A 95,403-nucleotide genomic window follows, 5' to 3' on the forward strand; every position below is an offset into this window, starting at 1 on the left:
CGACGCCACCGACTACGCCACGGCTACCGACGCGGTGGTGACAGCGGCACACGAACGGCGTCCCCTCGCGCTGACCGCGTTGGCGGTGCACGGTGTGATGACCGGGGTGCTCGACCCGGCGCACAACGCGCGGCTCAACTCCTTCGACGTGGTCACGCCGGACGGGCAGCCGGTGCGGTGGGCGCTCAACCTGCTGCACCACGCCGGGCTCGGCGACCGGGTGTACGGGCCGACCCTGACCCTGCACGTGCTGTCGCGCTTCGCCGACGAGGGGCTACCGGTCTACCTGTACGGCTCGACCGAGGAGACCCTCGCCCGGCTGATCCCGGCCCTGGAGCGGATGTTCCCGGCGCTGAAGATCGCCGGGGTGGAGCCGTCCAAGTTCCGTGCCGTCCAGCCCGGTGAGGACGCCGAGATCGCCGACCGGATCCGGTCCAGTGGCGCCCGGCTGGTGCTGGTCGGGCTCGGCTGCCCGCGCCAGGAGGTCTTCGCGTACGCCATGCGGCCGCTGCTCGACATGCCGCTGATGGCGGTCGGCGCGGCCTTCGACTACCACGCCGGCCTGCTGCGCCAGCCCCCGCCGTGGATGCAGCGCGCCGGTCTTGAGTGGTTCTGGCGCCTCGGGCTGGAGCCGAAGCGGCTCTGGCGCCGCTACGTCATCCTCAACCCGGCCTATCTGAGCCGGCTCGCCGCGCAGAAGATCGGCCTGTGGAAGGCCCGCCCGCCGGCCCCGGCCACCGAACGGCCGGCCACCTTCTCGGTCTGAGCCCGATCCGTACGACGCGAGGCCCCACCCGGCGTGCCGGGTGGGGCCTCGTTCGTCAGAGACCGGTCAGACGGTCAGGGTCCAGGTGTTGATGTAGCCGGTGTCGGCCGAGTAGGTGTCCCGCACCTGAAGTCGCCAGATGCCGTCGGCGGCCTCACCCGACACGTTGACCGTGTACGTGGCGTTCACGTTGTCGGCGCTGTCCGAGGTGCTGCTGTTCTTCAGCCGGTACGAGCTGCCGTCCGGGGCGAGCAGGTCGATGACCAGGTCACCGCGGTAGGTGTGCACGATGTTCACCGCCACCGTGGAGGCGGAGGAGGCGTTGCGACCGCAGCCGGAGATGGTAATCGAGCTGGTCACCGCCGAGCCGGCGTCCGGGATCGACACGTCGGTGCCGTTGGTGCCGGTGCAGCCGGTGGGCGGCGGCGGGGTGCTGCCGGTGCCCACGTAGAGCAGCAGGTTCGGCGAGCCCGAGCCAGGGTTGCTCACCACGTTCGGCGTGGCGTTGGCCACCAGTTGGTTGCGGACCTGAGCCGGGGTCCAGCTCGGGTTGGCGCTGGCCACCAGGGCCGCCGCTCCGACCACGTGCGGGGTGGCCATCGAGGTGCCGCTGATCGTGTTGGTGGCGGTGTTGCTGTTGTACCAGGCCGAGGTGATCGACGAGCCGGGCGCGAAGATGTCCAGGCAGGTGCCGACGTTGGAGAACGACGACCGGGCGTCCGAGCTGGTCGTCGAGCCCACCGTGATGGCTTCCGTGGTACGCGCCGGCGAGGTGTTGCAGGCGTTCGCGCCGTTGTCGTTGCCGGCCGCCAGACCGTACGTGACACCCGAGGCGATCGAGTTGCGGACGGCGTTGTCCAGCGAGCTGTTCGCGCCGCCGCCGAGGCTCATGTTCGCCACCGCCGGCTTGATCGCGTTCGCGGTGACCCAGTCGACGCCGCCGATCACACCAGCGTTGGTGCCACTGCCGGAGCAGTTCAGCACCCGTACGCCGACGAGCTGGACGCCCTTGGCCACCCCGTACGCGGATCCGCCGACAGTGCCGGCCACGTGCGTGCCGTGCCCGTTGCAGTCGTCGGCCGACCCGCCGTCCACGGCGTCGTAGCCGGAGGTGGCCCGGCCGCCGAAGTCGTTGTGGGAGAACCGGATGCCGGTGTCGATGATGTAGGCGTGCACGTTGCTCGCCGTGTTCGGGTAGGTGTAGGAGCTGTCCAACGGCAGGTTGCGCTGGTCGATCCGGTCGAGGCCCCAGGAGGGTGGGTTGGCCTGCGTGCCGGAGATCGACACGGTGTGGTTCTGCTCGACGTACGCCACCGCCGGGTCGGCCGCGATCCGCGCCGCCGCGCTCGCGTTCACAGTGACCTCGAAGCCGCGCAGCGCCGCGCCGTAGGTGCGGGCCACGGTGCCGCCGTGGCGGCCGGAGAGCCGCTTCGCGGTGTCGCCGACCCGGTCCCGGGCCACGGCACTGTCCTTGAGTACGACGATGTAGCTGTCCGGCACGGCGGTGGCTCCGCCGGCGGCCCGAACCACACCCACGGGTTCGGCGGCCAGGGCTGGGGTACCGACGGCCAGCACTGTCGCCGCGGCCACCCCGATCAGTACGGACCTTCGTGGAAGACCCATTTCCTACCTCCCTCTGACCGGCAGTGGAACGTGACCACCGGTCCCAACATCAATCGACACTTGCCGATCTAGCTGAGGGTAAGTCAGCCGTCGGGCAGTTGAACATGTCGAAACGGCCATACCTTCGAGTGATGACCCCCTACGGGCCCGGCGTCCGGGGCGAACGGGGGACGAGCCCGGATTCGCCTCGCCGGGAATCGGGAAAGACTCTCGAACATGGAGAGTCAGCTCACCATCCTGCTCCCGGTCGCCGCCGTCTGGCTGGCCGCCGGCATCGTTGCCGACGGCCTTCCCCGGCTGCGCAACACCCGCATGCTGCGTCGGCGTACCGGATGGTTGCTGGCGCTGGCCCTCACCGGCGTGGCGCTCACCGCGGCCGTGCTCGGCGGCGGGCTGCTCAGCGCCGGCACCGCGCCGGTCGACCGGGCCGCCGCCGGGCTCACAGTGGCCGCCGGCCCGGCGCTCGTGGCGACGGTCTGCTCGGTACGACGGATCCGCCGGCTCTGGGCCGGCGCGGGCGCGTTCGCCAGTGCCCCCGCCACCCCCGCGCCGCACGGGCTGCGCGCCGCCGCGGCCCACCCGCTCGTCGGGCTGCCACTACAGGTCACCGCCCTGGCCACGCTGCCGGCGTTGATCGCCGCCGCTGGCGCCGACCTCGGAGCCGACCCCGGCGTCACCGGGCCGGCGATCACAGTGGGCGCGCTCGCGGTGATCGCCATCGGGGTCCGGCACGCGCTGCGCCACAACCGCTTCGCGGAGCGGGCCCAACCCGCCGTCGCAGGGTCAACGCGGGCGGCTGGCGCTCTGCACGTATAGCAGCTCCAGGATCGACCTGGTGGCCTCGAACCAGCGGTCCAGCCAGTCCTGCGAGGGCACTGTGCCCTTCGGCGGCAACTCCATCAGCAGGCCACGCAGCAACGGGTGGTCCGCCAGGGACTCGGGCGGCTCCATCGGCCAGCCCGCCGGCGGGAACGACGGCTCGATCAGCGGGTTCGGGTCCAGTGAGGGCAGCGAGAGCGGGGGATCCGTCGTCTCGGAATCGCCCTCCCGCCCGCTCAACTCCTGGTCGGTCGAGACCACCTCGGTCAGAACCGTGTCCCGACGAGCGCCGCGGTACTTGCCACCGAACCGCTCCGGCTTTGCCGGACCGGTGGTGAGGTTGTCTGAACCGATCGTCGTCATCCGTCTCGCCTACTCGCTCGGTTGCGGGTCGGTGCGGCGGGTCGTCGACCAGCGCCGTACCGACCGGTTCAACGAGACGGGGACGCTCTGGCGACGGGAATCCCGACGGAACCTCTCCGACCCCCCGCTGCGACGCGACAGTCAGCCGCGCCTACCGCGGACGCGACAGAGTCCCCGACCGGCGAACCGGACGGGGACTCCGTTGACCAGTCGGTCAGACCGCGCCGAACACACCACCCCGGGTGCCGGCAACGAAGGAGTGCCAGTCACCCGGAGCGAAGACCAGGGCGGGGCCCGCCTTGTCCTTCGAGTCCCGCACTCCGACCGCCCCCGTCACGTACGCCACCTCCACGCAGTTGTCACAGTTCGGCCCACTCTTCGAGCTCTTGAACCATGCTGCCTGCGTCAGGTCCACGGGGAACCCTTTGGTCGCCATTTCCACAACGGCTCCTCTGCCAGTTTTGCGATGTGTGCGACGGACTCCTCCGGACGTATGGCCGCAGCGCGGATGTGATCGAAGATGAAGCTGTACTTCTGTAGTTCGTCGCTCTTCTCCAGGAAGAGCCCACCCGTGGCGTTCTCCGCGTACACAACATCCGGATCACCGGGCTCAGGGAAGCTGAGGATCGTGAACGTGCCGTCCATGCCGGCATGCGCACCCACCTCGAAGGGCAGGATCTGCAGCGTCACGTTCGGCAACTCGGCCACCTCGACCAACCGCTTGAGTTGACCGCGCATCACCTCGTCCCCGCCCACCGGCCGACTTACCACCGCCTCATCGAGCACCACCCACAGATCGACCGGATCGTCCTGGGTCAATAACGACTGACGGCCCAAACGGACACGCACTCTTTGATGCACCTGATCGGCGGTGAAGTCCGGCCGAGCGGCACGGATCATGGCACTGGCGTACTCCTCGGTCTCCAGAAGACCCGGAACGACCTGCTGTTCGTACGCCCGGATCGAACTGGCCGCCGCCTCCAGCCCGACGTAAGCGCCGACGAGCACCGTGCTGTAGGGGTGCCACCAGCCCTTCTGGCGGGCCTCCCGGGCGATCTGCACGAGCTCGTCGCTCTCGGCGCCGACGACGCCGTAGATCCGCAGCATGTCCCGCACGTCGCGTGGGGTGGCCGTCGTGTGCCCGGTCTCGATCCGGGAGACCTTCGACGCCGAGCACTCCAACTGTTCGGCGACCACCTCGATGGTGATTCCGGCGGACTCCCGCTGGCGACGCAGCTCGGCCCCGAGCCGCCGCCGTCTGATGGTGGGACTGCGCCGCTCACTCATCGCGCAACCCGTGAGCCACTGGTCCCCGCCGCTGGCTGCTCGACCCCACTCGGGCTACCTCCGGTAACGCGCCACTGGGTGACACCCGCCGGGGGCGCGACCGTCGACCGGCGAGCGTTCGCGACGAAGGGGGTGGTGCCGGTCCTCGGCCGGCCGCGACGGGCGAAACCGGTCCCCAGTCTGCCGCCCGGACGCGGATGGCTTCAATAGGCCTTTCGCGTGACACGCTCACGTATCGGCAAAAGTCGACGTGCAACTTGCATGAAGCACGTCCCTGATGCACTCTGTCCGTATGGCACGGATCACTCAGCGTCTCCGTTCGGTCCCTCGCAGTGGTGACCCCACCGCTTCGAGGAAGCCGGGCACGGCGCGGGCCCGGCCGACGACAACGCGACCTGCTCCGGGGTAAGGACCCCGCCGCTGCAAGCCGGCAAGCTGCGGCGGCGGGCGCGGTTCCCGGAAGCAACCGGGTGGTGGTCGGGTGGCGGCACGTCACCAGCGGGGTACGGCCCGACCACTGCCATCCGCACCACCGGTTCACGAGGCACGACCCCGTCACCGGCCGAGACGTCCCCCGTTCAGGCACCGCCGGCGCGACCGCCGGCCGATCCTCCCCAGGAGCCCATGTGCTTCCCCGCACCGGTGACGTACTGCACGTGACACGCGCGGCGAGTGTCCAGTTCCTCAGGCCGATCAAGTTCCGGGTGATCCGGGTGCTCGACTGGCCGACCTATGACGGCTGGCTCTGGCTCGACGGCTACGAGTTGAACGCCGCGGGCGACGCGGTCACCCGACGGTCGATCTTCGTCCAGCGGGAAGGGCTGCAGCAACTGCAGGCCGCCCCCGAACCCCGCCCCCACACCGTGCGGGCCCGCCGCCCGGTCGCGCGTACCCCGCTCCGGGTGGGCTGACCGACCCGAACCGCCGCCGGGGGGCGTGCCGTCGCCATAGAATCGGTACGCCCACCCCGGCACCGTTCCACCCGCTCGTCCAGGACCCTGACCCTGGGATGGTCATGGTCAATCAGCCCGCCCTGCGGCGGCACCACCGCTCTCGTATCGCCTATGCCTTCGGACTCCTCGCCCTCCTCGGGGCGATGGCGACAGTCCTGGTCCTCGTCCGTGACCCGGCGATGTCGTCCACCCGGCTGACCGCACCGGTGCCCGCACCAGAGATCACCGTGCTCGACTCCGACCCGCCGACGGGCGACGGCCATTCGGTCTACGAGGAACCCGGCTGGACCGACACCGGTTCCCCGGCCGACCACGCCGGTGGTGCCGACCCGACCGGGCCGGTGTCCGGCCTTGGTGCCGGCGGCCAGTCCGACGGCCGTCAGGAACTCACCGAAGCAGCTCCGGCCGGGCACAACGCCACTGACGTCCGCCGCTCCCTCTTCTGGTCCGGCATCTTCGGCCTCGCCATCTCACTGGCCGGCATCGGCCTCGTCAGCACCCGCCGCCGGATGTGGTGACCAGCGGTCACGGCGTGCTCGTCACAGTGGGGCTCGGCGTGGTCGGGCTCGCCCCGGTCGGCGTCCCGGCCTGCGAGATGATCAACAAGACCTCGTCGTCGGTCGACACCGACGTGCCCGCCTCCGGCTCGGTGCCCACCACCGTCCCCGGTGGCAGCTCCGACGGGCGGTACACCACCCGGTAGGCCAGGCCGAGCCGAGCCAACAGCCCTTCGGCGGTGGCCTGCGGCAGGCCTGCGAGCGGAGGCACCGGCAGCTCGTCCGGCGCGTCAGTGGTCGGCGAGCTGCTCGGCGACTCACTGGTGGGCGCCGCCGACGTGGAGGCTGCGCTGGTCGGCGGGGCGCTGGGGGCACTGGTCGGCGGAGGGGACGGGGTGGGCCCACGATCGTCCCGATCGTCATCCTGCTGGGCGAGCACCACCCAGAGCGCACCCCCGAGCAGGCCGGCGAGCAGCAGCGCCAGTACGCCCCAGAGGATCGGCGACCACCACCGCCGACCACCCTGCTCCTCGACGTACCACTCACCGCCGGCCTCGTCCGGTCGGGGCGAGCGCACCTCGGCCCGACCTGACCAGGCCGGCGGTATCGGCGCCGTCCGGTCGGCCGGCGGACCCGGCCGGGTGCCGGCGGACCTGTCGATCGGCATGGTCTGGTCGGGCGACAGGTCGGGACGAGCCGGAACAGTCCTGTCGATCGGTGCCGTCTCGTCCGGGTCGGTGGCCGTCGGTTGCGTCGGCTCCGGTCGGTCGGCGGCGGGCCCGGGCCGGTCAGCGGCGGGGGGCAGGGGGCGGGTCCGGTCATCGTCGTGCTCGCCGGCGGGCGGCTCCTGGCGGTCGTCGCTCATCGCACGTCCTTTCCCGAACCCGGACGGGCGTCATGGCCCTCGACCGCCAACCTAGTCGCCCACACCGCCATCGGTGGGGATCAGCGTGCCGAGCCGCGCCGGCTGTCGACGGGACAGGACGGCGTCAGGCGCCGGCAGGCTCGAGCCCGCCGGCCTGGAATCACTGCGTGGGTTTCGCGGTCGGCTGGCTGTCGGAGCCGCACCAGATGCTGACCTGGTCGTTCCACCGGGCCGGGCCGTCCTCGGCGGGCTCCTGCCGGCTGACCTTCCCGGTACGTCCGCTGAGGTAGCGCGGGTAGAGGCCCTCGTCGACCAACTCGTCGGCGGCGTCGGCGCAACTCTTGCCGACCACGTCCGGCACCTCGGCGGCCGGCGCCGGCCCGGCGACCTGTAGTTGCACTGTCGTTCCCCGGGCGACCTCGGTGCCCACGTCCGGTGTGGTGCTCTCGACCGTACGGCCGACGCCGCCACCGAAGACCAGCCGCCAACCCAGCCGCTGTTTGCGCAGCGTGTCCCGGGCCTGCTCGAAGTCGGTGCCGATCACCGGCGGCACGGTCAGGCCGGCCGCCTTGGTCGGGGTGGCGGAGGTCTGGACCGCAGACGGTGTCGGCCGGCCGCTGCTCGGTCGGGGTGCGGTGGCCCTGGTGGTCGACGCGCCAGCAGTGGTCGCAACGGCCAGCGGGTCACCAGAGGGTGCTTCGTCCTCGCCGGCCAGCAACCAGCCGCCGGTCGCACCCACTGCGGCGAGCAGCACCGCCGCCAACCCGCCACCGAGCACGACGCTGGCCCGGCCCGCACCGCCACCGGCGGCATTCTGCTGGCCCGTGTTCGTGTCCGTCATAACGCCCACCGCCTCATCACCGGCGACCGTACCGCCCGCCGCCCAATCCGCCCGCACCGGCGGTCCACACCGGCGGGTCTTTGCGACTCGCCGCGCCGACGACGGGACGTTACGCTGCCCGGCATGGCCAGACAGGGCTGGGGAGTGTCGATCGCGACGGCGATCGGGGTCGCTGCCGGCGCGGGTGCCGCACAACTGGGCTTCGGCTACGGGCTCGGCGTCATCACCTGGACGCCCACCGATGCCGGTGCGACCGACACAGCCTGGGCGGACGGCCTCGCCTGGGCCACCTGGCTCGCCGCCAGTTCGACGGTCCTCGGCGCGGTCTGCGCGCAGCGTCTGCACCAACGGAACGCCCCGGCGAAGACCGTGACCTCTCCGGAAACGTCGCCCGACGGCGCTGCCCGCCAGGAGGGCCCGCAGCTCGGCGATCGAAAGCCGGAGCACGAGGGCCCGGTCGACGGGCCTTCACCGGCCGTCGACACCGCCCGTCCGGAAGTGGCGGGCACGCCACCACCGGTGGCCGAGCCGCCGGTCCACGACCGAGGCGGCCTGCTGCGCCGGGTGGCCCTGGCGCTTGGCGCCGGGCTGGGCGGCCTGGTCACGGTGCTGTTGATCGCGGTGCCCGCGCGGGTCGCGACCGGCGCGGACACCGGCGCTCCGCAACGGACGGCCGCCCTACAGGCGACGCTGGGCATCCTGATCGGCGTCCTCGTCGCGATCTGGGCGCTTCGCTCCCGAGCCGCAGCGGTCAACGTGACCGCCACGGCCGCCTGGCTCTGGCTGCTCGCTGTGATCTCCGTGATCGACGGGGTACGCGTCGGACGGGGGTTGACCGGCGCGCAACTCGGTACCTGGCAGTTCGACCCGGACCACGCCCGGTACTGGATCGGGGGCCAGCTCTACTGGCCCGGCGCGCTGCTGGCACTGGTGCCCGCGCTACTGATCGGCGTACTGGCCGCCCGGCGATCCGCCCGCTCGGGCGGTCACCGCGTGGGTGCGGCGGCCTCCGGCGCGGCGGGCCCGGTGCTCGTCGCGCTCGGCTACCTGACCACCCTGCCGCACTGGTCGACGCTGGGCCCCGCGCAGTTGTCCACCCAGCTGATCGCCCCGTACGCGGTGATCGCCGGTATCGGCGGCTCGGTGCTGGCCGCCCGCCTCGGCGAGCGAAGCGAACGGAACCGCCCGGCCCAACTGAGCCGCTCGGCCGAGCCGAGTGCGGTGCCTCGGGACACGGTGGCCGACCCGGCCCCGGTCGCCGAGACCGAGCCCACCCCGCCGGTCTCCGGCTCGACCGCCACAACCTCAGCCTCGACCGCCACAACCTCAGCCTCCACGGCCGGAACCGCGGCGCGGCGCAGGAGGGCCGACGCCCCACCGCGGACGCCCCGGACGGACTCGCTGCCGGGCGACACCACCGCAGCACCGCAGGTTCCCGCCCCGCGTACGGACCCGGACCTCGCGGATCCGGCCGGTCGTCCCACCGAAGCAACAGCGGCAGAGGACCTGACCGCCACGAGCCGGCGCACCCGAGCAGCCCGCCGCGCCACCCGCCCCACCACCGACTAATACCGCCCCACACCACCCCACCCCAACCCCCACCCACCCGCCCGCCCTGTTGATCATGAAGTTATTGCCACCTCACCCGGCGTGTCATGGCAATAACTTCATGATCAACGCGTTCGGGGGGTGGGGTGGGGGTGGGGTGGATTAGGTGGTTGGCCAGGTGTGGACGGGTTCGTTGGTGCGCTGGAGATCGGCGTAGCGCTGGACCATGTGGTGTAGCGCGGCCGTCCGGTCCATGCCGTGGTGCCGCTCCGCCGCCCAGACCGCCTCGGTCTGCCAGACGGCGCCGTTGCGGCCGGTACGGCAGCGCTGCTCGATGATGTCGAGCAGCCGATCCCGCTGCGCCGGGGCGACGCCGAACCCGTCCAGACCGGTGGCGGCGGTGGGCAGCAGTTGGTCCAGGACGAGCTTGGTGACCGGCACGTCGCCGAGCCCGGGCCAGTGCAGCACGGCGTCGAGGCCACGTCGGGCGGCGGCGTGGAAGTTCTCCTCGGCGGAGCTGAAGGTGAGTTGACTCCAGATCGGACGGTCGGCCTCGGCCAGACCGCGCACCAGCCCGAAGTAGAAGGCCGCGTTGGCCAGCATGTCCACCACCGTCGGACCGGCCGGCAGCACCCGGTTCTCCACCCGCAGGTGGGGTCGACCGCCCATGATGTCGTAGACCGGACGGTTCCACCGGTAGACGGTGCCGTTGTGCAACCGCAACTCCCCGAGCTGTGGCACACCGCCGGCGTGCAGGACCTCCACCGGGTCCTCGTCCTCGCAGATCGGCAGCAGCGGCGGGAAGTACCTGACGTTCTCCTCGAACAGGTCGAAGATCGAGGTGATCCACCGTTCGCCGAACCACACCCGCGGCCGTACGCCCTGGGCCTTCAGCTCGTCCGGGCGGGTGTCGGTGGCCTGCTGGAACAGGGCGATCCGCGTTTCGGCCCACAGCTGGCGGCCGTACAGGAAGGGGCTGTTCGCCCCGACTGCCACCTGCACCCCGGCGATGGCCTGGGACGCGTTCCAGTAGTCGGCGAAGCTGTCCGGGGCGACCTGGAGGTGGAACTGGAGGCTCGTGCAGGCGGCCTCGGGGGCGATCGAGTCGGTGTGCGTGCGTAACTGCTCAACGCCGCGAATGTCCAGCTCGATGTCCTCGCCCCGGGCGCCGACGATCTGGTCGTTGAGCACCCGGTAACGCTCGTTGGTGGAGAGGTTGTCCTCGACCAGGTGCCCCTCAGTGAGGGTGGGCAGGATGCCGACCAGGACGATCTTCGCGTCGGACCTGGCGGCACGCTCGTCGGCCCGGGATAGGCTGCCGCGCAGGTCGTGCTCGTAGTCGGCGAAGCCGGTGCCCTCGATCAGTCGGGGCTCGGCGTTGAGTTCAAGGTTGAACTGCCCCAACTCGGTCTGGAAGAGAGGGTCCGCGATGTCGGCGAGGATCTCCTCGTTGCGCATCGCCGGCTCGGCGGCCGAGTCGACCAGGTTGAGTTCGATCTCCAGGCCGGTCATCGGCCGGTCGGCGTCGAAGCCGAAGTCGTCAAGCATCAGGGCGAAGACGTCCAGGCACCGCCGCACCTTCTGCCGATATCGGACGCGATCATCCCGGGTGAAGGCGCCCTCTGAGACGTCCCTGCCCATGTGTCCTCCCGACGGCCGGCGCGGTCGGGATCATGCCGTCCCGGAAGCGCTTTGTGAAGCATCCACGGTAAGAGCGCCCACCTGACCGGGGCCAGAGGCCGACGGCGTTGATCCGACGGCGACCGGAGCGGACGCGCTCGTGGCGCCATCTGTACCCCGTCGTCGACTGGCTGGACCCGATTGCGGTGCGAACAACCCGTGACAATTACCACCAGTGGGAACGACGCAGGGCCCGCGCCGACGTGCGGCGCGGGCCCTGCGTGTCGGATCGCCGGGCGGGTTCCCCCTGCCCTCCGGCGATTCCGGGGGATCAGGCCTGGCGAACGGCCTCGCCCTCGATCTCGATCTTGATCTTGCGGCTGACCAGCACGCCCCCGGTCTCCAGGGCGACGTTCCAGGTCAGGCCGAACTCCTCGCGGTCGATCTCGGTGCTCGCGGAGAAGCCGAAGATGTCCTGGCCGAACGGGCTGCGGCCGACACCCTCGAACTCCACCTTTAGCTCGACCGGGCGGGTGACGTCCTTGATGGTCAGCTCACCGGTGAGCACGAACTCGCTGCCGCTGCGGGACTTGACCCCGGTGCTGCGGAACTCGAGCGTCGGGAACTTCTCGGCGTCCAGGAACTCGGGGCTGCGCAGGTGGGCGTCCCGGTCGGCCTGGGTGGTGTCGACGCTGGCGGCCTGAATGGTGGCGACGACCGACGACTGCAGCGGGTCCTCGGCGACGGTGATGGTGGCGGTCGCCTCGTTGAACTCACCGCGAACCTTGCTCACCATCATGTGCCGGGCAACGAAGCCGACCCGCTTGTGCGCCACGTCGAGCGCGTAGGTGCCGGCCGCCGGGATGGTGAGGCCGTCCCAGTCGCGGGTAACCGCATCGATGCTGCTGGTCATGCTGCTGTCCTCCAGGAGATTGTTTAGTAGCCCAACGACTGCTTGAGCAACTATAACTGCAACAACATTCCCCGTGTCAAGCACTGGTATGATGAACGGGTGACCAACGTCTTCGACGATCCCCGGATCACCGCCGTCGGCCTGCTCTTCGAGGCACACGCCGGGCTGTCAGCCCGGTTCAACGCCCAACTCGAGGAGCACGGCCTTTCCGCGGTCGAGTTCGAGGTCATCACCCGACTGGCCCGCTCGCCGGGCAACCAACTACGCATGACCGACCTCGCCGCACAGACCTCCCTCTCGACCAGCGGAGTGACAAGGGTGGTCGACCGGATGGAGCGCGACGGGTTGCTCACCCGCCGGGCCTGCCCGAACGACCGACGCAGCTCGTACGCGGTGGTCACCGCCACCGGGATGCAACGCCTGAACGAGACGCTGCCCGGGCATCTTCAGATGATCGAACAGTGGTTCACCGGGCAACTCGACCCCGAGGCGCTGGCAGCCCTGCTCGACGGGTTGCGTCGGGTCCGCGACGCCGCGCATCCGTGCGCCACCGCCGGCAGTGACGACGTCGGCCCGGAGCAGGTCGCCGCCACCGACAGCGCCACCCGACGGCACTGACCACCACCCGCCGTCGGGCGGCGGCAGCGGCAGAAAGACCGGCAGAACTGACCCGGCCAAGCTGGAGGATTCGGTCCAAGCCGACTTTCTGCCAGCGCGCCGGTGGCACGCTTCCTGCACCGGGGATCACCGGGGGGTGACGGCGCGGGCGATCAGCGAGGGGTAGCACCAAAGGGGGCTCTTCGCCCGCGCCACTCTCACCGCTGCGATCCGCTCGGGGAGAGCGCAGGCTACTGAGCCGGTCCACCTCGGGCGGCGAGCAGCGCGTAGAGCAGTCCCGACTCCTGCGGCAACAGCCGGATGCCGCCCTCCGCACAGACCCGGTCCAGTCGATCGAGCACCGACGGGTCCGCAGTGCTCGCAGCCAGCCCAACCAGCGCCTCCACCGCGTCGCGGCGATCCTGCCCCGCATGGTCGGCCGCGGCCGCGAACCACTCGGCAGCCAACTCCCGGTCGCCCCGGTGCAGCGCCAGGTTCCCCTCGATCAGCGCACAGAGCCCGGCCTCCGGCCCACCCCAGGCCAGCGCCGCGTCGTCCGAGCGCGGTCGCGGTCGCGGCACGGTCGGCCGCGCCGGCAGCGCCTCCACACCCCCGGCACGCAACTCGGTCAGCACCTCGGTGGCCTCCGCGGCCCGCCCGTCCTGGGCGAGTGCGAGCCCGACGGTCCCGAGCACCCGACGGCGACGCCCGGGATCACCCAGCTCGGACAGGGCCACGATCGCCCGCCGACCACGGTCGATGGCGTCCGCGTACCAGCCCTCCAGTCGGGCGACCTCGGCTCGATTGGCCCAGCCCAGCACCCGCAGTCGCTGCTCCCCACTCTCGGCGGCGAGTCGGTCCACAGCGGCGAGCCGGCGACGGGCCGCAGCCAGATCACCTGCGCGGATCTCGTGCCAGGCGAGGCTGTTCTGGGCCACCGCCAGGTCCCGGGTCCGCCCGTTGCGGGCAGCCAACCGCAGTAGCGCCTCGGCCTGCTCGCGAGCCTCGTCCTGCCGCCCCACGGAGATCAGCAGGGTGCCGAGCACGTTCCGCGCCTCCAACTCCCCGGTGACGTCGCCGGCCTGTTGAAAGGTGTTCAACGCCGCACGGGCCGTCGACAACTCCTCGGCACCCGCGCCGTGCTCCGCCGCCAGCCTGGCGACCCCGAGGGCGGCCCAGCCACGCAGAAGAGGATCAGCGTCGGCGGTTAGCGGGTCCGCCAACAGCCGCCGCAACCACTGCCGACCGACGACGTCGCGTCCGCGGAACCGCCACCAGCGGGTCAGGCAGGCCGCCAGCCGCAGCGCTGTCAACGGGTCGTCGGTGGTCGCGTGGGCCAACGACGAGCTGATGTCACTGCTCATCTCGTCCAGCCGGTGCACCGCGTCGGGTAACCGTGGGCCGGTCAGGTCACTGGCGGTACGGGCCACCAGGCGCGCGATGACCTCGGCGTGTCGACGCCGGATACAGGTCAGCTCGCCTGCACCGGCCGCCTGTTCGACGGCGTAGTCACGGACCGCGTCGAGCAGCCGGAACCGGAACGACCCGGATCCGCGTACGCTCAGCAGCCCCAACTCGACGAAGCGGTCCAACAGTGGAACCGGGTCGATCGCCACAGTGCCGTCCCGGTCGGCCTCGTCGGCGAGCATCTCCTCGGCCAACTCGACCGACCAGCGGTTACCGAAGACGGCCAACTGCCGCAGCGCCGCCTGCTCGTCCGACGCCAACAGGCGGTAGCTGAACGCCACGGCGTCCCGCAGGGTGACGGCGACCGAGACCGCCGCACGGGTGTCGGGGCCGCTCGTCCGGCTGCCGAGCGCCTCCGGTGCGTCCCAGACCGGGTGGGCGGACGCGTCGGCGGGAGTGGCCAGGTCGAGCACCCGGTCGCCGTACCGGTCGAGCAGTTCGGTGAGGTCGAGCAGACGGCCCCGGGCGGCCATCAGCTCGATGGCCAACGGCAGCCCGCCCAACCGGCGCACCAACGCGGCGAGCGCCGGCAACTCGGCGGGGGTGGGTGGCTCCCGGCGGACCTGAGCGAGCCGGGCGGTGAACAACGCGACCGCCGGCCACGATTCGAGTCCGGAGTGCTCGGCCTCCGGTGGTGGCACGTCGAGCGGCGCGACCGGCCAGACCCGCTCACCGGGCAACCCGACCGGGTGCCGCCCGGTGACCAGCACCCGCAGCGAGGGCAGTGCGCCGAGCAACCGGTGCAGAGTCGCGGCCACCGGGCCCGGGGCGCGCTCCACCGCGTCCATCACCAGCAGCGTCGGCCGCCCGGCGAGCAACGCCACGAGTTCGGGCAGGCGCGCCACGCCGAGCACCGACATCGAGGCGGCGAGCACGTCCGGACCGTCCGCACCCTCGCCCACCAGCACCCCTGCCACACCGGCCGGGTGTGCGGCGGCCACCAGGTGCGCCACCGACGTCGCCAGGGCGGTCTTGCCGACGCCGGCCAACCCGACGAGGCTCACCAACCGGGGGCCTCGCTCCGCGGTCAGCATTCCGGCCAGCTCGGTGAGGTCGCGCTCCCGGCCGATCAACGCGACCGGGGGCGGGAGCGCTACCGACGGGTCGGCGGGTGCGGCGGCCGACGTGGCGTTGCCGCCGACCGCGAACGTCGTCGAGGTGGCGTCCGGCGAGGCCGGTTCGACACCGGCGCCGCGGGCCGCGGCCAGGAACGCCGCCCGGCTGGTGCCGGTCAGCGCCAGCGCCCCGGCGAGCAGCTCGACAGTGGTGCGTTGTGGCCGGATCGACCGGCCACGCTCCAGGTCACGCACCGTACGGACACCCACCCTGGCCCGGGACGCGAGCTCGGCCTGGGTGAGGCCGGCGGCGCGTCGATGCCCGCGGAGCAGCTCCGGCAGAGTGGTACGTCCAGCCGGGCTCCGCGACCAGTCATGATCCGGAGTCATGGGCACGAAGAGTACGGATGGACTCCGACCGTCGGCAGTCGAACGTCGGGCTACTGACGCCCGCTCGCCGAAACCCGACAGCCGTACGGACAGTCCGTTCGGGACGACCGGCCGATCAGTTCGGCGGGGCCACTCAGAGGCCCAGATCCCGAGCGATGATCATGCGCTGCACTTCACTGGTGCCCTCGCCGATCTCCAGGATCTTGGAGTCCCGCCAGAACCGGGCCACCGGGTACTCGTTCATGAAGCCGTACCCGCCGTGGATCTGGGTGGCCTCCCGGGCGTTGTCCACGGCGATAGTGCTGGCGTGCAGTTTGGCGATGGCGGCCTGCCGCTTGAACGGCTCGCCGGCCAACATCCGCGCGGCGGCGTCGTAGTACGCCAGGCGAGCGGTGTGTGCCTTCAGCTCCATGTCGGCGATCTTGAACTGGATGGCCTGGTTGGCGCCGATCGGCTTGCCGAAGGCGTGCCGTTCCTTCGCGTACTTGATCGACTCGTCGACACAGCCCTGCGCGAGGCCGACGGCGAGCGCGGCGATGGCGATCCGGCCCTCGTCGAGGATCCGCAGAAACTGGGCGAAACCCCGGCCCCGCTCGCCGAGCAGGTTGGCGGCCGGCACCCGGCAGTCGTCGAACGTCAGCTCGTGGGTGTCCGAGGCGGTCCAGCCCACCTTGGAGTAGCCGGGCGCGACGGCGAACCCGGGCGTGCCGGTCGGCACGATGATCGTCGACAGCTCCTTGGAGCCGTCCGGGTTCGTGCCGGTCACCGCGGTGACAGTGACCATGGCCGTGATGTCGGTCCCCGAGTTGGTGATGAACGCCTTCGACCCGTTGATCACCCACTCGTCGCCGTCCAGCACCGCCCGGGTCTGCGTGCCGGCGGCGTCCGAGCCGGTGCCCGGTTCGGTGAGACCGAAGCCGGCCAGCGCCTCTCCGCTGAGCAGCCGGGGCAGCCAGGTCGCCTTCTGCTCCTCGGTGCCGAAGCGGTAGATCGGCATCGCGCCCAGCGAGACCGCCGCCTCCAACGTGATGGCGACGCTGGAGTCGACCCGGGCCAACTCCTCCAGGGCCAGGCACAGCGCGAAGTAGTCGCCGCCCATGCCGCCGTGCTCCTCGGCGAAGGGCAGACCGAACAGGCCCATCTTGCCCATCTGCCGGATCACCTCGTAGGGGAAGGTGTGCTGCTCGTAGTGCTCGGCGATGACCGGGGCGATCACCTCGCGGGCGAATTCCCGCACGCTCTCGCGCAGCGCCGCTTGTTCGTCGGTGAGCCGGAAGTCCATCTCATCCTCCTGTAAGGACGGTCCGCCTCGGCGCTCGTGACGCCGACGCGGGTCGCTGTGCGGGCCTGAGTCGGTGATCAGACCGGTGTGACGCCGTGCCGACGGCGGGAGAAGTGCCGATCCTTGGTACGCGCCGCCGCGAATCGGCGAACCAGCTCGGTGCGCAGGTCGTGCGGCTCGACGATGGCGTCCACCACCAGCTCGCTGGCCAGCCGGACGACGTCGATGTCCTGCTCGTACTCGGCCCGCTTGGCGGCGACGAAGGCCGCCCGCTCGTCCTCGTCCGCAATGGCGGCGATCTTGTTGGCGTAGACAGCGTTCACGGCAGCCTCTGCGCCCATCACGGCGATCTTCGCGGTCGGCAGCGCGATGGTGGCGTCCGGCTCGAACCCGGGGCCGGCCATCGCGTAGAGGCCGGCGCCGTACGCCTTGCGGACCACCACGCAGATCTTCGGAACTGTCGCCTCGGAGATCGCGGTGATCATCTTGGCGCCGTGCCGGATGATGCCCTGCTTCTCCACGGCGCTACCGACCATGAAGCCGGGTACGTCGCTGAGGAACAGCAGCGGCACGTTGAACGCGTCGCAGAGCTGCACGAACCGGGTGGCCTTGTCGGCCGAGTCGACGAAGAGCACGCCGCCCTTGAACATCGAGTTGTTGCCGACCACCCCGACGACCTGACCGTCGAGACGGCCGAAGCCGATGGTGAGTTCCTTGGCCCAGAGCGCCTGGATCTCGAAGAACGAACCCTCGTCGAGCAGGCCCTTTACGTACCGCCGCATGTCGAACGCCTGCCGCTCACTGGCCGGCACCAAGGCCGCCAGGTCGGCCTTCGCGGGCGCGGCGACCGCCGGTGCGGTCGGCGGCGCCTGCGTCCAGTTCGCCGGCAGGTACGACAGGTAGGTCCTCACGACGTCGAGCGCGTCGGCCTCGGTCTTGCAGAGGAAGTGCCCCACGCCGGATTCGGCGGTGTGCACCTTCGCCCCGCCCATCGCCTCCAGGGTGGTCTTCTCGCCGGTGACCATCTCGACCATCCGGTCGGAGCCGAGGTACATGCTGGCGTTGCCGTCGACCAGCGCCACGACGTCGCAGAACGCCGGGATGTACGCACCACCGGCAGCGCTCGGACCGAACAGCGCGCAGACCTGCGGGATCGAGCCCGAGGCGCGGACCTGGTTCCAGAAGATCTTGCCGGCGCCACGCCGACCGGGGAAGAGGTCGACCTGGTCGGTGATCCGGGCACCGGCCGAGTCGACCAGGTAGACCATCGGCACGCCGGCGCCGTACGCCCGCTCGATGATCCTGATGATCTTCTCGACGGTGCGGGCACCCCAGCTGCCGGCCTTGACTGTGGAGTCGTTGGCCATCAGGCAGACCTGTCGGCCGTCGATGGTGGCGGTGCCGGTCACCACGCCGTCGGCGGGCAGCCCCTCTGCCATCGTGTTGGCGTAGAGGCCGTCCTCGACGAACGAGCCCTCGTCGACCAGGAGTGCGACCCGTTCACGGGCGAAAAGCTTGCCCTTGGCCGCGTTGGCCGCGTGGTACTTGTCCGCGCCGCCGGACCGGGCCCGCTTGCGCAGCTGCTCCAGTGCCTCACCGTCGAGCGTCACGCCGACTCCTCCGCCATACTGACCTGAACGATCGTTAGGCTAGCGCATCGGCGTGGTTGTCGGCGACCTACGAGCGAACCAGACAGCGAAGCCGAGAGCAAGACATTGAAAAACGTGAATACATATCGCTAGGCTCCTGGCACCCCTCCTCCCAGATCGGAGTCAGCGATGACCTCACGACTCAACCGGCTCGCCGTCGCGTTGCTCGCGACGACACTCGCCACCCTCGGCATCACGGTCGCCAACCCGTCGCCCGCGTCCGCCGCCATGACCATCTGCTACAACACCAGCCAGGCGGGCAACTACGCCAGCGTCGCCAACCAGGCGGCCTCGATCTGGAACAACGCCACAGTCAACCTGACGCTCTCCGCCAACTGCGGCTCGAACCTGCGCATCTACCGGATCACCGGCGGCGGCTCGTACGCCCAGCGGACCAGCCTCGGCAACGGCCGGGTCTACATCGACACCCAGCAGGCCGCCCAGTACAGCGTGCTGCGGATCATGACCCACGAGATCGGGCACATCCTCGGCCTGCCGGACAACTACAACGGAAACTGCGCCCTGCTGATGTCCGGCGGCAGCGCCGGCACCAGCTGCACCAACGCCTACCCCAGCACCGCCGAGGCGAACCGGGTGAGCAACCTCTTCGCCGGCACGTTCAGCGCCACCGACCGCAGCGCGGACATCTTCCGCGACAGTTGGCCGGGCGCGCTCGCCTCGGTGAGCTGACCGACCTGGCACGTGGAAGGGGCCGGCGCGTGCGCCGGCCCCTTCGTCGCGTCCTCAGCTCGGCAGCGGCGTCAGCCGGGTACGCGGACCGGCCCGCAGCACACCGGACGGCAGCTTCTTGCCGAGCAACTCCTCGGCCAACTCCGCCACCTCGATGAGCGCCGGCAGGTCGATGCCGGTGTCGATGCCCATGTCGTGCAGCATGTGCACGGCCTCCTCGGTGGCCAGGTTGCCGCTCGCCCCCGGCGCGTACGGGCAGCCACCGAGCCCACCGACGCTGGCGTCGAACTCGGTCACCCCCAGCTCGAGCGCGGTCAGTAGGTTGGCCAGCGCCGTACCCCGGGTGTTGTGGAAGTGCAGCAGGACCGGTACGTGCGCGTTGCGGTCGCGTACCGCGGTCAGCAGCTCGCGGACCCGGCGTGGGGTGCCCATGCCGGTGGTGTCGCCGAATGCGACCCGGTCCGCGCCGTCGCGGACCACCCGGTCCACGATCCCGGCCACCCGCCGCGGGTCGATGTCCCCCTCGTACGGGCAGCCGAAGCTGGTCGCCACGATCACCTCGACCCGCGCCGACGCGCCGTGCAGCAGGTCGATCAGCTCGGCGATGTCGTCCAGCGACTCGTCGGTGGACCGGTTGACGTTGCGCCGGTTGTGGGTGTCGCTGACCGAGACCACCACCTCGATCTCGGTGAATCCGGCGGCGAGGGCCCGCTGGGCGCCCCGGGTGTTAGGCACCAGCGCGGAGTACCGCACCCCGTCGGCCCTCACCGCCCGCTGCCACACCTCGTCGGCGTCGGCCATCTGCGGGATCGCCTTGGGGTGCACGAACGACACCGCCTCGATTCGGCGTACGCCGGTGCCGGAGAGGGCGTCGAGCAGCCGAACCTTGGCGTCGGTCGGGATCGGGTCCTCGTTCTGCAACCCGTCCCGCGGCCCAACCTCACGAATGGAGACGGAATCTGGCAGGTCCGCCATTAGGGGTCACCTCACTGTGACGAAAGCAGCGCTTAGGGGGTCCTCCCAGCATGCCACCCCGCTGTTGATCAAGAGGTTCGCGTCATCCGCGGCGCGAATCCTGACGCAAACCTCTTGATCACCGGGGCGGTCAGGGGGGGCAGGGGCGGTCAGCGCATGCGGGGGACGATGCCGGTGTCGTAGGCGCCGGAGAGGAACTCGTCGTTGGTGAGCAGCTCGGCGAAGAAGGGGACGTTGTTCTTCGGGCCCTCGATCTGGAACGCCGCGACGGCTGCCTTCGCACGATCGAGCGCCTCGTCGCGGGTCGCGCCACTGACGATCAGCTTGGCCAGCAGGCTGTCGTAGAACGGGGTGACAGTGTTGCCCTCGGTGTAACCGGAGTCCACCCGGACACCCTCGCCCGTCGGTTCCACCCACGTCCTGATCACACCCGGGCCGGGCAGGAAGCGCTTCGGGTCCTCCGCGTTTATCCGCATCTCGATGGCGTGCCCACTCGGGGTCAACGCGTCCGGGTCGAACGTCGGCGCCAACCCGGAGGCCACCCGCAACTGCTCCTCGACCAGGTCGATGCCGTAGACGTACTCGGTCACCGGGTGCTCCACCTGCAACCGCGTGTTCATCTCCAGGAAGAAGAAGTCTTCGGAGCCGGGGGCAGCGTCAGCAGCGTCCCGCTCACGCGGAACCAGCAGGCACTCCACAGTGCCCGCGTTGCGGTAACCGACCGCCTCGCCGGCCCGCACCGCCGCCGCCAGGAGCCGGGACCGCAGCTCCGGCGAGACAGCCGGCGACGGGGACTCCTCGACCAGCTTCTGGTTGCGCCGCTGCACCGAGCACTCCCGCTCGCCGAGCGCCACCACCCGGCCATCCGCCAGGCCGAGGATCTGCACCTCGACGTGCCGTACCCGGGGGAAGTACCGCTCGATCAACACCGAACCGTCGCCGAACATCCGCTCGGCGAACGCGCGCACCTTGTCGTACTCGGTGCGTAGCGCGGCCTCGTCAACCGCCACGCCCATGCCCATGCCGCCGCCGCCGGCCGCAGCCTTGACCATCACCGGGTAGCCGATCTCGGCCGCAGCCGTGACCGCGGCGTCCAGGTCGGCGGCCGGGTCGGTGGTGCCGGGCGCGACCGGAACACCGGCCGCCGCCATCAGGTTCCGGGCGTTGATCTTGTCGCCCATCGCGGTGATCGCGTCCGCGTCGGGTCCGACCCAGATCAGGCCGCTCGCCTCGACGGTACGGGCGAACTCGGCGTTCTCCGACAGGAAGCCGTACCCGGGGTGGATGGCCTGGGCGCCAGTCGACTTCGCGGCGGCGAGGATCGCCTCGGTGTTGCGGTAGCTCAGCGCCGGGTTCGGTGGGCCGATGAGGACCGCCTCGTCCGCCTCCGCGACGAACGGCAGGTCGGCGTCGGCCTCCGAGTGCACAGCGATCACGCGGATGCCGAGCCGCTTGGCGGTCCGGATGATCCGGCGGGCGATCTCGCCCCGATTGGCGACCAGCAGTGACTCGATCATGTTTCCTCCCGGCGTCCGGATGGTGGGACGATGTCAGGGAATCATGACCGGCACGGTTCTGACGAGTCGGCTCAGGCGAGCAGCGCGGCCAGGGTCGCGCCGCGCAGCAGCTCGGCGCGGCGTCGCCTGTCCACCTCACCACCGAGGAACGGCGTCGAGTTCATCAGGCCGAACGCGGCGTGCGCGAGAACCCGCGCCTCACCGTCGGGCATCCCCGGGTGCAGCGCGGTGAGCACGGTCACCCACTCCTCGACGTAGAGCCGTTGCAGACGACGAATTCGGCGTCGTGGCTCCTCGGGCAGGCGGTCCAGCTCGTGCAGGTGCAACGCGATCACCGCCGGATTGGCCAGCGCGAACTCGACGTGGAAGTCGATCAGCGACTCCAGCACGCCGCGCGGGTCGTCCGAGCGCCCGACGGCACGTTCCCGCCCACCGGCCAGCAACCCCTCACTGACCGGAATCAGCGCGGCGGCCAGCATGGCTTCCTTGCCCGCGAAGTGGTGGTAGAGCGCCGGACCGGTGACCCCGGCGGCCGCGCCGATGTCGTCCATCGACACGCCGTGATAGCCACGCGCCGCGAACAGACCTACCGCGATCTCCAGGATCTCGTCCTTGCGGGACCTGCGCCGGCCCGCACCCGCCGCACCCCGTGCCTGCTGCTCCACCGTCACCGGGCAAGCCTAGACCGCGAAGAGCCCGCGATGGTTGCCGGTCAGTTCCGTCCGCCCCGGGCCGGGCCGCCCCTGACCTGGCCAGGGGCGGCCGGCGAGATCAGTCGTCCTCGTCCAGGTCGTGCTCCGCGCGCAGCGCGGCCGCTTCCGCGGGTCGATCGAGCAGATCCAGCGCCCGAGCCAGCAGCCAGGCCGTCTGGCGAACCTGCCGCGAGGCGGCCGGCAACCCACCGAGCACGCGGCGCAGCAGGGGCTCCGCCTCGGCCGGCCGGTCCAGGCGCAGCAGCAGCTCACCGATCAGGGCTTCCACCTGGGCGGCCTCGCCGAACGCCTCGATCGAGCGCAACCGGTCCGGCACCCCGCTGAGCCGGGCCAGGGCCTCGTCCAACCGGTCCTGCCCGGTGAGCACACGTGCTCCGGCCTCGGCCGCCATCGCCAGCTCGTACAGCACCGGCGGTTCGGCCTGCCCGGCCAGCTTCGCCGCCAACCCGTCCACCACCTCGACGGCGTGCAACGCCGCGTCCCGGTCGTCGGCCCAGAACCAGGCGTACGTCTCCCGCCGGCGAGCGCGCAGCTCGTCCAGCGGCAGGTCACCGAGCCGGTACGCCTCAGCCGCGGCGGCGAACCGCTCGCCCGCCGCGGCGTCCCGGTCGGCGTCGTAGAGGATCCCGCCGGCCTCCTCCAGCACCTGCGCCCGGTGCGGAAGGTTGTCCGGGCCGTCCAGATTGCTGGCCAACTGCTCCAACAGGGCCAACGCGGGGTCGATCTCACCAAGCCCGGCGTAGACGCCGGCCAGGAGGTGCCGGCAGCGGTCGGCCTCCGCCTGGGCGCCCAGCCGATCCAGACCGAGCACTGCCTCCTCGGCGACCTCGGCCGCCTCGGCGAGCCGACCCACCATCCGGTACGCGTTCGCCAGCTCCCACCGCAGGAACGCGTCCCCCTCGGCGCCCCGCTCCACGCACAGCGTCACCGCCTCGACGAAGTCGTCCACCGCGTCCGGGGCCCGGCCGGCCGCCAGCAACGCTCGGGCGCGGGTGACCCGGACCGGCAGTTCCGCGTCCGCCGTGGCCGCCTCCAACGCCTCGTCGCAGGCGGCCACGGCGTCCGCCGGATCGTCGACAAGCCGCGCGTACGCCAGGCCGGCGCCTGTGACCACCTCGCCGACACCCAGCTCCCGGCCGATCCGGCGTGCCTCGTCGACTGCCGCGCGGGCCTCGTCGACGCGGTCCAACTGCTCCAGCAGGTGCCCCCGGTGCAGTGCGATCCGGGCCGCCAGGTGCCGATCGCCGCCCGCGTCGGCCGGTACCCGGTCGAGGGCGGCGAGCGCTTCCGCCCAACGCTCGCGGTGCAGCAGCGCCAACGCCACCCGGTCGTGTCCGGCCGTCCGCTGCTGGGCGTCGCCGAGCCGGTCCAGGACCTCGGCCGCCTCCCGGACCAGCAGCAGGCCCTCCTCGGTGTCCTCGTCGGACCGGGTCAACAGCACGCCGAGCCGCCCGGCGACCGTCTGGGCGGCCACCTCCTCGTCCGCCTTCCGGTACAGCTCCAACGCCGCCCGATTCAGGGTGATCGCACCCTCGATGTCGTCCTCGTCGCCACGCTCCGACGCGCGCAGCGCCAGCCGGTGCGCGGACGTGCGGGCGGGCAGCTCGGCGGAGCCGAACCGGTCGTCGAAGGCGACCAGCGCCGCGCGGAAGGTGGACAGGTCGTGCTGGCCCCAGCTCTGCTCCGCGAGGTTCAGCAGATCGTCCGGGCCGGCGTCGGCGGGCACGGTCACGGTCACGGCGGATCGTTCATCCTTACCGCTTCGCACCCGCTCGGCTAGCTCGCTGGACGACGCTGGTGCGTTGGGCTCCTCCCCGACCGGACGGGTCCGGCGGGTCGGGCGGCGGCGGACGCTCGCGGACAGCGGCACATGCTCCCCGCTCGCCTGCACGGCCAGCCGACGAGCGACCCACTCCGACTGGTGGCTCGTGCCGTTACGAGCGTCGAAGCGGGCGGCCAGACCGGTCGCGGTCTCGGCCAGCTCGTCCGCCAACGACGCCGCCGACACCTCGGCGGCCGACCGGCCGTCGGCGGCCCGGCGGTACACCGTCGACGGGCCGGCCTGACGCAGCGCGGCGGCGGCCGCCGCCGCGAAGTGCATGGCGGCGGCCGGCGACGGTGGCCGGTCCAGCCAGTCCAGGTGCCGCTCGACCAGCTCGATCGCCCGCGCCTCGTTGCCGGTCAGCGTGCAAAACTCGATGTGGTCCGCGACGTCCCACAGGTTGGCGAGGTTGCCGCGCAGCCGCCGGTACGCCTCCCGGTGCGCGTCCCGCGCCTCCTCGGCCCGCCCGGTCCGCAGGTACGGCAGGAGCAGTGCGGTGAGGATCGACTGCGGCTGCTCGTTGCAGTTGAGCCGGCCGGCGAGCACCGGCTCGGCCAGCTCCACCGCCTCCACGTCCCGCCCGGTGTCGGCGAGGTAGCCCACCTGGCTCGTGGGGTCGCAACCGGCGCAGTCGGACAGGCCGTCGCGCGGGGTGGTCTGCCAGAGCCGGTACCAGTGCGCAGCGGCCTCGACGTCGCCCACGTGGTCGGCGACCCGGAACCGGTGCTTGTGCACGGCCTGCAGGCTGTGCCCACCGGCGCGGTAGCGGCGTTCCATGTCGTCCAGCACGGCGTACGTGCGGTCGAGCGGCACCTCCGGGAAGTTCAACAGGCCGTTGATCATGTACTTGAAGTGCCAGAGCAAGTTGTGCAGGTGACGCTGGTGGTACGGCTGCGGGTCACCGTCGAACTCGGACAGACACCAGGAGAAGGTCACGAAGGACTTGGCCGGCTCACCGCCGTAGATGTAGCCGGTGGTGGCCTGCATCCGCGTAACGAAGGCAAGGTGCCGGTCATCGGCGGCGTCCACCCGGCGTAGCAGCTGCTCCAGGGCGGCGATCTGCCCCGCCCCGTACGGCATGTCGGAGATGCCGCGCAGCACCCGCCACAGATCCTCGTCGCTCATGCTCACTCCCGTCCCGGGACAGCCCGGCCGAGCAGGCCGAGGAAGGAATCGTTCAGCAACGCCGCGTCGGCGGCGCGGATCGGATGGTGGCCGAGCAGCAGCGCCTGCCCGTACAGCGCCTCGATGGCCAGACCGACCAGCTCCGGGTCGCTCAGCATGGTCACCCGCCGGACCAGCGGGTTGCGGTGGTTGAGCACCAACTGCGGGCGGTCCGGCGGGGCGGTGGCGGCGAGCGCGTCGAGCACTCCACCCCACAGCTCGTCGGCCCGGTCCCGGCTGGCGGCGAGCTGGTCGTTGAACGCCGCCGACCGGCTGACCAGGTAGAGCGCGGGCAGCGAGACCGGGTCGTACGCCCGGATGACCACCTCGCAGCCGGACCGCTCGACGGCCCGCTGCGCCGCCGCGAGGAACGGCCGCAGCGCCATCTCCACAGGCGGGTCGAGCGCGTCGAACCGGGTGGTGAGGTCGCTCGGCTCCAGCCGCTCGATGAGCACCGAGCGGTCCACCACCGGCAGCCGCTCGATCAGTTCGGTGTCGTACGTGTAGCCGGCGTTGACCACCGCCAGGTCCTGCGCGGCGGCCACCGCGGCGAGCTGGCGGAACTCGTCGAGGCTGGCCGCGTAGCGGACCACGCCGTGGCGTTCGCGGAACTCGGCGAGGGTGAGCGTGCCGACGTTGGTGTCCATCGGCCACCACTTGTCGACCAGCCGGAGCATCTCGTCGTCGTGCAGCGCCAGGGCCTTCACCCCGAGGTGGTGCACCTGGAGGAACTCGGCCAGCCGGTGCGGGTCGTGCCGGGCCAACCGGACCAGCCAGCCACGCACCTGGTCGCCGAGCGCCTCCCGGGTCGCCGTCAGCAGGGTGTCCTCGTAGAGGGCCTCCCGGCTGGCGGTCGGGCGCAGCTCGGTCGCGTCCACCACACAGTGCGCGAAGAACGCCCACTCCGGCAGCAGCCCGTCGGCGTTCTCGGTGAGCAGCATCCGCTTGAGGTAGACGCGGTGCCCGGCCCGGGCCGCCGGGTTCACCGGCGTCGGCAGGATGACGGCGACACCGGTCAGCCCGGCCTCCGGCACGGCCAGCGGCAGGACGTCGAACGGGTCCACGCCGAGCGTCTCCCGGGCGTACCGGATCAGCGCCGCGCGGTCCAGTGGCGCACCCGGCGTGGTCGGCCAGGGCGGCTCCCCGGTGGTGGTGACGACGTCGCCGACGCGGACGGTGACCGGCAGCAGCGCGCCGAAGAGCCGGGCCAGGTCGGTGACGGTAGCCGTGGTGAACCACTGGTCGGCGTCGCGGCGGGGCACCAGCGTGACAGTGGTGCCCGGCTCGGCTCGGACGGCCTCCGGCGGGGCCACCGTGACCGCGTAGCGGCCGTCGGCGTACCCGGTCCAGCGAACAGTGGGGTTGTCGCCGTGCCGGGTGAGCACCTGGATCTCGTCGGCCACCAGGAAGCAGGAGAGCAGACCGATGCCGAACTGACCGAGGAACTCGTGCCGGGAGAAACCAAGCTCGTCGCGCTTCGAGCTGCGGCCGATGGTGGCCAACAGCTCGTGCACCTGCGCCTCGGTCAGGCCGATGCCGGTGTCGTGCACCCGTAGCGTGCCGTCGCCGGTGCTGTCCGGGGGTTCGATGCGTACCAGCGCCGGCGCGTCCGGCTCGGTCCTGCGTCGGGCGGTGATCGCGTCCACCGCGTTCTGGAGCAGCTCGCGGACGTAGACCCGCGGGCTGCCGTAGAGGTGATGACTGAGCAGGTCAACCACGCCACGTAGGTCGACCTGGAAAGTGTGATCCACGCCTGTTGTCTCCCCGGTCCCGATGCCGGCGCTCACCGTACCGATGATCACCGACAGGCGCGGTCCCCTTTAGCCCCGGCGGCTTGACCCTCGACCCGGTCGAACCGGCACGGTCGCCGGCATGACTTCCTCCGCTCTGGGCCGGGACTTCCGGCTCCTGTGGTCCGCGGCCGTCTCGTCCCGGTTCGGGGACGCGCTGCGTACCCCGGCACTGGCCCTGCTGGCCGCGACGGTGACCCGCGATCCGCGGATCATCGCGGCGGTCACAGTGGCCGGGCAGTTGCCGCCGCTGCTCTTCGGCCTACTCGGCGGCGTGTACGCGGACCGCTGGGACCGCCGTCGGACGATGGCGCTGGTCGACGGGGTACGCGCGGGCGTGGTTGCCGCGCTGGCGGTGGTGGTCGCGCTCAACCGGGTCAGCGTGCTGGTGCTGCTGGTGGCGGCGTTCCTGCTCGCCACGTTGGGCACTCTCTTCGACTCCGCGTCGTTCGCGCTGCTCCCCGCGTTGGTGCCGGCGGACGCGCTGCCCCGGGCGAACGGCCGGCTCCAGGCGGGGTCGGCGGTGGCCGGTGGCTTCCTCGGGGCGCCCGCCGCCGGTGTCCTGTTCGCCGTCGCCCCGGCCGTCCCGTTCGCCCTCGACGCCGTGACCTTCGCGGCGGCCGCAGTGCTCGTGCTGGCCCTCAGTCCGCGTCCCGCCATCACCACAGCGACGGCGCGACGGCGCGGCTCGGTGTGGAGCGAGATCGTCGAGGGGCTGCGTTGGCTGCTGGCGCACCGGACCCTGTGGCGGGTCACGCTGCTCACCGCCGCGAGCAACCTGGCGATCAGCGGAATCATGGCGGTGCTGGTGCTCTACGCGCTGGACGTGCTCCGGGTGCCGCCGGCCGGGTACGGGCTGTTCGCCGCCGCCGCCATCGTCGGGGGCGTGGCGGGGGCGCTCGGGGCGGGGCGGCTCGCCGCCCGGCTCGGCACGGTGCCGGCGCTGCGTGCGGTGCTGGCCGTGGAGACAGTGGCGCTGACCGGCTTCGCGCTGGCTCGGCATCCGGTGTCGGGCGGGATCGCGCTGGCCGTCTTCGCCGGCGGCACCGTGGTGTGGAACAGCCTGTGGGCGTCGTACGGGCAGCGGCACGTCCCGAGCGAGTTGCTGGGCCGGGTCGGTGCGGCCCAGCGGATGGTCGGTCTGCTTACCGCACCGCTCGGGGCGGCGCTCGCCGGATTGGCCGCCGCAGCGTACGGCACAACGCCGGTGGCGGGCGCGGCGGCGGCGACGTTCGCGCTGGTCACCGTCGCCGCGTGGCGGACGCTGCGACCGGCCACGCCCGCTGTGTCGAGCCGCGCGGGCTAGCCCGGCGTCCGCTCCCGGTGCGACAGCCCGGACAGGCGCAGCGCGATGCGTCGGCGGGCCGGTGGGACGGCACCGAGCAGCCGGAGCAGCACGTCGCGGGCGGGCCGACGAGCCGGGGAGACAGCGGCCATCCTGGTCAGCCCGGCGGCGAAGCTCAGCACGTCCTCGGCCATCGGCCGCTGCCGGGCGGTGTAGTCGTCGAGCAGCGTCTCTGGGCCACCGTCGAGCACGTCCGCCACTGCGGTGCCGAGCGCTACCGCGTCGCAGATTCCGAGGTTCATGCCCTGCCCACCGGCCGGGCTGTGCACGTGCCCCGCGTCGCCGGCCAGCAGCACCGGCCCGGCCCGGAAGGTGTCGGCGATCCGGTGGTGCACCCGGAACCGGGAGCCCCAGAGCACCTCGGTCACCCGGTCGGGTCGTCGCGCCGGGCCGCGCTCGTCGAGCAGCGCCTGGAGGTAGGCCGCGTCCGGTTCAGCCGGGGCGCTCGCCACGGCGGCGACCAGCCGGACCACCCCGCCGGGCAGTGGTGCCCAGACCAGCGGCCCGGGGCGGGCGAGGAAGAGCGCCGCCTCGTCGCGGGGCAGCACGCTGCGCACCCGCACGTCGGCGAGCACGAAGGACTCCTCGTCGCTGTCGCCGGTGAAGCCGATGCCGGCCAACTGCCGGACCGTGCTGTGCAGGCCGTCCGCACCAACCACGAACCGGGCCCGCAGCGCCTCGTCGTCGACCTGCGCGAGCATGCCGTCACCGGCCTGGCTCAGCCCGGTGAGCTTGCACGGCCGTCGTACCTGGACACCGAGTTCCGCCAACTTCTCGGTGAGCACGGCCTCGGTGACCGCCTGGGAGACCAGCAGCGCGTAGGGGAAGCGGGATGGCAGCTCGTGGAACGGCACGGACAGCAGCACCCGGTCCCGGTCGCGCACCGTGAAGCGCGGCGTCCGCACCGCCTGGGCGATCAGCGGCGCCGCGGCGTCGATCCGGTCCAGCACCTCCAGGGTGTACGCGTGCACGACAGCGGCGCGGGAGGTCGTCGGCGGCGCGGCCATCCGGTCCAGCACCGTCACCTCGACCCCGCGCCGGGCCAGCGTCAACGCGGTGGCGAGACCGGTGGGGCCGGCGCCCACCACCAGGACGTCGGTGCTCGTGGGCAGCATGGCCACCTCCAGAAACCGTTGCCAACACCTGTTGGCAAACATGTGTTGGCAACGCTAGGGCCACCTGGATTGCGTGTCAACACTTGTTGGCCTACGGTCGTTGGCATGACGCCGTCCGCGCAGTCGACCCAGCCCCGCCGCTCCGACGCCACCCGGGCGGCGATCCTGCGAGCGGCCCGGGAACGGTTCGCCGCGGACGGCTACGAGCGCGCCACGATCCGGGCCATCGCCGCCGACGCCCAGATCGACCCGTCGATGGTGATGCGCTACTACGGCAGCAAGGAAGGGCTCTTCGCGGCGGCGGCCGAGTTCGACCTACGCCTGCCCGACCTGACCTCGGTGCCGCCCGCTCGACTCGGTGAGGTGCTGGTCCGGCACTTCCTCGCCCGCTGGGAGGGCGACGAGACCCTGGTGGCACTGCTGCGGGCCGCCAGCACCAACCCCGGCGCTGCCGAACGCATGCGCGGCATCTTCGCCGACCAGCTCACCGCCGCCGTTGCCACGTTCGGCAGCGACCCGACGCTGACCGCCCGACGGGCCGGCCTGGTGGCCAGTCAGATCCTCGGCCTCGCCTTCACCCGGTACATCGTCCGCCTGCCGCCCATGGTGGACACCACGCCGGACGAGATGGTCGCCTGGATCGCGCCGACGCTTCAGCGCTATCTGACCGGAACGCCGCCGAGCTGACCCAACCTTTTGCCGCCTCCCGTGCGTCTGCCAGGTGACGCGTACAGCACGACGGCCGGGAGGGGGGCGGATGGCGCCGACGAGGGACGACGGACGCGACGGCTACCTCGCCTTCGTGGAGAACCACCAGCACCGGCTACTCCGCGCGGCCTACCTGATCTGTGGCAACCGGCATCAGGCCGAAGACCTCCTCCAGGACGCGCTGCTCAAGCTGGCGCTGCGCTGGTCCTCGGTCCGCGACGGCGACCCCTCCGCGTACGTGCGGGCCATCCTCTACCGCGACTCGGTGTCGTGGTGGCGTCGCCGACGGCGGGAATGGCTCAGCGCCGCACCGCCGGACCAGGTGGCCCACGACCGTGACGGCGCGTTACGGCTGACGATGCACGACGCGCTGGGCCTGCTGCCACCGCGCCAGCGGGCCGTGCTGGTGTTGCGCTACTACGAGGACCTGACCGAGGTCGCCACCGCCGAGGCGCTCGGGGTGACGGTCGGCACCGTGAAGAGCCAGTGCCATGCGGCGCTGCGCCGACTCCGCGAGGTCGCCCCGGACCTCGCCCGCGATGCCCGGCCGAGCCGAGGCTCGGCCGATCTGGCCAGCGGCCTGGAGGTGAACCCGTGAACGAGCAGGACTTGCGTCGGCTGCTGACCGTCAGCGTCGAGGACGTGCTCCCCAGCCAGCCGGCCACCGCCGGATGGGATCGGGCGCGGCGTACCCGGCGTACCCGGCGGGCCGTCGCAGTGGTCGCCCTGGCCGTGGTGCTGGTCGGTGGCGGCACGGTGGCGGCGCTGCGACCGCCCACCGACCCGGCGCCGGCCCCTCCGGTCGGCCCCACTGTCACCCCGACCGTCGACCCCTCCCACGCGGGTCCAGTGCAGAAACCGCCCGCCGAGCTGACCTACCCGCCCGATCCGTTGGCCAAGCTCGGCGACCCGGCGACAGTGCCGCTCTCCGAGCGACCGGTCCAGCAGGCACTGGCGCTGTTCCAGCCGGTTGACGAGGAGTATCACGCCGACGGCCCGGTGCGGGTGCTCGGCAACGACGGCGTGGTGCGCAGTCTGGATGTGGTGACGCTGGCACCGACCCGGGACGCGGGCGGTAACGAGGCGCCTGCGCTGAAGCCGGGAGTGCTGTCGCCGGACGGCCGGTCGGCAGCGTTCGCGCAGACCAAAGAGCTGATCATGATCGACCTCACCACGGCGGCGGTCCGCCGGATACCGCTCGACGGCTACCTGGAGTTGGTGGTGTGGGCCCACGACCGGGTACTGGTCGGAGGCGACGACCGGACGTACGCGGTGGACCGTGTCACCGGGGCGGCCAGCACGATCGACGTGTCGACCTGGGAGTTGATCGCACCCGACCCGGCCGCCGGCCGCGAGGCCCCGTTGATCGACGTCTACGGCGAACGGACCAGCCTGAAACTACGCAGCCGGACCGCCCGGGAGGGCGAACTCCGCTCCGAACAGCCGGTAAACACCTCGGCGCTGCCCTCGCCCTATCAGGTCAACGAGTTCTACGGCCGGGGCTGGCTGCACGGCGAGCGCCTGGCGCGGGCGGCCTGGATCACCAGCAGCGAGATCGACGGCGCCGAGGGGGCGGCAGTGCTGGACGCGCGGACCGGCGCCGTGCTCCACCTGCTCGACCTGGGCCGGGAGCGCGGCAAGGGCTGCTGCGAGGTGCTGGGCTGGGACAACAAGGGCGCGGTGCTACTCCGACTGGAACCGGCCGCCCTCGCCCGCTGGCACCCGGAGACCGGCGAGATCACCGGCATCGTCGGCGACCTGCGCGGCGTGTTCGCACTCGCCGGCTGACAAGGTTCTCAAGGTGATCGAGGATCTGGTCAGACTGCCAGGCCGCCGGGCTGGTCGCCCTTGACGACTGGTGCCCGGACCAGGTTGCCCCACTCCGTCCACGAGCCGTCGTAGTTGCGCACCTGCGGGTAGCCCAACAGGTGCCGCAGCACGAACCAGGTGTGGCTGGACCGTTCACCGATCCGGCAGTACGCGATCACGTCGTCGTCCGGGCTCAGCCCGAGCTGGTCGGCGTAGATCGCCTTCAGCTCGTCGGCGGACTTGAACGTGCCGTCCTCGTTGGCGGCGGACTTCCACGGCTTGCTGAGCGCGCCCGGGATGTGTCCACCGCGCAGCGCACCCTCCTGCGGGTAGTCCGGCATGTGCAGCATCTCGCCGGTGTACTCACCCGGCGACCGGACGTCGACGAGTGGCCGGCCGGAGGCGACGTGCGCCATGACCTGCTCACGGAAGGCCCGCAGCGGCGCGTCGTCGCGCAGCGGCACCGGATAGTCGGCGCGCGGGCGAGCCGGCTTGTCGCGGGTCACCTCGCGTCCCTCGGCGATCCACTTCTGCCGGCCACCGTCGAGCAGTCGGACATCGGCGTGACCGAAGAGCGTGAAGACCCAGAGGGCGTACGCGGCCCACCAGTTGAAATTGTCGCCGTAGAAGACGATCGTGTCGCCCCGGCCGATGCCCTTCGCGGCACACATCTCGGCGAAGCTCTTGGCGTCCAGGTAGTCCCGGGTCACCTGATCGTTCAGCTCCAGGTGCCAGTCGACCTTGACTGCACCGGGAATGTGACCGGATTCGTAGAGCAGCACGTCCTCGTCGGACTCGACGACGACGAGGCCCTCGTCGCCCAGATGCTCGGCCAGCCACTCGGTGGTGACCAGCCGCTGCGGGTCCGCGTACGACTGGAGGCGGGGATCGGGATCGTTCGGCACAGACATGATCCCCAAGGTACGCCGCAACACTGCCCTCCGACTGACCATCGGCGATCGGGCGCAGCGGATGCGACGCTTCACACGTGACAGCGGCGAGACCCGCCGACCTCTGAGGATCGACATGACCCAACGGCACCGGACCGCACCGCCTCGGGTCGTCCCGCCACCGCTGGACTTCACCGACTTCTATCAGGCGCACTTCCACCGGATCGCGGTGCAGCTCTATGCCTACCTCGGCGACCACGCCGAGGCGCAGGACCTCACTCAGGAGGCGTTCTGCCGGGTGCTGGAGCGGTGGGATCGGATCAGCGGCTACGGCGACCCCTCCGGCTGGGTGCGCCGGGTGGCCTGGAATCTCGCCACGAGCCGGCTGCGCCGACTGCGGACCGCCATCAATCATCTGGCCAGGCAGCGGGCAGAGCACATACCCGGACCGGAACCCGACCGGGTGGCGCTGACCCGAGCATTGGCCACCCTGCCGACCGTCCAGCGGCGCGCAGTCGTGCTGTACCACCTCGCGCACCTGAGCGTCGCGGAGATCGCCGGCCAGTTGGGCGTTCCGGAAGGCACCGTTCGCTCCTGGTTGTCCCGGGGACGGGCGGCACTGGCCACGTACTTCACCGAGCGGCAGGAGGCCAACCGTGCGTAACGTCGCTCTGGAGGAGATGTTCGCCGATTTCGAGGCGGATACTAGAACCACTCTCCGACCCCCCGGCACTCCCGACGCCCAGCGGCGGGTACGCGACCGCCGACGTCGCCGCCGAGGTCTGCTGGCTGGCGTCGCCGCGATCCTGCTGGCCGGCCCGGCCGGCGCGTTCGCTGTCGCTGGACGGGATGTCGACCGCCAGGAACCCGCTCCCGCCGAGTCGGCCGACCCGAGGCTCGTTGAGCGGAAGATCGGCCTCCCGCAGGGGGTCGGCGTGTTGGTCGACCTCAGCTTCGTCAACGCCCAGCACGGATGGGCGCTCTTTGACACCTGCGGTACCACCGCGCCGCCGGAGGGCCTCGACTGCCGACTCACCTTCGCCCGGACCACCGACGGCGGCATCGTCTGGACCATGTCCGGACGCCCCCCAACCCAGCGCCCCGGCTCATACCTGCTTCCGCTGGACGACCGCACGCTCACGGTGGTCATGGATGACGGCTATTACGTGACCACCGACGGAGGGACGACGTTCACGACCTACCCGTTGAGCTCACCACCACCTGTGACCCAGCAGGCAAAAGCCACGGCCAGCGGATTTGCCATTCGATGCCCATCGACAGGCGGGGTGCCGGGCGTGAATTGCAAACGACGGCAGCTAGAGCGAGTCGGCTCGGGCGCGGTCCGGCCGCAGCCCCCGGTGGCCCTCGCTCAGGAGAGCACCGTTGGGTTGATCGAGGGGGGTGACGGGCGACTCTGGCTGTCGGTACGCGAGAGGGACAAGCTCTCTGTCCTGGTCAGTGCCGACAAGGCGGCGACCTGGCGACTGCTGCCGGCCATCGAGGGGGCGCACCAGCTGATGGTCTCACCGGACGGCCGCGACGCCTGGCTGACCACCGTCGCCGAGTCCGAGTTCGGCACGGCCAGTCTCAAGAACGTGTGGCGCCTTGCCGGAGACCGGTGGGAGCCGGGACCTGGGTTACCCGACGACACTCGCACCGCTGCCGCGATGAACGGCGGAATCCTTGCCGTCACTGGGGCGTTCGGCGGCTTCGGGTTCTGGGTCGAAGGCCGCTACGTTGACGCGCCCGAGCTGCGTGCTGCGACCCTAACGGGCACCGACAGCCCGCATGAGCCCTCGATCGAGGTACTGCCGGACGACACCGTGGTCGTCAGCATGGCGGCCGCGGCGATCATCGGTACCGGTTCTGGCACCACGCGCACGTGGACTCGGATTTCCTGATCCGAAACGCCGCCGACGGGCGTGAGCGAGCCGCTCGGGCACGCCGGTGGGCCGCGGTTCAAACCGCTGCGGCCCGTGCTGCGCGGTCAGGCGCGGCGGTGACCGATCCGACCGGCGACCACTGTCACCAGGCAGTCGCCGCCGGCATCGTGGACCGCCAGGTCGGCGCGCCCGCCCGGGAGCAGCACCGGCGGCACGGCTGTGGACAGCACCAGCAAATCGGTCTTGTCGGCGGCGGTCCGCAGGGCGGGGTCGGCGAGGTGTTCCGCCAGCACCGCCGTCACCCCGGTACGCAGCAGCGCGTGCACCCGCTCACGCGGCGTCGGCGCGGGAGGCAGCGGACCGTCGTGCAGCAAACCCGGCCCCAGCGTGCCGGGCCAGCGGCGAACCCGGGCGTTGGCGTACGCCGAACTCAGCTCGGCCAGCGGGCCGACGGCCTCGATCCGGTCACCACTGACCAGCACGGCGTGGTCGGGCAACGACTCGCCGTCCCGGTCGCGGCGCAGCAGGGCCGCGGTGTGCAGGGTGATCATGCTCAGTCGACGAGCGGGCCGAGTTGCGGGCGCTTCGCCGTCACAGTGTCGCCGGACGACCGGCCGGTCAACCTCCGCTTCACCCAGGGGGCGAGGTACTGACCGGCCCACCGCAGGTCGGAAGCGCGGGCGGCCAACCACGGCGACGGCGACGGGTGCGGCGGGACCATCAGCCACTCCTCGTCGCAACCAACCCCGAGGGCGTTCAACACCTGCCCGGCGACCCGGCGATGCCCGGCCGGGGAGAGGTGCAGCCGGTCGGTGCTCCAGAGCATGGGGTTGAGGAACGTGTCGTCCGCGTACAGGTCGACCATGATGGCGCCGTGCCGCTCGGCGGTCTCACCGACCGCCTGGTTGAGCAGCTGCACCCGGGGGGCGACGAGGCGTTGGCCGGGGAGTCGGGCCATCACGTCCGCGAACCGGAAAAGGAGGACGTCCGCGCCACCCGAGCGCAGTTGCCGAACCACCTCGTCGAAGCGGGCGACAAGCGTGTCCGGGTCGAAGGTGCGCCGCAGCACATCGTTGCCGCCGGCCGCGAAACTGATCAGGTCCGGCTTCATCGCCACGGCGGAGGGCACCTGCTCGGCGACCACGCTGGGGAAGAGCCGGCCGCGGATGGCCAGGTTCGCGTACCGGAAGTTGGGCCCCGCGTCGGCGGCGAGCCGGGTCGCCACCAGGTCCGCCCAGCCCCGGAAGGTCCCGTCCGGGTACGCGTCGTCCATACCCTCGGTGAAGCTGTCCCCGACCGCGACAAAACTGCGCCAGCGCACCCGCGCCTCCCTCACGCCACTCGTTGCCTGCGGCGACCAGTCTGTCACCGCGGCAACGCCCGGCACCGCCCCGAATCCACTACGTGTCGGAGGTCATTGCACAAACGACGGGCGGGACCGGCCACCCCCGTGAGTGGCCGGTCCCTCGTACCCGGTGACGCTGCACCGGGAGTTCAGCCCAGCAGACCACCCCACGGCTGGCCGGCAGGCACCGACGCGGTGGCCAGCACCCGGCCGCTGGCGGCGTAGCGGACCAGCCGGTACGCCGGCGCGCCGTCGGCCGGTGTCGCCGCATTGACCTGCACCACCAAGCCGCCGTCGGCCAGGACGACACCGTCGATGGCTTCGCCGTGCCCGGTCGGCTGCTTCCACGCCGGGTCCAACGGCGCCAGCTCGGTGACGGCCCCGCTGACCGCGTCGAGCCGGTAGTTGCGGAACCGCTCGCTGCACCCTTTGTGGAGGCTTGCGGTGCCTGACACCAACCAAGACGAGCGCCCGGCCATGGCGAGTTGCCGCCGCGGCGCGCTACTACCTGACAGTCGGATCCGCTCGCACCGGCAACCTTTTCCGCAGTTCACCGACCGTGATCAACACCGACTGACCGGCGGTGCGCAGACGCGGAAAGGGCGGGCCACCCGAAGGTGACCCGCCCAACTCGCACTGATCGTCAGTCGACGACCGCCAGGATCTGCTCGTCCTTCAGACTCGCCGGCTCGGCGGTCTCGGAAACCTTCTTGCCGTCCCCGTCGACCAGCAGCACCGCGTACCCGCTGCCGGCCTCTACCCGCACGACCATCGAGCCGTCCGACTGGAAGTAGACCTGGTGCAGGGTGCGCCCACCCAACGGCAACGAGACCTGCTTGCCCGTACGGGTGTCCAGCACCACGTTGGCCCGCAGATCACGCGCGAGGTTGCCGTCGTCCTCACCGAGTTTCATCCGCAGCAGGGCGATCCGGGAGCCGTCCGGGGAGAGACTAGCGATGTCGTTGCTGTGCCAACCGTCGCGGGAGAAGCCGGGGATGGCTCGCTTCTTCGTGCCGTCCGTGCCGTAGAGCACGACCCCGGCATCGACCGTGACCCCGACATCGGTGGTCATGGCGATGGTCTTACCGTCCGCCGACCAGACGGCATGGCAGGCCGAAGGTTCGGTGCGCCACCAGCGCACCGTCCTCTTCTCGGAGCGCGTATCCAATAACCCGAACCGGCCATGACCACCGCCTGGCAAATCCACGCGGAACAGCAACTGCCGCCCGTCTGGGGACCAGGCCGGAGTGACGCAGTACGGATCCACCTCCGAGCGCATCTTCTGCTTGTTCGACCCGTCGACGTTGGCGATGTAGAGGTCGCCGCTGTCCTCGGCATCCTCGCCCGACCAGGCCACCCGGCGGCCATCCGGCGACACGTTCACATTGAGGATCGCTGCTGTGTGCGGCAGCTCCATGAGTCGCACCGGGCTCTCACCCGGACGCCATGACCGCAGATTCCCGTTCTCGCCGACGGGGTTCCTGGCGGGGCCGTAGAAGAGCTTTCCGATCCGCACGGACGGGGTGTTCGTGCTGGACCCGCCGCTGGGTGGGGCGCCGGGAGTGCCGCCGGTGCCGCCCGTGCCGGCGGCCGAGGTGTCGCCGTTCGCGGGAGCGGCGGCGGTGGCCGATTCGGCCGGAGCGGGCGCGGTCTTCGGATCGGCGGTACCGCAGGCCGCCGCACCAAATGCCAGGAGCAGCAGGGCAGCCGTACCGGCGAGCGCACCGGAACGACGGACCGAGGCGGGACGGGTGGTGTGGGTGAACGGGCCGGAGTTCATCGTGTTCATCCTTTGCGGAGGCTTACGGTGCCTGACACCACCCAAGACGAGCGCCCGGCCGTGGCGAGTTGCCGCCGCGGTGCGCTACTACCTGACAGTCGGATCCGCTCGCACCGGCAACCTTTTCCGCAGTTCACCGACCGTGATCAACACCGACTGACCGGCGGTGCGCAGACGCGGAAAGGGCGGGCCACCCGAAGGTGACCCGCCCAACTCGCACTGATCGTCAGTCGACGACCGCCAGGATCTGCTCGTCCTTCAGACTCGCCGGCTCGGCGGTCTCGGAAACCTTCTTGCCGTCCCCGTCGACCAGCAGCACCGCGTACCCGCTGCCGGCCTCTACCCGCACGACCATCGAGCCGTCCGACTGGAAGTAGACCTGGTGCAGGGTGCGCCCACCCAACGGCAACGAGACCTGCTTGCCAGTACGCGTGTCCAGCACCACGTTGACCCGCAGATCGCGAGCCCCGTCGCCGGGATCCCCATCCGGCTTGTGCCGCAGCAGCGCGACCAGCGAGCCATCCGGGGAGAGACTGACGACGTCGTCGGTCTGCCACCCGTCTTCGGAGAAGCCGGGGACGACTCGCCTCTTCGTGCCGTCCGTGCCGTAGAGCGTGACCCCGTAGTCGATGGTCATGGCGATGGTCTCACCGTCCGCCGACCAGACGGCATTGCATGCCTCGAAATCTTCGAATTCAGTGGTCCACCACCGCACGGTCTTTTCCGCCGAACGCATGTCCAGCATGCCGAACCGACCGGGTCCACCCCGTTCTGCCAACTCGCGGAACAGCAACTGCCGCCGGTCCGGCGACCAGGCCGCACCGACGCAATACGCACTGACATTCGAGCGGATCTTCTGCTTGTTCGAGCCGTCGGCGTCGGCGACGACAAGGTCGTTGTTGTCCTCTGCCCAAGCCACCCGGTGGCCGTCCGACGAGACGCTCATCTTGCCCCTGAACGCGATATCGGGCAGTGCGAGAAGCCGTGTCGTACTGCCGCCGGGGCGCCAGGACCGTAGGTTCGCGGTCGTGGCCTCGGCTATTTCGGCGGGGCCGTAGAAGAGCTTGCCGAACTGCACGGACGGTGTGTTCGTGCCCGTCCCGCCGCTGGGTGGGGCGCCGGGGGTGTCGCCGGCGCTGGTGGAGGGCGTCGGGGTGGGGGACGCCGACGGCGTCGGAGTCGCGGTGACCGACGGGGTGTCGGCCGGCAGCGGGGTCGGGGACTGGTCCGGTCGGATGGCGAAGGCGGTACCGGCCGCCGCGGCGATCAGCAACAGCGCGGCTGCCGACGTGGCCACCGCCCGTTGGATGCCGAGCCGGCGGGACGTACGCAGGGTCCGGTCCCGCAGGTCGACCGAGGTGACCTCGTCGGCCAGGGCGGTCAAGTCGAGCCGGAGGCGCTGGTCGTTCATCGGGTACTCCCTTCCAGGACGTACAGCTCGGCGAGTTCGGGTGCGACGGTGCGCAGCCTGGCCAATGACTTGGCCGTCTGGCTCTTCACGGTGCCGATCGTGACGCCGAGCAGGTCCGCCGCCTCCGCCTCGGTGCGGTCCTCGAAGAACCGCAGCACCAGCACGGCACGTTGCTTCGGGGAGAGCTTCGCCAGTGCCGCCCGCAGGGTGAGCCGCAGACTGGTCTGGTGGGCGTGGTCCGGGGCCGAGTCGCCTCCGCGTGGCTCGGGCAGGTCGCCCGGCATCGACTCGGGTACCCGGCGCCGACGCCACCAGGACACCTGTAGGTGGTACATGGTCTTGCGGGTGTACGCCTCGGCGTTGCCGCTGTGATGCAGGCTGTTCCAGGAGCGGTGGGTCCGGGCCAGGGCCGACTGGACGAGGTCCTCGGCCAGGTGCTGGTCGCCGGTGAGCAGGTAGGCCGAGCGCAGCAACGCTGGCGTGCGGGTACGGACGAACGAGTCGAACTCACTCAGCAGAGGGTCCACACGGGCCAATCCTTCAGGTCGGGGTACGAGGACTTGGTGTCCTTGCAGACGCCAGCAACGGTGCCGATGGTTGCCGGCATCGGGTCCGGCTCGGATCGAAATGGATCGCTCATCCTGCCGCACCGGCCGTAGGCTGCGCGGATGCTGCTACGCATGTCGACCCTGTTGCTGCGGACCCTGCGCGAGGATCCGGCCGACGCGGAGGTGCCGAGCCATCGGCTGCTGCTGCGCGCCGGCTACATCCGTCGTGCCGCACCGGGCGGCTACACCTGGCTGCCGCTGGGCAAGCTGGTGCTTGATCGGATCACTGAGGTCGTCCGCGCCGAACTGGTGGCGATCGGCGACCAGGAGGTGCACTTCCCGGCGCTGCTGCCCGCCGAGCCGTACCGCACGAGTGGCCGGTGGACGGAGTACGGCGACGACATCTTCACCCTCGCCGACCGGCGCGGTGCCGAGCACCTGTTGGCGCCCACCCACGAGGAGATGGCGGCGCTGCTGGTCAAGGACCTGTTCGCCTCGTACCGGGACTTCCCGGTGACGCTGTTCCAGGTGCAGACGAAGTTCCGCGACGAGGCGCGGCCTCGGGCCGGGTTGCTGCGCGGCCGGGAGTTCCTGATGAAGGACGCGTACTCCTTCGACCTCGACGACACGGGGCTGCGGGAGGCGTACGGGCGGCATCGCGCCGCGTACCGGCGGATCTTCGACCGGTTGGGGCTGGACTACACGGTGGTGCAGGCGATGTCCGGCGCGATGGGCGGCTCCGCGTCGGAGGAGTTCCTGGCGGCGACGCCGGTCGGCGAGGACACCTTCGTCGGCTGCACCTCCTGCGATTTCGCGGCGAACACCGAGGCGGTGGCCACCCGGGTGCCGAGCGTCGGCGACCCGAGCACGCAGCCCGCCGTCGAGGTGCACGACACTCCGGAGACTCCGACGATCGCCAGCTTGGTGGCGTTGGCCAACGTGCGACGGTTGGGCGGTCGGGACGGCTGGACCGCCGCCGACACCCTGAAGAACGTCGTGTTGTCAGTTCGTCAGCCGGGTGCCGATCGAGCCGAGCTCCTGGTCGTCGGGCTGCCCGGTGACCGGGAGGTCGACCTGAAGCGGGTCGGTGCCGCACTGCACCCCGCGCAGGTGACCGTCTTCGAGGAGTGGGCCGAGCATCCGGAGCTGGTTCGTGGCTACATCGGCCCGCAACTGCTCGACAAGCTGGGCATCCGCTACCTGGTCGACCCTCGGGTGGTGGCCGGGTCTGCCTGGCTGACCGGGGCTAACGAGCCGGGCCGACACGCGACCGACGTGGTGTGCGGACGGGACTTCACACCCGACGGCACCATCGAGGCGGCCGACGTCCGCGCCGGCGACCCCTGCCCGGGGTGCGAGGCGGGCGAGCTGACCATCCGGCGGGGCATCGAGATCGGGCACATCTTCCAGCTCGGCCGCCGCTTCACCGACGCCTTCGCTGTCGACGTGCTCGGGCCGGCCGGCAAGCCGGTGCGACCGACGATGGGCTGCTACGGCATCGGGGTTTCCCGGGCGGTGGCGGCCGTGGCCGAGCAGCACCACGACGACCGGGGACTGGTCTGGCCGGCGGCGGTCGCGCCGTGTGACGTACACCTGGTGGTTGCGGGCAAGGGCCCGCAGCTCGACGCGGCGCTGGAGCTCGGCGGGCGTCTCGCCGCCGCCGGCCTGCGGGTGCTTGTCGACGACCGCACGCACGTCTCGGCCGGGGTCAAGTTCACCGACGCCGAGCTGATCGGCATCCCCCGGGCCGTCGTCATCGGCCGCCGGCTCGCCGAGGGGTACGTCGAGCTGCGCGAGCGGGCCGGCGACGGGCGCACCGAGCTGCCGTTGGACGGTCTGGTGGATCGACTCGTCCACGAGGTACGCCAGGTTCGTGCGAGCCTGGTGTAGCTGCCGCGTCACTGGGTAGTGCTGTCTGATCGGGTGGAAACGTCTTCGGAGGCTCTCATGACCGGTTACCGGGTCAGTGACGTGATGACCAAGCAGGTCGTGTACCTGCCGGCCGAGACCACCCTGGACGAGGCGGCCAGGGTGATGAAGGAGGCCGACATCGGTGATGTGGTGGTCACCGACGGCGCCAGCCTCGCCGGCATGCTCACCGACCGCGACATCGTGGTGCGGGCCGTGGCGGAGAACAGCTCCCCCGCGGCCACCACCATCGGCTCGATCGTCACCCGCGAGGTCGTCATGATCGAGCAGCACTGCACTGCGGGTGAGGCGGCGGCGCTGATGCGGGATCGGGGCATCCGACGGGTGCTGGTCTGTGACAGTGACCGCAAGCTGGTGGGGATCGTCTCGCTCGGTGACCTGGCCATGCAGCTCGACCCCACCAGCGCGCTCAGCGAGATCAGCGAGCAGTCACCCACCGTGTGACAGGGGCCCCGGCACGACGGCGGTAGCCTCGACGCATGGCTGACATGCCGGCCCGACTGGCCGAGATCGTCGACGAATTCGCCACCGCGCCGCCCGATCTGGTTCTGGAGCTGCTCCTGGAGTACGCGGACGTCCTCCCGGCGCTACCGGATGGCACCGCGGAGCGCGAGGGCATGGAACAGGTGCCCGAGTGTCAGACGGCGTTCTTCCTGCGCGCCCGGGTGACCCCGGAAGGCACTGTGGAGACGCTCTTCGACTGCCCGCCGGAGGCACCCACCACCCGGGCGTTCGCCGGAATCCTCGCCGAAGGGCTGGCGGGGGCGAGCGCCGAGCAGGTGCTGGCCGTGCCGGACGACCTCTACCAGCGGATGGGGCTGGCCCAGGCGATCAGCCCGCTGCGGATCCGTGGCGGCACGGCGATCCTGGGCCGCCTCAAGCGGCAGATCCGGGAACAACTCGCCTGACAGTGAGGTTGCCACCGATCATGGAGATCGAGATCTACGCGGACGTCATCTGCCCGTGGTGCTACATCGGCAAGCGCCGCCTGGACGAGGCCCTCGCCAGTTACGAGGGCGAGGTGACGGTCCGCTACCGGCCGTTCCAGCTCGACCCGTCGCCGGTGCCGCAGCCCCTGCCACTGGTGCAGGCGCTGGCCGGCAAGTTCGGCGGCCCGGAGCGCGCCCGGCAGATGGTCGACCACGTGACCCAGGTCGCCGCGGCCGATGGGCTGCGGCTCGACTACGACCGCGCGGTGATCGCCAACACCTTCGACGCGCACCGGCTGGTCTCCTGGGCGACCGACCAGGGCAGGGCGGCCGAGATGGTGGAGGCGCTCTACCAGGCGCACTTCAACAACGGGGTCGACGTCGGCTCGCGGGAGGCTCTGGCCGCCCTGGCCGGTGAGATCGGTCTCGACGCGGCCGACGCGCGCCGGTTCCTCGACTCCGACGAGCGCGTCTCCGACGTCGCCGCCGGTCTGGCCGCCGCCCGGGATCTGGGCATCACCAGCGTGCCGACCTTCGTGCTGGCCGGGAAGTACGCGGTCTCCGGCGCGCAGGAGGTGCAGACGTTGCTCGCCGCGTTCACCGAGGTCGAGCAGCGCGAGTCCGCAGCGCACTCACACTGAGTCACCGACGACCGGGCGTCCGGCATCGATGATCACGATGTTTCACGTGCAACAACATCGATGCCGATGCCTGGTCAGGCCGGCCTGGCCAGCCCTTCCACCACCTGGGCTCCCGGCAGCGCGCCCAGCGCCGGCCCCGGCAGCGCTATCTTGCTGTGCCGTACGCCGGACCCGACGATCACGTGCGGTGTGGCGATGACCCGCGCGTCCACAAGGATCGGCCACTGCGCCGGCAGCCCGATCGGGGTGATGCCGCCGTACTCCATGCCGGTCAACTCGACAGCGTCGTCCATCGGCGCGAAGCTCGCCTTGCGGACGTCCAACGCCCGGCGGGCCACCCCGTTCACGTCGGCCCGGGTGGTGGCCAGGATGATGCAGGCCGCGTAGCGGACCACGCCCTCACGCTTGCCCGCCACCACTACACAGTTGGCCGACACGTCCAACCCCACCTCGTACGCCGCGCAGAACGCCGCGGTGTCGGCGAGGTCGGCGTCGATCGGCGCGACCAGCACATCGTTGACGTCCACCGGCGCGTCGGCCGGCCACTGGGCGATTGCCTCGGCGACCGGCGGGGCGAGCAGATCCAGGCGGGCGCGGGCCGGTTCGGTCTTCAGCGTTCCCATCACGGGTGCGATCCTCGCATCCGCGACGCTGAACCGCCCAGCGGCTCCCCGGCCCCCCGGCGACGCCACCGGCCCGGGCCGGATCGATCCGGCGCTCAACTGCCCGCGAGGAACGCGTTGTCGCGCATGAAGGAGCGGTCGCGGGCAGCCGCCAGCTCCTCCTCGCGCTGGGCCTTGGCCCGTTGCAGCTCCAGATCCTCGAACGCGTGCCGGACACCCAGCCGGATCACGCCGTAGAGGAAGACGAAGCCGAAGACGTAGAGGATCACAGTGGTGACGACAGCGAACATGGCGTCACGGTAAGACGAACGTGAACCGTTGTTGCTCTCATTTCCGCCCGGTTCCCCCGTACGTGTCGGCCAGGTGGTCGGCGGCGGGCGGCTGGCGGCTGGCGGCCGCTGATCCCGTCGTCGCGCAATCGGCCCAGCACCGCACGGCCCAGATTGCCGGACGCCCCGGTGACCAGGACCCTCATCTCGTCCTCCCACTCGCTCGATCTGACCTTGACGAAACGGCGTGGCATCCCGTGACGGGGTTGGGCGGCGGCTCACCCCGACCGGATCAGGTCCACCACTGTGAGCAGCGCGAAGAACGCGATCACGATCTCGTTGACGATCCAGGCGTGCCCTTCGGCCCACTCCCGCATCCGGGTCAGCACCCGCGAGGCCCTGCTCCCCAGCAGCAGCAACGCCAGCAGAGGCAGCGCGAGCAGGAGCACTGTGAGCAGCACGAACGGCACCAGGTGCCACCACGGCAGATCATGTCGGGCCACGCTCGCCCCGACGGTGGCCATGGTCAGGTCGTCGGTCGGCGTCGCCACGAAGAGCAGCGCACCCAACCGCAGCGCCCGCGACGGACCGGCATGCTCGATGCTCCCCAGCCAGCGCGGCGGCCCGGAGCGGTCCCGGCGAACCCAGATCAGCACGGCCAGGCACACCAGCAGCGCCAGCACCACCAGGTCGATGGCGGGGCCGCGATCGACCTTCCCGGCGACGGCGCTGGCGTCGGCGGCCACCCCACCCACCAGCTTGGTCAACAACCAGGCCACCGTCACCCCGGCGGCGACCACCAGCCCCGCACCGGCGAGGAAGCCCAGCGACGCCGCCCGGGGCCGATCCGACGACGCCAGGAAGACCGCCACCACCAACTGCGTTCCGGCGACCATGACCACGGCGAGCGGCAGAATGGTCAGGAGGTTCATCGCCCGCCATCCTTCCGGCACGAGCGGGTGGGACGCGGCCGAATCCACGGATCACCCGGCCGGTCGCGCACCCCCGCCCACCACGACCCGGCCGGCCAGCAGCGCCCCGAGCAGCGCCAGGCCTGCGGCCACCACCAACGTCGTCGCGTAGCTGGCCGGGCCGGGCGCACTTCCGGTCGCCAACACGGCCCCGGTCAGCGCGAGCACCGTCGCCGCGAAGAGGGAGTCGCTCAGTTGCAGTGACGAGCTGTTGCGGCCCTGCTCACCCGGTGCGGACAGCTCCAAGGTGAGCACCGACAACGACGGATAGAGCAGCCCCATGCCCAGACCCGCGATCGCCCAACCGAGCACGGCGACGGTCACCGGAAGCTCGGGCCGGACGGCCAGCGCCACAGTGACGGTGCCGACCGTGATGCAGGTCAGCCCGGCCCGCGGCAGGCTGGCCCGCGACGCCGGCACCGGGATCCGGCCCTGCAACCAGGAGCCCGCCGACCACGCCAGCGCGCCGACGGTGAGGACCAGACCGGCCGCCGTCGGCGACAGGCCCCGTTCCCGGGAGAGCATGAGCGGGATGACCACCTCAGCGCCGACGAAGGCCGCCGACGCCAGACCACGCAGCCCCACCACTGTGGGCAACCCGCGCGCGGCCCGGAGGAACCCGGCCGGCAGCAGTCGCGGGGCACAGACCAGCAGGCCGACCACGGCGAGCGCGACAAGACCCAGAGCTGTGACACCGCGCTGCTGTCCCCCGATGTGCAGCAGTGCGGCACTCACAGCGGCCCCGCACGCCCAACCGATCCGCGCCACCGCACCCGTCGGCGGGCGCGTTGTCGCACTTCGGCCCAGCGACCGCAGGCCGGGGTGGATCAGCAGCACCGCCGGCACTGCCACCGCCGGCACCGCCAGGAAGACCCACCGCCAGCCCAGGTACTGCACGATCAGGCCGGCGACCGCCGGCCCGACCAGCGACGGTACGACCCACGCCGCCGCGAACGCCGCGAAGATCCGCCGGTGCAGCTCCTGCGGGTACGCCTGCCCGACGATCACATAGAGCGCCACCGAGAGCAGCCCGGAGCCGAAACCCTGCACGACCCGCCCGACGACCAGCGCGCTCATCACGGGGGCGGTCCCGGCGATCAGCAACCCGACCACGAACCAGGCGACGCCGTGCCACATCGGCCCTTTTGGACCCCGCGCGTCGCACCAGATGCCGGAAACCACCATGGCCAGCACACCGGTGGCGAACGGACCGCCGAACGCGATCCCGTAGAGCGCCAACCCGTCCAGGCTGCGCGCGACGGTCGGCATCGCCGTACCGACCGCCAACGCCTCGAACGCGAGGAGTGAGATCAGCGCGACACTGCCCACCGTCATCGCGCGCAGCCGCGGTGCGAAGAGGCCCGGTGCGGCGGGTGTGGCGGTGACGGCTGTGCTCGGCATCGACCGAGCATGCGACCTCAACCCTGATTCATGTCAACCGTCCGGTGACCTGGCTCTCGTCAGGCGTCCTGCAGCGCCTCCCCGACACCGCGCACCAGGCCGGAAAAATGCTGGTCTGCCAGCAGGTGACCGGCGGTGATCACCACAGCGATCGGCCACTCGATGACCTGTAGCGCGGCGAGCACCCCGAGCCCGGCGTAGTAGGCGACCTTGTCCGGTGGTGGCACCGCCACCTCACCCAGCATCGGCAGTTGCACCCGCCGGTTGTACATCGTGACGTTCTCCCGTGAACCGTTGAGATGTCGCGTCAGCGTGCTCATGCCGGCCTCCCCATGTCCGGTGATGGTCGTCGGGTTCCACGGCCCATCCCGTCCATGCGCCAGCGACTGCGGAAAATTCCGCCACTCAGGGGGCATAACGGATGGCAGGTCGGGAAGCCAGGCCGCCGGACGTGAGTGCGGTGGGAGGACGACATGGCCAAGGTCAGGACGAGCGGCAACAGGGAGCCGGGCTGGCGCCCGTCCAGCCGTACGCCTCGATGACGGCGGCGGGTCGCGCTGCCGGCCGCATCCTGCCGTCCTTCGGCGTGCCGCACCTGGTCGGCGAGGCGTCCCGGTCGGTCGGTTCGGCAGCGGTCCGGCTGGCGCGGACAGCCGGGCTGACGCGCCGTCGGGTCTGGTCCCGACCGGGCCGGCACCACATCGAGGTGCACGGTGTCTGCCAAGACGGTGGGAACCGGCTGGCCCGTCAGGTGGAGGGCGCGCTGGAGCAGATGCCCGGGGTGGCCTGGGCCCGGGTCAACGCACCCTCCGGCCGGGTGGTGGTAGCCGTCCAGACCCCCGAGCCGACGCTGCGCGACCTGATCGCCACCATCGACCGCGTCGAGCGGACCTGCGACCACGAACCCGACCCGGAGATCCCGCCGCCGCACCCACCCGAGGAGGGGCCGCGCACCCCGCGCACCCTCGGCGCGCTCGCCTCGGACGCCCTGGGCCTGACCATCTCGGCGGCCACCCGGATCCTCCCGTTCGCGCCGCTGCCCGGCGAGGTGGCTGGCCTGCTCTCCGCAGTGGATCTTCAGCCGAAGCTGCACGAGTTCATCGGCAGACGGCTGCGCTCCGACCCGCGCGCCGACATTCTGTTTCCGCTGGCCGAGGCGGTGGTGCAGGGCTTGACCGGCCGCTGGACGGGCATCGTCCTGGACGGCGCCCAACGGGTCGTGCAGTGGGGTGAGGATCGGGCCCAACTCTCCGCCTGGGAGAAGGCCGAGCCACGGCTGACCGGCGATGCCGAACGGGCCACCGCCCGCTGGCCGGTGGTCGAACGTCCGCGGCCAAAGCCGGACGGCCCGGTCGAGCGGTACATCAACCGCATGCTCGCCGCCGGTGCGGCCGCCGGTGCGGCGGCGGTGCCGTTCGCCGGGCCGAAGCGGGCCACCGCGCTGGGCCTGTCCGCGCTGCCGAAGGCGCCGGGCAGCGGCCGCGAGGGGTACGCGGCTCAGCTCGGTCGGATGCTGGCGCGGCGTGGTGTGATCGCGATGGACCGGAGTGTGCTGCGCGAACTGGACCGGATCGACACGCTCGTGCTCGACGCCGCCGTGCTCGGCTCGGACCGGGGCGTCCTGGCCGATCTGGCGCCGGCGTCAGACGCGGACGTCGACCAGGTGGCCGAGCGGGCCTTCGCGTTGTTCGACCCGGACGACCCGTCCGCTTCCCGTACGGCGGACGGCTGGCGGCTCGGGCCGCTGGACCGGATGCCGGCGAACGACTCGGACATCCCGGACGCTGCCCGGCTGCGCTCCGCTGGCGGCCAACTCCTCGGTCTCACCCACGGCGACCGGCTCGCCGCCCTGTTGCGGGTCGAGCCGGAACCCGCGCCGGGCGTCGACGGCCTGCCCTCCGCCGCCCGACATGCCGGCCTGCGGCTGGTCGTCGCCGGCGGCGACGAGCAGCGGTACGGCTTCGCCGACGCGATGCTCCCCGGCGGGGACCAGTTGGCCGAGTCGGTACGCGCGTTGCAGCGCGACGGCGCCGTGGTGATGCTGGTTTCCGCGGACCGGAAGGCACTCGGCGCGTCCGACTGCGGTCTCGGGTTCGCCGCGCCGGAGGAACTGCCGCCGTGGGGCGCGCACCTGCTGGTCGGTGCCGACCTGCGGGTGGTGGCGCTGGTGATCGAGGCGACCGGGGTGGCCCGGCGCACGGCCCAGCAGAACATCCGACTGGCCATGGCCGGCACCGGTCTCGGGGCGCTTGGCGCGTTCACCGCCCCGCCGACCCAGCTGCCGCACCGGGCGCTCGTCGCGGTCAACGGCGCGGCCGGGCTGGCCTTCGCCAACGGGGTCTGGCAGGCCCGCCGGTTGCACGACCAGTCGGACACCCCGGCGCCCGTGGCAACCGCCTGGCACCTGATGCCGGTCGGCACCGTGCTCGACCACCTGCGCTCCACCCCGGACGGCCTGGCCAGCGCCGAGGCGCAGCGCCGACGCCACAGTTCCGGTGACAACGGCGGCGCCGCACCCGGAAGTGGTGGGTTGCTGCGTGCCTTCGTGGACGAGTTGTCCAACCCGCTCACGCCGGTGCTGGCCGCCGGGGCGGTGCTCTCCGCGTCGTTCGGCTCACTTGTCGACGCCGCGCTGGTGGGAAGCGTGGTCGGTGGGTCCGCCCTGATCGGGGCGGTGCACGAGCGCAACACGGAGAGGTCGCTGGCGGAGCTGCTGTCGCGGTCGGCGGTGACCGCCCGGGTCCGCCGGGACGGTGCCGAGCAGGTTCTCGCCGCCGAAGACCTGGTCCTCGGGGACGTCATCGCCCTCGAACCGGGCGACTCGGTGCCCGCCGACTGCCGGGTGCTCGAGTCGGTGGGCCTGGAGGCCGACGAGTCGTCGCTGACCGGTGAGTCGCTGCCGGTCGCCAAGTCCAACCGACCGGTGGTCGCCGCGGCCATCGCCGACCGACACTCGATGCTCTACGAGGGCACCACAGTCGCCGCCGGGCACGGCACCGCAGTGGTGGTGGCGACCGGCAACGACACCGAGGCCGGGCGCAGCCTGGCGTTGGTGCGGCAGGCACCCCCCACCAGTGGGGTGGAGGCTCGGCTCGGCGCGTTGACCAGCGCCGCCATCCCGTTGGCGGCCGGTTCCGCTGTGGCGGTGGCCGGCGCGGGCCTGCTTCGAGGCGTACCCCTTGCCGAAACGGCGGCGACCGCCGCGAACCTCGCCGTGGCGTCCGTGCCGGAGGGGCTGCCGTTCCTGGTCAGCGCGGCGCAGCTGGCCGCGGCCCGGCGGCTGGCCGAGCACGGCGCGTTGGTCCGCAACCCGCGCACCATCGAGGCGCTGGGCCGGGTGGACGTGCTCTGCTTCGACAAGACCGGCACCCTCACCGAGGGCAAGCTGCTGCTGGCCGGGGTCGGCGACAGCGTCGGCGACCGGTACGCCCCGCTGGACCGGTTGGACGACCGACTCCGGATGACGCTGGCCGCGGCGCTGCGGGCCACCCCGGCCGCGAAGAATCCGGAGGAGTTGGCGTTGCAGACCGACCGGGCGGTCCGGCGGGGCGCCGGTGAGGCCGGGGTGGTGGAGCAGACCGGTGCCGCCGGGTGGCGGGCCGCCGGAGGGCTGCCGTTCGAGCCGTCCCGCGGCTACCACGCCAGTATCGGGCAGACCGACGGTCACCTGCTGTTGAGCGTCAAGGGTGCTCCGGAGACGGTGCTGCCGCGCTGTTCGTCCCGACGCATGGACGGTCGCCAGGAACCGCTGGACGACGCCGGCCGCGCGGAGCTGGAGCGGATGCTCGCCGACCGGGCCGGTGCGGGAAACCGGATCCTCGCCGTCGCGGAGTGCCCGGTGAACGACCCGAAGGTGACCGACTCCGACGTTCGAGGGCTGACCTTCGTGGGTTTCCTGGCCCTCGCTGACGGTGTCCGGGAGAGCGCAGCCCCTGCGGTACGCCGGATCCGGCAGGCCGGCGTGCACACCATCATGATTACTGGTGATCACCCGGCCACCGCGGAGGCCATCGCCGCCACCATCAGTGAACACGACGAACAGCGGGTGGTCACCGCCGCTGAACTCGACCAACTCGACGACGACGCGCTCGCCGAGCGGTTGGCCAACACCGACGTGGTGGCCCGCTGCACCCCTGCACACAAGGTGCGGATCATCCAGGCGTTGCAGAAGTGCGGGCGGACCGTGGCGATGACCGGCGACGGCGCCAACGACGCCCCGGCGATCCGGCTTGCCGACGTCGGCATCGCCCTCGGTCAACGGGGCACCCCGGCCGCCCGCGCCGCAGCCGACCTGGTGGTCACCGACGACCGGCTGGAAACCATCATCGCCACCCTGATCGAAGGGCGGGCCATGTGGTCGTCGGTGCGGCACGCGCTCAGCATCCTGGTCGGCGGCAACCTCGGCGAGATCGCGTTCAGTGTGCTCACCGCTGCCGCGACCGGCCGCTCCGCGCTCACCGGACGACAACTCCTGCTTGTCAACCTGCTCACCGACCTGGCGCCGGCGCTGGCCATCGCAGTCCGGCCACCCGCGTCGGACCGCACCGACGCGCTGCTCCGGGAGGGCCCGGACACGGCGCTCGGCGAGAGCCTCACCAGGGAGATCGGGCTGCGGGCGGCAGCCACCACGCTGGGCGCGACAGCAGGCTGGACGTTGGCCCGCTACACCGGACGCCGTCAACGGGCCGGCACCGTCGCCCTGGTCTCCCTGGTCGGCACCCAACTCGGGCAGACCATCCTGGCCGGCGGCACCAGCCCGGCCGTGCTGGCCTCCACTGCGGCGTCACTGGGAGTCCTGGTAGTGGTGGTGCAGACCCCCGGGGTGAGCCAGTTCTTCGGCTGCACCCCGCTCGGGCCGGTGGGCTGGACCATCGGGGCCGGGTCGGCGCTCGGCGCGACCTTCGCCAACGGCGCGCTCACCAAGCTTGTGGAACGTCTCCCGGAGGCCCACCCCAAGGCCGCCGGCGGCTCCGAAGGTTGACTGGCGGCGTTCGCAGCGAAGTGCGTGATGTCCCTGAGTCATCATGATGCCCCTGAGTCATCACGCTGACCGCAACGGGATCGCCCCGACCGGCAGCGCCATCACCGCCCAGGACAACCTCATTGATTTCGATGGCTAACCTGACGCCATGCCGTCGTTCTTGGCCAACGGGACTCGTCCAAAGGGTCTGGCCATCCCTTCCGCTGTCGCTGCTGCTGCCGTGCAGCTTGCTGATACTGATAGGCATCACCGATGACCGCCAGCCGCCCCCACCGGCCGGCGTACTGATGCCAGCGACGGTGGTCGCGGTGGAACCGGCCCACGGCGCCCAGGGCGCCTACGTGCAGGTACGTGTCGTCACCGCCGACGGACCGACCACCTGCGGTATCTACGCGCACTCGTTCCCCGACCGGCAGCTTCCGCCGCTGCACCAGCAACTGACCATCGACTACACCCCGGCCAGATGCATGCCGAAGCCAGTCAACACCGAGATGCCCCGAGGCGTGATCGTCGCCATGGGCGCCATTGGACTGGCGGCGTCGCTCTTCTGGCTTTGGGCCGGTCCCCGCTTCCGGCGGCTCAACCGCAGTCGATTCCTCGGGGCCGGTAGGTCAGGCGGCGCAGGACGATCTCGGCGGGTCCGGGCTGCTTGCGCTTGTCGAGCTGGCGGGCGATCAGGACGGTGGCCAGCCAGACGGCCACCGCGATGAGCAGACCGGTCACCGTGGGGCTGCCGAACCGGTCGCCGAGGGCGAGCGTGAAGGGCGCAAGGAGAACGAGCCAGGCCACCGACTGGAACAGGTATCCCGACAGGGACCGCTGACCGAGGGCGGCGAGAGCGCCGACGACGGTGCCGGATCGGCTGACCCGCAGGGCTATCAGGCCGAAGACGGCCACGTAACCCGGTCCGGCGAACATGCCGCTCGCCCCATGCAGCAGCATCATCAGGCTGGCGGCTGATTCGTCGACGTGCAGCCATCCGGCACCGACCAGGGCTGCCGGTAGGCCTCCGGCGACGGCGACGCCGAGACCGATGACTGCGGTCCAGGTGAGCAGGGCCCGGTGCCGAGCCGGCTCTTCGAGGATCCGGCGCCTGGCTGCCCACATGCCCAGCCAGGCGATCATGATGAAGGGCAGGACGGTCAGCGTGTGCGCCGGCCACTCGCCGAGGCGTTCCAGCATGGCCGCGACGTAACCGGGCGCGGCGAGGGAGTCGACGTGGCCCGACGGCAGCGGCGCCGACCCACCCGACCCTCCGAGGATGCCGCTCACCACCATGGCGCCGATGGCCAGCACCTCGACCGCCGACAGCGCCCAGAGCACCAGCGCTATGCGGTGGAACCTGTCGCTGCGGCGCAGCAGCAACACTGTCATCAGGATCCCGACGATCCCGTACGCGCCGAGGAAGTCCCCGTAGTACAGCAACGCGGCGTGCACGAAGCCGAACACGACGAGCCAGAAGTTGCGGCGCAACAGCACGGAGCGGACCTGCCTCGGGGTGGCTCCGGAGGCGTCCTGGCGGCGGGCGAGCTGGACCAGCCCGTAGCCGAACATCACGGCGAAGACCGGATAGCCGCGCGCATGGACGAGTTCGAAGAGCAGAAAGTTGAGGCCGCGGTCAACGCCTTCCGGCGTGGCGTCGAGGCCGGGCTCCCCGGCGAAGACGACTCCGGCGACGTTGGCCAGCGCGATGATCAGCAGCATCGCTCCCCGGGCCAGGTCCGGCGCGAGGGCACGCTCGGCGCGCAGCACCGGCCCTCTCGAAGTCCGCGGTGCGGTGTCAATGCTCATGGACGTCCCTCCCCGTGACTCAACTATAGTTTCAGAGAGAAAGTATCAGCCGTACACTAATGCTGTCTGTCATGATGTGGACGTAACCTTCCGGGGCGAACGTGGGAGCCCATGACCAGCGACGATTTCGTTCCGGCGCCACTGCGCCGGCTGTGGGGGATGTCGGAGTCGTCGCGCCTCGGACGGCCCGCGTCCCTCGACGTCAACGTGGTCGTCGCCGCTGCGGTGAAGATCGCCGACCGGGACGGGCTCGACGGCGTGACGCTTCCCAAGGTCGCCACGAGCCTCGGCTTCACGAGCATGTCGCTCTACCGGCACGTCGGCTCCAAGGACGAACTGCTCACACTCATGGCCGACGCCGCCTTGGGCCCACCGCCGAACATCGACGCCCCTGAGTGGCGAGGAGGGCTGCGCCGTTGGGCCTTCGCGCACCGCGCGGTGCTTCAGCGTCGGCCGTGGTTGACGCGCGTGCCCGTCGCCGGACCGCCCTCCGGGCCGCACCAGATCGCCTGGATGGAGGCCGCGCTGGCGATCATGTCCGACACCCTCCTCGACTGGGCGCACAAGATCGGCGCGATGTCACTGATCAGCGGCTACGTGGTTCAGTCGGTGCGGCAACACAGCGAACTCGCCGACGGCAGGGCTGAAGGCCAGGGCCAGGCCGACGCCGAACGCGACTACGGCCGGGCGCTGGCGCGACTCGTCAACCCCGACCGCTTCCCCGAGACAGCCCGGCTGTTCGCCTCGACACTGTTCGAGGCGCCGCCGTCCGACACTCCCGACGAGGCGATCGCCGACGCGGACTTCTCACTCGGGCTGGAGTTGATCCTCGACGGCGTCGCCGTCCGCGTCGCGCGCTCCGACCCCTGAGTACGGATGGCTGTACTTACCTGCCTTTGGTTTGGCATGCACGGCGCTGAGGTACTTCGATGTACCACAGCGCCGCAGGGAAGGGACGGAACCCTCATGCCGAGGATCACCGTCAGTCGCGCCCTGGACGCTAGTGGCCTTGTGCGCCGTATGAAGATTGAGATTGATGGGCAAGTCGTGGCACGCCTGAGGCGTGGAGCCGTCGCTTCCCCCTCAAGCCCATCCCCCCTGTGAGTCCGCACAGCGTGGAACGGGCCTGCTTCCCGGTGTCAATGCTTGAGGTGGTGGCATGGTGCTTCCGATGATCCTGGTGCAGGATGCAGCGGTGAGGTCGATCTATCGGACTCCTGCGGGCAGGGACAGCATGCGTCAGTGGTGCGAGGAACAGCTGAGTGCCTGGCCGGTCCAACACGATCGACACGTGATTCGCGTCCAAGGCGAGGACACGCACGTCGTTACCGCTGGCGCAGGCCCGGTCACGGTCGTATTCGTCGGTGGAGACCGCTTCAGCACGGCCGCCTACCTGCCGTTGCTCACAGCCTTGACTAAGCGGTACCGGGTGGTCGCTGCTGACGTTCCGGGCCAGCCTGGATTGAGTTCCGGTGAAGCGGATGCCGCCGGTGGCCGGCTCACGTGGTACGGCTCATGGCTGGGAGAGGTCATTGAGGAAACCAGCGTCGGGCCGGTCGTGGTGTTCGGGCATTCGTTCGGCGGCGCTGTCGCGCTTACGGCAGATCATTCGCGGATTCACGGCAAGGTCGCCGTGGCTCCGGGAGGGCTGTGCCGACTCAGGGTCACTCCCCGTGTGTTGTTGGCGTTCCTGAGCTGGCTGGTGCGGCCACGGGCTGCTTCGAGCCTTCGTCTGCTGCGAATCCTGTCTGCTCCCGGCCGAGAGCCCCGCACCGACCTCGTGGAGTGGATGACGTTGGTCGCCCGACACGCCCGTCCGGTGAGTTCCGATGACCTCGTACCGGCGGTGGCGCGCACGATGCCGGTCGTGATCGCAAGCGGAGACCAGGACGTATTCCTGCCGCCGAACCGACTGCGTTCAGGCGCACAACAGCGGCTCCATGTTGACCCTGACATTATTTCCGCCGCCGGCCACTTGGTCACCGATGAGCATCCCGATCAGCTCGCCGCGCTGGTCGGCCGGCTAGTCGACTAACGCTCAAACACTCTCGCGGCGCGGTAGGCGCTTCCGGTGAGGGCGTCGGCTGCCGCCTGGGCGTCGTTCGCGGCTACCCAGAAACCGCCGGGCTGCTTTCGGCAGGCGCAGAGTTTCTGTGGCCATGTCCCGCTGGCGAGGGTTCGCCACGCTGCCTCAGCGTTGACCGGATTCTCGGGCAGGAGGGACGGTATCAACCGGGAAAGTGCTGGTGGAGCCCAGGGGACTCGAACCCCTAACCCCTGCCTTGCAAAGGCAGTGCTCTGCCAGTTGAGCTAGGGCCCCGCGGGTGGCCTTGGCAACGATCGCTCGTCGCCGGGCCGAGCGTCAGCGCAGGTCGGGCGCGGTGGTCGCCTCGTGCCACAGGGCACGCTCGTCGTTCGACGCCTTGATCTTGTTGAACACGACGGCGGCCACACCGACGACGCCAGCCAGAATCAGCAGCTTCTTGAACATGGGGCGACCCCTCGCGCTCGACTACCGTCGGACGACATGCGGTGGGGCTAGATGGAATCGAACCATCGACCTCAGAGTTATCAGCTCTGCGCTCTAACCGACTGAGCTATAGCCCCGCGTTGCGACGAGCAAGATTAACCCATCCGCTCCGCCGGCCCCAAATCGGGGTCCGCGCTTGCGAGCCAGGCCGTCGCCGCCTGCAAAACCTACCCGAGTACGGGACGCCGGAGCGACCGCTTTCCGCGGTGCCCCGGCGTCCCGGTCACTCAGTCCCGCTCGGCGAGGGTCAGCTCGATCCCGCCGACCAAGTCGGCGCAGACGTTGTAGACGAACGCGCCAAGGGTGGCCAAGGCGGTGAACAGCACCACGTTGACCAGGCCGATCAGCGCCGAGCTGAGAATCACGCCCTTGGCGGTGATCTGGAAGCCGCTGGTGCTCTGCCCACCACCGGCGTTGACCAGATCGCTCAGGCTCTCGTTGACGCTCTGGAACACACCCATCGCGTCCAGCGCCAGGTAGAGCACCGAGGTGGCCACCACCACGACGATGAAGAGCACCACCGACACCGCGAATGCGAACTTCATCACGGACCAGGGGTCGATCCGCTTGAGGTTCAGCCGGGCCCGGCGCGGGCCGCGGGAGGCGGCCGAGCTGACCGACGTACGCGCCGCACGCACCGCGTCACCGACGCGGGCTGCGCCGACGGCGGACGCGTTGCCGATGCCCGGCGGCAGGCCACCGCCGCTGGCCGGGCGGCCGGCAGCGGCGGCAGTACGTGCCGCGTCCGGCTGCGGCTGGGTCATCCCGGGTGTGATCCGCGGCTGGGTGCCGGTGGACCCGGTGGACGCCGCCTGACCGGGTCGGAGACCGATCGGCTGGGTGGTCGCCGGACGTGCCGAGGGTGCCGCCGCCGGACCCGGAGGACTGGCGGCGGCCGACGTCGGCGCCTCGGCGCTGGGCGTCTCGGTCTTGTCGTTGGACTCGCCATCGTCGCCCGGCTGCTCCGGCGGGGGTGTCATACCTGGAGCCCTGGTGAACTTCGGGGCAGGCGCGTCGGCGGGGACCGTCGCCCGGCCCACGGCCGCGCGGCCGGTCGCTGGTGTGCCGCCCTTGGCGGCCTCCTCGTCGACCGGTTTGGCCGAGGTCCCCGAGTTCCCCGACTTCGCCTGTGTCTCCGTCATTCAACTAGTCCTGTTCGTCAGGCTCGTCGGCATTGCGAGCAATCGCCACGATAGTCACGCCGTCCGGGAGGTCCATCAGCTTGACCCCCATTGTGTTCCGGTCACGCGTACGCCGTACAGGCTTCACCGGAGTCCGAATGACACCACCGTTGCTGGTGATCGCGAACAGCTCGTCGTCCGGATCGATCACCACCGCGCCAACCAGACCACCGCGCCGTTCGGTGATCTTTGCAGTCAACACGCCCTTACCTCCCCGGCCCTGCACCGGGTATTCCTCGATCGGGGTTCGCTTCGCGTATCCCCCGTTCGTGGCCACCAGAACGTCCAAACCATCCCGCACGACTTCCATGGCGAGCAGGACGTCATCGTCAGTGAAGCGCATGCCGATCACGCCCGAGGTGGCCCGACCCATCGGCCGCAACGCCTCGTCCGAGGCGTTGAACCGGATCGCCTGTGCCTTCTTCGACACCAGCAGCAGGTCGTTCTCCGGCGCAACCAGCGCAGCACCGACCAGCTCGTCCTCATCGCGCAAGTTGATCGCGATGATGCCGCCGGAACGGTTGGAGTCGAACTCCTCGAGCCGCGTCTTCTTCACCAGGCCGTTCTTCGTGGCCAGTACCAGATAGGGGGCTACCTGGTAGTTCGGGATCTCAATGATCTGCGCGATCTGCTCGTCGGGTAGGAAGGCGAGCAGATTGGCCACGTGTTGGCCCTTGGCTACCCTACTGGCCTCCGGCAACTCGTACGCCTTGGCCCGGTAGACGCGGCCCTTGTTCGTCAAGAACAAGATCCAGTCGTGGGTCGAGCAGACGAAGAAGTGGCTGACGATGTCGTCCTGCCGCAGCGTGGCGCCACTGACGCCCTTGCCGCCGCGCCGCTGGGAGCGGTACAGATCGACCTTGGTCCGCTTGGCGTACCCGGTGCGGGTGATCGTGACGACCACGTCCTCGCGGGCGATGAGGTCCTCCATCGAGACCTCGCCGTCGAACGGGATGATCTGCGTCCGCCGGTCGTCGCCCCACTTGGTGACGATCTCGCCCAGCTCATCCGAGACGATCTTCCGCTGCCGCTCGGGCTTGGCGAGGATGTCCTTGAGATCGGCGATCTCGATCTCGAGCTTCGCCAGGTCGTCGATGATCCGCTGCCGCTCCAGGGCGGCGAGCCGGCGCAGCTGCATGTCCAGGATCGCGGTCGCCTGGATCTCGTCGATCTCCAGCAGCCGGATCAGGCCCTGCCGGGCGTCGTCCACAGTCGGCGAGCGCCGGATCAGGGCGATCACCTCGTCCAGCGCGTCCAGCGCCTTGCCCAGGCCGCGCAGGATGTGTGCCCGCTCCTCGGCCTTGCGCAGACGGTACGCGGTCCGCCGGCGGATCACGTCGATCTGGTGCTCGACGTAGTAGCGCAGGAACTGGGCCAGGTTGAGCGTGCGCGGCACCCCATCGACCAGGGCCAGCATGTTGGCGCCGAAGGTCTCCTGGAGCTGGGTGTGCTTGTAGAGGTTGTTCAGCACGACCTTCGCGACAGCGTCGCGCTTGAGCACCAGGACGATCCGCATGCCGGTACGACCGGAGGACTCGTCGCGGATGTCGGCGATCCCGGCGAGCTTGCCCTCCTTGATCAGCTCGGCGATCCGCTCGGCGAGGTTGTCCGGGTTGACCTGGTAGGGCAGCTCGCTGACGACCAGGCAGGGGCGGCCCCGCTTGTCCTCCTCGACCTCCACCACTGCGCGCATCCGGATCGAGCCGCGACCGGTGCGGTACGCGTCCTGGATCGCCGTGGTGCCGACGATCAGGCCGTGGGTCGGGAAGTCCGGGCCCTTGACGATGCCGAGCAGGGCTTCGAGGGTGGTCTCCTCGTCCTCCTCCGGGTGCTCAAGGCACCACTGCACCGCCGCGCCGATCTCCCGCAGGTTGTGCGGCGGGATCTTGGTGGCCATGCCGACCGCGATGCCCTCGGAGCCGTTCACCAGGAGGTTGGGGATCCGCGACGGCAGGATGGTGGGCTCCTTGGCCCGGCCGTCGTAGTTGTCCTGCAGGTCGACGGTGTCCTCGTCGATGTCCCGCAGCATCTCCATGGCGAGGGGGTCGAGCTTGCACTCGGTGTATCGCATGGCGGCGGCAGGGTCGTTACCCGGCGAGCCGAAGTTGCCGTTGCCGTCGACCAACGGGTAGCGCAGCGACCAGGACTGCGCCATCCGGACCAGCGCGTCGTAGATCGCCGAGTCGCCGTGCGGGTGGAACTGACCCATCACGTCACCGACGACACGGGAGCACTTCACGTAGCCGCGGTCCGGACGGTAGCCGGAGTCGAACATCGCGTAGAGGATCTTGCGGTGGACCGGCTTGAGGCCGTCCCGGACGTCCGGCAGCGCGCGACCGACGATGACGCTCATCGCGTAGTCGAGGTAGGAGCGCTGCATCTCCACCTCGAGCCCGACCGGTTCGATCCGGTCGTGCGCGACCACCGCGGCGATGGCCTCGGCGGGGACCTCGGGCTCGTTCGGTGTGGACTCGGGAGAATCGGTCACTGTATACCCTTATCAGACTCAGAGTCGTTTTCGTGCTGTGGATAACCGCTGTGGATACCGGCCAAGCTGTGGATAACTCTGTGGACCGTCGGATCGGCCGAGCAGTGCCCGACCGATCCGCAGCAGTCCGTCAGATGTCCAGGAACCGCACGTCCTTGGCGTTGCGCTGAATGAACGACCGGCGCGCCTCGACGTCCTCACCCATCAGCACACTGAACAACTCGTCGGCGGTCGCCGCGTCGTCGAGAGTGACCTGACGCAGGGTACGCGTCGCCGGGTTCATCGTGGTTTCCCACAGCTCGGGATAGTTCATCTCGCCGAGGCCCTTGAAGCGCTGAATGTCGTCCGGCTTGGCGTTCGGCTTCTTCTGCTGCCGCAGCGCGATCAGACCGTCCCGCTCGCGGTCGGAGTACGCGTACTGGGCGTCGTCGCCCTTCTTGTTCCACTTGATCTTGTAGAGCGGCGGGGCGGCCAGGTAGACGTTGCCCATCTCGACAAGCGGACGCATGAAGCGGAACAGCAGGGTGAGCAGCAGCGTCTGGATGTGCTGGCCGTCGACGTCCGCGTCGGCCATCAGCACCACCTTGTGGTACCGCAGCTTCTCCATGTCGAAGTCGTCGTGGATGCCGGTGCCCAGCGCGGTGATCAGCGCCTGGACCTCGTTGTTCTTCAGCACCCGGTCGATCCGGGCCTTCTCCACGTTGAGGATCTTGCCGCGGATCGGCAGGATCGCCTGGGTCCGCGGGTCGCGACCCTGCTTGGCCGAGCCGCCGGCCGAGTCACCCTCGACGATGAACACCTCGGACTCGCGGGGGTCGGTCGACTGGCAGTCGGCCAGCTTGCCCGGCATCGAGCCAGACTCCAGCAGCGACTTGCGCCGGGCCAGCTTGCGCGCCTGCTGCGCGGCAATCCGGGCGCGGGCCGCCTGGGACGCCTTCGTGATGATCATCTTGGCCTCGGCCGGGTTGCGGTCGAACCAGTCGACCAGCCGGTCGTTGCAGACCCGCTGCACGAAGCTCTTCACCGGGGTGTTGCCCAGCTTGGTCTTGGTCTGGCCCTCGAACTGCGGATTGGCCAGCTTGACCGAGATGATCGCCGCGAGCCCTTCGCGGATGTCCTCGCCGGAGAGCTTCTCGTCGCCCTTGAGGAGCTTCTTGTCGGTGCCGTACCGGTTCACAACGCTGGTCAGCGCGGACCGGAAGCCCTCCTCGTGGGTGCCGCCCTCGTGGGTGTTGATCGTGTTGGCGAAGGTGTAGACCGACTCGCCGTACGACTCGTTCCACTGCATGGCGATCTCGAGGGACATGCCCTCCTCTTCGGCCTCGAACTCGACCACCGTCTTGTGGATCGGGCTCTTCGAGGCGTTGAGGTGCCGGACGAAGTCCGCGATGCCGCCCTCGTAGTAGAAGGTGACCTCGCGCTGCCGGCCGTCCTCCTCCTCGGCCACCCGCTCGTCGAGCAGGTGGATGCGCAGGGCGCGGTTGAGGAAGGCCATCTCCTGCAGGCGCCGGTAGATGGTCTGGAAGTCGAAGTCGACGGTCTCGAAGACGTCGGGGTCGGGCCAGAAGGAGACCGCCGAGCCGGTGCGGTCGGTGGTCTCGCCCTTCTCCAGCGGGCTCGGCTTGGAGTTGGTGTAGTGCTGCCGCCACACGTTGCCGGACTTGTGGATCTCGACGAACATCTTGGTGGAGAGCGCGTTCACCACTGAGACACCGACGCCGTGCAGACCGCCGGAGACCGCGTACGCCTTGCCGTCGAACTTGCCACCCGCGTGCAGGATGGTCAACGCGACCTCGACACCGGGCTTCTTGAGCTTCGGGTGGAGGTCGACGGGGAAACCACGGCCGTTGTCGGTGACCCGGACGCCGCCGTCGGCGAGCAGCACCACGTCGATGGTGTCGCAGTATCCGGCCAGCGCCTCGTCGACCGCGTTGTCGACGACCTCCCAGACGAGGTGGTGCAGACCGCGCTCGCCGGTGGACCCGATGTACATACCGGGCCGCTTGCGAACCGCCTCCAGCCCCTCGAGAACGGTGATCGACTCTGCGCCGTACTCCTGCTTGTCCTGCGCTGCCACCCTCGGCCACTTTCTCGCGTCAGCCGCGCCGGTAGGGCGCGTCGGGCGCGGGTTCGGCGGACAGGACGCGACGTCGGCGCGCGGACCGGCACCGGAGAACTCCGGACAGCGGGTCGAACGCGCCGGTCGCCGCGGTTGCCCGCGGATCGCGATCGGCTCGACCCGACGTGGAGAATGAATCTGGGGCCACCGGCCCCGTCCCACTCCCGCACCGGGTCTTCGTCTCGCTGTCAATCCTACTGTGCGTGGGGGACAGAACCACCACTCGGCACCCTCAGCGAGGCGGCTGAGAAGTCCATAGCCGGCAGAACCACGCCGCCCACGACTCCCCCCACACGCCAGGCCCTCATCGCACGCGCCGCCCCGGAACGGGTTGACCCGCTGTCGGGCGGGTCGGGGGTCGCGGCCGAAGCGTCAGTGCCGTACGTTTGCGGCGCCCCGGAACCAGCCTTGATCTTTACCGGTTGGAACCGGGACGATCGACCCGATCGACCCGACACGTGCTCTTTAAGAGGTGACAGATGGGGCTGGACAACGTCGCGGTGCACTGGCCGCGGACCGGCCGCTTCTACGACCCGGTCGCGCCGGCCGAGTTCGTCGACTTCGGCGAGATCGTCGACCTGCCGCGCATCTCCGCGCCGACCGCGGCGCTGGCCGAGTTGATCGCGAAGACCGGCACCATCCGGGCGACCGCGTACACCGAGCTGGTGGATCTGCTTCTCGGCCTCGAAGGTGTGTTGTACGCCACAGACGCCGCAGCCGAGGACGAGGACCCGGTGATCGACCCGGACGGCTGCTCCTGGATCGCGAGCGGCATCGAACGGTTCGTGGCCGCGCACCGCGCGACCGGCGAGGCGGTCACCTTCGAGTCGGTGAGCATCGTGCTGCGCTCCCTGCTCGGCGACGGTCGGTTGGCCGAGCAGCAACTGCGCTGGCTGGAGAGCCGGCTCGACGCGCTGCGCGACGAGCGCGGTGACCCGCCGCAGTGGAACTTCACCTGCGCCGAGCTGGGCGTGCTGGCCGCGTTCTACAGGCGCTGCGCCGAGCGCGGGTTCGCCGTCTACGCCGACGCCTGAGGCGCCGCGTCAGTCTCCGAGGGGGCCGGTCGGTTGGCGGCCGAGATCAGCTGCGTGAGCACCGCGTGCAGGTGTTGCAGGTCCTCGACGGGCAGCCCGAGTCGCTGCACGATCGCGGCCGGGATCAGCTCGGCCTGACTCCGCAGCGCGGCACCGCTGGCGGTGAGGGTGACGGCGAGGCTGCGCTCGTCGCTCGGATCGCGTTCCCGGCGCAGGTAGCCGGCCGCCTCCAGCCGCTTGAGCAGGGGTGACAGCGTGCCCGGGTCGAGCTGGAGCAGGCGACTGAGATCGCGACCGGACAACGGCGCGTGCTGCCAGAGCGCCAACATCACCAGGTACTGCGGGTGGGTGAGCCCCATCGGCTCCAGCAGTGGCCGGTAGACGGCCACCACGCTGCGCGCGGCGACCGAGAGGGCGAAGCAGACCTGCTGTTCCAGGGCCAGCGGGTCGACGCCGTCCGGTCGTTCGCTCATCGGTTGCCCTCTCTCCGCACGGTGACTATCGTACCGATCATTGGTACACCAACCATTGGTGCCCCAAAGGTTTGCTCGGGCGACGGGCGAGAACCGGCGAGGCGACGCGGGGAAGAGGGCGGCAGATGAGCGAGGACGGCGCGATCACCAGGGCCCCGGGCGAGGGCGGTCGACTGATGCGCTGGGCCTTCCGGCACCTCGCCGGCCCAGCCGAGGGCGTGCAGGGCGCGGTGCAGGGCGGCTCGGCCGAGGCCCGCGAGGCGTGGAAACGTGACCTGGCCGAGCGCAAGCGCTTCACCAGGGAACAGCGGGAACGCAAGCGGGCAGCCCGCGAGGCCGACCGGCGCGGCTGAACGGCCGGCTCAGCCGTACGTGTCGCGCGGACCCCGGCCGCGCACCCGGCGCGGGCCCTTCCCCCAGGAGGGCGCGGCCGGGCCGTGGATGTGCAACTTGCGGACCACGTTGTGCCCGACCTCGCTGGCGATCTGCTTGAGCAGCGAGCCCGCGAGCAGTCGCAACTGGGTGGCCCAGGCGGTCGAGCGCGCCTCCACCGTCAGCTCGCCGTTCTCCAACTTCACCGGGCGGCTGTTCTGCGCGACCTCCGCGCCGACGACCCGCTCCCAGGCGCCGAACACGGTGGCCTCGGCCGCCGGCTGCTGCCAGCCGCGCGCCTTCACCAGCCGGTTCAGCACGGCGCTGAGCGGCTGCGGATCGCGCGGATCGGGGCCGGGGCCCGAGTAACCGCGCAACCGCCGCCCCGAGCCGCCGGCAGCGTCGCCGCTGCCGGGAGCACGCCGGGCGCGGGCCGCCGCCTGCCGTCGGGACAGCGCGGCGTCGAGCACCGCCCGGGCCAGCTCCGGCCCGCTGGCGGCCGCCGCCGGCTCACCGCCCGCCGACTCCGACTTAGGAGTACGCGCAGCCGGGGCATCGCCCGCCGCTGGCCGATCGGTGCCTGGCTTATCCGACACGGCGTACCGTCCCTTCGCCGACCTGGTAGCGGGTGCCGCGCAGGGCGGCCGGCACGTCGTCGTCCACAGCGCAGGTGACCAGCAGCTGACTCGCCCCGCCGACCAGCTCCGCCAACCGCTCCCGGCGGCCGGTGTCCAACTCCGCGAAGACGTCGTCGAGCACCAGCACCGGCTCGATGCCGTCGGCGCGCAACAGGTCGTACCCGGCGAGCCGCAACGCGAGGGCGAACGACCACGACTCGCCGTGGCTGGCGTACCCCTTGGCGGGCAGTGGACCGAGGCTCAGCGCCAACTCGTCGCGGTGTGGGCCGACCAGGGTGGTGCCCCGCTCGATCTCGGCGGAGCGGGACGCGGCCAGGGCTGCCGTCAGCGCCTCGGCCAGCGCGGCCCGATCGGTGGTCGGCTCGGCCAGCTCGACCGAGGGCCGGTAGGTGATGCTCGCCGCACCCCGACCGGCGGCAACCGCGTCGTAGGCCTTGGCCACGTGCGGGGTGAGCGCTGCCACCAGCTCCAGACGGCCGGCGAGCAGCTCCGCACCGTGCTGGGCCAGGTGGGTGTCCCAGACCGCGAGGGTGCCGAGGTCGCCACCCCTGGAACCACCGGTCTTACGGGCCAGGTACGCGGTGCGCAACAGGGCGTTTCGCTGTTTGACGACCCGCTCGTAGTCGGCCCGCACGCCCGCGAACCGGGGCTGCCGATTGACCAGCAGGTCGTCCAGGTAGCGGCGGCGCTCGGCCGGATCGCCCCGGACCAGCTCAAGATCTTCCGGGGCGAAGAGCACCAGCCGGAGCGCCCCGAGCACATCCCGGGCCCGCCGTGCCGGTGAGCGGCCCAGTCGGGCCCGGTTGGCCTTGCCGGGCACGATCTCCAGCTCGACAAGGAGTTCGCGGCCGTCGTGCACCACCGCGCAACGGATCACCGCGGACGTGGCGCCCATCCGGACCAGAGGCGCGTCGGTGGCGACCCGGTGCGAGTCCAGGGTCGCCACGTAGCCCAGCGCCTCGACAAGGTTTGTCTTGCCGACGCCGTTGGCGCCGATCAGGACGTTCGCTCCCGGCTGGAGGTCGACGGCCACCCGCTCGTACGAGCGGAAGTCGACCAGTTCCAGCCGGTGAACGTACACAGGTTGTGGATACCGCTCAGCGCTTGTGGACGGCGTGGCCACCGAACTGCTGACGCAGCGCGGAGACGGCCTTCATGGCGGGCGAGTCGTCCTGCCGCGAGGCGAACCGGGCGAACAACGAAGCGGTGATGACGTTCAGCGGCACCGCCAGCCGGACCGCCTCGTCGACGGTCCACCGGCCCTCGCCGGTGTCCTCCGTGTAGCCGCTCAGATCGGCCAGCTCCGGGTCCTCGTCGAGTGCCCGGTCGAGCAGGTCGAGCAGCCAGGAACGGACGACGGTGCCCTCCCGCCAGGACTTGATGACGCCCGGCACGTTTGTCACCAGCTCCGAGGCGGCCATCAGCTCGTAGCCCTCGGCGTAGGCGTGCATCAGGCCGTACTCGATGCCGTTGTGCACCATCTTCGAGTAGTGCCCGGCACCGACGGGGCCGGCGTGCACGAAGCCGAACTCACCCTCCGGCTTGAGCGCGTTGAAGATCGGCATCAGGCGGTCCACGTGCTCCTGGGCGCCGCCGACCATCAGCCCGTAGCCGTTCTGCCGGCCCCAGACGCCGCCGGAGACCCCGACGTCCAGGTAGCCGATGCCCCGCTGGTTGAGTCGCTCCGCGCGGGGCGCGTCGTCACTGAAGCGCGAGTTGCCGCCGTCGATGATGATGTCGCCCTCACCGAGCACCTCGGCGAGCTCGTCGATCGTGGCGTCGGTGACACCGGCGGGCACCATGACCCAGACCGCGCGGGGCGACTCAAGCTTCTCTGCCAGGCCCGCGATGGTCGTAACGTCGCTGATCTGCGCGTTGTGGTCGAAGCCGACCACCTCGTGCCCGGCCGAACGCAACCGCTCCCGCATGTTGCCGCCCATACGGCCGAGTCCTACTAGGCCGAGCTGCATGTGTTTCTACCTCCGTGGATCTGGGTGTTGCTGGGCGCGATCAGCGCGAGACGCGGATCGGCATGATGAGGTACCGGTACCCCGGAATTACCTCGCCATCCTCGCCAGCGGGAGAGATCACCGCGGGCTTGAAGGCGTCGACGAACGAGAGCACTGCCGTCTGAGCGCCGAGGTTTGCCAGACCGTCGATGAGGTACTGCGGGTTGAAGCCGATGGTCAGTGGTTCGCCGGTGAAGGTGGCCTCCATCGCCTCGCTGGCCCGCGCCTCCTCGGAACCGCCGGCCTCGACCACGAGACCGTCGGCGCTGAAGCTGAGCAGCACCGGGGTGGTGCGTTCGGCGACCAGCGCGACCCGCTTGACCACCTCGATCAGCGTGCTGACCGGCACCCGGGCCGCAGCGTTGTGAGTGGCCGGGAAGAGCGACCGCACCGGCGGGTAGTTGGCGCCGTCGAGCAGCCGGCTGGTGGTACGTCGGGTGCCGCCGGCGAGGCCGACCATGCCCTCGCCCGCGGCGCCCTGGGCGAGGGCGAGGGTGACCTCGCCGCCCAGCGGGCCGAGGGCCTTGGCGGTGTCGTTCAGGGTGCGGGCGGGCACCAGGGCGTTGATGCTCACCTCGGGGTCGTCCGGCCGCCACTGGATCTCGCGCAGCGCCAACCGGTAACGGTCGGTGGCGAGCATCGACAGGGTGTCGCCGGACAGCTCGACGCGGACACCGGTCATCATCGGCAGCGTCTCGTCGCGACCGGCGGCGATGGCTACCTGGGCCACAGCGGTGGCGAACGCCGCGGCGTCGACGGTGCCGGCGCTCTGCGGCATCTCGGGCAGCGCGGGGTAGTCCTCCACCGGCATGGTGGGCAGTGTGAACCGGGCGCTGCCACAGACCAGCTCGAGGTGCGCGCCGACAGCGGCGATGTCGACAGGCTTGGCCGGCAACGCCTTGGTGATCTCGGCGAGCAGGCGGCCGGAGACGAGCGCGGCGCCGTCGGCGTCGCCCTGCACCTCGACTGTCACCTGGCTGGAGACCTCGTAGTCGAACCCGGAGACCCGCAGGTTGCCGTCGGTGACGCGGAGCATCACCCCGGCGAGCACCGGTACGGATGGCCGGTTGGGCAGGCTCTTCGCGGTCCACGCCACAGCCTCGGCGAGCGCGTCGCGCTCCACTCGGAACTTCATCAATGCCTCCGCGTCGACGTCAGCGACAACTCTCTCATGCCGACCGCTGCCTACCGTCCCGCCCGACCGTGCGGGTACCCATCGCACCTTAGGGCGCGAGGACATCGGCTGTGCGCCCGACCCCATGGATCGTGTCGATGCTGACCGGCTGATCCGGCAGCGTTCGGCCCGATCCACAGAAAGCCCAACGGTGATGATTGGTTTTTGTTCTCTTAGAAGAGATAACTCATCGTCTTCATCGCACCTGTGCAAACTGTGGAAAACCGAGGTCTGCGCAGGTCAGACAGGTTATCCACCGGTGATTTAGCTGTGGAGAACCGGGGGCACAACCGGCTCGTGTGTCCACAGCCCGGCGACGACGGCCGGTTGTCCACCGTTGTCCACCGGTTGTCCACCGGTAATCCACCGACTTTCTCCCCAAGCCTGTGGATCGCGGGGAAGATCACCATTGCCGTCATCCCCAGAACCTTCAACAGCTCGTACACAGGTTGATGATGATCGGTGGATAACCTGACGGTCGTCCCCAGGCGTCCACAGCTTCGTACACAGGGTTTCTCCACAGCCTGTGGGTAACTGGCGGAGGACGGACCGTAGTTATCCACCGACGGTGGACAACGAGCTGTGGACAACGAGTGGGGATCGAGGCGGTCACGGCCTCAATGCTGTGGTCTCCACCATGTCGAGAGTCCAGCTGACTGACCAAAAAGAACGCCCGACCGGAGATCCGGTCGGGCGTGTCCTGCGGCTGTTCGCCGCCGCGAGGGTGTCGTACGCCTCAGCTGTTCTGTTTGATGCGGTTGGTCAACTCGGCGATCTGGTTGTACAGCGAGCGCCGCTCCGCCATCTGCTGACGAATCTTGCGGTCGGCGTGCATCACAGTGGTGTGGTCCCGGCCACCGAACGCCTGCCCGATCCGGGGCAGCGACAACTCGGTCAACTCCCGACACAGGTACATGGCCACCTGGCGGGCGTTGACAAGCACCCGGGACCTGGACTGGCCGCGCAGATCCTCCAGGCTCACACCGAAGTAGTCAGCGGTCGAGGCCATGATCTGGTCAGCGTTGATCTCCGGACCGGCGCCGTCGGGCATGAAGTCCCGAAGCACCTCCTCGGCCAGCGACAGCTCGACCGTCGACCGGGTCAGGCTGGCGAACGCTGTCACCCGGATCAGCGCGCCCTCCAACTCCCGGATCGAGTTCGACACCCGGGAGGCGATGAACTCCAACACGTCCGGCGGGGCGTACATCCGCTCCTGCGCCGCCTTCTTCTGCAGGATCGCGATCCGGGTCTCCAGATCCGGCGGCTGGATGTCGGCCAGCAGCCCCCACTCGAACCGGGTTCGCATCCGGTCCTCGAGGGTCGCGAGCTGGCGCGGCGACCGGTCAGAGGTGATCACGATCTGCTTGTTGGCGTTGTGCAGCGTGTTGAAGGTGTGGAAGAACTCCTCCTGGGTGCGCTCGCGGTTCTCCAGGAACTGGATGTCGTCGATCAACAGGATGTCGACGTCGCGGTAGCGCCGCTGGAACGCGCTGGTCTTGTCGTCCCGGAGCGAGTTGATGAAGTCGTTTGTGAATTCCTCGGTCGACACGTACCGGACCGAGCGGGCGTTGCCGAGCGTCGTGGCGTAGTGCCCGATGGCGTGCAGCAGGTGCGTCTTGCCCAACCCGGAGTGCCCGTAGATGAACAGCGGGTTGTACGCCTTGGCCGGTGACTCCGCCACCGCCACGCTCGCCGCGTGGGCGAAGCGGTTGGACGAGCCGATGACGAACGTCTCAAACATGTACTTCGGATTGAGCCGGTTGCCGCCGGTGTCGGCACCGGGCAACCGACGGTCGTCGCGGCCACCGGTCCGATGGTCCACGGCGCTGCGACCCGGGCCGCTGTCCGTTCCGCTGTCCCGGGGGAGCGAGCGGATCACGTGCTGGTCGCGCGGTGACGCCGAGTCGTCCCGGTAGCGGGGCTCGTAGGGCCGGGTGTCGGGGCCGGACGGGTCCAGGCGGGCGGCCTGCTCGTCGTAGCCGCGCCGGTCCGGGCCCGGTCGGGAGGGCCGCAGGGGCTCCGCGAAGGCAGCGCTGAACAACGCCTCCTGCCCGTCCCTGCTGGCGGGAATCAACCCCGCGCGATGCCCTTCCACGGGCGGCGCGAGCGGCGGACCCGCCGGCGCGGGCAGCGGAGCCGGATCGGGGGTACGCGGCACCGGCGACTGCTCAGGGATCATCGCGTCGGCCGACGGTCGAGCGCCCTGGTCGTCGTCGAACGGGGCGATACCCGGGCCGTCGATGTCGAGCTGCCCGGTCTCCGGGGCGCTGCGGTAGACCGTGCCGGCCGGGCGGCCGGTGGCGTCCTCGGCCACCCGAACGGTGACCGCGACCTGGATCGGCCGGCCGAGCCGGCGGGTGAGCGCCTCGGTGATCGCTGGGCGCAGCCGTGACTCGATCACATCGCGGGTGAACGCGTCCGGAACGGAGAGCAGTGCGGTGTCCTCGACGATCGCTCGCAACCGGGTCAGTCGGAGATAGGCACGCTGCTGGGCGGAGATGATCTCGTCGGCGAGCTCGTCGGTCGCCGCTAACCACACTGCGGCAAGGTCGGTCGTACCGGCCACCGTCGTGCCACCCCCTCGCTTCTGCTCCCGGCCGCCGCTGTCTGCCAGCCGGCCGTCCCGGGCCCGCCGCGTTCGCGGGGTGGAACAACACCCACCCGGACGGTCGACCGGTGGTCATCCACAAGTTATCCACAGCCTGTGTACCGACCGATTGTGGCCGCCGCCGGACGCGGGTGGGACCTGCCCCTGCCTGATCGGGCGCCGAAGCGGGTTCACCGTGCCGAACGATTCACTGCCATGTCCGGTCTTGCCTGCGCGACGACCGGAGCTTCCGACGCTCACCGCAATCGGGCACGGTAACAGCGTTGTCCCTGCGCCATCAACCGGCGACGCGTCGGCGCCCTTGTCGGCATCAGCGAAAACCACCTTCGGCCTCGGGCGCGTCCCGTTCTCCCCTGCTCGGGGTGTTTGACGGTCATTGCCCCCCTGCGTAGGCTGGAACGGCTGCTTTCTCGCCCTCTGCTAGGGTGATGGGTGCTTGCTGTCCGCGGTCGCATCCCCGCAACGCCGAGGTCCCGCTCCGCCGGACAGCACCGATCGTGGGCCACCGTCGAGGTGTCCTGGACCACCACACGACCCCGGCGATCCCGTCGCGCGGGGCGCGTACGAAAACGGAGAGCCTGACGTGAGCAAGCGCACCTACCAGCCGAACAACCGCCGGCGCGCGAAGACCCACGGCTTCCGGCTGCGCATGCGCACCCGTGCCGGCCGTGCCATCCTGTCGAGCCGTCGCGCCAAGGGTCGCACCACCCTGTCGGCCTGAGCCGACCGGGCCGGTCCAGGGGACGTGGGCAGTCGTGCTGGCCGCCGCACAGCGACTGCGGCGCAGCACTGACTTCGCCGCAGCGGTTCGCGGTGGCCGACGCGCCGGACGTGGCGCCGTCGTGGTCCACCTGACCGTGCCGGTGACAGTCGACCCCAGCACACCGACCTTGCCGGAGCCGGTACGGGACAACAGTGCGGAGCAGTCGTCCGTGCCGTCCCGTGCCGGCTTCGTCGTGTCCAAGGCGGTCGGCAACGCGGTGATCCGTAACCGGGTCCGGCGCCGACTGCGGGCGCTGGTCCGGGAACGGTTGACCGACCTGCCCGCCGGCAGCACCCTGGTCGTCCGGGCGCTCCCCGCCGCGGCGCAGGCGTCGTACCCTCGGCTCGCCACCGACCTGGACGCCGCCATCGCGGTCGCCCGGTCGCCGCGCGAACGGCGGTCCCGATGAGCGGCACCGAGCAGAGCAGCCCACGGCCGTCGACAACCGGTGCCAAGGTGCTGATCGCGCCCATCATCGCGTACCGTCGGTGGATAAGTCCGGCACTGCCGGCTCGCTGTCGGTTCTATCCGTCGTGCAGTGCGTACGCCCAGGAGGCGGTCGTTCGGCACGGCGCGCTCCGGGGAGCCGTGCTGGCGGCCCGGCGGTTGTTGCGCTGCCACCCCTTTCACCCTGGTGGATATGACCCGGTGCCGGAGCCGGGCGGCCGCCGTCGTGCTGATGTGACTGGAGCCCCGAATTGAGTCTGAGTCTCGACTGGATCTACTACGCGATTTCGTGGATCCTGCTGACCTGGCACTCTGCCTGGGACGCCATCGGGGTGCCCGTCGGTGCGGTGATCGGCACCAACTTCGCCTGGATCCTGTCCATCATCTTCCTGGTGGTCACCGTCCGGGTGATCCTGTTCCCGGTCTTCGTCAAGCAGATCAAGTCGCAGCGGGCGATGCAGGCGCTCCAGCCCAAGGTCAAGGAGCTTCAGGAGAAGCACAAGGGTGACCGGGAGACGCTCCAGAAAGAAATGATGGAGCTCTACAAGAAGGAGAAGGCCAACCCGCTTATGGGTTGCCTTCCGATGTTCCTTCAGATCCCGGTCTTCCTGGGTCTCTTCCACGTGTTGCGCCGGCTCGACCCGGACAAGCAGAACAAGACCCTCTACGGCTGGACCGTCGACCAGTTCCAGAGCGCCTCGGAGGCGAAGCTCTTCACCGCCCCGATCGCCGGCAAGTTCGGCTCCACTGCCGACGAGCTGGCCAGCCTCGGCGCCAACGGCAGCACCGTGAAGATCATTGCTGGTGTCCTGGTCCTGGTCATGATCGCCACCACCTACCTGACCAGCCGTCAGATGATCCTCAAGACCGGCTGGGCCGAGGACCCGCAGCAGCGGATGATCCAGCGACTGATGCTCTACGGCATCCCCGCGTCGCTGCTGATCTCCGGCGCGATCTTCCCGATCGGCGTCATCATCTACTGGGTCACCAACAACCTCTTCACCCTCGGCCAGCAGCAGTGGGTGCTGCGGAAGTTCCCGCCGCCGGTGACCGCCAAGAAGGCCGTCGCGCCCGCCGCCAGTCGCAACCCCGTGCAGCCCGCCAAGTCGGGTGGTCTGTTCGGTCGCGGCAAGGCCGCCCCGCCGGCGCCGGTCAAGGCGACCGCGCCCAAGGTTGCCGGGCCGAAGCCGGGCGCCAAGCCGACGAACAACCCGAAGAAGAGCCGCCCCGCCAAGCGGCAGGGCTGACCTGCGAGGGCCGCCGCCGGTGATCCGGCGGCGGCCCGCTCCGCACCGCGCAGCCGCCGTACGGCCGGCGCCGGGCGGAACCGACCGCGCACCGCGCGGCCACGGGCGACACTGCCCGTACAGACGTGCCCGTGGGCACCGGCGACCTCCAGCCGGCCCCGGGAAACCAGTCGGACCCGACGGTCCGGCCGAGCGAGTACGGAGATGAGACCGTGACCGAGACCAGCATCCCCCGCGCCGAGCAGTCCCTGGACGAGGAGGAGACCGCCACGCTCGCGGTGGACGGCGACGACACCGAAGCCGATGACACCGAGGCGGACGACGACACCGACACCGCCGCCGGCACCCGGGTGAAGAAGGCTGTGGGCGAGGGCGACCTGTTCCGGCAGAGCGAGATCGCCGCCGACTACGTCGAGGGCCTGCTCGACATCCTCGACTACGACGGCGACATCGACGAGCTGGTCGCCGCCGGCCGTCCGATGGTCGAGGTGGTCGGCGAGCGCCTGCAGAATCTGGTCGGTCAGCGCGGGGCCACCCTGGAGGCGCTCCAGGAGCTGACCCGCCTCGCCGTCTTCCGGCAGACCGGTACGCCGAGCCGTCTGCTGCTCGACGTCGGTGGCTACCGGGCGAACCGCCGTAAGGAACTCGCCGCGGTCGCCAAGAACGCCGTCGAGAAGGTCAAGGAGTACGGCGAGCCGGTCCGCCTGGAGGCGATGTCCGCGTTCGAGCGCAAGTGCGTGCACGACGTCGTCAACGCCATGTCCGGTGTCGCGAGCGAGTCCGAGGGTGTGGAGCCGAACCGGCGCATCGTCGTACGGCCGGCGGACTGACCGGGTGACCCACGACGACATCACGGCCGATGCCGTGTCCGGCCCGGGCGGCACGCCGCCCGGGCCGTCCGCTGTCAGCCCCGCCACCGTCGACGCCGATGCCGAATCGGCCGGGCGAGACAGCGCCCCGTCACCGGCCGACGCGGCGTTGCCGTCCGAGTTGGCCCCGGCCGCGCTGACCCTCTTCGGTGACCGACTCGACCTGGCCGCCGCGTACGCCGAACTGCTGGCTACCGACGGAGTGGTCCGCGGCCTGATCGGCCCCCGGGAGGCACCCCGCATCTGGGATCGGCACCTGCTCAACTGCGCCGCGGTCGCGGAGCGGATCCCGTCCGGCGTGACGGTGCTCGACGTCGGCTCCGGCGCCGGTCTGCCGGGGCTCGTTCTGGCAATCGCCCGCCCCGACCTCACTGTCACCCTGATCGAGCCGTTGGCCCGGCGGACGTCGTTCCTGATCGAGGTCGTCGAGCGGCTTGGTCTGGCCAAGTCGGTACGGGTGTTCCGCGGCCGGGCCGACGAGGCGGCCAGCGGGTCGAGCGGCCGGGAGCCGATCAGCGGAGACGTGGTGACCGCGCGCGCGGTAGCGCCCCTGGACCGGCTCGCGGGCTGGAGCCTTCCCCTCGCGGTTCGCGGTGGTCGGCTGCTGGCGCTCAAGGGCTCGTCCGCCGCCGCCGAGATCGAGGAGCACGCCGACGTGGTGGCCCGACTCGGCGGCGGGGAGCCGACAGTGCAACTCTGCGGCGTCGGGGTGATCGATCCGCCGACCACCGTCGTGGAGATCGTGCGCGAGCGGATGGTCGGCCCGGCCCGCCCGGCGGCCAAGAAGCGCGCCCGGGGCGGACGCTCCCGCCGAGGTTGACACTTCGCGCCATCGGGCTTCCGGCCGGTGGGTTGCCTCGTTGTACCGGTACGGATGGACGAGGGGATGAGAACCCGACGTGGACCGGCCGCGCCCGTCCGCCGTAGGCTGACCGCGCGTCGATAGTGTGGAGCGGGTGACGGACGTCGCGGGTCTCCGACCGCTCCCGCGGGCCGTACGCTCCGGGTTGCGGGCGAGGATGCGGCCAAGTTGACCGGGGCGCGGACCGACCATCCGAAGCGGGCAGGGATGACAGGTGCATGACGACGGCAGGTACGACGATCCACGCGTGACCGGGTCGACCAGCGATCCCGTTTCACGTGAAACCGACTACCCGAGCTGGTCGCCCGGCGCGACCGGGCCATCGACCCGACCTACCGACGGCGATCCGCCGGCACCGCTCGACGCGCCGTTGGGCGCAGGGCGGCCGGAGGGCTTGGCCACTCCGGAGCCGGCGAGTGGTCGTCGGGCGCCGGAGGTGTCGAGTCGGCCGGTCAACGCCGCCGAGGTGCGGTCGACCTCGGGTCGCCGCAACACCGCCGCGGCGGTTCGCTTCGAGGCGGCCGTCCCACATCAACCCACCGCGGCTGCCGTTCGGGATGCCGCGCCGGTGGTCGCCGACGCACCGGTCGCTTCGACCGAGTCGTTGGCCGCCGTGGCGGCCGATCCCACGTACGTTTCACGTGAAACCCCGACGCGCGAAGAGGATGACCCACCGTTGGCTATGGAGGCGATGCGCGCCGTGCAGATCCTGAATCCCAGTGGCGAGGTGACCATGCCTCGGCCGGACCGGACCCGGGTCATGTGCGTCGCCAACCAGAAGGGTGGCGTGGGTAAGACCACCACCACCGTCAACCTTGCGGTGGCGCTCGCCCTGCACGGCAACCGGGTGCTCGTGGTCGACCTCGACCCGCAGGGCAACGCGTCGACCGGGCTCAACGTGCCACACCACACCGGAATCCCCGACGTGTACGACTGCCTGATCAACAGCGTGCCGCTGGCCGAGGTGGCGCAGGCGGTCGAGGGCATCCCCAACCTCTGGTGCGTACCCGCGACCATCGACCTGGCCGGCGCGGAGATCGAGCTGGTGTCGGTGGTGGCCCGGGAGTCGCGCCTGGACCGAGCGATCGCCGCCTACCCGGGCGAGTTCGACTACGTCTTCATCGACTGCCCGCCCTCGCTCGGCCTGCTCACGGTCAACGCTCTGGTTGCCGCGCAGGAGGTGCTGATCCCGATCCAGTGCGAGTACTACGCGCTGGAGGGGCTCAACCAGCTGATCAACAACATCAACCTGGTACGCCAGCACCTCAACCCGAAGCTCGATGTCTCCACCATCCTGCTGACCATGTACGACCGGCGCACCCGGTTGGCCGACGCGGTCGAGCAGGACGTCCGGAACCACTTCGGCGACAAGGTTCTCCAGGCGGTCATCCCCCGCAACGTCCGGGTCTCCGAGGCGCCGAGCTACGGCCAGTCGGTGATGACCTACGATCCCGGTTCGCGGGGTGCCACGAGTTACTTCGAGGCCGCCCAGGAGATCGCCGAGCGCGGCGTCAAGGAGCCGGTGGGCCGGAATGCGTAGTGCGGACGAGTCGCTGGGAGGCGTCGCATGAAGAACCGTCCTCGGGGCGGTCTGGGTAGGGGCCTGGGGGCGCTGATCCCGACCGGGCCGGCGCCGGCTGCCGCTGGCACCGCGACGGCCGAGCCGGAGAACGAGCATCTGGACGACGCGGGCACCGTCGCCGTCGACGCGGTGCCGGCCGGAGCGCCTGTCCACGAGCCGGAGCCCGTGCTGAGCCCGGTGCCGGGTGCTCGATTCGCCGAGATCCCGGTCGACGCGATCATGCCCAACCCGAAGCAGCCCCGCCAGGTCTTCGATGAGGAGGCGCTGGAGGAGTTGAAGACCTCGATCCAGGAGGTCGGCTTCCTCCAGCCCATCGTCGTTCGGCAACTCGACGACGAGAAGTACGAACTGGTGATGGGCGAGCGGCGCTGGCGGGCCGCCCAGGCGGTGGGTCGGGAGAGCATCCCGGCGATCGTCCGGGACACCCGTGACGACGCGATGCTCCGCGACGCCCTGCTGGAGAACATCCATCGGGCGAACCTGAACCCACTGGAAGAGGCCGCCGCCTACCAGCAACTGCTGGAGGAGTTCGGGGCCACCCACGAGGAGTTGGCCCGCCGGATCGGCCGGAGTCGCCCGCAGATCTCCAACACCATCCGACTGCTGAACCTGCCCGCGCAGGTGCAGCGCCGGGTTGCCGCCGGCATCCTGTCGGCGGGGCACGCACGTGCCCTCCTGAGCCTCGACGAGGCGGAGGCGCAGGAACAGTTGGCTCTGCGGATCGTGGCCGAGGGACTGTCGGTTCGGGCGACCGAGGAGATCGTCGCCTTGGCACTCAACGACGGTCCGGCGAAGGGTCAGGCCGCGAAGCGGCGACCCAAGGCACACGCGCCGGCTCTGACCGATCTCGCCGACCGGCTGTCCGACCGCTTCGACACCCGCGTGAAGGTGGACATCGGCCGGAGCAAGGGCAAGATCACGATTGAGTTCGCGACGGTGGACGACCTTGAGCGGATCGTCGGGATCATCGGAGTGCAACAGGAGGAGGGCGGGGAGGACTGACCCCCCGCTCGCCCACGGCCGCGCCACCCACTGGGGGCGCGGCCGTTCTGCGTTCCGGGGTCGTCGCGTTTCACGTGAAACAGCCGGACGGCGCTGATTCGGCCGGTCGGCATGCCCTGTGGGTTCGTCGTCGTCCTCAGCTCGTCCAGCAACCCGGCGCACCCCTCTGACGGCAGGAGGCGTCGGCGGAGAGCGGTGAGCGGATGGATCGGTCGCGTCGACCCGCACGCGCCGCAGGACAATCCCAAGGGCTGCGGGCTGCGGGCTGCGGGCTGCGGGCTGCGGGCTGCGTGCGCCAGACGGCACGGTGATGGGCGGGGAGCTCCGGCGTGGTGAGCGGTTAGTGGCGAAGCCGGAGGCGGTGGCGGGCCACTGGCCGCTTGGTGAGTGCGGATGCCGAGCGGATCCTCTACGCGCGTCGCAGAAGGCTCGGGAATGGTCCACTCGACCGCAACCACCCCCGGCGTCGATCAAAGCGCCAGCGAGCCGCTGAGTGGCGCGAAACGGCGTCTCCGTGGTCATCGGCAGGCGGGCAGAGGCTCACCCTCGCGGCGATTCCGGCGGAGCAGCCTCACGGCGACCTTGGCGGGAGTCCGCCGGGTCGCCGCGTTGCTGGACCGTCGAACCGCAGGAACTGGGGTGTACGCGCCATAGGCGAGCGGGAACTCGGCCCCGGAACTGCCGGCTCGCCTTCGCTGCCCGGCGTTGAACCGCCGGACCGACTTCGCCGCCCGCTCTCCCCGTTTCACGTGAAACCGAGTCAGCGCTTCGGTGTCGCCGAACGAAACCACCGGAGTCGAAGCGGCGGCCAAACGAAATCGCTCCCGTCCTCCGACGCTCGACGCCTGCGCTGCGAACCGACCTCCCCTGGCCTTGGGCGTCCAGGCCGTCCGGTCGTCCGGGTGTCCAGGCCTCCGGGCCGCAAGGGCCGAGGTCTGTGTTGACGCGGGTCCGCGAACGAGCCAGGGCAGTCACCGCTGACGCGTTCCAAATGGGCCGGCGAGCGGTCATTGGCGGCTGGGTACCGCCCCGGCGGCGGCATGCGGCGCCGATCGGAGGGCGCCCGTCCAGCTCCACACCTGTTGATCATCGATTCCGCCGATTTGGCGGTTCGCGGACAACGACCGACCGGCCGAAAAGTTATCCACACCGGTTGTCCACAGGCACCCCCCGTTTCACGTGAAACAGCGCGTGGGAGCGGGTGTGAGCCTGTGGATGACGGCCTGTGTTCAGGATCTCGGCAGCCTGTGGATATCGCCTCTCGGTGCCCTGCGCGACCACGCGCACCCGGTCGGCGACGGACGCCGATCCGGCGGCCCGGGACCGCTCGAACAGGTAGGGACAGCGGTGCCAGACTCGGTTAGGGTCAGCGTCGTGCACGACAACCCTCCCTCAGTCCCGGACTTCACCCAGTGGCCGTCATTTCCCTTCGAGGGTGACCTCCACGTGAAGCAACTCGATGATCCGGTCCCGGTCGAACCGCCCCGGAAGGGTGAGGGCCTCCGGGAATGCACCGCCTGCAACGCGCCCGACGACGCCTACATCTGGGTGGGCGAGCGGTGGCGGGTCCGCGCCATGGACCGACCCACCGGCCTGCCCATGGTGCTCATCCTGGAATCGCGCACCCACCTCGACCTCGGCGACCTGCCGAACCTGCTGGCCGCCGAGCTGGGGGTGATGACCGTACGTCTGGAGCGGGCCATCCGGTCGCTCGACGGCGTGGCACGGGTGCACGTCAATCGCTGGGGCGACGGCTCGGCTCATCTGCACATGTGGTTTCTCGCTCGCCCATACGGCCGCCTTCAGTTGCGGGGCACGTTCCTGTCCCTGTGGGACTCGATCCTGCCGCCGATCTCCGAGGCGCAGTGGCGGGAAAATCTGGCGCTCGTCGCGGCCTGGCTCGCCGAGTTCGGTGGCCGCCCGCTCGCCGAGCCCCCCCGCATCCAGTGGCAGGCGCCGTCCAGTCTGCTGGCCCAGTCCGCTGCCGCGGATGCCGCTGCCGCAGCGGAGGCTGCCTCAGCGGAGGCAGCCGGGACGGAGACCGTCTCGGTCATCGAGGCGGCAGAGGAGATTCCGGAACCGGCGCTCGACTCCATCCCTGATCGGACCGACGCCGACAACAGTCCCCGTACCGAAGCGGTCGCGGAGCCGGGCACCGGTGCCGGCTCGACCACGACGACCGTCAGCGGCCGCGCGTCTGAACCGGCCCCCACGGTGACGGTCAGCGGTCCGGCGGCCGAACCCGCTCGGACGGCATCCGCCACCAATCTGCCCGGCACCCCGGCCTCCGGCACCCGGGACTCCACCGCCGCCGCATCCGGCAGCGCCGCATCCGGCAGCGCCGCATCGGGCAGCGCCGCATCGGGCAGCCACGGACTCCAGGTTGGCTCTGCGGAGGTGCCCACCGACAGACCCCACGTGGTCGGCTCGGCAGAGAAGCCCACCGGCGGGCCCGACGTCGGTCCGGCGAGCGGAAGCGCCGACGAAGCTGGTTCCGCCAACCCGGCCGCGTCCCCGCCCACCGGGGGCGCCTCCGGAGAAGCCGTCAGCAGGACCGCCCCCGAGAAGGACGCCGGCACTCCGGGCGCGGCCGCGCCCACCAACGGCAGCGGCACACCCGACGTACGCGCGACCCAGTGACCTGCAACCGGCCATGAGGTTGACCCCGAGGGCCAACCTCATGGACGGTGCTGCGGTGCGACGGGTTGGCGGGTAGCTCAGTGCTTGGTGAGGCGGGCGGCTGCTCGGGCGACCAGGGTGCCGAGGAGCCGGCCGAAGTCCAGCCCGGCCGCCTGCACGGCGAGCGGAAGCAGTGACGTCTCCGTCATGCCTGGCGAGACGTTGACCTCCAGCACGTGCGGCTGGCCGGCCGCGTCCACGATCACGTCGACGCGGGAGAGATCCCGTAGCCCGAGCGCGGTGTGCGCGGCGAGGGCCACGTCAGAGACAGTGGCAGCCACCTCCGGGTCCAGCCGGGCGGGGGCGTGCCAGGTGGTCCGTCCTGCTGTGTAGCGGGCGGCGTAGTCGTACACGCCGTTGCGCGGCACGATCTCCACCGGGGGCAGTGCCTGCGGGCCGTCGCCGAGGTCGACGACGGAGACCGCCACATCCATCCCCGGCACGTACCGCTCCACGAGCGCCGTGGAGTAGTACGCGAAGCAGCCGACCATCGCGGCGGGCAGCGCGGAGGCGTCCCGGACCACAGCCCCGCCGAGCCCGGACCCGCCCTGCGCCGGCTTCACCATCAGGGGTACGCCCAACCGGTCGACGATCCGGTCCAGGACGGCGACCGCGCCGAGCTCGGAGAAACGATCGTGCGGGAGCGCGACCCAGTCGGGGGTGGGGATGCCGGCCTCGCGGAGCACCGCCTTGGCCGAGGGCTTGTCCCAGGCGACCCGGGAGGCCCGAGCATCGCAGCCGACGTACGGGACGTCGCACAGATCCAGCACCCCGCGCAGTGAGCCGTCCTCGCCGGTCGCGCCGTGCAGTGCGATCACCACAGCGTCCGGCGGGTCGGCCGCGAGCGACGGCAGGAGCGCCACGTCCGCGTCCCGCAGCTCGGCCTCCACCCCGACGGCGCGTAGCGCGTCGAGCACCCGACGACCGGAGCGCAGTGACACGTCTCGTTCGTAGGAGAGCCCACCGGCGAGCACCACGACGCGCAGGTCGGCCGAGATGGCGGAATCGGTCACGAGGAGGTGCTCGGCGGTCGTAGCCATGCCGGCATCATGCCAAGTCGGGCCCGGGCACGTCGGAGCCGGCCCGGCCGCGTCGGCCGGCGGCGCCACCCACGGCACCGAAGACCCGGCGCATCGCGATCTCCTGCTCCATCACACCGGCCAGCCGGCGGACGCCCTCGCGGATCCGCTCCGGCGGCGGGAAGCTGAAGTTGAGCCGCATGGCGTCGGTGCCGGTGCCGTCGGCGTAGAAGCCGGTGCCGGGAACGTAGGCGACCCGGGCGGCGACCGCTCGCGGCATCATGGCCTTCGAGTCGAGCCCGTCGGGCAGGCTGGCCCACACGAAGAGACCGCCGGCCGGTGTCGTCCAGCTGGTGCCCTCGGGCATCAGGTCGGCCATCGCGTCGAGCAGCGCGTCGCGGCGTTCCCGGTAGACCTCGCGATAGACCTTGAGCTGCTGCCGCCAGGGCATCGTGGTCAGGTAGGTGGCCACCGCGGCCTGGGCGAAACCGCTGGGGCAGAGGATCTGCGCCTCGCTGGCGATGACCAGTTTGTCGCGGACCGCGTGCGGCGCCAGGATCCAGCCGACCCGCAGCCCGGGGGCGAAGGTCTTGGAGAAGGTACTGAGGTAGAAGACGCCGTCGCGGCGGCGGGCCCGCAGGGGGGCCGGGGCCTCACCCTCGAACCCCAACTGGCCGTACGGGTCGTCCTCGACGACGAGCAGGCCGGCGCGCTCGCAGATGTCGAGCACCCGTTCCCGGCGCTCCTCGCTGAGCGTCACGCCGGTCGGGTTCTGGTAGGTGGGGATCGTGTAGAGGAACTTGACCCGCTGGCCCGCGCGGGCCAGGTCGGCGATGGCCGTCTCCAGCGCCTCCGGGATCAGCCCGTCCGCATCCATAGGTACGTGGACGACCTGCGCCTGGGCGGCCTGAAACACGCCGAGCGCACCGACGTACGTCGGCCCCTCGGCGAGCACCACGTCACCCGGGTCGAGGAAGAGCCGGGCCACCAGGTCCAGTGCCTGCTGCCCGCCCACTGTGACCACGACGTCCTCCGGGGAAGCCCCGCACGCGGCGTCGATCCCGGAGAGCGACATCACCTCGCAGATCCGCTCGCGCAGCTCGAGGGTGCCCTGGCCGATGCCGTACTGGAGGGTGGTCACGCCGTGCTCGGAGCCGAGCCGGCCGAGCATCTCGCCGACCGCGTCCAGCGGAAGGGCGGCGATGTACGGTGCGCCACCGGCGAGCGAGACGACCTCCGGACGACTGGCCACCGCGAACAATGCTCGGATCTCCGAGGCGGTCATCCCGCGTACCCGCCGGGCGTACCGGTCGGTGTAGTCGTCGAGTGTCGTGCCGGTCATGACCTCACCTCGATCACTGCTCGAGTGGCTCCGCCCCGGGTACCCCGCACACCGCTGACCATGGCGGCGGACACACCGATTGTCGATCCTAGTCCGCCAGGGTCATGCTGCCGCGGTGCCGCAGCAGATCGACCACATGGCGGACCGTCCTCGGCGTCCCCCGTTGCGGTGGGCATTCGCGCGTCCCCTCCCGTATCGCCGATCGGCGGCGTACGATCGCTCGTCGGGGGCAGGAAGGCGGCGCTGTCGTTCCATGCCGGTCTCACCACCGAGCCTATTGTGGGGATGCTCCATATGTCGCGACGTCTGGTCAGCCTGACCCTCGACACGTTGGAAGACCTCCCGCGCCCGTGCCGACAATGCGTCTACTGGGAGCTCGATCCGGTCTCCGCGGACCGGGCCTGCGCCGCTGGCGATCCGGGCCTGGAGAAAGAGGCATGGGTCTCCCAGACGCTGCTGGAGTGGGGCTCCTGCGGCAAACTCGCGTACGTCGACGGCATGCCGGCCGGCTTCGTGATGTACGCCCCGCCCGCCTACGTGCCCCGGTCGATGGCGTTTCCGACCTCACCGGTCTCCGCGGACGCGGCATTGTTGATGACTGCCAACGTGGTCGCCGCGTTCTCCGGCGGCGGGTTGGGCCGGATGCTGGTCCAGGGTGTCGCCCGGGATCTGACCAAGCGTGGGATCAAGGCGATCGAGGCGTTCGGCGACGCCAAGTTCGGCGACACGGACGACCCCGCCGGCGGTTGCGTGGCCCCTGTCGACTTCTTCCTGTCCGTGGGCTTCAAGACCGTACGTCCGCATCCGCGCTTCCCTCGGTTGCGCCTTGAGCTGCGTACGGCGCTGAGCTGGAAGTCCGACGTCGAGTACGCGCTGGAGAAGCTGCTCGGGTCGATGAGCCCGGAAACCCTGCTCCGGCCGGTCCGTCCGGCTCCGGCCACCCGCTCGACCAACGGCTGACACCAGGCGGCGAATCAGTCGACCACGGTGCCTGCGGCCACCACGGCTCGCAGTTCGCTGACGTCGAGCGATCCGGTCGGGACGTCCCGTTCGATCGGGTAGTACATCCGCTGCACCGCTGCCACTATCGCCTCCACCACCCGATCCCGGAACCGGGGGTCGACAAGGTGGGCGCGGTCCGTCGGCGAGGTGAGATAGCCGACCTCGACCCGGACGGCGGGCATCCGTGTCAGTCGCAGCAACTCCCACGTCTTGGCGTGGGTACGGCAGTCCCGCAACCCGGTGCGGGCGACGATCTCCCTCTGCACCAGCCCGGCCAGGCGTTCACCGGTCGCCGAGGTCACGCCGTTGTCGGTGCCGTAGTGGTAGGTCGCGACTCCCTCCGCATCCGGGTTGGCGTGGCCGTCCAGGTGCAGCGAGATGAACACGTCGGCGCCGAGCGAGTTGGCGAGCAGGGCCCGGTCGGCGTCCGGCAGGCAACTGTCGGGCGACGGGCCCCGAGTGAGCTGCACTCGCACCCCGGAGGCGGCGAGCCGTCCCTCCAGCCGGCTGGCCAGGTCGTGCACCAGGTCCGCCTCGGTCCAGCGCAGCGAGCCGTCGGGCACCACCATCCCGGGATCGGTGCCGCCGTGGCCCGGGTCGATGACTACCGTCTTGCCGACCAGCGCCGGCCCGGACTGCCGGATCGCGTCGGACTCGCGGAGCCACTGCGGTCGGCCGCCGACCACCTTGCGGCCGATCCGGCGGAGCGCGTTCATCGTGTGTGGGCCGCAGGAGCCGTCCGGGGTGAGCCCGACCTCACGCTGGAACTGGGCCACGGCCCGCGACGTCCGGACACCGTAGATGGCGTCGGCACGGCCCACGTCGTACCCCATCTCCAGCAGTCGCTCCTGTAGCGACCGGACGTCCTCGCCGGTGAGCGGCTCGGGGACCGCGTGGTAGAGGGTGCGGGCGCCGAGCCGCCAACGGGCGGCATCCAGGGCACGCCAGGTCTCCGCGCCGACCCGGCCGTCCACGCTGAGCCCCCGCGACTGCTGGAACGCGCGGACCGCCCGCTCGGTGTCGAGGTCGAACTCGTCGGTCTGCGGGCCCGCGGCGGCCAGCAGTTCGAGGCCGGTCAGGATGGTACGGATCTCCGTGACCGCGGGTCCCCGGTCACCGGGTCGGATCGGACGCACGCACGACCCCCTCTGCACGACGCTGGCTGGCCGGGCGGCCCAGGCTTGAGGCTATGCGTTCCGGGGCGGCGAGGTGGCTGGGGCTGAGAAATACGTCGGCGGTACGGCCGGGAAGACACCGAACCCCGTACCCGGCGAGCGGGTACGGGGTTCGGTTGATGTTTTTGCTGGTCAGAGGGCCGATTCGATGAGCCGGACCAGCTCGCCCTTCGGCTTGGCACCGGCGATCGACTGCACCGCCTGGCCGTTCTTGAAGACGGTGAGCGTCGGCACCGACATCACCCGGTAGGCCCGGGCGGTCTCCGGGTTCTCGTCGATGTTGAGCTTGACGATGGTGACCTGGTCACCCATCTCCCGGGCGATCTCCTCGAGCAGCGGCGACACCTTGCGGCACGGCCCGCACCACTCCGCCCAGAAGTCCACAAGCACCGGCTTGTCGGCCTGCAGCACGTCAGCGACGAAGCTCTTGTCGGTGACCGCCTTGGTTGTTCCCACTATGCCCCTCCTCCGGGATGTGTTCCTTGTTTCAGCTGAGCGTCGCGATGAACCGCTCGGCGTCGAGCGCGGCGGCACAACCGGTGCCGGCCGCGGTGATCGCCTGACGGTAGGTGTGGTCGACCAGGTCACCTGCGGCGAAGACACCTGGCACGTTGGTGCGGGTGCCGGGGGCCTGGACCTTCACGTAGCCCTCGTCGTCCATCTCGACCTGACCACGGAAGAGCTCGCTGCGGGGGTCGTGACCGATGGCGACGAAGACGCCCGTCACGTCCAACACCTTGGTGTCACCGGTGTGCACGTTGCGGACCCGTACGCCGGTGACCTTGCCGTCGTCGCCCAGGATCTCCTCGACGGCGCTGTTCCACTCGACCTTGATCTTCTCGTTGCTCAGCGCCCGGTCGGCCATGATCTTGCTGGCCCGGAACGAGTCGCGGCGGTGGATGATGGTCACCGACTCCGCGAAGCGGGTGAGGAAGCTGGCCTCCTCCATCGCCGAGTCGCCGCCGCCGACGACCACGATGTGCTGATTGCGGAAGAAGAAGCCGTCGCAGGTGGCGCAGGACGAGACGCCGTGGCCGAGGAACTCCTGCTCGCCGGGCACGCCCAGCGGACGCCAGGCCGAACCGGTGGAGAGGATGATGGATCGCGCCCGGTAGGCGGTCTCGCCAACCCAGACGGTGCTCACCGCGCCGGAGCCGGCGTCGCCGGTGTCCACCAGCTCGACCCGGGTCACGTCGTCGGTGAGGAACTCCGCGCCGAACCGTTCGGCCTGCTTGCGCATGTTGTCCATCAGCTCGGGGCCGAGGATGCCGTCGGCGAAGCCGGGGAAGTTTTCCACCTCGGTCGTGGTCATCAGCGCGCCACCGGACTGCACGCCCTCAATGATCAGCGGCTTCAGGTTGGCACGTGCGGCGTAGACCGCCGCTGTGTAGCCGGCCGGCCCGGAGCCGATGATGATCAGGTTGCGGACCTCGTCCACTGCCGTCTCCCGAGTTGTGTGTGTTCGGCGTCGGCGCGAGCACCGATGCTGATCCGAGTCGCCGACGCCTGGGTGGGGCCGGCAGCTGACTTCCAGAACGTCATCGTACGAACCGGGGATTCCCGAGCCGGGCATCCGGTGGGTCAGGTCACGTGGGGGGTCATCGTGCCATTGACCGTGGATTCACCCTACCCGCGCCGAATACCGGCTGTCCGAGCCGGACCCAGGCACTCCGCACTCCGGGCCACTCACCCAGGCCCACCGGGCGCCGGTCGCGTCGGTGAAGTGGATGACCAGCGCCTGATCGCCCTGGAACCGCGCGTAGTCGATCACTTCGACCACCAGTGGGGCTGATCCGTGCTCCGTCGCGACGCTAGCCAGACAGTTGGTCAGCGCGGCCTCGTCGGTCAGCCGGGCCAGCTGGTCCGACCCGTCGGGAGAGGGACGGCGCCCGCCCTCGGCATCCACCTCCGGCTGCTCGCCCGGGGTGTTGCCGGTCGCCCGGCTGGCAGCCGGTGTGCTTGGCGCGTCCGTGCCGTAGGCGTTGCCGAGGGTCTGCGGGGTGTAGTTCGTACCACTGCGCAGTGCCGGCCCGGTGGTGCGGGCCGTCCCGGCCCCCGCGACGCCCTCCGGCGCGCTGGCCGGCTGGTTCATGGCGTTGGTGCCACCGGAGTCGTCCGACGCCCGCATCGAGAGCTGGTTGAGGCCCAGCGCGACGGCGATGACGGCGATCGCGGCGGCGGCCACTGGTGCGCCACGACGGACCCAGCCGCGCTGGCGGCGGCCCGGACCGGTGGACGCCCTACGCCCCGACCCGCCGGGCGTGGGAACGGGAGGCCGGCGACCGGCCCCGCCCTGGGCCGGTACGACCAACGGCGTCGCCGCGTCGCCGTCGCGATCGACGCTGGGCGCGCCGGCGGGTGCCTCCTCGGTCGACGTGTCGGTCGTCGGCTCCGCGGAGGCCAACGCGGCCAGGAGGCGGTCGGTGATCGCCGACGGCATCTCCGGGGACGGCTCGGCCCAGCGGGTCAGACCCGTCCGGACTTCGGCCACGGCGGGGGCCAGCAGCGCGTACGCCTCGGCCCAGGACGGGTCCGCGGAGACCAGGTGGGCGACCTCGTCCTGCTGCGGGGTGCCCTCCAACGCCCCGCCGAGGTAGTCAGCGAGGAGGTCGATGTCGACCTCCCGGAACCCCTCGGTCGTCACGTGTCCTCCTGGTTGGCGTCCCGCCGGTATCGACCTGACCCCGATCCGACGCCCTCCACCGGGCCGGGGTTCCCCGGCGTGACGCCGGGCACGCCCGTGATCGGGGCGGTGGGGTCCGGTCGGGCCGAAGGCGTCGCGACGGCGGCGGGGCGGAGATGCCCGAGCAGCACGGCCAGCCGCGCCCGGCCCCGAGCACACCGGCTTTTCACAGTGCCCTCGGCGACACCGAGGATGCGGGCGACCTCGGCGACCGGATAGCCCTGTACGTCGACCAGCACCAGCGCCGCGCGTTGCTCAAAAGGCAGCGCGGCGAGCGCCTCGCGGACCACCAGCACTGTGTCGTGGTCTGTTGCCGGTGCCGCCGGCTCCAGCCCGCCGGTGCCGTCGTCGGCCCGGTTGCCGTCGGGTAGCGGCACTGTGGGGTGCGCCTGCCGGCGTCGGATCCGGTCCAGGCAGGCGTTTACCACGATCCGGTGCAGCCAGGTGGTGACGGCGGAGTCGCCACGGAAGCGGGCCGCCGCCCGATGCGCCGACAGCAGGGCGTCCTGGAGTGCGTCGGCTGCCTCCTCGCGGTCGCCGAGCGTCCGCAGGGCCACCGCCCACAACCGGTCCCGGTGCCTGTGGAACAGTTCGGTGAAGGCGTCCCGGTCCCCGGCGACGTGCGCGCGCAGCAGCTCCAGGTCCCTCGCGGCGGCGCGCTCGTCCATCACCGCGGCCAGTGCGTGCGATGCCCGGATCGTGGTGCCCGGCTCACGACCCCTGGACCGTAATCTCCTGCACCCCCAGCTTGAACCCACCCTCGGCCGGAGCCAGCTCGGTGATCCAGAACAGCAGGTACTGGTATTTCTGGTCGGCGTCGAAGCCGTTGAACGTCATGGTGGTGCCGTCGTGGTCCTCGAACGGCTGGCCGATGGCGGACTTGTAGCTCGCGACCAACTGCTTGTCACCGTTGGAGCTGGACGGCGGGTTGGTGGTGCCGGCGAGCAGTTGGGCGGACGCGTTGGTGGCCGACAGCACTGCCTGCACCGACTTGACTGTGTGCGGCTGGCCGAGGTCGATCCAGACGCCCATGCCCTTCTTCAGGTTGCCGAAGTTGGGCCGGTCCCGGTAGGTCTCGGTCTCCCAGCCCTTGTCCTCGTCACCGTCGATGACCTTCTCGGCGCCGTCGACCTCACTGCGGTCCTTGCTGTCCGGGTCGATGATCCGGACGCTCTTGACTGTCAGCTTGCGGGCCGTCGCGGCGGCCGGGGTGGCGTCGCCGGCCGGAGCACTGGAGGTCGGCGCGGCGACCGGGTTGGACTGCGGGTCCTCGTCGTCGCCACCCAAGGCGATGATCCCGATCAGCAGACCGACCAGGGCGACGGCCAGCAGACCAGCGATGCCTACGGCGACCTTGCGGCCCCCGGCCGCAGCCAGCGGTGACGGCTCTTCCCCGGTTTCCGCGGCGAACCGCAGCGGCCCGCTGTTGTCGAGGTAGTGCTCATCCTCGGCCGGCACGTCGAGTCGCGCCAACTCCGCGGCGAGCACGTCGGAGGACGGCGGCGCGATCTCGGCGTCGAGCAGGTCCATGGTCAGGTCGTCCAGGTACGCAGGAACGCCCGCCCGAACCTGGCGCGGTGCCGCGATGGCACCCCCGGCGTCCCGAACAGCGTCCGGGATGGCGGCGCGGCCGTGGCCGGCGGTGGCGCCGTGCAGTGGTGCCTCCGCGTGCGGCCAGGAGCCGGTCAGCGCAAAGTAGAGGACACCGCCGACCGCCCGGATGTCGTTCTCCTGGCTGTCGGCGCCGTCGGTGCGGGCGTCGGCCAGGACCACCCGGCCCTCATCACTGATCATGACGGTGCCGGGGTGGACGTTGCCGTGCACCATGCCGGTGGCGTGCACCGCGGCGAGCGCGCTCGCGACGGCGTTGCCGATCGCGGTGGCCCGAGCCGGGTCCAGGGGGCCGTCGGTCGCCAGGTCCCGCAGGGACTGCCCGTCGACCCACTCGCGCACCACGTACGCCCGGTCGGCCTCGTCGATCGCGTCGTAGACGCCGACCAGGTTGGGGTGGATGACCCGGCTGGCCGCGACGGCGGCCTGAAGCATCTCGGTGGCGGAGTCGCCACCCGGGTAACGCAGCACCACGGCAACGGGACGGCGCAGGATGACATCGACCCCGCGCCAAACCAGCCGACCCGCACTGTCGTTGTTGATGTGCTCAACCAGTTCGTACCGCTCGGCGAGGACTTCACCGGCCGTGGGAGCACCGAAGGTCATGACCGGAGGAGCGCTTTCGTCCGCCTCCTGACCCTCGCCGACCTGGGTCACCCGTCCTCCCTCGGTGATCGTGTCGATCGATGAACCCGAACTGCTGGGCATGTGGCTTCCCGCTCTGCCGTTGAAGGAACCGGCCGACCGGTGTCGACGCCCAGCGTCGGCCCCTGCCGTACCCGTCGAGAGCGACCTTACCCGGGTTGCCCGTCTCTCCGACATGTCATCTTCCCGCCGTACCTGGCGGGGTTTCCGGCAGTCGAAGAGCTCGTCCGGTTACGACCGTTGTCAGCCACGTTGCTGGCACATGTACTAGCTAATCTACGGCTTCACCGCAAGTGACCGACGCCGGGGCTGGGCTGGCGTGGCGCTCGCGCTGCCTCGTACGTTCCCACCGATCGGGTCGCCACCCTCAGCCGTACGGTTGGTTATCCACAGGCCGAAGCGGCGGTTGACCGGCGAATCGCGGAGTTATCCACAGGCGCATCCCCAGCCTGGTGATCCGTAGTCACATTCGGTATGAGTGCCAACTTGTTGTAATCGAATGCGGACGTTCAGCGACCGAGACGGCGGCGAACCATCCCGACCACCTCGGTGATCTCACCGATCTTCAGCAGCATGGCCAGACCCAGATAGGTCCCGCCGATCACCACGCCGCCGATCACGAGCTGCACGACAGCCTGCATCCAACTTGGCCTGTCGCCGCCAGGCAGAAGGCTCACGACGAGAAGGCCGACCAGGGCGGCCCCCAACGCGGCGACCGCCACTCGGCCGAGCGTGCGCAGGATGGCGCCCATCCCGATCCGGCCTACGCGGGGCCGCAGCAGCCACGCGGAGGCGAAGGCGGCCGCCAGGTAGGACACCGCGTTGCCGATCATCATCCCGGCCGCGGCGAAGTGAGCGGCGAAGGCGACGTAGAGCACCACCTGCACGCCGATCCGCAGCGCGACCACCGGGATGTTGATCAGCGCCGGGGTGCGGGTGTCCGGCAGGGCGTAGAAGGCGAAGGTGAAGAGCTGACTGATTGCGAACGGCACCAGTGCCAGCGCCGCCAGGAGCAGCACCAGCGAGGTGTCCGCCGCGTTCTCGTCGGTGAACGCGCCGTAGCGGAACAGCGTCACGGCCAGCGGAGTCGCCAGTACCGCATAGCAGACCGCGATAGGGGCGAGCACCGCCGAGACGGTGCGCGTGCCTCGGGAGAGGTCGGCGGCGACATCGGAGTACCGGCCATCGGCGGCGGCCGCGCTCATCCGCGGCATGAGCGCCGTGATGATCGAAACGGCGATGATGCCGTGCGCCATCATCAGCAGCAGGAACACGTTGTTGTAGATCAGCGGACCGGCCGCGTTCTCCTTACCTGCCCGGTTCAGCAGGTTGAACAGCACGATCAGGCCGACCTGGCTCACTGCGACGTAACAGAACATCCAGCCGCCGAGACGCCCCAGCTCGCGCAGCCCGAGGGTGCGGAAGTCGAACCGGAACTTCCACCGGAAGCCGACCTTGCGCAGCGCCGGCAGCAGCCCGGCGGCCTGGATCGCGACGCCGACCAGGGTGCCGCCACCGATCAGCAGAATCCGGCCGGTGGTCATGTCCTCCGGCTTGACGATCTTCGCGCCGAAGATCGCGATGTACAGACCCGCGGTGGCGATCACCACGATGTTGTTCAGGATCGGCGCCCACATCGGCGCGGCGAAGTGCCCCCGGGTGTTGAGCACTGCGCTGATCAGCGCGCTGAGACCGGTGAAGAAGATCATCGGCAACATCAGGTACGACAGTGCCTTGACCAGGTCCCGGAAGTCGTCGCCCGTGTTGTCGCCGGCGTAGAGCTTGGTCAGCAGGCCGGCCGACAGCACGGCCAGCAGGGCTGCTCCCGCCAGGGTCAGCACCGCGAGGGTCAGCAGCCGCTGGGCGTACGCCTGTCCACCGTCGGTGTCGACCCTGCGCCGACGGACCAGCACCGGGATCAACACGCTGGTGAGGATGCCGCCGAGCAGGAACTCGTAGACCATGCCGGGCAGGATCTGCGCGGTGGTGTACGCGTCACCCACCAGCGCCCCGCCCAGCGCGGCGGTCAACGCCAACGTGCGCAGGAAGCCGGTGCCCCGGCTGACCAGGCTGCCGATCGCCATCACCGCACTGTTGGTCGCCGCGCTCGCCTCGCCGACCTGCTCCTGCGGCGGCGCTGTCGACTCCATGGCCGGCTGGTTCAGCGGCTCGGCGGAGATGAACGTGGCGCCGTCCCCGGGACGGGCACCGGGGCCGGGGCCGCCATCATTCGCGGCGTTGGCGCTGCGGTAGAGCCCGCCGCTCATCTCCAGCCTCCCAGGGGTACGTCGAGTCGGACACCGACCCGCACGCCACAGACCATAGTCAACCCCCACCCGTTACCCGCGCCCGGCGGATCGGATCACACCTGGGCCCGATAAGCTGGCGATCCCATGTCCGAAGCCTCCGCTCCTCACGCCGCCGACCGCCGCGAACTCACCGCCGCGCAGCGCAACGCCGTCGCCGAACTACTCCGGGTGTCCCCGGTCGCCGACGAGTTGGGCCGCCGCTTCGTCCGCGCCGGTCACGAGTTGCACCTGGTGGGCGGTTCGGTGCGGGATGCCCTGCTCGGACGACTCGGGGATGACCTCGACTTCTGCACCGACGCGCACCCCGACGAGACCCTGCGGATCATCAAGGGCTGGGCCGATTCGATCTGGGAGACCGGTCGGGAGTTCGGCACCATCGGCGCTCAGCGCGACGGCCTCCGACTGGAGATCACCACCTTCCGCGCGGAGTCGTACGACCAGGTCACCCGCAACCCGGTGGTGGTGTACGGCACCAGCCTCGACGAGGACCTGAAGCGGCGCGACTTCACGATCAACGCGATGGCGGTCAGCCTGCCGGAGCACCGGTTCACCGACCCGCACGGCGGGCTGGCCGACCTCTCGGCAAAGGTGATCCGTACCCCGAGCACGCCTGGTGAGTCGTTCGGTGACGACCCGCTGCGGATGCTGCGGGCCGCCCGGTTCGCCGCCCAGCTGCGTTTCGCCGTCCACCCGGACGTGCACCTGGCGATGACCGAGATGGCCGCCGACCTGGACCGGATCACCGCCGAGCGGATCCGCGACGAGTTCACCAAGCTGCTCTGCGGCGCGGACCCGATCACCGGGTTGCGGCTGTTGGTCGACACCGGGCTGGCCGAGCGGTTCCTGCCGGAGCTGACCGGGCTGAAGCTGGAGATCGACGAGCACGCCCAGCACAAGGACGTCTACGAGCACACGTTGACCGTCGTCGAGAACGCGGTCTCCTACGAGGAGGACGGCTGCGACTTCATCCTGCGGATGGCCGCCCTCCTGCACGACGCGGGCAAGCCGGCGACGAAGGCGGTCGGGTCCGACGGCCGGGTCAGCTTCCACCACCACGAGGTGGTCGGCGCCCGGCTGACCAAGGCCCGGATGAAGGCGATGCGCTACCCCAAGGACGTGACCGCGCAGGTGACCGCGCTGGTCGCGCTGCACCTGCGCTTCTACGGGTACGGGCGGGGCGAGTGGACCGACTCGGCGGTGCGCCGCTACGTCGCCGACGCCGGTGATCTGCTGCCCCGTCTGCACAAGCTGACCCGCTCCGACTGTACGACCCGCAACCGGCGCAAGGCCGCCCAGCTCGCGGCCGACTACGACGCGCTGGAGGATCGGATCGCCCGGATCGAGGCGGAGGAAGACCTGGCGCGGGTTCGACCCGACCTGGACGGCAACGCGATCATGGAGCTGCTCGGCGTTCCGCCGGGGCCGGTGGTCGGGCGGGCCTGGAAGCACCTCAAGGAGCAACGCCTCGAGCACGGCCCGCTGGACCGCGACGCCGCCGAGGCGGAGCTGCTGCGCTGGGCCCGCGCCGAGGGCATCCTCGGCTGACGCGCTCAACCTCGATGCTGGTCCTGTAGCGCGATCTGCCGTGGGGTGGCGGGAGCCGTCACTTGCGGGACGTAACCGACGGCGATGAAGGACGATGCAGACCACAGCTGTCCGCTCGCCGACGAAACGCGAGCGGATCGACCGAATGGCTGAGGTGTAGCGCTTTCATCGTCGTCCATGATGTCTGGGCGTCCGTCGGCTACCGGTGCATCGACACCGCCGCCGACCCCACCGCCCGTCCGGCCCTCCGGATTGGACGGGCGACGACCAAACGGGGAGATCACCTAGTGAAACGCCGTGGCGTAATACGCCGCTCGGCGGTGGCGAGCCTTGCTCTCGCCTCCGCAACCATCATCGTCACCGCTGCGACCGGTGGGGCCGCCATGGCCGAACCGACCGCTCCGCTGGCGCCGAAGCCCGCGAGCAAGTTGACCGCTCCCAAGCAGGACGGCCGGTTGGCCAAGGCCAAGCCCGCCGAGGTCGTACCGGATCGCTACATCGTGGTCCTCAAGGACAAGAAGACCACCCCGGCCAAAATCAAGGCCGCCGCTTCGGCTCTGGCCAAGGAGAACGGCGGCAGCATCCGTCGGACGTACAGCAACGCCCTCAATGGCTACTCCGCCGCGATGACCGCGAAGCAGGCCGGCCGGCTGGCCGCCGACCCGGATGTCGCATCCGTCGAGCCGGTGATCCGCTTCCACAAGAGCGGAACGCAGAGCGCGCCCCCCTCCTGGGGCCTGGACCGGATCGATCAGGTTTCGCCCAAGCTGAATGGCAGCTACACCTACCCCAACACCGGTGCCGGGGTGAAGGCGTACATCGTGGACACCGGCATCGACATCAACCACAGCGACTTCGGTGGCCGTGCCTCGTACGGCTACGACGCGATCGACCAGGACAATGTGGCGCAGGACTGCGACGGTCACGGCACGCACGTGGCGGGCACCGTCGGCGGCACCAAATACGGCGTGGCCAAGAACGTCAACCTGGTCGCCGTCCGGGTCCTCGACTGCGGTGGTATTGGCACCACCGAGCAGGTCCTGGCCGGGATCGACTGGGTGACCGCCAATGCGCAGAAGCCTGCCGTGGTCAACATGAGCCTCGGCGCGCCGTATAACCCGGACTACCCGGCGATCCCCAACGCGGTCAGCAACTCCATCGCCACCGGTCTCACCTACGCGGTGGCCGCCGGCAACGATGCAGACGATGCCTGCGCGTACAGCCCGGCCAGGGTGTCGGCGGCGATCACCGTCGGAGCCACCGACAGGTTCGACCGTCGGGCCGTGACCGAGGTATTCGATTCGAACTACGGTCCGTGTGTCGACGTCTGGGCTCCGGGCGTGGACATCGTCTCGGCGGCAAACGGGACCACCGACGGGTCGGTGGCCTCCAGCGGGACCTCGATGGCGGCGCCGCACGTGGCCGGAGCCGCTGCGCTGCTGCTTCAGTCGAACCCGACGTGGTCCCCGTCGCAGGTGCGCAACACGATCGTGACCCGAGGGCTCGCTGGCGCGGTGCTGAACCCGCAGGGCGGGGTGGACCGTCTGCTCAACGTCGCGTCGGCCCTCTCTCCGGCGCGCACCTCGCACGGCCTGCTGGCACGTTCCAACGGCTATTTCGTCTCCGCTGACGGCGCGGGCAGCAAGCCTCTGGCCGCCGTCGGCCCAGTGCTGGGCGGCTGGGAGAAGCTCGACATCGTCGACGCCGGCAACGGCTTGGTCGCACTGCGGGCGAACGTCAACGGCAAGTACGTCAGCGCCACCGGTGCCGGCAGCAAGCCACTGATCGCCACAGCCACGTCGGTGAGCACCTGGGAGAGGTTCCAGCTGGTTCACCAGATCGACGGCACGGTGAGCCTGAAGGCCACCGTCAACAACAAGTACGTCAGTGCGCCCAACAACGGTGGCCCGCTGGTTGCCAGCGCGGTGAACGCCAGCACCTGGGAGAAGTTCGACCTCGAAACGAACCTGATCGTCAGCTTCAAATCGGCCGTCAGCGGCAAGTACGTCTCCGCCGACGGTGCCGGGAGCAAGCCGTTGATCCCGTTGGTCGCGTCGGTGAGTACCTGGGAGAAGTTCGAGCTGTTCGATCTGGACTACTACGGCTACTTCGGCCTGCGTTCGTTGGCCAACGGCAAGTGGGTCTCGGCGACCGGTGCCGGATCGAAGCCGATCCTTGCTTCGGCCCCCGCAATCGATGACTGGGAGGTCTTCAACTTCTGGCACCGGGGTGTCGGGACCACTGACGGGTCGGGCTGGATCTTCGCGTACGTCGACGAGCAGGCGGTCAGTGCCGGCAGCGCCGGCACCAGCCAGCTGATCCCGAACTCCGCCCCACCGAGCCGGCAGGCGCTCTGCGCGCAGGGCCGGGTGCCCGACTGCGGGCAGATCAAGTACGAGCCGCAGAGCGTCGAAGGGCCC

At 70.6% G+C, this 95,403-nt stretch carries 81 protein-coding genes, 2 tRNA genes and 2 pseudogenes; 34 read left to right on the forward strand and 51 right to left on the reverse strand.

The window, feature by feature from the left end:
* Nucleotides 1-766 (forward strand): WecB/TagA/CpsF family glycosyltransferase (locus tag AB0C20_RS03105; protein WP_357567171.1); only part of this gene is annotated, 766 nt, incomplete at its 5' end.
* A 66-nt stretch (nucleotides 767-832) separates the two neighbouring features.
* Here the strand turns inward: AB0C20_RS03105 and AB0C20_RS03110 are convergent.
* On the reverse strand, nucleotides 833-2,389 hold the full coding sequence (locus AB0C20_RS03110; RefSeq protein ID WP_357567173.1) for a S8 family serine peptidase: 1,557 nt from the start codon (nucleotides 2,387-2,389) through the stop codon (nucleotides 833-835).
* 216 nt (nucleotides 2,390-2,605) lie between these two features.
* Here AB0C20_RS03110 and AB0C20_RS03115 point away from each other — a divergent pair, with 216 nt between their 5' ends.
* On the forward strand, nucleotides 2,606-3,205 hold the full coding sequence (locus AB0C20_RS03115) for a hypothetical protein (RefSeq protein ID WP_357178844.1): 600 nt from the start codon (nucleotides 2,606-2,608) through the stop codon (nucleotides 3,203-3,205).
* Here AB0C20_RS03115 and AB0C20_RS03120 read toward each other — a convergent pair.
* The 3 genes from AB0C20_RS03120 to AB0C20_RS03130 all read right to left on the reverse strand — a co-directional run bounded on the left by AB0C20_RS03120 (nucleotide 3,173) and on the right by AB0C20_RS03130 (nucleotide 4,858).
* A complete protein-coding gene (locus AB0C20_RS03120; protein WP_355004604.1) occupies nucleotides 3,173-3,571 on the reverse strand; it encodes a hypothetical protein in 399 nt (132 codons plus the stop codon). The two genes, AB0C20_RS03115 and AB0C20_RS03120, sit on opposite strands and share 33 nt — an antisense overlap.
* A gap of 214 nt (nucleotides 3,572-3,785) precedes the next feature.
* On the reverse strand, nucleotides 3,786-4,007 hold the full coding sequence (locus AB0C20_RS03125) for a DUF397 domain-containing protein (RefSeq protein WP_091396369.1): 222 nt from the start codon (nucleotides 4,005-4,007) through the stop codon (nucleotides 3,786-3,788).
* Nucleotides 3,977-4,858 (reverse strand): helix-turn-helix transcriptional regulator, encoded by an 882-nt coding sequence (locus tag AB0C20_RS03130; protein WP_357178840.1) that lies wholly within the window; start codon nucleotides 4,856-4,858, stop codon nucleotides 3,977-3,979. The genes AB0C20_RS03125 and AB0C20_RS03130 overlap by 31 nt, the downstream gene beginning before the upstream one ends.
* A gap of 626 nt (nucleotides 4,859-5,484) precedes the next feature.
* Between AB0C20_RS03130 and AB0C20_RS03135 the strand changes: the two genes are divergently transcribed.
* A complete protein-coding gene (locus AB0C20_RS03135) occupies nucleotides 5,485-5,769 on the forward strand; it encodes a hypothetical protein (protein WP_091396374.1) in 285 nt (94 codons plus the stop codon).
* 104 nt (nucleotides 5,770-5,873) lie between these two features.
* Nucleotides 5,874-6,329, forward strand: a complete 456-nt coding sequence (locus tag AB0C20_RS03140; protein ID WP_357178837.1) for a hypothetical protein — start codon at nucleotides 5,874-5,876, stop codon at nucleotides 6,327-6,329.
* A 7-nt stretch (nucleotides 6,330-6,336) separates the two neighbouring features.
* Here the strand turns inward: AB0C20_RS03140 and AB0C20_RS03145 are convergent, their stop codons facing one another.
* Nucleotides 6,337-7,173, reverse strand: coding sequence for a PASTA domain-containing protein (locus AB0C20_RS03145; RefSeq protein WP_357567175.1), 837 nt, complete (start codon nucleotides 7,171-7,173; stop codon nucleotides 6,337-6,339).
* A 160-nt stretch (nucleotides 7,174-7,333) separates the two neighbouring features.
* Complete coding sequence (locus AB0C20_RS03150) at nucleotides 7,334-8,014, reverse strand: PASTA domain-containing protein (protein ID WP_357178832.1); 681 nt, start codon at nucleotides 8,012-8,014, stop codon at nucleotides 7,334-7,336.
* Between the two features lie 123 nt (nucleotides 8,015-8,137).
* Here AB0C20_RS03150 and AB0C20_RS03155 point away from each other — a divergent pair, with 123 nt between their 5' ends.
* Nucleotides 8,138-9,583 carry a hypothetical protein gene (locus AB0C20_RS03155; protein ID WP_357567177.1) on the forward strand — a complete coding sequence of 482 codons (1,446 nt, stop codon included), beginning with the start codon at nucleotides 8,138-8,140 and terminating at the stop codon, nucleotides 9,581-9,583.
* A gap of 141 nt (nucleotides 9,584-9,724) precedes the next feature.
* Here AB0C20_RS03155 and AB0C20_RS03160 read toward each other — a convergent pair whose 3' ends face one another.
* Together AB0C20_RS03160 and AB0C20_RS03165 are read right to left on the reverse strand one after the other, a co-directional pair.
* Nucleotides 9,725-11,203 carry a glutamate--cysteine ligase gene (locus AB0C20_RS03160; RefSeq protein WP_357567179.1) on the reverse strand — a complete coding sequence of 493 codons (1,479 nt, stop codon included), beginning with the start codon at nucleotides 11,201-11,203 and terminating at the stop codon, nucleotides 9,725-9,727.
* A gap of 310 nt (nucleotides 11,204-11,513) precedes the next feature.
* Nucleotides 11,514-12,095, reverse strand: a complete 582-nt coding sequence (locus tag AB0C20_RS03165) for a YceI family protein (RefSeq protein ID WP_357567181.1) — start codon at nucleotides 12,093-12,095, stop codon at nucleotides 11,514-11,516.
* A gap of 99 nt (nucleotides 12,096-12,194) precedes the next feature.
* Between AB0C20_RS03165 and AB0C20_RS03170 the strand changes: the two genes are divergently transcribed.
* Complete coding sequence (locus tag AB0C20_RS03170; protein ID WP_357178821.1) at nucleotides 12,195-12,713, forward strand: MarR family transcriptional regulator; 519 nt, start codon at nucleotides 12,195-12,197, stop codon at nucleotides 12,711-12,713.
* A 230-nt stretch (nucleotides 12,714-12,943) separates the two neighbouring features.
* Here the strand turns inward: AB0C20_RS03170 and AB0C20_RS03175 are convergent, their stop codons facing one another.
* From AB0C20_RS03175 to AB0C20_RS03185, 3 genes are all read right to left on the reverse strand, one after another.
* Nucleotides 12,944-15,604 (reverse strand): helix-turn-helix domain-containing protein, encoded by a 2,661-nt coding sequence (locus AB0C20_RS03175; RefSeq protein WP_357567182.1) that lies wholly within the window; start codon nucleotides 15,602-15,604, stop codon nucleotides 12,944-12,946.
* 133 nt (nucleotides 15,605-15,737) lie between these two features.
* Complete coding sequence (locus AB0C20_RS03180) at nucleotides 15,738-16,886, reverse strand: acyl-CoA dehydrogenase family protein (protein WP_357178815.1); 1,149 nt, start codon at nucleotides 16,884-16,886, stop codon at nucleotides 15,738-15,740.
* 77 nt (nucleotides 16,887-16,963) lie between these two features.
* Nucleotides 16,964-18,496 (reverse strand): acyl-CoA carboxylase subunit beta, encoded by a 1,533-nt coding sequence (locus AB0C20_RS03185; RefSeq protein ID WP_357178811.1) that lies wholly within the window; start codon nucleotides 18,494-18,496, stop codon nucleotides 16,964-16,966.
* 168 nt (nucleotides 18,497-18,664) lie between these two features.
* On the opposite strand from AB0C20_RS03185, the gene AB0C20_RS03190 reads away from it, so the two are divergent.
* On the forward strand, nucleotides 18,665-19,225 hold the full coding sequence (locus tag AB0C20_RS03190) for a snapalysin family zinc-dependent metalloprotease (protein WP_357178808.1): 561 nt from the start codon (nucleotides 18,665-18,667) through the stop codon (nucleotides 19,223-19,225).
* Nucleotides 19,226-19,279: 54 nt separating this feature from the next.
* Here the strand turns inward: AB0C20_RS03190 and AB0C20_RS03195 are convergent, their stop codons facing one another.
* The 5 genes from AB0C20_RS03195 to AB0C20_RS03215 form a co-directional block, all read right to left on the reverse strand.
* Complete coding sequence (locus tag AB0C20_RS03195) at nucleotides 19,280-20,200, reverse strand: hydroxymethylglutaryl-CoA lyase (RefSeq protein ID WP_357178804.1); 921 nt, start codon at nucleotides 20,198-20,200, stop codon at nucleotides 19,280-19,282.
* Between the two features lie 149 nt (nucleotides 20,201-20,349).
* Nucleotides 20,350-21,717, reverse strand: coding sequence for a biotin carboxylase N-terminal domain-containing protein (locus AB0C20_RS03200; protein WP_357178801.1), 1,368 nt, complete (start codon nucleotides 21,715-21,717; stop codon nucleotides 20,350-20,352).
* Between the two features lie 71 nt (nucleotides 21,718-21,788).
* Nucleotides 21,789-22,388 (reverse strand): TetR/AcrR family transcriptional regulator, encoded by a 600-nt coding sequence (locus tag AB0C20_RS03205; protein WP_238669677.1) that lies wholly within the window; start codon nucleotides 22,386-22,388, stop codon nucleotides 21,789-21,791.
* A gap of 100 nt (nucleotides 22,389-22,488) precedes the next feature.
* The gene (locus tag AB0C20_RS03210) at nucleotides 22,489-25,377 is read right to left on the reverse strand and encodes a hypothetical protein (RefSeq protein WP_357567183.1); all 2,889 of its coding nucleotides are present in this window, start codon (nucleotides 25,375-25,377) and stop codon (nucleotides 22,489-22,491) included.
* Nucleotides 25,378-25,379: 2 nt separating this feature from the next.
* A complete protein-coding gene (locus AB0C20_RS03215) occupies nucleotides 25,380-27,167 on the reverse strand; it encodes an HSP90 family protein (protein ID WP_357567185.1) in 1,788 nt (595 codons plus the stop codon).
* A gap of 121 nt (nucleotides 27,168-27,288) precedes the next feature.
* Between AB0C20_RS03215 and AB0C20_RS03220 the strand changes: the two genes are divergently transcribed.
* On the forward strand, nucleotides 27,289-28,512 hold the full coding sequence (locus AB0C20_RS03220) for an MFS transporter (protein WP_357567186.1): 1,224 nt from the start codon (nucleotides 27,289-27,291) through the stop codon (nucleotides 28,510-28,512).
* Here the strand turns inward: AB0C20_RS03220 and AB0C20_RS03225 are convergent.
* Nucleotides 28,509-29,666 (reverse strand): FAD-dependent oxidoreductase, encoded by a 1,158-nt coding sequence (locus AB0C20_RS03225; protein ID WP_357178788.1) that lies wholly within the window; start codon nucleotides 29,664-29,666, stop codon nucleotides 28,509-28,511. The two genes, AB0C20_RS03220 and AB0C20_RS03225, sit on opposite strands and share 4 nt — an antisense overlap.
* A gap of 105 nt (nucleotides 29,667-29,771) precedes the next feature.
* On the opposite strand from AB0C20_RS03225, the gene AB0C20_RS03230 reads away from it, so the two are divergent.
* The 3 genes from AB0C20_RS03230 to AB0C20_RS03240 all read left to right on the forward strand — a co-directional run bounded on the left by AB0C20_RS03230 (nucleotide 29,772) and on the right by AB0C20_RS03240 (nucleotide 32,162).
* The gene (locus tag AB0C20_RS03230) at nucleotides 29,772-30,353 is read left to right on the forward strand and encodes a TetR family transcriptional regulator (RefSeq protein WP_357178785.1); all 582 of its coding nucleotides are present in this window, start codon (nucleotides 29,772-29,774) and stop codon (nucleotides 30,351-30,353) included.
* 70 nt (nucleotides 30,354-30,423) lie between these two features.
* On the forward strand, nucleotides 30,424-30,972 hold the full coding sequence (locus AB0C20_RS03235; protein WP_357178782.1) for a SigE family RNA polymerase sigma factor: 549 nt from the start codon (nucleotides 30,424-30,426) through the stop codon (nucleotides 30,970-30,972).
* The gene (locus AB0C20_RS03240) at nucleotides 30,969-32,162 is read left to right on the forward strand and encodes a hypothetical protein (RefSeq protein WP_357567187.1); all 1,194 of its coding nucleotides are present in this window, start codon (nucleotides 30,969-30,971) and stop codon (nucleotides 32,160-32,162) included. Before AB0C20_RS03235 ends, AB0C20_RS03240 begins: the two co-directional genes overlap by 4 nt.
* A gap of 29 nt (nucleotides 32,163-32,191) precedes the next feature.
* Here the strand turns inward: AB0C20_RS03240 and AB0C20_RS03245 are convergent, their stop codons facing one another.
* Entirely contained in the window at nucleotides 32,192-33,094 is a 903-nt protein-coding gene (locus AB0C20_RS03245; protein ID WP_357567189.1) for a sulfurtransferase, read from the reverse strand.
* Nucleotides 33,095-33,209: 115 nt separating this feature from the next.
* On the opposite strand from AB0C20_RS03245, the gene AB0C20_RS03250 reads away from it, so the two are divergent.
* A complete protein-coding gene (locus AB0C20_RS03250; RefSeq protein ID WP_357567191.1) occupies nucleotides 33,210-33,737 on the forward strand; it encodes a SigE family RNA polymerase sigma factor in 528 nt (175 codons plus the stop codon).
* Nucleotides 33,730-34,974: a hypothetical protein gene (locus AB0C20_RS03255; protein ID WP_357567193.1), complete on the forward strand. Its 1,245-nt coding sequence runs from the start codon at nucleotides 33,730-33,732 to the stop codon at nucleotides 34,972-34,974. Before AB0C20_RS03250 ends, AB0C20_RS03255 begins: the two co-directional genes overlap by 8 nt.
* An 86-nt stretch (nucleotides 34,975-35,060) precedes the next feature.
* Here AB0C20_RS03255 and AB0C20_RS03260 read toward each other — a convergent pair whose 3' ends face one another.
* From AB0C20_RS03260 to AB0C20_RS03285, 6 genes are all read right to left on the reverse strand, one after another.
* The gene (locus AB0C20_RS03260) at nucleotides 35,061-35,507 is read right to left on the reverse strand and encodes a hypothetical protein (RefSeq protein ID WP_357567194.1); all 447 of its coding nucleotides are present in this window, start codon (nucleotides 35,505-35,507) and stop codon (nucleotides 35,061-35,063) included.
* Nucleotides 35,508-35,509: 2 nt separating this feature from the next.
* Nucleotides 35,510-36,277 carry an SGNH/GDSL hydrolase family protein gene (locus AB0C20_RS03265; protein ID WP_357567195.1) on the reverse strand — a complete coding sequence of 256 codons (768 nt, stop codon included), beginning with the start codon at nucleotides 36,275-36,277 and terminating at the stop codon, nucleotides 35,510-35,512.
* Nucleotides 36,278-36,450: 173 nt separating this feature from the next.
* The gene (locus AB0C20_RS03270; protein WP_357567196.1) at nucleotides 36,451-36,756 is read right to left on the reverse strand and encodes a hypothetical protein; all 306 of its coding nucleotides are present in this window, start codon (nucleotides 36,754-36,756) and stop codon (nucleotides 36,451-36,453) included.
* A 188-nt stretch (nucleotides 36,757-36,944) separates the two neighbouring features.
* Entirely contained in the window at nucleotides 36,945-38,081 is a 1,137-nt protein-coding gene (locus tag AB0C20_RS03275; protein WP_357567197.1) for a hypothetical protein, read from the reverse strand.
* Nucleotides 38,082-38,307: 226 nt separating this feature from the next.
* Entirely contained in the window at nucleotides 38,308-39,492 is a 1,185-nt protein-coding gene (locus AB0C20_RS03280) for a hypothetical protein (protein WP_357567198.1), read from the reverse strand.
* Entirely contained in the window at nucleotides 39,489-40,019 is a 531-nt protein-coding gene (locus tag AB0C20_RS03285; RefSeq protein WP_112726603.1) for a SigE family RNA polymerase sigma factor, read from the reverse strand. Before AB0C20_RS03285 ends, AB0C20_RS03280 begins: the two co-directional genes overlap by 4 nt.
* Before the next feature lie 141 nt (nucleotides 40,020-40,160).
* On the opposite strand from AB0C20_RS03285, the gene AB0C20_RS03290 reads away from it, so the two are divergent.
* Genes AB0C20_RS03290 through AB0C20_RS03305 form a run of 4 tightly spaced genes read left to right on the forward strand, consistent with a single transcriptional unit; the run spans nucleotide 40,161 to nucleotide 43,539 of the window.
* Nucleotides 40,161-41,930: a proline--tRNA ligase gene (locus AB0C20_RS03290; protein WP_357567199.1), complete on the forward strand. Its 1,770-nt coding sequence runs from the start codon at nucleotides 40,161-40,163 to the stop codon at nucleotides 41,928-41,930.
* Nucleotides 41,931-41,987: 57 nt separating this feature from the next.
* Complete coding sequence (locus tag AB0C20_RS03295; protein ID WP_030487636.1) at nucleotides 41,988-42,413, forward strand: CBS domain-containing protein; 426 nt, start codon at nucleotides 41,988-41,990, stop codon at nucleotides 42,411-42,413.
* 35 nt (nucleotides 42,414-42,448) lie between these two features.
* Nucleotides 42,449-42,877, forward strand: a complete 429-nt coding sequence (locus tag AB0C20_RS03300) for a SufE family protein (RefSeq protein WP_357567200.1) — start codon at nucleotides 42,449-42,451, stop codon at nucleotides 42,875-42,877.
* A gap of 20 nt (nucleotides 42,878-42,897) precedes the next feature.
* The gene (locus AB0C20_RS03305; RefSeq protein WP_357567202.1) at nucleotides 42,898-43,539 is read left to right on the forward strand and encodes a DsbA family oxidoreductase; all 642 of its coding nucleotides are present in this window, start codon (nucleotides 42,898-42,900) and stop codon (nucleotides 43,537-43,539) included.
* 74 nt (nucleotides 43,540-43,613) lie between these two features.
* Here the strand turns inward: AB0C20_RS03305 and AB0C20_RS03310 are convergent, their stop codons facing one another.
* The 5 genes and pseudogenes from AB0C20_RS03310 to AB0C20_RS03330 form a co-directional block, all read right to left on the reverse strand.
* Nucleotides 43,614-44,162, reverse strand: a complete 549-nt coding sequence (locus AB0C20_RS03310; protein WP_357567204.1) for a YbaK/EbsC family protein — start codon at nucleotides 44,160-44,162, stop codon at nucleotides 43,614-43,616.
* 95 nt (nucleotides 44,163-44,257) lie between these two features.
* Complete coding sequence (locus AB0C20_RS03315) at nucleotides 44,258-44,452, reverse strand: hypothetical protein (protein WP_030331904.1); 195 nt, start codon at nucleotides 44,450-44,452, stop codon at nucleotides 44,258-44,260.
* 257 nt (nucleotides 44,453-44,709) lie between these two features.
* Nucleotides 44,710-45,363: a GAP family protein gene (locus AB0C20_RS03320; protein WP_357178754.1), complete on the reverse strand. Its 654-nt coding sequence runs from the start codon at nucleotides 45,361-45,363 to the stop codon at nucleotides 44,710-44,712.
* Between the two features lie 51 nt (nucleotides 45,364-45,414).
* Nucleotides 45,415-46,803, reverse strand: a complete 1,389-nt coding sequence (locus AB0C20_RS03325) for an MFS transporter (protein WP_357178751.1) — start codon at nucleotides 46,801-46,803, stop codon at nucleotides 45,415-45,417.
* Between the two features lie 59 nt (nucleotides 46,804-46,862).
* Nucleotides 46,863-47,179: pseudogene (locus tag AB0C20_RS03330) on the reverse strand (hypothetical protein).
* Between the two features lie 162 nt (nucleotides 47,180-47,341).
* Here AB0C20_RS03330 and AB0C20_RS03335 point away from each other — a divergent pair.
* The gene (locus AB0C20_RS03335) at nucleotides 47,342-51,784 is read left to right on the forward strand and encodes an HAD-IC family P-type ATPase (protein WP_357567222.1); all 4,443 of its coding nucleotides are present in this window, start codon (nucleotides 47,342-47,344) and stop codon (nucleotides 51,782-51,784) included.
* Nucleotides 51,785-52,363: 579 nt separating this feature from the next.
* Here the strand turns inward: AB0C20_RS03335 and AB0C20_RS03340 are convergent.
* Nucleotides 52,364-53,575, reverse strand: coding sequence for a DUF418 domain-containing protein (locus AB0C20_RS03340; protein ID WP_357178747.1), 1,212 nt, complete (start codon nucleotides 53,573-53,575; stop codon nucleotides 52,364-52,366).
* Between the two features lie 111 nt (nucleotides 53,576-53,686).
* Between AB0C20_RS03340 and AB0C20_RS03345 the strand changes: the two genes are divergently transcribed.
* Entirely contained in the window at nucleotides 53,687-54,445 is a 759-nt protein-coding gene (locus AB0C20_RS03345; RefSeq protein ID WP_357178744.1) for a TetR/AcrR family transcriptional regulator C-terminal domain-containing protein, read from the forward strand.
* Nucleotides 54,446-54,746: 301 nt separating this feature from the next.
* Nucleotides 54,747-55,610, forward strand: coding sequence for an alpha/beta hydrolase (locus tag AB0C20_RS03350; RefSeq protein WP_357567206.1), 864 nt, complete (start codon nucleotides 54,747-54,749; stop codon nucleotides 55,608-55,610).
* 209 nt (nucleotides 55,611-55,819) lie between these two features.
* On the opposite strand, the gene AB0C20_RS03355 is transcribed toward AB0C20_RS03350, so the two are convergent.
* The 6 genes from AB0C20_RS03355 to gyrB all read right to left on the reverse strand — a co-directional run bounded on the left by AB0C20_RS03355 (nucleotide 55,820) and on the right by gyrB (nucleotide 61,851).
* Nucleotides 55,820-55,895: transfer RNA gene (locus tag AB0C20_RS03355), tRNA-Ala, on the reverse strand.
* 42 nt (nucleotides 55,896-55,937) lie between these two features.
* Nucleotides 55,938-56,066 (reverse strand): DLW-39 family protein, encoded by a 129-nt coding sequence (locus AB0C20_RS03360; protein ID WP_209444550.1) that lies wholly within the window; start codon nucleotides 56,064-56,066, stop codon nucleotides 55,938-55,940.
* A 42-nt stretch (nucleotides 56,067-56,108) separates the two neighbouring features.
* Nucleotides 56,109-56,182: transfer RNA gene (locus AB0C20_RS03365), tRNA-Ile, on the reverse strand.
* 150 nt (nucleotides 56,183-56,332) lie between these two features.
* Nucleotides 56,333-57,247: a DUF3566 domain-containing protein gene (locus AB0C20_RS03370; protein WP_357178738.1), complete on the reverse strand. Its 915-nt coding sequence runs from the start codon at nucleotides 57,245-57,247 to the stop codon at nucleotides 56,333-56,335.
* A 4-nt stretch (nucleotides 57,248-57,251) separates the two neighbouring features.
* On the reverse strand, nucleotides 57,252-59,774 hold the full coding sequence (gene gyrA / locus AB0C20_RS03375) for a DNA gyrase subunit A (protein ID WP_357178735.1): 2,523 nt from the start codon (nucleotides 59,772-59,774) through the stop codon (nucleotides 57,252-57,254).
* A 130-nt stretch (nucleotides 59,775-59,904) separates the two neighbouring features.
* Nucleotides 59,905-61,851, reverse strand: coding sequence for a DNA topoisomerase (ATP-hydrolyzing) subunit B (gyrB, locus tag AB0C20_RS03380; RefSeq protein WP_266304100.1), 1,947 nt, complete (start codon nucleotides 61,849-61,851; stop codon nucleotides 59,905-59,907).
* A gap of 521 nt (nucleotides 61,852-62,372) precedes the next feature.
* On the opposite strand from gyrB, the gene AB0C20_RS03385 reads away from it, so the two are divergent.
* Nucleotides 62,373-62,927 (forward strand): hypothetical protein, encoded by a 555-nt coding sequence (locus AB0C20_RS03385; protein ID WP_210782112.1) that lies wholly within the window; start codon nucleotides 62,373-62,375, stop codon nucleotides 62,925-62,927.
* On the opposite strand, the gene AB0C20_RS03390 is transcribed toward AB0C20_RS03385, so the two are convergent.
* A complete protein-coding gene (locus AB0C20_RS03390; RefSeq protein ID WP_238687639.1) occupies nucleotides 62,912-63,400 on the reverse strand; it encodes a MarR family transcriptional regulator in 489 nt (162 codons plus the stop codon). The genes AB0C20_RS03385 and AB0C20_RS03390 overlap by 16 nt on opposite strands.
* 125 nt (nucleotides 63,401-63,525) lie before the next feature.
* On the opposite strand from AB0C20_RS03390, the gene AB0C20_RS03395 reads away from it, so the two are divergent.
* Nucleotides 63,526-63,753, forward strand: a complete 228-nt coding sequence (locus AB0C20_RS03395) for a hypothetical protein (protein ID WP_091396532.1) — start codon at nucleotides 63,526-63,528, stop codon at nucleotides 63,751-63,753.
* A gap of 9 nt (nucleotides 63,754-63,762) precedes the next feature.
* On the opposite strand, the gene AB0C20_RS03400 is transcribed toward AB0C20_RS03395, so the two are convergent.
* The 5 genes from AB0C20_RS03400 to dnaA form a co-directional block, all read right to left on the reverse strand.
* On the reverse strand, nucleotides 63,763-64,368 hold the full coding sequence (locus AB0C20_RS03400) for a DciA family protein (protein WP_330439387.1): 606 nt from the start codon (nucleotides 64,366-64,368) through the stop codon (nucleotides 63,763-63,765).
* On the reverse strand, nucleotides 64,358-65,491 hold the full coding sequence (recF, locus tag AB0C20_RS03405) for a DNA replication/repair protein RecF (RefSeq protein ID WP_357178720.1): 1,134 nt from the start codon (nucleotides 65,489-65,491) through the stop codon (nucleotides 64,358-64,360). The genes AB0C20_RS03400 and recF overlap by 11 nt, the downstream gene beginning before the upstream one ends.
* Nucleotides 65,492-65,507: 16 nt before the next feature.
* A complete protein-coding gene (gene gnd / locus AB0C20_RS03410) occupies nucleotides 65,508-66,380 on the reverse strand; it encodes a phosphogluconate dehydrogenase (NAD(+)-dependent, decarboxylating) (RefSeq protein WP_357178718.1) in 873 nt (290 codons plus the stop codon).
* Nucleotides 66,381-66,420: 40 nt separating this feature from the next.
* Nucleotides 66,421-67,554 (reverse strand): DNA polymerase III subunit beta, encoded by a 1,134-nt coding sequence (gene dnaN, locus AB0C20_RS03415; protein ID WP_210782097.1) that lies wholly within the window; start codon nucleotides 67,552-67,554, stop codon nucleotides 66,421-66,423.
* A gap of 775 nt (nucleotides 67,555-68,329) precedes the next feature.
* Entirely contained in the window at nucleotides 68,330-70,159 is a 1,830-nt protein-coding gene (gene dnaA, locus AB0C20_RS03420) for a chromosomal replication initiator protein DnaA (protein WP_357178713.1), read from the reverse strand.
* A gap of 625 nt (nucleotides 70,160-70,784) precedes the next feature.
* On the opposite strand from dnaA, the gene rpmH reads away from it, so the two are divergent.
* The 9 genes and pseudogenes from rpmH to AB0C20_RS03465 all read left to right on the forward strand — a co-directional run.
* Nucleotides 70,785-70,922: a 50S ribosomal protein L34 gene (gene rpmH, locus AB0C20_RS03425; protein WP_007453904.1), complete on the forward strand. Its 138-nt coding sequence runs from the start codon at nucleotides 70,785-70,787 to the stop codon at nucleotides 70,920-70,922.
* A gap of 34 nt (nucleotides 70,923-70,956) precedes the next feature.
* A complete protein-coding gene (rnpA, locus tag AB0C20_RS03430) occupies nucleotides 70,957-71,373 on the forward strand; it encodes a ribonuclease P protein component (RefSeq protein WP_357178710.1) in 417 nt (138 codons plus the stop codon).
* Nucleotides 71,370-71,666 carry a membrane protein insertion efficiency factor YidD gene (gene yidD, locus AB0C20_RS03435; RefSeq protein ID WP_091396555.1) on the forward strand — a complete coding sequence of 99 codons (297 nt, stop codon included), beginning with the start codon at nucleotides 71,370-71,372 and terminating at the stop codon, nucleotides 71,664-71,666. The genes rnpA and yidD overlap by 4 nt, the downstream gene beginning before the upstream one ends.
* 2 nt (nucleotides 71,667-71,668) lie before the next feature.
* On the forward strand, nucleotides 71,669-72,658 hold the full coding sequence (yidC, locus tag AB0C20_RS03440) for a membrane protein insertase YidC (RefSeq protein ID WP_357179481.1): 990 nt from the start codon (nucleotides 71,669-71,671) through the stop codon (nucleotides 72,656-72,658).
* Between the two features lie 212 nt (nucleotides 72,659-72,870).
* Entirely contained in the window at nucleotides 72,871-73,488 is a 618-nt protein-coding gene (locus AB0C20_RS03445; RefSeq protein ID WP_091397533.1) for a R3H domain-containing nucleic acid-binding protein, read from the forward strand.
* Between the two features lie 4 nt (nucleotides 73,489-73,492).
* On the forward strand, nucleotides 73,493-74,347 hold the full coding sequence (gene rsmG / locus AB0C20_RS03450) for a 16S rRNA (guanine(527)-N(7))-methyltransferase RsmG (protein WP_357178704.1): 855 nt from the start codon (nucleotides 73,493-73,495) through the stop codon (nucleotides 74,345-74,347).
* 256 nt (nucleotides 74,348-74,603) lie between these two features.
* A complete protein-coding gene (locus AB0C20_RS03455; RefSeq protein WP_357178701.1) occupies nucleotides 74,604-75,929 on the forward strand; it encodes an AAA family ATPase in 1,326 nt (441 codons plus the stop codon).
* Between the two features lie 27 nt (nucleotides 75,930-75,956).
* Nucleotides 75,957-76,973 carry a ParB/RepB/Spo0J family partition protein gene (locus AB0C20_RS03460; protein ID WP_357178698.1) on the forward strand — a complete coding sequence of 339 codons (1,017 nt, stop codon included), beginning with the start codon at nucleotides 75,957-75,959 and terminating at the stop codon, nucleotides 76,971-76,973.
* 1,374 nt (nucleotides 76,974-78,347) lie between these two features.
* Nucleotides 78,348-78,938, forward strand: a pseudogene (locus tag AB0C20_RS03465) (hypothetical protein); the annotation flags it as partial.
* 752 nt (nucleotides 78,939-79,690) lie between these two features.
* On the opposite strand, the gene AB0C20_RS03470 reads toward AB0C20_RS03465, so the two are convergent.
* Together AB0C20_RS03470 and AB0C20_RS03475 are read right to left on the reverse strand one after the other, a co-directional pair.
* A complete protein-coding gene (locus AB0C20_RS03470; protein WP_357567209.1) occupies nucleotides 79,691-80,692 on the reverse strand; it encodes a D-alanine--D-alanine ligase in 1,002 nt (333 codons plus the stop codon).
* 7 nt (nucleotides 80,693-80,699) lie between these two features.
* Nucleotides 80,700-82,013: a PLP-dependent aminotransferase family protein gene (locus tag AB0C20_RS03475; RefSeq protein WP_357178693.1), complete on the reverse strand. Its 1,314-nt coding sequence runs from the start codon at nucleotides 82,011-82,013 to the stop codon at nucleotides 80,700-80,702.
* 294 nt (nucleotides 82,014-82,307) lie between these two features.
* Here AB0C20_RS03475 and AB0C20_RS03480 point away from each other — a divergent pair, with 294 nt between their 5' ends.
* Entirely contained in the window at nucleotides 82,308-82,973 is a 666-nt protein-coding gene (locus AB0C20_RS03480) for a GNAT family N-acetyltransferase (protein WP_357178691.1), read from the forward strand.
* Between the two features lie 14 nt (nucleotides 82,974-82,987).
* Here the strand turns inward: AB0C20_RS03480 and AB0C20_RS03485 are convergent, their stop codons facing one another.
* The 7 genes from AB0C20_RS03485 to murJ all read right to left on the reverse strand — a co-directional run bounded on the left by AB0C20_RS03485 (nucleotide 82,988) and on the right by murJ (nucleotide 91,396).
* On the reverse strand, nucleotides 82,988-84,151 hold the full coding sequence (locus AB0C20_RS03485; RefSeq protein ID WP_357567211.1) for an N-acetylmuramoyl-L-alanine amidase: 1,164 nt from the start codon (nucleotides 84,149-84,151) through the stop codon (nucleotides 82,988-82,990).
* A gap of 171 nt (nucleotides 84,152-84,322) precedes the next feature.
* Nucleotides 84,323-84,646, reverse strand: a complete 324-nt coding sequence (trxA, locus tag AB0C20_RS03490; protein WP_357567213.1) for a thioredoxin — start codon at nucleotides 84,644-84,646, stop codon at nucleotides 84,323-84,325.
* 31 nt (nucleotides 84,647-84,677) lie between these two features.
* Nucleotides 84,678-85,628 (reverse strand): thioredoxin-disulfide reductase, encoded by a 951-nt coding sequence (gene trxB, locus AB0C20_RS03495; RefSeq protein WP_210818226.1) that lies wholly within the window; start codon nucleotides 85,626-85,628, stop codon nucleotides 84,678-84,680.
* A 183-nt stretch (nucleotides 85,629-85,811) separates the two neighbouring features.
* Entirely contained in the window at nucleotides 85,812-86,834 is a 1,023-nt protein-coding gene (locus AB0C20_RS03500) for a hypothetical protein (protein ID WP_357567216.1), read from the reverse strand.
* On the reverse strand, nucleotides 86,831-87,541 hold the full coding sequence (gene sigM / locus AB0C20_RS03505) for an RNA polymerase sigma factor SigM (RefSeq protein ID WP_357179479.1): 711 nt from the start codon (nucleotides 87,539-87,541) through the stop codon (nucleotides 86,831-86,833). Before sigM ends, AB0C20_RS03500 begins: the two co-directional genes overlap by 4 nt.
* A 43-nt stretch (nucleotides 87,542-87,584) precedes the next feature.
* Nucleotides 87,585-89,192: a protein kinase family protein gene (locus tag AB0C20_RS03510; RefSeq protein ID WP_357178681.1), complete on the reverse strand. Its 1,608-nt coding sequence runs from the start codon at nucleotides 89,190-89,192 to the stop codon at nucleotides 87,585-87,587.
* A gap of 446 nt (nucleotides 89,193-89,638) precedes the next feature.
* A complete protein-coding gene (murJ, locus tag AB0C20_RS03515; RefSeq protein WP_357178677.1) occupies nucleotides 89,639-91,396 on the reverse strand; it encodes a murein biosynthesis integral membrane protein MurJ in 1,758 nt (585 codons plus the stop codon).
* 126 nt (nucleotides 91,397-91,522) lie between these two features.
* Between murJ and AB0C20_RS03520 the strand changes: the two genes are divergently transcribed.
* Complete coding sequence (locus tag AB0C20_RS03520) at nucleotides 91,523-92,983, forward strand: CCA tRNA nucleotidyltransferase (protein ID WP_357567218.1); 1,461 nt, start codon at nucleotides 91,523-91,525, stop codon at nucleotides 92,981-92,983.
* A 320-nt stretch (nucleotides 92,984-93,303) separates the two neighbouring features.
* Nucleotides 93,304-95,403: S8 family serine peptidase (locus AB0C20_RS03525; protein WP_357567220.1), on the forward strand; the 2,100-nt coding region annotated here is incomplete at its 3' end.

Source organism: Micromonospora sp. NPDC048843, assembly GCF_040649965.1.
In the GTDB taxonomy this organism is placed as follows: domain Bacteria; phylum Actinomycetota; class Actinomycetes; order Mycobacteriales; family Micromonosporaceae; genus Micromonospora; species Micromonospora hortensis.

Excerpts from the sequence above, each read along its gene's own strand:
- AB0C20_RS03150 (WP_357178832.1), bottom strand. The coding sequence starts at position 8,014 with ATGACGGACACGAACACGGGCCAGCAGAATGCCGCCGGTGGCGGTGCG.
- AB0C20_RS03190 (WP_357178808.1), top strand. The coding sequence starts at position 18,665 with ATGACCTCACGACTCAACCGGCTCGCCGTCGCGTTGCTCGCGACGACA.
- AB0C20_RS03315 (WP_030331904.1), bottom strand. The coding sequence starts at position 44,452 with ATGTTCGCTGTCGTCACCACTGTGATCCTCTACGTCTTCGGCTTCGTC.
- AB0C20_RS03175 (WP_357567182.1), bottom strand. The coding sequence starts at position 15,604 with ATGACTCCGGATCATGACTGGTCGCGGAGCCCGGCTGGACGTACCACT.
- AB0C20_RS03510 (WP_357178681.1), bottom strand. The coding sequence starts at position 89,192 with ATGCCCAGCAGTTCGGGTTCATCGATCGACACGATCACCGAGGGAGGA.
- gnd (WP_357178718.1), bottom strand. The coding sequence starts at position 66,380 with ATGCAGCTCGGCCTAGTAGGACTCGGCCGTATGGGCGGCAACATGCGG.
- AB0C20_RS03310 (WP_357567204.1), bottom strand. The coding sequence starts at position 44,162 with ATGGGAACGCTGAAGACCGAACCGGCCCGCGCCCGCCTGGATCTGCTC.
- AB0C20_RS03360 (WP_209444550.1), bottom strand. The coding sequence starts at position 56,066 with ATGTTCAAGAAGCTGCTGATTCTGGCTGGCGTCGTCGGTGTGGCCGCC.
- AB0C20_RS03145 (WP_357567175.1), bottom strand. The coding sequence starts at position 7,173 with ATGAGCGACGACCGCCAGGAGCCGCCCGCCGGCGAGCACGACGATGAC.
- AB0C20_RS03295 (WP_030487636.1), top strand. The coding sequence starts at position 41,988 with ATGACCGGTTACCGGGTCAGTGACGTGATGACCAAGCAGGTCGTGTAC.
- AB0C20_RS03325 (WP_357178751.1), bottom strand. The coding sequence starts at position 46,803 with ATGCCGAGCACAGCCGTCACCGCCACACCCGCCGCACCGGGCCTCTTC.
- AB0C20_RS03395 (WP_091396532.1), top strand. The coding sequence starts at position 63,526 with ATGAGCGAGGACGGCGCGATCACCAGGGCCCCGGGCGAGGGCGGTCGA.
- AB0C20_RS03480 (WP_357178691.1), top strand. The coding sequence starts at position 82,308 with ATGTCGCGACGTCTGGTCAGCCTGACCCTCGACACGTTGGAAGACCTC.
- AB0C20_RS03235 (WP_357178782.1), top strand. The coding sequence starts at position 30,424 with ATGGCGCCGACGAGGGACGACGGACGCGACGGCTACCTCGCCTTCGTG.
- AB0C20_RS03155 (WP_357567177.1), top strand. The coding sequence starts at position 8,138 with ATGGCCAGACAGGGCTGGGGAGTGTCGATCGCGACGGCGATCGGGGTC.
- AB0C20_RS03305 (WP_357567202.1), top strand. The coding sequence starts at position 42,898 with ATGGAGATCGAGATCTACGCGGACGTCATCTGCCCGTGGTGCTACATC.
- murJ (WP_357178677.1), bottom strand. The coding sequence starts at position 91,396 with ATGAGCGGCGGGCTCTACCGCAGCGCCAACGCCGCGAATGATGGCGGC.
- AB0C20_RS03160 (WP_357567179.1), bottom strand. The coding sequence starts at position 11,203 with ATGGGCAGGGACGTCTCAGAGGGCGCCTTCACCCGGGATGATCGCGTC.
- AB0C20_RS03470 (WP_357567209.1), bottom strand. The coding sequence starts at position 80,692 with ATGGCTACGACCGCCGAGCACCTCCTCGTGACCGATTCCGCCATCTCG.
- AB0C20_RS03115 (WP_357178844.1), top strand. The coding sequence starts at position 2,606 with ATGGAGAGTCAGCTCACCATCCTGCTCCCGGTCGCCGCCGTCTGGCTG.
- AB0C20_RS03230 (WP_357178785.1), top strand. The coding sequence starts at position 29,772 with ATGACGCCGTCCGCGCAGTCGACCCAGCCCCGCCGCTCCGACGCCACC.
- AB0C20_RS03120 (WP_355004604.1), bottom strand. The coding sequence starts at position 3,571 with ATGACGACGATCGGTTCAGACAACCTCACCACCGGTCCGGCAAAGCCG.
- yidD (WP_091396555.1), top strand. The coding sequence starts at position 71,370 with ATGAGCGGCACCGAGCAGAGCAGCCCACGGCCGTCGACAACCGGTGCC.
- AB0C20_RS03335 (WP_357567222.1), top strand. The coding sequence starts at position 47,342 with ATGACGGCGGCGGGTCGCGCTGCCGGCCGCATCCTGCCGTCCTTCGGC.
- AB0C20_RS03210 (WP_357567183.1), bottom strand. The coding sequence starts at position 25,377 with ATGAGCGACGAGGATCTGTGGCGGGTGCTGCGCGGCATCTCCGACATG.
- sigM (WP_357179479.1), bottom strand. The coding sequence starts at position 87,541 with ATGGACGAGCGCGCCGCCGCGAGGGACCTGGAGCTGCTGCGCGCGCAC.
- AB0C20_RS03280 (WP_357567198.1), bottom strand. The coding sequence starts at position 39,492 with ATGAACGACCAGCGCCTCCGGCTCGACTTGACCGCCCTGGCCGACGAG.
- AB0C20_RS03200 (WP_357178801.1), bottom strand. The coding sequence starts at position 21,717 with ATGATCGAGTCACTGCTGGTCGCCAATCGGGGCGAGATCGCCCGCCGG.
- AB0C20_RS03290 (WP_357567199.1), top strand. The coding sequence starts at position 40,161 with ATGCTGCTACGCATGTCGACCCTGTTGCTGCGGACCCTGCGCGAGGAT.
- AB0C20_RS03390 (WP_238687639.1), bottom strand. The coding sequence starts at position 63,400 with ATGAGCGAACGACCGGACGGCGTCGACCCGCTGGCCCTGGAACAGCAG.
- AB0C20_RS03475 (WP_357178693.1), bottom strand. The coding sequence starts at position 82,013 with ATGACCGGCACGACACTCGACGACTACACCGACCGGTACGCCCGGCGG.
- AB0C20_RS03520 (WP_357567218.1), top strand. The coding sequence starts at position 91,523 with ATGTCCGAAGCCTCCGCTCCTCACGCCGCCGACCGCCGCGAACTCACC.
- AB0C20_RS03180 (WP_357178815.1), bottom strand. The coding sequence starts at position 16,886 with ATGGACTTCCGGCTCACCGACGAACAAGCGGCGCTGCGCGAGAGCGTG.
- AB0C20_RS03225 (WP_357178788.1), bottom strand. The coding sequence starts at position 29,666 with ATGCTGCCCACGAGCACCGACGTCCTGGTGGTGGGCGCCGGCCCCACC.
- AB0C20_RS03260 (WP_357567194.1), bottom strand. The coding sequence starts at position 35,507 with ATGATCACCCTGCACACCGCGGCCCTGCTGCGCCGCGACCGGGACGGC.
- AB0C20_RS03370 (WP_357178738.1), bottom strand. The coding sequence starts at position 57,247 with ATGACGGAGACACAGGCGAAGTCGGGGAACTCGGGGACCTCGGCCAAA.
- AB0C20_RS03245 (WP_357567189.1), bottom strand. The coding sequence starts at position 33,094 with ATGTCTGTGCCGAACGATCCCGATCCCCGCCTCCAGTCGTACGCGGAC.
- AB0C20_RS03385 (WP_210782112.1), top strand. The coding sequence starts at position 62,373 with ATGGGGCTGGACAACGTCGCGGTGCACTGGCCGCGGACCGGCCGCTTC.
- dnaN (WP_210782097.1), bottom strand. The coding sequence starts at position 67,554 with ATGAAGTTCCGAGTGGAGCGCGACGCGCTCGCCGAGGCTGTGGCGTGG.
- AB0C20_RS03300 (WP_357567200.1), top strand. The coding sequence starts at position 42,449 with ATGGCTGACATGCCGGCCCGACTGGCCGAGATCGTCGACGAATTCGCC.
- AB0C20_RS03110 (WP_357567173.1), bottom strand. The coding sequence starts at position 2,389 with ATGGGTCTTCCACGAAGGTCCGTACTGATCGGGGTGGCCGCGGCGACA.
- AB0C20_RS03140 (WP_357178837.1), top strand. The coding sequence starts at position 5,874 with ATGGTCAATCAGCCCGCCCTGCGGCGGCACCACCGCTCTCGTATCGCC.
- AB0C20_RS03275 (WP_357567197.1), bottom strand. The coding sequence starts at position 38,081 with ATGAACTCCGGCCCGTTCACCCACACCACCCGTCCCGCCTCGGTCCGT.
- AB0C20_RS03340 (WP_357178747.1), bottom strand. The coding sequence starts at position 53,575 with ATGAGCATTGACACCGCACCGCGGACTTCGAGAGGGCCGGTGCTGCGC.
- AB0C20_RS03220 (WP_357567186.1), top strand. The coding sequence starts at position 27,289 with ATGACTTCCTCCGCTCTGGGCCGGGACTTCCGGCTCCTGTGGTCCGCG.
- AB0C20_RS03345 (WP_357178744.1), top strand. The coding sequence starts at position 53,687 with ATGACCAGCGACGATTTCGTTCCGGCGCCACTGCGCCGGCTGTGGGGG.
- AB0C20_RS03250 (WP_357567191.1), top strand. The coding sequence starts at position 33,210 with ATGACCCAACGGCACCGGACCGCACCGCCTCGGGTCGTCCCGCCACCG.
- AB0C20_RS03130 (WP_357178840.1), bottom strand. The coding sequence starts at position 4,858 with ATGAGTGAGCGGCGCAGTCCCACCATCAGACGGCGGCGGCTCGGGGCC.
- AB0C20_RS03350 (WP_357567206.1), top strand. The coding sequence starts at position 54,747 with ATGATCCTGGTGCAGGATGCAGCGGTGAGGTCGATCTATCGGACTCCT.
- AB0C20_RS03195 (WP_357178804.1), bottom strand. The coding sequence starts at position 20,200 with ATGGCGGACCTGCCAGATTCCGTCTCCATTCGTGAGGTTGGGCCGCGG.
- AB0C20_RS03125 (WP_091396369.1), bottom strand. The coding sequence starts at position 4,007 with ATGGCGACCAAAGGGTTCCCCGTGGACCTGACGCAGGCAGCATGGTTC.
- AB0C20_RS03460 (WP_357178698.1), top strand. The coding sequence starts at position 75,957 with ATGAAGAACCGTCCTCGGGGCGGTCTGGGTAGGGGCCTGGGGGCGCTG.
- AB0C20_RS03165 (WP_357567181.1), bottom strand. The coding sequence starts at position 12,095 with ATGACCAGCAGCATCGATGCGGTTACCCGCGACTGGGACGGCCTCACC.
- AB0C20_RS03320 (WP_357178754.1), bottom strand. The coding sequence starts at position 45,363 with ATGAACCTCCTGACCATTCTGCCGCTCGCCGTGGTCATGGTCGCCGGA.